Annotated in this window: 88 protein-coding genes, 3 tRNA genes, 1 other RNA gene and 1 pseudogene; 65 read left to right on the plus strand and 28 right to left on the minus strand. The window is 59.2% G+C overall.

What is annotated here, in order from left to right; genetic code table 11:
* Window positions 1-371: 371 nt before the first annotated feature.
* The 3 genes from ASC85_RS18980 (at window position 372) to ASC85_RS18985 (ending at window position 2,125) form a co-directional block, all read left to right on the plus strand.
* Window positions 372-674 (plus strand): DUF600 family protein, encoded by a 303-nt coding sequence (locus ASC85_RS18980; RefSeq protein WP_039010461.1) that lies wholly within the window; start codon window positions 372-374, stop codon window positions 672-674.
* Between the two features lie 474 nt (window positions 675-1,148).
* Entirely contained in the window at window positions 1,149-1,739 is a 591-nt protein-coding gene (locus ASC85_RS32175) for a CdiA family toxin C-terminal domain-containing protein (protein ID WP_162254880.1), read from the plus strand.
* On the plus strand, window positions 1,739-2,125 hold the full coding sequence (locus ASC85_RS18985; RefSeq protein WP_057450893.1) for a hypothetical protein: 387 nt from the start codon (window positions 1,739-1,741) through the stop codon (window positions 2,123-2,125). The genes ASC85_RS32175 and ASC85_RS18985 overlap by 1 nt, the downstream gene beginning before the upstream one ends.
* A gap of 721 nt (window positions 2,126-2,846) precedes the next feature.
* Here ASC85_RS18985 and ASC85_RS18990 read toward each other — a convergent pair.
* Window positions 2,847-3,119 (minus strand): hypothetical protein, encoded by a 273-nt coding sequence (locus ASC85_RS18990; protein WP_013692211.1) that lies wholly within the window; start codon window positions 3,117-3,119, stop codon window positions 2,847-2,849.
* A gap of 604 nt (window positions 3,120-3,723) precedes the next feature.
* Here ASC85_RS18990 and ASC85_RS18995 point away from each other — a divergent pair.
* From ASC85_RS18995 to ASC85_RS19055, 13 genes are all read left to right on the plus strand, one after another.
* Window positions 3,724-5,205 carry a hypothetical protein gene (locus ASC85_RS18995; RefSeq protein ID WP_057450894.1) on the plus strand — a complete coding sequence of 494 codons (1,482 nt, stop codon included), beginning with the start codon at window positions 3,724-3,726 and terminating at the stop codon, window positions 5,203-5,205.
* Window positions 5,206-5,304: 99 nt separating this feature from the next.
* Window positions 5,305-6,138, plus strand: a complete 834-nt coding sequence (locus ASC85_RS19000; protein ID WP_057450895.1) for an oxidoreductase — start codon at window positions 5,305-5,307, stop codon at window positions 6,136-6,138.
* 21 nt (window positions 6,139-6,159) lie between these two features.
* The gene (locus tag ASC85_RS19005; protein ID WP_057450896.1) at window positions 6,160-7,095 is read left to right on the plus strand and encodes an AraC family transcriptional regulator; all 936 of its coding nucleotides are present in this window, start codon (window positions 6,160-6,162) and stop codon (window positions 7,093-7,095) included.
* A gap of 293 nt (window positions 7,096-7,388) precedes the next feature.
* A complete protein-coding gene (gene leuA, locus ASC85_RS19010) occupies window positions 7,389-9,083 on the plus strand; it encodes a 2-isopropylmalate synthase (protein ID WP_057450897.1) in 1,695 nt (564 codons plus the stop codon).
* A 1-nt stretch (window position 9,084) separates the two neighbouring features.
* A complete protein-coding gene (locus tag ASC85_RS19015; protein WP_057450898.1) occupies window positions 9,085-9,825 on the plus strand; it encodes an AraC family transcriptional regulator in 741 nt (246 codons plus the stop codon).
* A gap of 209 nt (window positions 9,826-10,034) precedes the next feature.
* Window positions 10,035-11,537, plus strand: a complete 1,503-nt coding sequence (locus ASC85_RS19020; protein WP_057450899.1) for an efflux transporter outer membrane subunit — start codon at window positions 10,035-10,037, stop codon at window positions 11,535-11,537.
* Window positions 11,534-12,706 carry an HlyD family secretion protein gene (locus tag ASC85_RS19025; RefSeq protein WP_057450900.1) on the plus strand — a complete coding sequence of 391 codons (1,173 nt, stop codon included), beginning with the start codon at window positions 11,534-11,536 and terminating at the stop codon, window positions 12,704-12,706. The genes ASC85_RS19020 and ASC85_RS19025 overlap by 4 nt, the downstream gene beginning before the upstream one ends.
* Window positions 12,699-14,243, plus strand: coding sequence for an MDR family MFS transporter (locus tag ASC85_RS19030; protein WP_057450901.1), 1,545 nt, complete (start codon window positions 12,699-12,701; stop codon window positions 14,241-14,243). The genes ASC85_RS19025 and ASC85_RS19030 overlap by 8 nt, the downstream gene beginning before the upstream one ends.
* Window positions 14,244-14,704: 461 nt before the next feature.
* Window positions 14,705-15,481, plus strand: a complete 777-nt coding sequence (locus ASC85_RS19035; RefSeq protein WP_057450902.1) for a DUF3050 domain-containing protein — start codon at window positions 14,705-14,707, stop codon at window positions 15,479-15,481.
* On the plus strand, window positions 15,478-15,825 hold the full coding sequence (locus tag ASC85_RS19040; protein WP_057450903.1) for a DUF4437 domain-containing protein: 348 nt from the start codon (window positions 15,478-15,480) through the stop codon (window positions 15,823-15,825). The genes ASC85_RS19035 and ASC85_RS19040 overlap by 4 nt, the downstream gene beginning before the upstream one ends.
* A gap of 25 nt (window positions 15,826-15,850) precedes the next feature.
* Window positions 15,851-16,780: a diiron oxygenase gene (locus ASC85_RS19045; protein WP_057450904.1), complete on the plus strand. Its 930-nt coding sequence runs from the start codon at window positions 15,851-15,853 to the stop codon at window positions 16,778-16,780.
* A gap of 12 nt (window positions 16,781-16,792) precedes the next feature.
* The gene (locus ASC85_RS19050) at window positions 16,793-20,269 is read left to right on the plus strand and encodes an amino acid adenylation domain-containing protein (RefSeq protein ID WP_057450905.1); all 3,477 of its coding nucleotides are present in this window, start codon (window positions 16,793-16,795) and stop codon (window positions 20,267-20,269) included.
* Window positions 20,270-20,301: 32 nt separating this feature from the next.
* A complete protein-coding gene (locus ASC85_RS19055; RefSeq protein ID WP_057450906.1) occupies window positions 20,302-20,769 on the plus strand; it encodes an SRPBCC family protein in 468 nt (155 codons plus the stop codon).
* A gap of 151 nt (window positions 20,770-20,920) precedes the next feature.
* On the opposite strand, the gene ASC85_RS19060 is transcribed toward ASC85_RS19055, so the two are convergent.
* Window positions 20,921-22,009 carry a GlxA family transcriptional regulator gene (locus ASC85_RS19060; protein ID WP_057450907.1) on the minus strand — a complete coding sequence of 363 codons (1,089 nt, stop codon included), beginning with the start codon at window positions 22,007-22,009 and terminating at the stop codon, window positions 20,921-20,923.
* Between the two features lie 98 nt (window positions 22,010-22,107).
* On the opposite strand from ASC85_RS19060, the gene ASC85_RS19065 reads away from it, so the two are divergent.
* The 9 genes and pseudogenes from ASC85_RS19065 to ASC85_RS19105 all read left to right on the plus strand — a co-directional run bounded on the left by ASC85_RS19065 (window position 22,108) and on the right by ASC85_RS19105 (window position 28,767).
* Complete coding sequence (locus tag ASC85_RS19065) at window positions 22,108-22,977, plus strand: ABC transporter substrate-binding protein (protein ID WP_057450908.1); 870 nt, start codon at window positions 22,108-22,110, stop codon at window positions 22,975-22,977.
* A 78-nt stretch (window positions 22,978-23,055) separates the two neighbouring features.
* Complete coding sequence (locus ASC85_RS19070; protein ID WP_057450909.1) at window positions 23,056-23,844, plus strand: amino acid ABC transporter ATP-binding protein; 789 nt, start codon at window positions 23,056-23,058, stop codon at window positions 23,842-23,844.
* Window positions 23,844-24,500: an amino acid ABC transporter permease gene (locus tag ASC85_RS19075; protein ID WP_057450910.1), complete on the plus strand. Its 657-nt coding sequence runs from the start codon at window positions 23,844-23,846 to the stop codon at window positions 24,498-24,500. The genes ASC85_RS19070 and ASC85_RS19075 overlap by 1 nt, the downstream gene beginning before the upstream one ends.
* Window positions 24,497-25,180: an amino acid ABC transporter permease gene (locus tag ASC85_RS19080; RefSeq protein WP_057450911.1), complete on the plus strand. Its 684-nt coding sequence runs from the start codon at window positions 24,497-24,499 to the stop codon at window positions 25,178-25,180. The genes ASC85_RS19075 and ASC85_RS19080 overlap by 4 nt, the downstream gene beginning before the upstream one ends.
* Before the next feature lie 4 nt (window positions 25,181-25,184).
* A complete protein-coding gene (locus tag ASC85_RS19085) occupies window positions 25,185-26,612 on the plus strand; it encodes an amidase (protein ID WP_057450912.1) in 1,428 nt (475 codons plus the stop codon).
* A complete protein-coding gene (locus ASC85_RS19090) occupies window positions 26,612-27,844 on the plus strand; it encodes a D-amino acid dehydrogenase (protein WP_057450913.1) in 1,233 nt (410 codons plus the stop codon). Before ASC85_RS19085 ends, ASC85_RS19090 begins: the two co-directional genes overlap by 1 nt.
* A 26-nt stretch (window positions 27,845-27,870) precedes the next feature.
* A complete protein-coding gene (locus ASC85_RS19095; RefSeq protein ID WP_057450914.1) occupies window positions 27,871-28,239 on the plus strand; it encodes a RidA family protein in 369 nt (122 codons plus the stop codon).
* Window positions 28,223-28,493: pseudogene (locus tag ASC85_RS33555) on the plus strand (transcriptional regulator). Before ASC85_RS19095 ends, ASC85_RS33555 begins: the two are co-directional and overlap by 17 nt.
* Window positions 28,483-28,767: a helix-turn-helix domain-containing protein gene (locus ASC85_RS19105; RefSeq protein ID WP_053178128.1), complete on the plus strand. Its 285-nt coding sequence runs from the start codon at window positions 28,483-28,485 to the stop codon at window positions 28,765-28,767. Before ASC85_RS33555 ends, ASC85_RS19105 begins: the two are co-directional and overlap by 11 nt.
* Before the next feature lie 353 nt (window positions 28,768-29,120).
* Here the strand turns inward: ASC85_RS19105 and ASC85_RS19110 are convergent, their stop codons facing one another.
* Both ASC85_RS19110 and ASC85_RS19115 read right to left on the minus strand, forming a co-directional pair.
* The gene (locus ASC85_RS19110) at window positions 29,121-29,426 is read right to left on the minus strand and encodes a hypothetical protein (RefSeq protein ID WP_057450916.1); all 306 of its coding nucleotides are present in this window, start codon (window positions 29,424-29,426) and stop codon (window positions 29,121-29,123) included.
* Window positions 29,427-29,572: 146 nt separating this feature from the next.
* Window positions 29,573-30,430 (minus strand): hypothetical protein, encoded by an 858-nt coding sequence (locus ASC85_RS19115; protein ID WP_057450917.1) that lies wholly within the window; start codon window positions 30,428-30,430, stop codon window positions 29,573-29,575.
* Window positions 30,431-30,910: 480 nt separating this feature from the next.
* On the opposite strand from ASC85_RS19115, the gene ASC85_RS33210 reads away from it, so the two are divergent.
* Window positions 30,911-31,216 (plus strand): alpha/beta fold hydrolase, encoded by a 306-nt coding sequence (locus ASC85_RS33210; RefSeq protein WP_236712377.1) that lies wholly within the window; start codon window positions 30,911-30,913, stop codon window positions 31,214-31,216.
* Window positions 31,217-31,717: 501 nt separating this feature from the next.
* Here the strand turns inward: ASC85_RS33210 and ASC85_RS19125 are convergent.
* From ASC85_RS19125 to ASC85_RS19160, 10 genes are all read right to left on the minus strand, one after another.
* The gene (locus ASC85_RS19125; RefSeq protein ID WP_057450954.1) at window positions 31,718-33,982 is read right to left on the minus strand and encodes a hypothetical protein; all 2,265 of its coding nucleotides are present in this window, start codon (window positions 33,980-33,982) and stop codon (window positions 31,718-31,720) included.
* A gap of 335 nt (window positions 33,983-34,317) precedes the next feature.
* Entirely contained in the window at window positions 34,318-35,133 is an 816-nt protein-coding gene (locus ASC85_RS32180) for a hypothetical protein (protein ID WP_156395659.1), read from the minus strand.
* Between the two features lie 262 nt (window positions 35,134-35,395).
* Entirely contained in the window at window positions 35,396-36,754 is a 1,359-nt protein-coding gene (locus ASC85_RS19130; protein WP_057450918.1) for a DUF4041 domain-containing protein, read from the minus strand.
* 693 nt (window positions 36,755-37,447) lie between these two features.
* Window positions 37,448-37,844, minus strand: a transfer-messenger RNA (tmRNA) gene (gene ssrA / locus ASC85_RS31385).
* A gap of 95 nt (window positions 37,845-37,939) precedes the next feature.
* Complete coding sequence (locus ASC85_RS19135; protein WP_057450919.1) at window positions 37,940-38,218, minus strand: hypothetical protein; 279 nt, start codon at window positions 38,216-38,218, stop codon at window positions 37,940-37,942.
* Between the two features lie 96 nt (window positions 38,219-38,314).
* Window positions 38,315-41,182 carry an FAD-binding and (Fe-S)-binding domain-containing protein gene (locus ASC85_RS19140; RefSeq protein WP_057450920.1) on the minus strand — a complete coding sequence of 956 codons (2,868 nt, stop codon included), beginning with the start codon at window positions 41,180-41,182 and terminating at the stop codon, window positions 38,315-38,317.
* On the minus strand, window positions 41,179-41,850 hold the full coding sequence (locus tag ASC85_RS19145; RefSeq protein ID WP_057450921.1) for a LutC/YkgG family protein: 672 nt from the start codon (window positions 41,848-41,850) through the stop codon (window positions 41,179-41,181). The genes ASC85_RS19140 and ASC85_RS19145 overlap by 4 nt, the downstream gene beginning before the upstream one ends.
* Entirely contained in the window at window positions 41,847-43,304 is a 1,458-nt protein-coding gene (locus ASC85_RS19150) for a LutB/LldF family L-lactate oxidation iron-sulfur protein (protein ID WP_057450922.1), read from the minus strand. Before ASC85_RS19150 ends, ASC85_RS19145 begins: the two co-directional genes overlap by 4 nt.
* The gene (locus ASC85_RS19155) at window positions 43,301-44,125 is read right to left on the minus strand and encodes a (Fe-S)-binding protein (RefSeq protein ID WP_003197656.1); all 825 of its coding nucleotides are present in this window, start codon (window positions 44,123-44,125) and stop codon (window positions 43,301-43,303) included. The genes ASC85_RS19150 and ASC85_RS19155 overlap by 4 nt, the downstream gene beginning before the upstream one ends.
* Window positions 44,126-44,275: 150 nt before the next feature.
* Entirely contained in the window at window positions 44,276-45,970 is a 1,695-nt protein-coding gene (locus tag ASC85_RS19160; RefSeq protein WP_057450923.1) for a lactate permease LctP family transporter, read from the minus strand.
* Window positions 45,971-46,231: 261 nt separating this feature from the next.
* On the opposite strand from ASC85_RS19160, the gene ASC85_RS19165 reads away from it, so the two are divergent.
* Window positions 46,232-46,999, plus strand: coding sequence for an FCD domain-containing protein (locus ASC85_RS19165; RefSeq protein WP_057450924.1), 768 nt, complete (start codon window positions 46,232-46,234; stop codon window positions 46,997-46,999).
* A 784-nt stretch (window positions 47,000-47,783) separates the two neighbouring features.
* On the opposite strand, the gene smpB is transcribed toward ASC85_RS19165, so the two are convergent.
* Window positions 47,784-48,266: an SsrA-binding protein SmpB gene (smpB, locus tag ASC85_RS19170; protein ID WP_003197663.1), complete on the minus strand. Its 483-nt coding sequence runs from the start codon at window positions 48,264-48,266 to the stop codon at window positions 47,784-47,786.
* A 118-nt stretch (window positions 48,267-48,384) separates the two neighbouring features.
* Between smpB and ASC85_RS19175 the strand changes: the two genes are divergently transcribed.
* The 3 genes from ASC85_RS19175 to ASC85_RS19185 are packed head-to-tail and all read left to right on the plus strand — an operon-like array spanning window position 48,385 to window position 50,538.
* Entirely contained in the window at window positions 48,385-49,788 is a 1,404-nt protein-coding gene (locus tag ASC85_RS19175; protein ID WP_003197664.1) for a sodium-dependent transporter, read from the plus strand.
* A 7-nt stretch (window positions 49,789-49,795) separates the two neighbouring features.
* The gene (locus tag ASC85_RS19180; RefSeq protein ID WP_003197666.1) at window positions 49,796-50,239 is read left to right on the plus strand and encodes a type II toxin-antitoxin system RatA family toxin; all 444 of its coding nucleotides are present in this window, start codon (window positions 49,796-49,798) and stop codon (window positions 50,237-50,239) included.
* A complete protein-coding gene (locus ASC85_RS19185) occupies window positions 50,236-50,538 on the plus strand; it encodes an RnfH family protein (RefSeq protein WP_057450925.1) in 303 nt (100 codons plus the stop codon). Before ASC85_RS19180 ends, ASC85_RS19185 begins: the two co-directional genes overlap by 4 nt.
* Before the next feature lie 59 nt (window positions 50,539-50,597).
* Here ASC85_RS19185 and ASC85_RS19190 read toward each other — a convergent pair whose 3' ends face one another.
* Window positions 50,598-51,125, minus strand: coding sequence for an outer membrane protein assembly factor BamE (locus ASC85_RS19190; RefSeq protein ID WP_057450926.1), 528 nt, complete (start codon window positions 51,123-51,125; stop codon window positions 50,598-50,600).
* 97 nt (window positions 51,126-51,222) lie between these two features.
* Between ASC85_RS19190 and fur the strand changes: the two genes are divergently transcribed.
* Window positions 51,223-51,627 (plus strand): ferric iron uptake transcriptional regulator, encoded by a 405-nt coding sequence (gene fur / locus ASC85_RS19195; protein WP_003197684.1) that lies wholly within the window; start codon window positions 51,223-51,225, stop codon window positions 51,625-51,627.
* Between the two features lie 77 nt (window positions 51,628-51,704).
* Here fur and recN read toward each other — a convergent pair whose 3' ends face one another.
* Entirely contained in the window at window positions 51,705-53,378 is a 1,674-nt protein-coding gene (recN, locus tag ASC85_RS19200; protein WP_057450927.1) for a DNA repair protein RecN, read from the minus strand.
* A gap of 241 nt (window positions 53,379-53,619) precedes the next feature.
* Between recN and grpE the strand changes: the two genes are divergently transcribed.
* The 8 genes from grpE to ASC85_RS19240 all read left to right on the plus strand — a co-directional run bounded on the left by grpE (window position 53,620) and on the right by ASC85_RS19240 (window position 64,101).
* The gene (gene grpE / locus ASC85_RS19205) at window positions 53,620-54,186 is read left to right on the plus strand and encodes a nucleotide exchange factor GrpE (protein ID WP_013692249.1); all 567 of its coding nucleotides are present in this window, start codon (window positions 53,620-53,622) and stop codon (window positions 54,184-54,186) included.
* Between the two features lie 101 nt (window positions 54,187-54,287).
* Entirely contained in the window at window positions 54,288-56,204 is a 1,917-nt protein-coding gene (dnaK, locus tag ASC85_RS19210) for a molecular chaperone DnaK (RefSeq protein ID WP_003197691.1), read from the plus strand.
* A gap of 325 nt (window positions 56,205-56,529) precedes the next feature.
* Window positions 56,530-57,654 (plus strand): molecular chaperone DnaJ, encoded by a 1,125-nt coding sequence (gene dnaJ, locus ASC85_RS19215; RefSeq protein WP_003197693.1) that lies wholly within the window; start codon window positions 56,530-56,532, stop codon window positions 57,652-57,654.
* A 9-nt stretch (window positions 57,655-57,663) separates the two neighbouring features.
* The gene (dapB, locus tag ASC85_RS19220) at window positions 57,664-58,470 is read left to right on the plus strand and encodes a 4-hydroxy-tetrahydrodipicolinate reductase (RefSeq protein ID WP_003197696.1); all 807 of its coding nucleotides are present in this window, start codon (window positions 57,664-57,666) and stop codon (window positions 58,468-58,470) included.
* A 255-nt stretch (window positions 58,471-58,725) separates the two neighbouring features.
* Window positions 58,726-59,862 carry a glutamine-hydrolyzing carbamoyl-phosphate synthase small subunit gene (carA, locus tag ASC85_RS19225; RefSeq protein ID WP_057450928.1) on the plus strand — a complete coding sequence of 379 codons (1,137 nt, stop codon included), beginning with the start codon at window positions 58,726-58,728 and terminating at the stop codon, window positions 59,860-59,862.
* Between the two features lie 105 nt (window positions 59,863-59,967).
* A complete protein-coding gene (gene carB / locus ASC85_RS19230; RefSeq protein ID WP_003197699.1) occupies window positions 59,968-63,189 on the plus strand; it encodes a carbamoyl-phosphate synthase large subunit in 3,222 nt (1,073 codons plus the stop codon).
* 2 nt (window positions 63,190-63,191) lie between these two features.
* Window positions 63,192-63,668 (plus strand): transcription elongation factor GreA, encoded by a 477-nt coding sequence (gene greA, locus ASC85_RS19235; protein WP_027911987.1) that lies wholly within the window; start codon window positions 63,192-63,194, stop codon window positions 63,666-63,668.
* A gap of 28 nt (window positions 63,669-63,696) precedes the next feature.
* Window positions 63,697-64,101 (plus strand): hypothetical protein, encoded by a 405-nt coding sequence (locus ASC85_RS19240; protein ID WP_014336572.1) that lies wholly within the window; start codon window positions 63,697-63,699, stop codon window positions 64,099-64,101.
* A gap of 10 nt (window positions 64,102-64,111) precedes the next feature.
* On the opposite strand, the gene ASC85_RS19245 is transcribed toward ASC85_RS19240, so the two are convergent.
* Complete coding sequence (locus ASC85_RS19245) at window positions 64,112-64,420, minus strand: YhbY family RNA-binding protein (protein ID WP_003197704.1); 309 nt, start codon at window positions 64,418-64,420, stop codon at window positions 64,112-64,114.
* Window positions 64,421-64,525: 105 nt separating this feature from the next.
* Here ASC85_RS19245 and rlmE point away from each other — a divergent pair, with 105 nt between their 5' ends.
* The 16 genes from rlmE (at window position 64,526) to ASC85_RS19325 (ending at window position 80,057) form a co-directional block, all read left to right on the plus strand.
* Window positions 64,526-65,158: a 23S rRNA (uridine(2552)-2'-O)-methyltransferase RlmE gene (gene rlmE, locus ASC85_RS19250; RefSeq protein ID WP_003177853.1), complete on the plus strand. Its 633-nt coding sequence runs from the start codon at window positions 64,526-64,528 to the stop codon at window positions 65,156-65,158.
* 200 nt (window positions 65,159-65,358) lie between these two features.
* A complete protein-coding gene (gene ftsH, locus ASC85_RS19255; RefSeq protein WP_013692252.1) occupies window positions 65,359-67,269 on the plus strand; it encodes an ATP-dependent zinc metalloprotease FtsH in 1,911 nt (636 codons plus the stop codon).
* A gap of 8 nt (window positions 67,270-67,277) precedes the next feature.
* Window positions 67,278-68,129 carry a dihydropteroate synthase gene (gene folP, locus ASC85_RS19260; RefSeq protein WP_057450929.1) on the plus strand — a complete coding sequence of 284 codons (852 nt, stop codon included), beginning with the start codon at window positions 67,278-67,280 and terminating at the stop codon, window positions 68,127-68,129.
* 16 nt (window positions 68,130-68,145) lie between these two features.
* Window positions 68,146-69,483, plus strand: a complete 1,338-nt coding sequence (glmM, locus tag ASC85_RS19265) for a phosphoglucosamine mutase (RefSeq protein WP_003197710.1) — start codon at window positions 68,146-68,148, stop codon at window positions 69,481-69,483.
* A 66-nt stretch (window positions 69,484-69,549) separates the two neighbouring features.
* Window positions 69,550-70,305 carry a triose-phosphate isomerase gene (gene tpiA, locus ASC85_RS19270; RefSeq protein ID WP_057450930.1) on the plus strand — a complete coding sequence of 252 codons (756 nt, stop codon included), beginning with the start codon at window positions 69,550-69,552 and terminating at the stop codon, window positions 70,303-70,305.
* A 4-nt stretch (window positions 70,306-70,309) separates the two neighbouring features.
* A complete protein-coding gene (gene secG, locus ASC85_RS31390; protein ID WP_003197714.1) occupies window positions 70,310-70,693 on the plus strand; it encodes a preprotein translocase subunit SecG in 384 nt (127 codons plus the stop codon).
* A gap of 21 nt (window positions 70,694-70,714) precedes the next feature.
* Window positions 70,715-70,800: transfer RNA gene (locus tag ASC85_RS19280), tRNA-Leu, on the plus strand.
* Between the two features lie 97 nt (window positions 70,801-70,897).
* Window positions 70,898-70,974, plus strand: a tRNA-Met gene (locus ASC85_RS19285).
* Between the two features lie 140 nt (window positions 70,975-71,114).
* Window positions 71,115-71,573 carry a ribosome maturation factor RimP gene (gene rimP / locus ASC85_RS19290; protein WP_013692254.1) on the plus strand — a complete coding sequence of 153 codons (459 nt, stop codon included), beginning with the start codon at window positions 71,115-71,117 and terminating at the stop codon, window positions 71,571-71,573.
* 59 nt (window positions 71,574-71,632) lie between these two features.
* Window positions 71,633-73,114 (plus strand): transcription termination factor NusA, encoded by a 1,482-nt coding sequence (gene nusA, locus ASC85_RS19295; protein ID WP_003197716.1) that lies wholly within the window; start codon window positions 71,633-71,635, stop codon window positions 73,112-73,114.
* Between the two features lie 27 nt (window positions 73,115-73,141).
* Window positions 73,142-75,661, plus strand: coding sequence for a translation initiation factor IF-2 (infB, locus tag ASC85_RS19300; RefSeq protein WP_057450932.1), 2,520 nt, complete (start codon window positions 73,142-73,144; stop codon window positions 75,659-75,661).
* 159 nt (window positions 75,662-75,820) lie between these two features.
* Window positions 75,821-76,222, plus strand: a complete 402-nt coding sequence (rbfA, locus tag ASC85_RS19305; protein WP_003177871.1) for a 30S ribosome-binding factor RbfA — start codon at window positions 75,821-75,823, stop codon at window positions 76,220-76,222.
* Window positions 76,223-76,225: 3 nt separating this feature from the next.
* On the plus strand, window positions 76,226-77,143 hold the full coding sequence (gene truB / locus ASC85_RS19310) for a tRNA pseudouridine(55) synthase TruB (RefSeq protein ID WP_057450933.1): 918 nt from the start codon (window positions 76,226-76,228) through the stop codon (window positions 77,141-77,143).
* A gap of 143 nt (window positions 77,144-77,286) precedes the next feature.
* Window positions 77,287-77,556: a 30S ribosomal protein S15 gene (rpsO, locus tag ASC85_RS19315; protein WP_003197723.1), complete on the plus strand. Its 270-nt coding sequence runs from the start codon at window positions 77,287-77,289 to the stop codon at window positions 77,554-77,556.
* A 194-nt stretch (window positions 77,557-77,750) separates the two neighbouring features.
* Window positions 77,751-79,856: a polyribonucleotide nucleotidyltransferase gene (pnp, locus tag ASC85_RS19320; RefSeq protein WP_003197725.1), complete on the plus strand. Its 2,106-nt coding sequence runs from the start codon at window positions 77,751-77,753 to the stop codon at window positions 79,854-79,856.
* A gap of 125 nt (window positions 79,857-79,981) precedes the next feature.
* A tRNA-Thr gene (locus tag ASC85_RS19325) sits at window positions 79,982-80,057 on the plus strand.
* 9 nt (window positions 80,058-80,066) lie between these two features.
* Here ASC85_RS19325 and ASC85_RS19330 read toward each other — a convergent pair.
* Window positions 80,067-80,615: a hypothetical protein gene (locus ASC85_RS19330; RefSeq protein ID WP_057450934.1), complete on the minus strand. Its 549-nt coding sequence runs from the start codon at window positions 80,613-80,615 to the stop codon at window positions 80,067-80,069.
* A 306-nt stretch (window positions 80,616-80,921) separates the two neighbouring features.
* Here ASC85_RS19330 and ASC85_RS19335 point away from each other — a divergent pair, with 306 nt between their 5' ends.
* Window positions 80,922-81,227 carry a DUF6388 family protein gene (locus ASC85_RS19335; protein WP_053181942.1) on the plus strand — a complete coding sequence of 102 codons (306 nt, stop codon included), beginning with the start codon at window positions 80,922-80,924 and terminating at the stop codon, window positions 81,225-81,227.
* Window positions 81,228-81,308: 81 nt separating this feature from the next.
* Here ASC85_RS19335 and nadC read toward each other — a convergent pair whose 3' ends face one another.
* The gene (nadC, locus tag ASC85_RS19340) at window positions 81,309-82,157 is read right to left on the minus strand and encodes a carboxylating nicotinate-nucleotide diphosphorylase (protein ID WP_003197731.1); all 849 of its coding nucleotides are present in this window, start codon (window positions 82,155-82,157) and stop codon (window positions 81,309-81,311) included.
* A 226-nt stretch (window positions 82,158-82,383) separates the two neighbouring features.
* On the opposite strand from nadC, the gene ASC85_RS19345 reads away from it, so the two are divergent.
* From ASC85_RS19345 to ASC85_RS33915, 4 genes are all read left to right on the plus strand, one after another.
* Window positions 82,384-84,585 (plus strand): DUF1631 domain-containing protein, encoded by a 2,202-nt coding sequence (locus tag ASC85_RS19345; RefSeq protein ID WP_057450935.1) that lies wholly within the window; start codon window positions 82,384-82,386, stop codon window positions 84,583-84,585.
* Window positions 84,586-84,649: 64 nt separating this feature from the next.
* On the plus strand, window positions 84,650-85,210 hold the full coding sequence (gene ampD, locus ASC85_RS19350; protein WP_039010504.1) for a 1,6-anhydro-N-acetylmuramyl-L-alanine amidase AmpD: 561 nt from the start codon (window positions 84,650-84,652) through the stop codon (window positions 85,208-85,210).
* Window positions 85,207-86,043 (plus strand): regulatory signaling modulator protein AmpE, encoded by an 837-nt coding sequence (gene ampE / locus ASC85_RS19355; RefSeq protein WP_057450936.1) that lies wholly within the window; start codon window positions 85,207-85,209, stop codon window positions 86,041-86,043. The genes ampD and ampE overlap by 4 nt, the downstream gene beginning before the upstream one ends.
* 1,625 nt (window positions 86,044-87,668) lie before the next feature.
* Window positions 87,669-88,373: a methyl-accepting chemotaxis protein gene (locus tag ASC85_RS33915; RefSeq protein ID WP_430458897.1), complete on the plus strand. Its 705-nt coding sequence runs from the start codon at window positions 87,669-87,671 to the stop codon at window positions 88,371-88,373.
* Between the two features lie 150 nt (window positions 88,374-88,523).
* On the opposite strand, the gene ASC85_RS19365 is transcribed toward ASC85_RS33915, so the two are convergent.
* The gene (locus ASC85_RS19365) at window positions 88,524-89,300 is read right to left on the minus strand and encodes a TatD family hydrolase (RefSeq protein ID WP_057450938.1); all 777 of its coding nucleotides are present in this window, start codon (window positions 89,298-89,300) and stop codon (window positions 88,524-88,526) included.
* 20 nt (window positions 89,301-89,320) lie between these two features.
* Window positions 89,321-90,316 carry a catabolite repressor/activator gene (gene cra / locus ASC85_RS19370; protein ID WP_057450939.1) on the minus strand — a complete coding sequence of 332 codons (996 nt, stop codon included), beginning with the start codon at window positions 90,314-90,316 and terminating at the stop codon, window positions 89,321-89,323.
* A gap of 288 nt (window positions 90,317-90,604) precedes the next feature.
* Between cra and ptsP the strand changes: the two genes are divergently transcribed.
* The 4 genes from ptsP (at window position 90,605) to ASC85_RS19390 (ending at window position 97,898) form a co-directional block, all read left to right on the plus strand.
* Entirely contained in the window at window positions 90,605-93,469 is a 2,865-nt protein-coding gene (gene ptsP, locus ASC85_RS19375; RefSeq protein WP_057450940.1) for a phosphoenolpyruvate--protein phosphotransferase, read from the plus strand.
* Window positions 93,469-94,410, plus strand: a complete 942-nt coding sequence (gene pfkB / locus ASC85_RS19380; protein WP_057450941.1) for a 1-phosphofructokinase — start codon at window positions 93,469-93,471, stop codon at window positions 94,408-94,410. The genes ptsP and pfkB overlap by 1 nt, the downstream gene beginning before the upstream one ends.
* Before the next feature lie 14 nt (window positions 94,411-94,424).
* A complete protein-coding gene (locus ASC85_RS19385) occupies window positions 94,425-96,167 on the plus strand; it encodes a PTS fructose-like transporter subunit IIB (protein ID WP_057450942.1) in 1,743 nt (580 codons plus the stop codon).
* Window positions 96,168-96,356: 189 nt separating this feature from the next.
* Complete coding sequence (locus ASC85_RS19390) at window positions 96,357-97,898, plus strand: alkaline phosphatase D family protein (protein WP_057450943.1); 1,542 nt, start codon at window positions 96,357-96,359, stop codon at window positions 97,896-97,898.
* A 162-nt stretch (window positions 97,899-98,060) separates the two neighbouring features.
* Here ASC85_RS19390 and ASC85_RS19395 read toward each other — a convergent pair whose 3' ends face one another.
* The 6 genes from ASC85_RS19395 to ASC85_RS19420 all read right to left on the minus strand — a co-directional run bounded on the left by ASC85_RS19395 (window position 98,061) and on the right by ASC85_RS19420 (window position 106,294).
* A complete protein-coding gene (locus tag ASC85_RS19395) occupies window positions 98,061-100,586 on the minus strand; it encodes a sulfite reductase flavoprotein subunit alpha (protein ID WP_156395660.1) in 2,526 nt (841 codons plus the stop codon).
* 590 nt (window positions 100,587-101,176) lie between these two features.
* Complete coding sequence (locus ASC85_RS19400) at window positions 101,177-102,340, minus strand: type III PLP-dependent enzyme (protein WP_018611340.1); 1,164 nt, start codon at window positions 102,338-102,340, stop codon at window positions 101,177-101,179.
* Window positions 102,341-102,825: 485 nt separating this feature from the next.
* A complete protein-coding gene (locus ASC85_RS19405; protein ID WP_057450945.1) occupies window positions 102,826-103,983 on the minus strand; it encodes an osmoprotectant ABC transporter ATP-binding protein OsmV in 1,158 nt (385 codons plus the stop codon).
* Window positions 103,980-104,633, minus strand: coding sequence for an ABC transporter permease (locus ASC85_RS19410; RefSeq protein WP_003197757.1), 654 nt, complete (start codon window positions 104,631-104,633; stop codon window positions 103,980-103,982). The genes ASC85_RS19405 and ASC85_RS19410 overlap by 4 nt, the downstream gene beginning before the upstream one ends.
* A 15-nt stretch (window positions 104,634-104,648) precedes the next feature.
* Window positions 104,649-105,551: a glycine betaine ABC transporter substrate-binding protein gene (locus ASC85_RS19415; RefSeq protein ID WP_018611334.1), complete on the minus strand. Its 903-nt coding sequence runs from the start codon at window positions 105,549-105,551 to the stop codon at window positions 104,649-104,651.
* A 26-nt stretch (window positions 105,552-105,577) separates the two neighbouring features.
* Window positions 105,578-106,294 (minus strand): ABC transporter permease, encoded by a 717-nt coding sequence (locus ASC85_RS19420; protein ID WP_014336595.1) that lies wholly within the window; start codon window positions 106,292-106,294, stop codon window positions 105,578-105,580.
* Between the two features lie 331 nt (window positions 106,295-106,625).
* Here ASC85_RS19420 and ASC85_RS19425 point away from each other — a divergent pair, with 331 nt between their 5' ends.
* A complete protein-coding gene (locus ASC85_RS19425; RefSeq protein ID WP_057450946.1) occupies window positions 106,626-108,209 on the plus strand; it encodes a peptide chain release factor 3 in 1,584 nt (527 codons plus the stop codon).
* The last annotated feature ends 692 nt before the right edge of the window (window positions 108,210-108,901 follow it).

Here is a 108,901-nt window from a genome sequence, read left to right on the forward strand (position 1 = left end):
AATGGTGGTATTACGAAGTTCGTGATGTCGATACAGGGCGTTCCGCGAAAGTTATAGAGCCGGCGGTCACAACGACGCCTTCTGAATCAGCCGGGCAGGCGGTCCAATAATTTCATTGTGGCGAGTGGATTTATCCCCGCTCGGCTGCGCAGCAGCCCAAAATCAGGCAACTCAAGCAAAAAAGGAACAGATTTATTTTCTAAACGCAGAGAGAGCGGACTTGTTGGTTTTGCTCGGTTTATAAATAAATCTGTCCCCATTTTTTGCAGCTTCGCTAAGGCCGGATACTATGGAGTTGACCTATACTATTGGTGGTAAAAGTCGAACGGTATCCTTTGAAAATGAAGCTGGCAAAATTCCAGAGGTGAGTAATGGTTACTAAAGATTTAGAAATTGTGAAGGAGATATTTTCTTTGATTGAATCTGGAATAGTTTTTGGTTATGACTATTTCTGTTATGAGGTTGAGGTGGGTGAAGGGTATATGGAGTCGGTGCTGACTGTTGAGAAAGATGGTGTTGAAGTAACCGATGCTGATACCGATTTTAATAGTGCCAAACTATATAGGCTAATAAAGGAGTTGAGGGTAGAGGGCAAGGCGCGAGGTGAGGAATGGCTTTCTTTCGCAATATCCTATCGCCGTGAGGGTGAGGTGAAAACGAAATTTAATTACTGACGCTTAAATGCCCGATACCAGCAAAAAGGGGGCCGATTTGTTTTGTGAGGCGCAGAGGGTCAGGCTCATTGCTTTTCTTGGTTTATAAATAGATCTGTCCCCTTTTTTTTGCTTTTTTTTGCTTTTTTTGTTGATGGAACTATGTACTACCTTGATAACTCAACAAAGACAATTGTTATTAGAGGGCAGAGAGGCGAGGCGACTGCATTCAGACCTGACCAAGGTGGTGTTGGTTGGGATAATTACATAAAATCTCAGGTTCCAAAGAAATGAATGATCAGACTAAAAAAGACTTGATTAATTTGGAAGTTACTCCTCGGGAGTTAAGGTATTTTGTATCCTGTGGGTTGGCACTTGTTCAAAACGTTCCAGAGAGCTCGTTGGCGACGTATTGTGGCTTAAGCAAAGATGAGATAGTTGATATTTCTATGCGGTTGCGAGAGGTAGCAGATAAGTTGGGTTTGGATATGTAGCTTGAATTGCGAAGAGAGCAAAAAGGGGACGAGCAAAAAGGGGGCAGATTTATTTTGTGAAACGCAGAGGGGCAGATTTGTTGGTTTTGCTCGGGTTGTAAATAAATCTGTCCCCTTTTCACTTTTCATTGGTCCCCTTTTCATTGTGTCCCCTTTTCATTGTCATAACACCCAGATTGGAGTGCGAAATAGTAAGGCGGGGACGATTTCTGGCGCTCACAACAGCGATGCCTTCCTACAATCGGTTGAAATAACTGGCGCGAAAATATCCAACAAAATCACGGATGTCCGCTATTCTGGCCTTGTTGAGTATAGCTATCAGTTGCCTGGAACTAACACTAAGGGCGAATTGATAGGTGGGTATAAGCCTACATCCACAAAAACGACTTACGATCCAAAGGTTCTGCTGGATACTAAAGTGGCTGATATGTCTAGTCGAGCGGCAGTCCAAGCTGAGTCTTTGTTTAAAGCCAATCCAGCTTTGAGAGAAGCTAGTATTAAAGTTGATGGCTATCACTTCCAAGTGACACGTAATAGTAAGACTGGAGAAATAACAAACTCCTTAATCACTATGCCGCCGAGGACAAACTGATGGCTAGCTTGACATGGCTTGAGAGCCTCAAGGAATCATTTGCTTCAACTGGCTTGGATTATGAAGACCTTTACGAATTGATAGAGGCCTCTATAGTAAGAGGGAGGACTAATTTTCCAGCGTTTATCTATGACGCTTCGCGGGGAGTTGGTTTCTCTGTGAGTGAGGGATTTTTTTACTCACTTGATCAGGACTGGGACGATCCAGAAGATTTCAGTGAGGTGAGTTTCTTTTTGGGCGAAGTGGAAACTTCAAGTATCCCAGTGCCCGACTACGTTTCCCTGATGAAAATTGCAGCTGATGTTTACTCTGCTTTCTTTCCTGATGAGGGGGATGGTGTTCTAAGGTCTGCTGAAAGATTAGAAGATCGTTACTCAAAACGATGATGGAGCAAAAAGAGGACAGGTTTATTTTTTGAAACGGAGAGGACAGATTTGTTGGTTTTGCCCGGGTTGTAAATAAATCTGTCCCCTTTTCAATAAGCAGGGATGAATTTAATGCCTGGTGTGCTCAGGCTTCGTCGCTGAATGCTGCTCCAGCATTTTTATATGACTTGATGGGTTTTCATGATGAGATTTTCAAAGTCTATAGAGTTGTTGGCTATGTGCCCTGTTGGGAGCATGAGAAGAATGACGAATATGCGTTGTACGGTATCGCCGTTCGGCGAGGATTTGAGTCGTTTGATATGCCCGTAACCCCAAGTGAAGCACTTGATTCCCTTAAAGTGTCACCAAAGATTGAACTACTATTTGGTCAGGTTTTTGACTTTATAAAGCTATAGTTCTAGTGCGAAAAGAGTTAGTTGGATGCGTTTCTATAGCGGCTTTGCCCTGTGCTGCCTTACCTTGCTCGATGAGTTGTCGCGTGTCGAGCTGTGAGTAGGTGTTTCCTTCCAGAGGCTGCTTTCGATCAGGTTTGCAAGGATGCGCTGCGCCGTTCGCCGGGCGATTTCAGGATGCCAGGCCAAGAGCATTGAGAGGCTCACCCCGCTCCTGGATGTTTGGACATTGTTCAGTAGTCGGTGCTCGAAGACCAGGTTGTGTTGGCGCTGTTTGAGGATTTTTTGGCGCAGTTATGGCGCAGTTCTCAGAACTGCGCCATCTTCATTTATTCAACCGCCTGCGCCCGCAATCGTCGGCCAATCACATCCATCACATCACACCCATCGCGCAGCGCGATCGTCAGCATTTTGCAGAAGTCGGAAAGCACCAGCGTGTCGGAACTGATCTCCGAGCGGAACGCGATGTTTTCCAGCAGTTGGGTCACGGTTCGGATGCGGTAATCAGCGGTTTCGAAGAGGACATCAAGCGGGGCTTCGGTGTCGATCAGCAGGGTAGCGGGGGTGCAGTCGATGCCGGTGATGGGCATGTATCGATTCATGAGTTGTAACCTCGTTATTAAGTGAGAGCTACCAACTAATCGTCGCCAAACGAATGGTGGCAGCCGTACGCAGGTTGGCGAACCGGAACGAGGTACCGGCAGACCCGGAGATCTCCCGCGTACAACTGCCATTGTGGTGGCAGTATCACTGATGCGGGGGCGCCTGCAAACAAGCAGATCGCTCTCGCACCTCGTTGCCGGGTCGCCAAACCCGAGTCGCCATTGGGGCGACGAGGAACTATAGGCCGCTCCGCTCAAGCGCCACAAGACACCGCTTTCCGAGCTTCATGTAGGAGCTTTGGCCTTTCAGCGGCGGTATTTCCCTACATCGCTTTGGGGCTATCAACAGGGGCGAGCCAGTCGTCCATTCCGCGCATCGTCGTGGCTAGAGAGGGGACTGTGGCGAGGGAGCTTGCTCCCGCTCGGTTGCGCAGCGACCGCAAAATCGTGGGGCCGCTTCGCAGCCCAGCGGGAGCAAGCTCCCTCGCCACAGGGTGAAAGCATATGGCGCTACCCAGCCCTGACAGCCTCTTCAGCAAGACTCCTTTTTATGCTTCCCTAACGCTCATATTCCCCTTCAATCCCTTTCGCAGACTCCTAGATCGTGCCCACCTCCAACCGCAACGCTCTAATCGCCCAACTCGCCACCAACCCCGATGACACCACCACGCGCGCTTCGCTCTATCGCGATTTGCTCGATACCGGTGAGGCATCACTGGAAGGTTTGCGCATCGCGGCAGGCCTGTGCGATCCGGCTGCCAACGTGCTGATGGCTCAACTGAACACCACACCCCATACAAACCGCCCCGGCCCTTTGCTGCCGCAACTGCGCGGCCTACCGGTCGACCATCTGGAGTTGAACAACGCCGAGCCACAGTGGTGTGACGCCCTGGCCGGGCTGCCCTTGCGCACGTTGGTGCTCAACAGCCCGAGGTTTATCTGCGGGCCAGAGACGTGGCAGCGTTTGCCCGCCAATGCTCTCGAAACCTTGGAAGTCAGTAATTTTTCCCGCGACGATAACGCCAATTGCCTCCCGTCGCCCGCACGCTTGCGTCGGCTGAAGTTGCAAACCTACGGCGAGGACTTCGATGACAGTTTCCTCCGTCAACTGAGCGACAGCCCGTTGCAGGAATTGTCGTTGAACCGTTGCGATGAGATGACCGACGACGGCCTTCGTGCACTGTCACGCCTCAAGCTGCGCTCCCTGACCTTGCAACGCGTGGGCGAGCTGACGTCCCGTGGCATGGCGCACCTGGCAAGTCATCCCCTCGAACAGTTGTCCCTCAGTGGCAGCGGCGCGATCCTGGACGATCCGTCCTGGCTTCGCGACCTGACGGGATTACGCTCGTTGAGTCTGGATGACTGTTATGCAAGCGAGAGCGTGTTGCAGGCGATTCGGGGGCTGCCCCTGGAAAAGCTTTCGCTGCACTCTGCGTTCATCTGCGAAGACGATCTTGAAGTGCTGGAGGGAATGCCGCTCGCGGAGCTGGACCTCAAGTGCCTACGCCAAGTGATCGAGCGGCTCGATGTGCTGCACGAGTTTCCCCTGAAGCGATTGGGACTCTCCGATGTGCAAGGTGTCTGTGCCAGTACGTTGAGTGAGCTGCGCGGGTTGCAGTTGGAGTCCCTGGACCTGTCCTTGAACGACATCACTTGGAAGGAGCTGAAACAACTGGCCGGCCTGCCGCTGAAGCGGCTCAATCTGAGCTTTTGCCAGGGCGTCGACGGTAAGGTTTTGCGCAAGCTCACCGAGTTGGGGCTACCGTTGGAGCAACTTGAAATAAGCGGCCTGAACCTGCGCGATGCCGACCTGGCTTGTTTGCGGGACCTGCCGCTGCAGCGCCTGGGCTTGCTTGACAGCCCATGGCTGACTGACGCCGGGGTGGCTCATCTTGCGCGTATGCCGCTGCGGGACCTGACACTCGGGGCTGATCCAGGGGAATCGCGGATCACGTCGGCCGTGGTGCCTGTATTGGAGCAGCTTCCGCTGCAAACACTGTGGTTGCCCAACTGCGCCGGGATCGATGCAAACGGTTGGGACCGCTTGGCCAGGTTGCCAGCCCACGTGACAGGTCCGGGCATCTGACGCGCTGATAGGAATAGGCAATGCCCCAAGGCAAACCGGCATAGGTGGGGCATTTTTCGATCGTTACCATGGCCTCCTGTTTATCCATTGGAGTTCACCATGCACGACAGAAAAACCCTCTTCATCACCGGCGTGAGCAGTGGCCTGGGCAACGCCCTGGCGCAAGAAGCACTTGCAGCGGGCCACCGTGTCATCGGCACCGTGCGCAGTGAGGCGGCGTTGCAGGCCTTCGAGGCTCTCTCCACGGAGCGTGCCCATGGCGTGATTCTGGATGTCACCGAGTTCGACCGAATCGATAGCGCAGTAGCGGAGATCGAAGCCGCTCACGGCCCGGTCGATGTGCTGGTCAACAATGCCGGCTACGGCCATGAAGGCATCTTCGAAGAGTCGCCGCTGGAGGAGATGCGTCGCCAGTTCGACGTCAACGTGTTTGGTGCGGTGGCGGTGACCAAGGCCTTCGTGCCGTATTTTCGCCAGCGCCATGCCGGTCATATCCTCAACATCACCTCCATGGGCGGCACGATTACGATGCCGGGCATTTCCTATTACTGCGCGAGCAAGTTTGCCCTCGAAGGCCTCTCCGATACGCTGAGCAAGGAGCTGCTACCGTTCAACATCTTCGTGACCGCGGTCGCGCCTGGCTCGTTTCGCACCGACTGGGCGGGGCGTTCGATGCAGCGCACGGCGCGGAGCATTGCCGACTACGACGCCAGTTTCGATCCGATACGTAAAGCGCGCGTGGAGAAAAGCGGCAAGCAACTGGGCGACCCTCGGAAAGCGGCGCAAGCGATGCTGCAGATCATTGCCAGCCCGACGCCACCCGCGCACTTGCTGTTGGGCAGCGATGCACTGAGCCTGGTGCGCGACAAACTCAGTCGTGCGGCCAGTGAGATTGATCAATGGGAAGCGCTGACCCGTTCGACCGACGGTTGAGCGGCCAGCAAAGGGGCATCAATGACTCAGGCCTCAAACACCTCGCGCATGGTGCAGTTGATGGAACAGCTGGCGCCGGTCGAGGGCTACAACCTCAGCGCGCTGGAGGCCATCCGTTTTCTGCGTTCGAACCGGCCGCTGACGCGCACGCCGGTGTTGTATGAGCCCGGTATCGTGATCCTGTGCCAGGGGCGCAAGCGCGGTTATCTGGGGGAGGACGTCTACGTGTATGACGCCCAGCACTACCTGGTGGTGTCAGTCCCTGTTCCGTTCACCATGGAGACCGACGCCACCGAAGCTGAGCCCATGCTGGCGGTCTACATGCGCCTCGACTTACAGCTGGCCAGCGAGTTGATGCTGCAAGTCGACGAGACCCTCGGCCCCAGCGATGCCCAACCGAAAGGCATGTACGCCTCGCCCATGGACGATTTGCTGCGCAACTCGACGCTGCGTCTGCTGGAAACCATGAGTCGCCCGGGGGAAGCGCAAATACTCGGGCCGTCGCTGGTACGGGAAATCTACTACCGGATCCTGACCGGCGAGCAGGGCGGCTCGATGCGCGCCGCGCTCAGTCGCCAGGGGCACTTCGGCAAGATCACCCGGGCGATCCGCAAGATCCACAGCTGCTACCACGAGCATCTGGACGTCGAAGCGCTCGCCCATGAAGCCAACATGAGCATCCCCAACTTTCACCTGCACTTTCGCAGCGTGACGGACTCCACGCCCATGCAGTACTTGAAATCAACACGCCTGCACCAGGCGCGATTATTGATGCTGCGCAACACCATGAGTGCCTCGACGGCCGCGTTCAATGTGGGCTACGAAAGCGCCTCGCAATTCAGTCGCGAGTTCAAGCGGATGTTCGGGCGAACGCCTCAGGCGGAGATTGAATGGATGAAGGCGACTTATGCGTTGCCTGCGCCTGCTGCGTCGTCTGTTTATGTTTCGTCGCATTAGGGGGGCTGGATTGCTCCTACATCGTCGTTTCCTCTCCTGATACCGCTTCCGCAGCAGCCAGGGCAGTGTGATGACCCTAACCCGCAAGACGTAAAATTGTTGAAGCGTTTAGAGCTTGAGCATAAAAAACCAAAAAATTAAACATTATTAGTGTTTCTTGTGGATTTCACTTTGCTGTTGATGTGAAAACGCAATTTGTATCAAGTTATGTTCGTTTATTATTGGATCCAATGTTCGGTGGCGTCAGATGCCGAGCCTGCCCACCTACGGACGGTATAAAAAGGAGAACCGCCATGATGCTGAAGGATCCTTCCAGCAAATATCGACATTTCACCACAGTGGATCTGCCCGACCGCACATGGCCCGGTAAGGTCCAGTCCGTTGCGCCTAGCTGGTGCAGCGTCGATATGCGCGATGGCAATCAGGCCTTGATCGAGCCGATGAATGCCGAGCGCAAGCGTCGTTTCTTCGACCTGTTGGTCAAGGTCGGTTTCAAGGAAATCGAAGTAGGTTTTCCAGCCGCTTCGCAGACCGACTTTGATTACGTGCGCGAACTTATCGAAACGGGTGCGATTCCCGATGACGTGACGATTCAAGTCATGACGCAGGCTCGCAGCCATCTCATCGAGCGCACCTTCGAGGCGCTGAAGGGCGCTCCACGGGCGATTGTGCATGTGTACAACGCGACCGCCCCGGTGTTTCGAGACGTGGTATTCGGTGTTGATCGCGCCGGGTGCATCGAGATTGCCACCCAGGCCACTCGCGAAATCAAACAGCACATGGACAACAATCCCGAGACGCAGTGGACCTTCCAGTATTCCCCGGAAACCTTTTGCTTCACCGAGCTGGAGTTTGCGCTCGAGATCTGTGAGGCGGTGACGGATGCGTTCGGGCCGACCGCGTCCAACAAGATGATCCTGAACCTGCCGACAACGGTGGAAGTCTCCACCGCCAATGTGTTTGCCGATCAGATCGAATGGTTCTGCCGGCATTTCAGCCGTCGTGACAGCGTGATCATCAGCGTCCACCCCCATAACGACCGTGGCACCGGCGTTGCCACCGCGGAGCAGGCATGCCTGGCCGGCGCTGAGCGTGTCGAGGGCACGTTGTTCGGTAACGGTGAGCGAACCGGCAACGTGGATATCTTGACGCTGGCGATGAACCTCTACACCAGTGGCATCGATCCTCGTCTGGATTTTTCGGACATCATCCATGTCCAGCGTGAGGTGGAGTTCTGCAATCAATTGCCTACCCATCCTCGCCACCCTTACGCCGGTGAGTTGGTGTTCACCGCCTTCTCCGGTTCGCACCAGGACGCGATCAAGAAAGGCTTTGCGGCACGCCAGGCCAACCCAAACGGTATTTGGGAAGTGCCGTACCTGCCAATCGACCCCGCCGATATGGGCCGCAGCTATGAAGCGGTGATCCGCGTCAATAGCCAGTCGGGCAAAGGTGGCGTGGCTTATTTGCTGGAGCAGCATGGCATCGTAATGCCGCGTCGCTTGCAGATGGAATTCAGCGGCCTGGTCCAACAGGAAGCGGATGGCTCCGGCCAGGAAATCAGCGGCCAGATGATCCTTGCCTGCTTCACCCAGCATTACCTGGAACAGGGCAAGCCTTACGCGTTGCGGATGCCAAAACTGGTCAGCGAGGGTGATGTGACCTATCTGGAAGCCACCCTTGAACACGGTGCGCAGCGCATCGACTTGAGTGGCGAGGGCAACGGCCCACTGGCGGCGCTGGTCGATGCCTTTGCCCAGCGCGGCATCCACTTCGATATCGCTGATTACCACGAGCATGCCACCCGTGACGGGGCCCAAGCCGAAGCACTGGCTTATGTGGAAATCCGCGTGGGCAACCAGTTGCTGTTCGGTGCCGCCCGCGATGGCAGTAGCTTGTTGGCTTCCCTCAAGGCGGTGACCAGTGCCGTCAACCGCGCATCGCGCCTGGGCCTGCTCAGCGTGGTAAGCGTCGCGGTGCCTTCCTGAGATGAATGCGCATACCGCATTGGCGGCGCTCGCCGGTAACTATGGTCACGGCGACATAGTGGCTTCGCATCGGCATGAAGAGGGTCAACTGGTCTATGCCATTAACGGTGTGATGCTGGTGTCGGTCGTTGGGACCACTTGGGTGGTGCCTTCCGGGCATGCGCTCTGGGTCCCTTCGAGGGTGGAGCATCAGATCCGCATGACCGGCGAGGTGCGCATGCGCACCTTGTTGATCTCACCGGGTGCGCGCCGAACGTTGACGGAGGAATGCCATGTCCTCAAGGTTTCGCCGCTGTTGCGGGAGCTGATCATCGCAGCGGCCGATGAGCCTGATAGTGAGCCGGCCTTATTGCGTCATGTGCAGATTGTCGATCTGATTTTCTCGGAGCTCGGCAGGGCGCAAAGGGTTCTGGCGCATGTGCCGATTCCTGATGAGCCAAGGCTCAAGTCGCTGTGTGCCGACTTTATCGACAACCCTTCACAGGAGTCGAAACTGGAAAGTTGGGCGGTGCAACTCAATATGAGTTCGCGCACCCTGGCTCGGTTGTTCCAGAAAGAGTTGGGAATGAGTTACGGGGAGTGGCGCAAGCACACTCGACTGCTGCTCAGCATGCAACGGCTGGCCAGCGGCGTATCGATCCTGGAAGTCGCGTTGGAGCATGGCTACCAGAGTCCCAGTGCGTTTACCGCAATGTTCAAGCGCACAATGGGCTACACCCCGAGCAACTGCCGCCTGGTCTGATTCTCCCCCGGCGATAGCGCAAACCCATCGAACATGGCCCGCCTCCAGGCAGGCCATGTTTTTGCGCGCGCCCGGCGTGCTGGCGAGCGCAATGCTGCGGTCCGCAGGTACGTTGTCCCAATCGAAACGATGGTTGTCTGGAACTCAGGAGATGTGCAGCCCGTGGCTCTTTTATCCTGCGTCTCTACTTGGCATTCTGGATTTATTCGATGGGTTCGCCTTCTTTTTTCCCACGGCATGGACGTCTTTCGCTGCTTGGCGTGGCGGTGGTGCTGTTGGCGGGTTGTTCCTCTTGGGTCGCCCATTTACCGGCACAGCCACACCCGGAACGCATCAATGCCCTGAGTCGCCTGCCCCAGGGCGTTTCAGCCCAGGCACTGCCTGAACGTTGGTGGCAGTTGTACAACGACCCTAAACTCGATGCGTTGGTGCAGCAGGCATTGCTGCACAACCGCGATCTGGCGGCGGCCCAGGCCCATGTGCAATCGATGCTGGCCGGAATCATGCAGGCCGATGCCGAGCGCTGGCCGTCGACCCAGGCGTCGCTGGGCGCCGAGTACGGCAAGACAGCCGATGATCAGACCGAGGCCAAGGCGACCGATAGCCATGCGCCGTCACAGTGGGCGTTCAACCCAGGCTTTGAACTGGCTTATCAAGTGGACGTCTGGGGCCAGGTCCAGCGCAGCATCGAACGGGCCCAGGTTCAGGCGGCCGCGGCGCAGGACGCCGAAGACTTGTTGCGCATCACGGTGGTGGCGCAAACCACTCGCGCCTATGTCAATGCCTGCGCCCTGGGTGCTCGCGCCAAGGTCCAGCGCCATTCGCTGGAAGTCGTCGGGCAAAGCCTGGCGTTGACCGACCGGCAGCGTCAGGCCGGTGTGGTGACAGATCTCGAATACACCCGCTTGCAGGCGCTGCAGGGCGAAACCCTGGCGCTGCTGCCGATGCTGGAGGCACGCCGGCAAGCTGCCTTGTACGAACTGGCGATGCTGACCGGCGTGGCCGACCTGGAACAAGGCTCTGGCGCGGCGACCTGTGAGGTTGTGCCGCAACTCAATGCCGAGCTGCCGGTGGGCGACGGTTGGCAATTACTCGCGCGCCGTCCAGATATCCGTCAAGCCGAGCGAGCGCTGCAGGCGGCCACGCTGCAAGTGGATATCGTCCAGGCCGACCTGTACCCGAAGGTGACATTTGGCGCTTCAGTGTCCTCATCCGCCAACAAACCCCATGAGCTGGGAGACAGCAGCGCGGTGATGTTTGGCATCGGACCGCTGATTACCTGGCAGTTCCCCAACTGGCGTGCCAATCGCGCGCGGGTCAACCAGGCCCGGGCGTTGGAGCAGGTGGAAGTGGCGCAATTCGAGGCCAGTGTGCTCAAGGCCCTCAAGGATGTACGCCAGGCCCTCGCGTTGTATGACGGCGAGCGTCAGCGCCACGCCGCTTTGAGCCAGGCCCTGGACAGCAGCCGCCAAGCCTACAAATTGGCCAAGGTCAACTACAACGCCGGGTCTATCGACTTTCTCGACGTGCTGGACAGCGAGCGTGAGCTGATCCGCTTGCAGGCCACGCGTGCCGATGCCGATGGCCAGTTGTTGCAGCGCCAGATCAGCCTGTTTCGCGCGCTTGGCGGCGGTTGGCAGTCTTCCTCTTCCGCTACCCCGACCGCTGCGCTCAGTCGCGCTTCCGTCAATTTTTCCGGTACCCAGCCATGAATATCGCTGTCGATGAAAGAAACGCCGTCCAGGACGAGCAGGAGAATGTGGTCGAGCAACTCATGCATGCGCGCAAGCAACGGCGCAAACGCAACCTGATCCTTCTGGGCGGCGTTGCACTGTTGACCGCGGCGGTGGCGTTCGGGGTGTACTGGATGACAGTGGGGCGTTACCTGGAACAGACAGATGATGCCTATGTGCGTGCCGACTGGATTCCCATCAGCCCGAAGGTCTCCGGGTATGTGGCCCAGGTGCTGGTGGAGGATGATCAGCCCGTCAAGGCCGGGGATGTGCTAGTGCGCATCGAGGACCGCGATTACCAGGCCCGCTTGGCGCAGGCGCGTGCACAACTGACGGAAACCCAGGCCTCGGTCGCCGCCCAACAGGCCAACCTGCAAGTCACCGACAGTCTGATCGCCCAGCAAAAGGCCGGCGTGGTCGAGGCTGAGGCCCACACCCGAAGCGTGGCTGCCGAGCTGCGCCGCGCAAGCCTTGACCAGCGCCGCTACAAAGGCTTGGTGCGCGAACATGCCGCAAGTGCTCAGCGTCTGGAAACGGCGGCCGCCAGCTACACTCAGGCCAACGCCGCGGTGGAAATTGCCAAGGCCATGCAGCGTCAACAGGAAACCCGGTTGACCGTTGCCATCACTCGGCGCCAATTGGCCGAAGCCTCGCTCCAACAACAGATTGCCCGACGCAGCCAGGCCGAGGCGCAGTTGAACCTGGCGACTCATGCGTTGGAAGACACCTTGATCCGCTCGCCCATCGACGGGGTCGTGGGGCAGCGCAAAGTGCGCACTCGTCAATACGTCGCACCGGGTTTGCCGCTGCTGGCAGTGGTGCCCTTGCAGCAAGCCTATGTGGTGGCCAATTACAAGGAAACCCAGTTGCGCGACATGCGCGCCGGCCAAGCAGTGGATATCAGCGTCGACAGCTACTCGGGACGCAAGCTCAAGGGCCATGTGGTGAGTTTCTCACCAGGTTCCGGGGCCGTGTTCGCGCTGTTGCCGTCGGACAACGCCACTGGCAACTTCACCAAGATCGTGCAGCGCTTCCCGGTGAAAATCGTCATCGATGAGCATGACCAGGGCGGGCCTATCCTGCCGGGCATGTCGGTGATTACCACCGTTGACACCCGGTCAGCCAATCAGGGCGTGGCGCATGACTGAAGTCGCTGAAAAGACCGTTTCCTTTCGCGCCTGGGTGGCGGTGATTGGAGGGCTGTTCGGCTGTTTCATGGCCGGCATGAACGTGCATGTGACCAGCGCCGCGCTGCCGGAAATCGAAGGTTCCCTGGGGGCGACCTTCGAGGAGGGCTCGTGGATCTCCACCGCTTACCTGGTCGCGGAAATCGTGATGATTCCGCTGACCGCCTGGCTGGTCCAGGTGTTCTCCCTGCGCCGGGTGATGCTCGTGGGTTCGTTTGTGTTCCTGGTAGCGTCCATTGCCTGTTCCTGGGCTCCCAACCTGGAAGTGATGATCATCATTCGGGTGATCCAGGGTGCCGCTGGCGCGGTGCTGATCCCCTTGTCATTCCAACTGATCATCACCGAGCTACCGCCCAGCAAGATTGCGATGGGCATGGCCTTGTTCGCGCTGTCCAACAGCGTTGCCCAGGCCGCCGGGCCATCGATAGGCGGCTGGCTGACGGATGCCTATTCCTGGCGCTGGATTTTCTACCTGCAACTGGCCCCCGGCATTCTCTTGTTGATGGCGGTGGCGTGGTCCATCGATGCCAAGCCTATGCAATTGAGCCTGCTCAAGCGTGGCGACTGGGGGGGCATCCTGGCCATGATCGTCGGCCTGGGCGGCTTGCAGATTGTGTTGGAGGAAGGTGGACGCAAGGACTGGTTCGGCTCCGATTTCATTGGGTGGATGTCACTGATCGCCGGTATCGCCCTGGTGTACTTCGTGCTGTCGCAGCTGTATGGCAGCCGCTCCTTCATCAACCTGCGCCTGCTCAAGAGCTATAACTTCGGGGTGGCCAGCGCGGCAATGTTCATTTTCGGCGGGGCTACCTTCGGACTGGTATTCCTGGTACCCAATTACCTCTCCCAATTGCAGGGCTACAATGCCCGGGAAATCGGCATCAGCCTGATCGCCTACGGCATGGTGCAATTGGTGCTGGCGCCGTTCATGCCGCGCCTGATGAAGTGGCTCAACCCGAAACTGATGGTCGCCAGCGGCTTTTTCATCATGGCTCTGGGGTGCTACCTCGGCGCGCACCTGGATGTCGATAGCGCCGCCAACGTGATCATTCCTTCCACGGTGGTACGCGGCATCGGACAGCCGCTGATCATGGTTGCGCTTTCGGTGCTGGCGGTGTCCGGCCTGGCCAAAGATGAAGCCGGTTCCGCTTCCGCCTTGTTCTCCATGCTGCGCAACCTTGGCGGGGCCGTGGGCACCGCGGGGTTGACGCAGATCGTCGCCATGCGCGAGCGCTTTCACTCCGAGCGGGTGGGGGAGTCGATCACCCTGTTTTCCCCGTCCTTGCAGGAGCGCCTGCGCGCCAGCATGGCCGACAGCGAAAATTTCATCTTCAACCAACTATTACCTGCCCAACAGCAGGTCCTGGAGGGCCTGATCCACACCGTGCGTCGTGAGGCGTACTTGATGGCCTACAGCGATGCGTTCTATGTGTCCTGTATCGCACTGATCTTGTGTGGTGTGGCAGCTTTGGCATTACGTCAACACGTGAAGAGTTGAACAGATTATGCCCGCCAGCACTGAGCGGGTGTTTGTCAGCGGGCAAGAGGGAACTTGAGTGGGGAAATGGCGAACGGCCTGTTCATAGACTGATTGATTGCTAACTTAGCAACGACATATAGGTTGTTTGCACTCCGAATGGGGTGTCGGCCAACTATTGCCTGACGAAGTTGATGTTATTAACTTCGGTCGGGCTTCTTTTGTTTGCGTATTTATAGTTGTGAATTAAATTGTATTAATTTTCTAAAAAATGCTTGCTCGGTGTCGTGGAATTCCTCTAAGTTGCGTCTTGCTTCGGCGGCTGAAGTTTCGCGCTAATGAAGCATGAATCTATAACTAATTTGAATAAAGCTTTAGTTCTGGCCGGCTAGTGGCGAGACAGGACTACTTATGCCTGAAAAAAGCTAAACAGGTAAGTCTTGCGTGGCCAGACCTGACTGCAGCCTGATAAGGAGCGCAACATGGAAGATAAAAAGTCGCTGTTGAACGCGAAAAAGGTTGAGCTGGGCAATCATCGGATTTTTGCTGAAATCAATTCGTTGCCGGTGCTGCGCGCGTTTATGGAAACCCATGTGTTCGCGGTGTGGGATTTCATGTCCTTGGCCAAGCGCCTGCAACAGGACCTGACCTGTACTCGCCTGCCTTGGCTACCGCCGTTGGACCCGGCGGCCGCTCACCTGATCAATGAGATCATCCTCGGCGAGGAGTCTGACCAGAACCTGCAAGGCGGTCATTACAGCCACTTCGAACTCTACCTGCACGCTATGCGGGAAGTGGGCGCGAGCACCGACAAGATCGAACATTTTGTCAAACTGATGCGCGCCGGCGTCGACCTGCCATCGGCTCTCACGCGTTGTGGCGCCGGCCTGGCAGCCTCTGCCTTCGTCACCGACACCATCGAAACCGCTATCAACGCCTCCACCCACAGTGTTGCCGCCGCGTTCCTGCATGGCCGTGAAAGCGTCATTCCGGAGATGTTCCAGCGCATCCTCGATGATTGGGACATTACCGCAGATGATGCGCCCACCTTCCGCTACTACCTGCAGCGCCACATCGAAGTGGACTCGGAAGACCACGGCCCGGCGGCGGAAAGCCTGTTGGCGCGGCTGGTCAATGGCGATGCGCAGCGCCAGGAGGAAGTCTACGTATCGGCTATCGCGGCAGTGCAAAGCCGCTTGGCATTGTGGGACAACTTGCGCATGTCCATGCGCGAAACTGTCAGTGAGTGCGTAGCATGAACTTCGAAGTCATCGAGGCTGACCAGGCCCAATGGTTTGAGGTGAAGTCGGAGCGCGACATTACCCTGACGGTATTCAAGGATACGTTGGATCCTGTGACGAAAACGGGTGTTCGTACGCGGTTGGTACGTTTCCATCCCGGGGGTGGCACGCGTGAAATCTACACCCATGATTATCACGAAGAAGTGTATCTGATTGAAGGCGACCAGACTGAGCTGGCAAGTAAGGATCGCCCCGAGAAAACCTACCGCGACGGCAGTTACTTCTTCAGGGCTGCACACACCGAGCATGGACCGTTTAATTCAAAGGACGGATGCCTGTTGTTTGAAGTGCATTACTACTGATCATCATGAACAAAGGGAAAGATTCATGAGAGCTGAAGAGTATCAATCATTTTCCGAGTCTTGGGAGGAGCGGGCGACCATTCGTACGCGGCCAAGACGACGCCTGGAAGATGATGGAAAGTTGATATTTCCGATCAGTCGCCAACCCTTGGTTATGGGTGCGACATTTATACGGGAATGCGCTCACTTGCAGCACTTTGTGCTCGTTCAAAGCTTGTACAAGTTTATTAATGATGTGGTGATTTTTGAAACGGAAATTGTCGACAGGACCGCCAGGAGCATTGCGAAAGATAACTTCGCCATACGCTTCCCGTTTGCCTGCCGATATGACGCGATGACCGTGGTGGTCGATGAGGACTATCACGCCCTCGTGGCGATGGACTACATGCAACAGACCATCGAGCTGACCGGAATCGAACCCATTGCCCTGCCAGCGGAAATCGAACTCAGCCGTTCGATTCCCAAGGCGCTGGCCATGGCGCCCGAGCACCTCAAGGCGGCCGTCGAATTGATCTGTGTCGCCATTGCGGAAAACACCCTGACCAATGATGTAGCGGCCTTTGCCCGCGACGACTCGGTCAAGGCATCGGTCAAGGGACTGATGGCAGACCATCTGGCTGACGAGGGACGACATTCGGGTTTCTGGGCCAAATTGACCCGTATTTACTGGAGCACTGCGAGCGAGGAGGACAAGCGAGCGCTGGCCTCGATCATGCCGGTGTTCCTGGGTGAATACCTGACCAACGAGATCCAGCAGGGATTTGATTTCGCGCTGATCGAGCAACTGCCGGTAAGCCCCGGGGTCAAGGCGGCCCTGCGTAAGGAGGTCGAAGGCATGAGTTTTCCGATCACGCCGTCTCACCCGCTGGTAGGCAACATCGTCCGATTTTTCAAACACAGCGCTCTGCTCGACGCTCCCTGCATGCAGGAAGCACTCGCCGGTTATCTGCGCTAGAGGACAACTTCAATGAGACATCTTGATATCGTTCTGTGTGGGCGCAGCCATGTGCTCGCCTGCCTTACGCAAGAGCTGGAACAGATGGGCCATACGGTCCACTTGTTGACCAGTGATAACGCCATTGATCTTTGCCGGCTACAGGCGGCGGACTTATTGATAGATGACGCCAGCACGGCGCAATCCCCGCATTATCCGTCGTGTCATCGCCTGTCTTTGCGGGCGCACTCCGACGACCTCAGCGATGTCTTTGCGCCCGTGCGGGTGGACTGCCTATGGCGTCCTGGTGATGGCGACTGGATGTTGTTGGGGCGCCGCGAGGTCTGCGCCGATACCGCCGGCAACGGGGCCGACCTGGCATGTGAAGCGGTCGCGCAGGTGGTGGAGATGGCCAGTATGCACATTGGGCGTTTCTCACGCAGTGCCGACTATCTTGAGGTGCCCCGTGAGCCGGTGCAGGCGATCGACCGGCTTTCGAGCCTGACCCTGCTTGACAGCCTGGCCTGGCGCCATCGCCACAATGCAACGGTCAACGCCGGGATTCTGGAGGAGGCCAAGCGCCCCTTCGTACAACGCCTGGCCGATAGCCTGCTGGCCAATGCCGAACGCAACGCCTTGAAAGTGCAGGGGCGTGGCATGTCCTATGCGCAATTGCATGCGTATAGCGTGGCGATTCAGGAGCGCTTGCAGCCGCTGCTCGAGGTTTCCGCCGGTGGGTTGACGGTGGTCGCGATCTCGTTGCCCAAAGGGACGGCGCTGTACGCGGCCATCCTGGCGGTGATGGGGTGTGGCGCCGTGTACTTGCCGCTGGATCCGAGCCATCCTGCGGAGCGCCGTGCGGCGATCCTCAAGCATGCCGGCGCCAGCTTGCTGATTCAGGAGACGCAGGCAGACAACCCACTGCCGGGCCTGGCTACCCTGGACATTAGCCACCTGGATTTCTTCCATCACGGCGCACAGGGCTACAGCAGGGTAGCCCTGGCCCCGGATCAGAGTCTGCTGCGAGTACCGCTGGCCGGCTCGGCGCCCTGCGTGGCGATCTACACCTCGGGCACCACCGGGCAACCCAAGGGTGTGTTGCTGACGGTCGCTAACCTGAGCCACTTCTGCGCGTGGTATGCACGCTATGTAGAACTGAGTCATCACAGTCGCGCATTGCAGTTTTCCACCATAAATTTCGATGCTTCGTTGCTGGATATCTTCCCGACGCTTATCCAGGGTGGCGAGTTGATCGTGCCCACTGAAGACCAGCGCCGGGATCCGGTAGCGCTTGCCGAATTGATCCAGCAAGAGCAGGTCACCCATGCGTTTTTACCGCCGGCCTTGCTCAGCATCATTCAGCTTGAGTCGCTGTACGGTATGCAGCATTTGGTAACGGGCGGCGATGTGTGCGAGCCCCATGTGATCGAGCAACTGGTGGGCCACTGTGCGCTGCACAATATCTACGGTCCCACCGAGACCACGGTGCTCGCCACCTGCCGCACCTTCCTGCCGGGAGACAACAATCGCAACCTGGGCGTGCCGATTGCCAATACCTCGGTTTATCTGCTGGATGAACACGGCCAACCGGTAGGCGAAGCGGACAGTGGTGAGATTCACATAGCCGGGCCCGGTGTAGGTGCTGGCTACCTGGGCGCTCTGCAAATGACTGCCGAGCGTTACCGTCTGCATGAGTTGCCCGACGGTCAGCGGGTGCGCCTGTACCGAACCGGCGACCTGGCACGTTGGACCCAGGAAGGCATCCAGATCATCGGGCGCCTGGATAACCAGGTGAAGATCCGTGGGTTCAGGGTCGAACCGGAAGAAATCGAGCACCTGCTGCAATCGAGCCAATTGTTCCGTCAGCTGGCGGTGGTCATCGATAACCAGCGCCGCATCCTGGCGTTTTTCTCCCAGCCCCAAAGTGGTGAGGGCCAAGTGGCCAGCGAACAGTTGCAGGCTTACGCGCTCAAGCATTTGCCTGACTACATGCGCCCCAGCGCCTACTGCCTGCTGGAGCGCCTGCCGGCCACGGCCAATGGCAAGATCGACCGCAAAGCCTTAAGAGACTTGCCGGTCAACTACAAGACCCAAGGACCGCGCCTGGCCCCTCAGAACGCCACCCAGCAGCAGTTGCTGGAGCTGTGGTCCAGGCTGCTGGACCTGCCCGCGCCGGACATCTCTGTGGATGACAGTTTCTTCAACCTGGGCGGTCACTCGATCCTTTTGTCGCAGATGCTCATGGGCATTCGCGAGACGTTTGGCAAAGGGGTCTCGATCAACCGTTTTATCGAACAACCCACCCTGGTCAACCTTGCCAACCTGATCGATCAGGACATTGAGGCCAGTGCTACGGTCAGCCCCCAGGCGCTGCAAGACGCGATGATCCGGCCTGAGTTGGACGTGTTGCCGATCAGCCGGCTGGGTAACATAAACAAGGTTATCGTGACCGGCTCCAACGGTTTTCTCGGCGTGCATATTGTCGAGGCACTGCTGGAACTGGGCAGCACCGAAGTGGCTTGTCTGGTTCGTGAGTCGGCGGGGATGAGCGCCCAGCAACGCTTCGAACAGGCGCTGATCCAGAACCGTCTCGAACATCTGGACGTGAGCCGCGTGAAGGTACTGGCGGCGGATATCAGCAAGCCGCGCCTGGGGTTATCCGAGCACGACTATGAATGGCTGGACCGTGAATATGGCGTGTTGATCTATAACGCGGCCAACGTCAACCACGTGCTCGACTACGAGTCGTTGGTCAAGGACAACGTCACTCCCGTGCTCGAATGCCTGCAACTGTGTGAAGGGCGCAGCAAGAAAATTTTCAATTTCATCTCCACCCTGTCGGCCTCAAGCACAGTGGATGAACAGGGCCGGGTGTTGGAAGAACCGCCGGCATTCACACCACCGATCTACATTCGCAATGGCTACAACCTCTCCAAGTGGGTGGCTGAGCGCATCCTGTGGAACGCCAGTGAGTTGGGCGTCTGGGTCAACCTCTACCGCCCGGGAAACATTGCGTTCAATACGCGTACGGGGGTGTGCCAGCCGCATCAGAACCGCTTGATGTTGATGCTCAAAGGCTCTTTGCAGCTTAAGGAAGTGCCCGAACTGGCGCTCAATTTCGACCTGATGCCGGTGGATTTCCTCGCCCGTTTCATCGCCTTTCATGCCAGCCGCCATAACCGTTCCAAAGCGGTGTTCAACCTGCACAACCCGCAGCCCCTGTCATGGACCCACTATCTGGAGGCGTTTCGCGCCGCCGGTCACGACTTCCAGATGGTTCCAGTGACGCAATGGCAGCAGCGCCTGTCGGCTATCGACAGTGATAACGCGCTGTTCGGCGTGGTCGGCTTTTACCTCAATGGGTTTGAAGAAGACATTGGCGATATCTCGATGATCGAGTACCGCAATGCGCTCTCAGGCATCCAGAGCATGGGGGAAGACTACCCGGCCAAGAACAGTGCACTGCTGCAAAAAGGCTGTGACTACCTCAAGCAAATCGACTTTATCTGAACCAGCTTTATCTGACCTGGAAGGAGCTCCTCATGCAACACTTTGAACCCGATACCTTAGTCCGAAACCCAGTGGGTAACCCGATTGTCGCCAGCGTCACCGTCAACGCAGATGCACAGCGTGTGTGGAGTGTCGTCGGTGATTTCGCAGGTTTCGCGAAATTTATTCCAGCCTTGTCCCATATTGAAATGACCGGTACCGGTGTGCGCTCAGTGCGCAAGAAGTTCTTCCGGGATGGCAATGTGGTCATCGAGCAACTCAACACCCATGACGATGCACGCATGACCATGACGTGGTCGCTGATCTATACGTCGCTGAACATTGGCAACCTCTGGGCGGTCATGGAGGTAACCCCTCAGGGCACTGACCAGAGCCTTGCGACCTGGACCATCATTGGAGAGCCCTACATGGGGGGCAAGGAAGACGTACCGGAGTTCGAGGCTTTCCTGCAGGGCTTTGCCGATGATGCGATGAACAATGTAAAGGCGTTGTACGCTTGAACGGGCCGGTGAAAACAATACGAGTAGTTTCGGTGTAGCGGTGAGGCACCGCTACTGATAGCTGTTAAGTGGCAAAGAGACCACCTTTCATGGTGGCTCTTTGCTGTTAACTGAAGCTTTCGTACTGCAAATCCATACGATCCTTGCGCCGTTATTTCCCATCTTGTTGCATCAGGGCCTTGCGCAACTTCCCTGGCGACATGCCAAACATGCTCTGAAAGTGCCGAATAAAATGTGGTGCATCCGCGAAGCCACATTCAAAGGCGATCTCGCCGATCTGGCGATCGGAACTCACCAGCAGCCATCTGCCGAACCGGAGTCGGACCTGGCGGTAGAACTGGGCTGGGCTGTTGTTGGTTTCAGCGACAAACAGGCGTTCCAATTGCCGTTTACTGGTGCCGAGCAGATGCGCAATGGCCTCGATGTCCAGCGGCTGGGCCATGTGTTTTTCCATCAACATCACGGCTTCATGCAGCCTACGATTGGATGAACTGGCGTACCCGAGAGCCTTGCGTCGATCGACGAAACTGTTGGACGTGTTCTTCGCCACGGTCATCTGATGCACAACTTTGCCCGCACGATCCGGCCCGCAATGCATGCCGATCAGATGAAGGGCCAGTTCGATAACTGAAACACCGCCAGCGCAGGTGATCCGGTCCCGGTCGATCAGAAAGTCTCTGTTGATGACAAAGCGCAACGTGGGAAACCGGTGCTTCCAGTCATCGCCATGGTAGGCGTGGACACACGCCGTTCGCCCCTCCATCAGCCCATGTCGCGCGAGCACGAAGCTGCCGGTGCACAGGCCGATCAACGGCACCTGTGCGGCTGCGGCCTGGTGGAGGAACGCGGGATAGGTTTTCGGAACCGCCTCGATGGAGTCGAGCAATCCACCAATCACCACGATGTAGTCGAAACGCTCCGGGTCAGCGAGTTCACTGTCGATCGGTACGTCCAGCCCGCTACTGGAGATGACCCTTTGCCCGGGCGTGCCGAGTACTTTCCATTGGCAGCGGATGGGGCGGCTTTGATCACCCGTATCGGCGGCATGCCGCAACGCATCGGTCAGCCCTGACAGCGACAGCAAGGGGAAGCGTGGCCACAACATGATGCCAATGGACAGCTCGGCGGTGCCGCGGCGCATGGGTGGATGACGCGCCTGCCCATGATCGAGCCCGTCCACGAGGCTTTCCTGGGATGCCACAGGCTCGGTGCCGCCAGAATGTCGCAAATGTTCAATCATTTGTGCAAAGCATCCAACAAGTTATAGCGCCGGTCCCACTACGATGGGCCTATGCAAAACGTTCTGCTGCCACCATGAAAACTATCGAGGAGCATCCGATGACGACGTCCAAAGTTCAGCGTTTTTCCGCTATTTGTGCCGGTTTTCTGGTGTCCGTGCTGGCTGCGGCACCGGTGTTCGCATTGGAGACAGTAGAGCCGGGCAGCCTGACCATCGCCTTCAGTGGTGATATGCCAGGAACAGGGTATCAAGATAGTCGGATGGTCGGCTATGACGGTGAAATCCTTCAACAAATTTCCGAAAAACTGGGCCTTAAGGTCAAGCCGGCATTAATGGAGTGGTCAGGGACGATTGCCTCGGTGCAGTCCAAGCGCGTGGATGTCATGGCAGGCACCATGGGCTGGACCGAACAACGCTCGAAAATCATGGCCTTGAGCGACCCTATCCACTATTTCAAGAACGGTATCACCCAGACAGACAAGACCAACTGGGACAGCCTCAAGGATTTGCAAGGCAAGAAAGTCGGCACCATCACCGGTTTTTCGTTCATCCCTGAGATGCGCAAGATCGATGGCCTGCAAGTCGCCCTGTACGACACGTCTGATGCGGCCGTTCGCGATCTGCTCGCCGGACGCATCGATGCGGTGATCGGCGACCCACCGGTCATGCAATACGCCATTTCCCGCAATGAGCAATGGCACCTGCATTTCAACGCCTTCGTCGACAACGATCCGAATTTCCCACTGCTGACTGGCTTGGGTCAGGTGGTGTTCGGCTTCAACAAGGCCAGTCCGGAACTGGTGACGGCGGTCAACGCGCAGATTCAGACGCTCTGGAAAAACTGTGAGATGCGCAAGATCGGTGCTCGCTACGGTTTGACCCAGGATGTCTGGTTCATGCCTGAAGGCAAGGACCTGCGCCTGGGCGTCGATCGCCCCGCGGACTGGACGCTACCCGGCTGCAAATAAGTGTGTGCGGCGATGGGGCGGACTCATGCGGATGCTTCGACTCATCGCGATACCTATAACAAAAAGAGGTTAGCCAAGATGTCGAGCCCGTCTGACAACGCGTTGCTGCGTGTGCACGAATTACACAAGAACTATGGCGATCTGGAAGTGCTCAAGGGCATCAGCCTGGAGTTGAAACCCGGTGAGACCCTGTCGCTGATTGGCCCAAGCGGTTCTGGAAAGTCCACCTGCCTGCGTTGCATCAATTACCTGGAAAAACCGACTAGTGGCGAGATCTGGCTGGGGGACGAACTGATCGGGCAGGTCAAGGACGGTAAGCGTTTACGTCTGATGAGTGACCGGGAGATGGCTGTGCAGCGCCGCGAGATCGCCATGGTGTTCCAGTTGTTCTATCTCTGGCCGCACTTGAACGTGCGCGATAACGTCGCGCTCGGTCCCATCAAGGCCCAGGGCATGCCGCGCAAGCAGGCTTATGAGATGGCCGACGCGATGTTGGAAAAAGTCCATCTGCGACACAAGGCCGAGTCTTATCCCGAGCAATTGTCGGGTGGTCAGCAGCAGCGGGTCGCCATCGCCCGGGCTTTGGCCCAGCAACCGAAAGTGATTCTGTTCGACGAACCGACCTCGGCGTTGGATCCCGAGTTGGTCGGCGAAGTGTTGGCCGTGATTCGCGAGCTGGCGCAAGAGGGCCGCAGCATGATCATGGTCACCCATGAAGTGAGGTTTGCCCGCGATGTGGCGGATCGGGTGATCTTCATGGACGGCGGACGCATTGTCGAACAGGGGCCGTCGGCGCAAGTGATCGACAACCCTTGTCACGAACGTACCCGCAGTTTTCTTGGGCGCATGGCTGTGGAGAGCGCTTGATGGCGAATCTGGAAACTTTCCTCGGGCTGTTGCCCTTGCTGTTCAAAGGCGCAATGAACGCACTGGAAATCGCCCTCTGCACCTTGGTGCTGGCCAGCGCGGGTGGTCTGGTGCTGGCGGTTTTACTGACATTCAGCCGATCGCGACTGGTACACGGCGCCATCGCCTGTTTCATCGAATGGATGCGCAACGTGCCTGCGCTGGCGCACCTGTTTCTGATCTACTTCGGGCTGTCCTATCTGGGAATCAATCTGCCCGCGTGGCTGGCGGCCATCGTCGGTTTGAGCCTGGTAGGCAGCGCAGTGCTGGCCGATACTTTCCGAGCCGGCTTGCAATCGCTGCACGTCGGCCAGCATGAATCCGGGCAGGCCATCGGCCTGCACCGTCTGCAAATCCTGCGCTACATCCTCTTGCCCCAGGCCCTGCGCGTTGCGTTGCCGGCTTATGCCAACTATGTCACGCAATTGATCAAGGACACGTCCATCGCCTCGGCCATTGCCGTGCCGGAAATCATGTTCCTGGCACGCAATCTTGTGACATCCACGTTCCAGACCTCGCTGATTTATCTGGCGGTGATGTGCATTTATGCGGCGATGATCCTGCCCATTGGCGTGGGATTCATCCGACTTGAACGTCATCTGGGGGCGGCGCGATGATCAGTTTTTTCCAGCAATACCCGGAATACTGGAGCGACTGGATCGCGCGCCTGCTACTCGGCGCACGGGTCAGCGCCGAGCTGTCCCTGACAGGCTTCGCCCTGGCGGCGATGTTGGGTGCGTTACTGGCTTGGGCGATGAAGAGTCCCAACGTATTGCTCAAGCGTCTGGCGGTGTTCTTCATCCAGGGGATGCGTGCGGTGCCGCTCCTGGCGTTGCTGCTGGCGCTGTATTTCACCTTGCCCAGCCTCGGGCTGACGCTGTCGGGTTACTGGGCCGGAGCCATCGGTTTGGGCTTGCAGGGCTCGGCCTACGTCGCGGAGATCCTGCGCGGCGGACTGGACTCCTTGCATCGAGGCCAACGTGAGGCGGCCATCGCCACCGGCCTGACGCCAGTGCAAGCCTTCACCGCCGTGATCTTTCCGCAAGCCATTCGCGGCATGTTGCCGCCGTTGCTCAACGCCTACGTGTCGATTCTGAAGGACAGCTCCCTGTGCGCCTTGATCGCCACCGATGAGTTGATGCTGGCGGCTCGGGCCATCGCGTCCGAATCCTTTTTGCCGATGCATATTTTCCTGCTGGTGGGGTTGTTCTATTTCGTCATCGCTTTCCCTCTTTCTCTGTTATCGCGAGTACTGGAAGTACGATTTTCTCGCGGACGCAAAACCATTCGAGGTTGAACACATGAACATCAAGGATCGAACCGCTTCCCACAGCATTGGCCAGTTGCGGCAAGCGCTGGAGTCCGGAGCGCTCACGAGCGAGTCCCTGGTTTGCGCGCAACTGGAGCGGATCGAGCGCTTCAACGGTCAACTCAATGCTTATGTCGAGGCCTATCCCCAGCGCGCGCTCAGTGCCGCCATCGCGGCCGATCGGCAGCGGGCTGCCGGTGTCAACCTGGGGCCATTGCATGGCATTCCGGTTGCGATCAAGGATTTGTTCGAGATCGACGGCAAGGCCATCACCGGTGGTTCGCTGGCGCAGGAGCCGCGTATCTCGCGGCTCACCGCCACGGCAGTGCAGCGGCTGGAGCGCGCCGGGGCGATCATCATGGGCAAGACCCACACCGTTGAATTCGCTTTCGGGGGATGGGGCACGAATGCGGTGATGGGCACGCCGTGGAACCCATGGGACGCCGACGTGCATCGTGCTCCAGGGGGTTCCAGCAGTGGTTCAGCGGTGGCCGTGGCCGGCGGGTTGGCAAGCGCGGCATTGGGCACCGACACCGGCGGCTCGGTGCGGATTCCCGCGGGTATGTGTGGTCTGGTTGGCCTGAAAACCACGCGTGGGTTGATTAGCCGTCACGGTTTGATTGAATTGTGTCCATCGCTGGATTCGGTGGGGCCGATTACCCACACCGTCGAAGACGCCGCGTGGATGCTTGACGCGCTGCTGGGGCCGGACCCGCTGGATCCGGTCTCGGCCAAGTCGCCAGTGTTCAGCGCCGCGGCAGGCTTGAATCTTCCGGTGAGCGGTCTGCGCATCTGGGTGCTGCCACAGACCGAGCGCGTACACATCGCGCCTGGCGTATTGGCAGCCTATGACCAGGGGCTTGAGCAATTGGCCGCACTGGGCATGCATCTGGTCGAACAGCCGCTACCGACTTCGCTGGAGCAGTGCATGCGCGTTGCCGGTGGCCTCATGAGTGCCGAAGGCTACGCCAGCCTTGGTAGCCTGTTCGAACGCGATGATCTGCGCTTCGATCCTCATGTGCAGCGTCGGGTGCTGAGCGGACGCGCCATCGATGCGGCGGCTTATATCCATTTGCACCACCAGCGACGTGTTGCCCGTCAGGCCATGGACGAGGCCATGTCCAATGTCGATGCCTGTGCGTTTCCGACCAACGCCATTGGCAGTGTGCCGTTGAATCAGGTCGATGAGTACGGTACGCCCCTGGCCTTGCTCGGCCGTTTCGCCAACCTGCTCAATCTCTGTTCAGTGGCGCTGCCGGCGGGCTTCGACGAACAACGTATGCCGGTCTCGATGCAGATCGTCGGGCGTGCTTTCGCCGAACCCTTGGTCCTGCGGATCGCCCATGCCTACCAGCAAGTCAGTGATTGGCACCAACGGCGACCTGTGGGTTGGGACCTGTCGGACAGGGTGGTGGCGTAATGGAAATCTGTGTCGTCGGTGCCGGAATCGTTGGCTTGAGCAGTGCCTGGTTTCTACACAAGGCCGGTCATAACGTCACCGTTATCGATCGTGCGGGGGAGCCAGGCATGGGAGCCAGTGCTGCCAATGGAGCGCAATTGAGTTACAGCTATGTGCAACCGTTGGCTGATCCCTCCCTGTTGCCGGGCATTCCGAAGATGCTGTTGGCGCGCAACGGACCGCTGAAATTTTCGCCGCAATGGAGCGTGGAACAATGGCGCTGGTGTGTGGAGTTTCTCGCGGCCTGCCGTACGTCCATTTCGCGTCAGACCACTGTCGAGCTGCTGGAACTGGCACATGAAAGTCGGCTGGCGCTGGACGCCTTCATCAGTCAGGAAAAGGTGCAGTGCGATTTCGCCCGTACCGGAAAACTGGTTCTCTACCCCGATGCTGAAAGCCTGCGCAAGGCCGGCGATCAGGTGAAGTTCCAGGCCGCCCAAGGCGCCAGGCAACAAAAAATCGTCAGCCCCGCCGAAGCCTTGTCGATCGAGCCTGCACTTGAGGGCTATAAGAAGGCGTTCCACGGCGCGATCCATACCGACAGCGAATGCGCGGTCGATGGTCGCAAGCTTTGTCAGGAGCTTGCGAGATTATTGAGCAAGCAGGGTGTGCGTTTTCTGTTCGACAGTGAGGTTGCCGCTTTCCGACGTGAACGCGGGCGCATCACCGCGTTGGAGATTCACCACGCCATCGAAGGCCCAGGTCTTTTAGGGACGCAGGCGGTCGTGCTGGCGGCTGGTGCTTACAGTGCGGAGTTGTTATCAGCGTTCGGTGTGCGCATGCCCGTCTACCCGCTCAAGGGATACAGCATTACGTTGCCAATCACTGATTCGATGAATGCACCGACGGTCAGCGTGACTGACATGCGGCGTAAAACAGTGTTCGCCCGGATCGGTGATCGCTTACGCGTCGCGGGGATGGTCGAGTTGTGTGGGCTGGACGCATCGATTCCCGTTAAGCGTATCGAACAACTGAAAGCCTCGACGCAGGCATTGTTCGGTCCGGGATGGAACGCCGATGATTGTCAGCCCTGGACCGGTTGGCGTCCGGCGACCCCCACCGGGCGGCCGATTCTGGCCGTCAGTGGTTGTGAGAACCTGTACGTCAATTGCGGCCAGGGTGCGCTGGGCATGACCTTGGCATTCGGTAGTGCCCAGCGTCTGGTCCGGTTGATCGACGGCACGGCGCCTTAACGTTCTCAATTCATGGAGTAAACCCGATGGCAACGATTCAACGTTTTCAGAGCAGCGTGCGGATGTCCGGTGTGGTCAGCCATGGCGATCTGCTTTACCTCTCCGGCCAGGTGCCCACTGATCTACAGGTTGGCATCGAAGAGCAGACGCAGCAGGTGCTGGCCAAGATAGAAGCCTTGTTGTCGCTGGCGGGCAGCGACAAGGGCCAGCTTTTGAGCGCACAGATCTGGCTCAAGGATATTGATCGTGATTTCGCTCTGATGAATTCGGTGTGGGACGCCTGGCTGCCAGCGGATAGTGCTCCGGCACGGGCCACTGTTCAGGCACGTTTGGCGCGGCCTGAGGTTTTGGTGGAGATCATGGTTGTAGCAGTGAGATCTGTTTCTGGTGTTTGAGAAGGTTCAGGCGTTCATCACCTGGTTGGCTGCAAACCCGTTGGCTGGTGATGTGACTCCCGGCTGCGGTGGGTTGCGCAAGGTACGCTGGTCTCGGGGGGGGGGGTAAGCGTGGTGGTACGCGGGTTATCTACTACAACGCGCTTCCTGAAGGCCACATCTGGTTGCTGATTGCCTACGCCAAGGCGAAGTTCGACAACCTGCCGACCGCCTTCCTGAATCAATTGAAAGAGGAGATCAGCAATGGATCATGAAATGGAGAACTTTCAGAAAGACTTGTTGGCTTCGGTACGCCAAATGAAAGCTGGCAAGGCGGCACGCACAACCGAGGTGACGCTTTCGGCTGCGGCTGAGGCCAGGGCTAAAGTCGGTGTATCTCAAAGTGCATTTGCTGAGCTTCTGGGTGTCAGCCTGCGTACCTTGCAGGATTGGGAGCAAGGGCGCCGGCGACCTGCCGGTGCGGCACAAACCCTATTAAGGGTTGCAAGCCAGCACCCAGAAGCACTGCGAGACCTTCAAGCCATCTGACGCTGGATTGCTTCGCCAATAGCGACCGTTACCGATCAACGTCTCGGAACGATTTTCCCGCTTCTCTCTCCATGGAGCGCCGGGGTAATCTGAACTGATCGTGTATCTATCTGATTTTGATTAATAAACTGGGTAAGATTTTTTTTATGGAATACGTTATGGGGTACCGCTGAGCGCGCTGTGGTTGTGTAACCAATAATGACTAGGATGGCATGCTCGCAAGAGGGCACCATTATCTCCCAAGGTACGTCGCCCAGAAGGACCCGTTGTCGGCAGCAACCGATCCGTATCTGACGTTTGCCAAAGGTAGAAAACGGCCAAGAGGAGCCATTCGTGAGAATCCGCTCCCGACCCTAAGCGGATAAATCGCTAGAACGGATGTTCGAATCGATTCGCTGAATTTCCGCCTCGCTCATCACTCGCCAATCATTTGGCAAAATACCGTACTCGAACTCAGCGCTTTCCAGTGCCTCATCCAATCCAAGTATCAAGTGGTCGCCTTCAATCTGGAGTTTTCCGTAGTCCTCAAAACGTATTAGCAGATACACCGGGTCATCGTCTTTTACCTCCAGGCCGAAAAGCACGATAGCGGTAACGTCAGGCCGGAAATCACTGACTGTCCTTACATAAGCAAACAGATGGCTTGTGGGCTGGGGCATTGCGTCGGCTGCATTTAATTGGTGATGGGTTACGGCATTCTATATGACCGCTTCTCGTCGGAAGCGGACGCACCCGACCGGTTGATCCACAACCCATTGCAGCCGTTCGAGGCGTCTACGAAACCAGGGGTGATTTAGGCTTCACTTTAGAACTTGGGATAGGAGCTCCGAGATTTGGGTCGATCATCGTCATCAGGATCTGGGTCTTCATTAGGAGCAATCGAATCACCAGAACCAGGTAGCATCGGGCCCGTCTGTCGAGCATTAGGGCCCACAGGTCGAAACCAGCTGCTGAAGGCTAACGCTTCCTCTTGAAGAAAATGCTCAATCCGCCTTTGCTGACCAGGGTTCAAGAACTTCCCGGCAACGCCTCGTCCCAGGGATTGGATTAGTAATTCGAGCTTTCTGGGATCCGGCTCGTCGAAAATTTTCACTCCTTTGGTGCCGTAAATCAGCATCATCAATCCATTGCTCAGCATTGCCTCGGCACGAATCGCAGCGAAAATGCGCGCGAACCGTGTGGTGTGATCGCCACCAGTTGGGATGCTCTTCAACCAGTCCAAAAGTGTCGTATGCTTTGGATAATCTGGATACCTATCAGGAAGCAAAGACGGCACGGAGCGGTTTACCGACCCAAGCGTAAGCGTAGGGAAGTTAGCCGGCTGTGGTTTTCGGTAGTAGGCCAAGGTATCTTCGGTGTTATAAACATAGGCAATTGGAAACCCAGCACTTTCAAATTCCAGATACTCGATCAGTTGTTCGTCGTCGAATGCGATTAGCTCACCGCTAGCGTGCACTTTCGTCTCGGCGAGCAACAGCGTCGAATCATCCAAGGTGGCTAAAAAATCTGCGCAGACCTTCCGCAGGGAGTCACCTTGCTGATTTGCGTAATACTCCAACGCTGAGCAACGGATACTATTGTCTCGGCAGTAGGCTTGGAGAGATGCCACTATAGCCGTCTGGACCTCGTTTTCTCTGGGCGTACGGCCCCTGTTTTTCTTCATTGACCCCTCGGTTTTTTATCCTCATAACCATGAATAGTGAGATAGTGGCCCTGTGCCGTCAACCTGGCGACAACAGGCGTGCGACCAATTCGCGCTCCTGACTCCAGCGCGAGGGACGATTGTGTCCGCAACTCTATGGACAGGTGAACAGGCACGCTTTCACGATAATACGAATACATCAGGAAGCGCTTACCGGACGGGGGAACTTATCCTCCATCAAATCACCGTGCTGACCGATTTCTGGTCACTGTGAGGGTCAGCTTTGGGTCAGCGAGTTGCCCTTCACTACCGGTGGCTCTCCTTTCGAAGTGGTTATCGAACCTCGTCGCATCCCCCGCCAAACTCCTCTTCCTGCCCGGAGCCTCAGGTAACATCCGGTTTTGGCATCCGGTTGCTAAGCGCTTGACCCATCCGGCGCAGTAGGTCCATATCGGCTGGCCCGGCTTTGGAGACACGCCGCCCTTGCCTGGCGTGACTGGCATGGATGATTTGGTAGCTCGCGTGCTGGCCGAGATCGACCGGCCCACAGGGCTGGTGGCACAGTCCATGGGCGGCATAGTCGCTGTGCTTGCAGCGCTTGAACGACCTGAGCTGATCACGCACCTGACGCTGACCGTCGCCTCTGGCGGGGTAGATATGTCTGCTCTGGGCGCGCATGACTGGCGCCCGGATTTTGCTGCCGCCAACCCGACACTGCCGAGTTGGTTTCTCGACGACCGCACGGACCTCACGCTCCGGTTGATTGAGTTGCGCATGCCAGTTCTGCTCCTCTTGGGGAGATTCTGATCCGATCAGCCCCGTTCGCGTCGGCCAGCGCCTTGCTCAACTGTTACCCCGTGCTGAACTACACGTTTTCCCAGGCGCCGATCACAATCTGGGCTTTACTCACGCAGCCGAAGTGGCGAGGTTGATCGAGAGACATCTGGCCTGCTTGTGAGCGGAGCAATTGTTGCCACCGCGTCGGACTGATTGTGCGGCCCCGTGCGTTTCAAGACCTAGCGGACAGACAACCGGAGGCATATCGCTCTAACCTCGCCGGATACTCTGCGCAAACCGCGTAGAGATGAAAAAAATCAAAGCATAGTTAAAACTGCACGAACCAAAATTGAATCTATGACATGTGATTTCGCACCTCGTTGACCACCTGCTATGGGTCGTTTTCTCCCGACTGTGACAGGCAGAATACGGCCAGCAAAAAACACTGGCTACAGGCAGCTATCAGGGGTAGATCCAACCGCTTGATGCGACTGCTTGGTTGAATTATTCGGAATTAATTTAGGGTTGGGATCACTCGTCTACATCATCAAAAATACTACGGCCGATATAAAAGTTTGCACTTTGTTCATCAATCACAATATTTCGCGAAGTAGAGCTATCCACCTCTGTTGGATTTTCTTCAATCCACTCTTGAACCTGCAGGCGCTCTCTTTTGACGACCTTTCTAATACGCCAGCTTTGTGGATATTCTTTCTCTATCGAGGAAAGCAACTGCGTGAAGCGTCTCATGTGCCATTCAGGGTCGTCTTCTGGGTCGCGATTTGCTTGATGTTCAAGACGAACCTCCTCTATGCGCGGCAGCACTTTAATACGGACGCCTTCTCGCAATCTGCTCCGCTCCTTGTCATTTAGCAGTAAACGCAGCTCCGGATCGCTTAGTGCACGAGCATCGTCGCCATTGAGAGCGTATTGGCTAACAGTTTCGATAAAGGACTTACGTGTGTTTTCAGGCAGGAGGCCAAGTTTGAACAGACGAATAGCGAGATCGACCTCGACGGAAAACTCTAAGTATAATGTAGGCTTCGCGATGGACTCCATCAATGCCAGATCCACCGAGAGATACGCTTCCAAAAATTGCTTGCTACACCGTCCGGCCAAGAACCCTAGTAAATGCCTTCGGGCCCCCCAAGTTGACATCCAGTCGGTCTTGTAAGCAGGAGTGGTTTTATGCGCCACAAGGCGTCCAATGAGTAGATCAAATAAGGAGCTTGGAGCTACTACGGCCCCCTCAATCCCCGTGTCTCCACAAGTTATCTGCCGCATCAGCTTTTCAGTGTCACTGCCACGCACATAGATACCTAATAGCTCTGGACTTGCTCGAAGCATCGCAGAGTAAGCATCCCCGATGGTGGGGTGTTTGAAGGTCCAGTAAGACTCTCCGTCTGAGATGACATGCACTGCTAGACTACCGCGCAGGGCTTCGAGTGCTGCTGTGCACGCGCCCAGATCGCTGTTCAATCGCTTCAGGGCCTCCTCCTCAGCAGCTGTCAGTGAAATCGGACTCGACAAGCGCCCATTGGACATATAAATCAAGGCCAATGCCGCTTTACTACCTGTGTCTAGCTCCTTACAGATGTCTATGAGCAATTGCTCGCGCTTGTCGACAAACGTCGCCAAGCTCCACTCGGACAAGTAAAGATTCTTAGTAAAGAAAGGATCTGCCAGCCTCCTGGCAATTTCCGGAATGAACCTGTCGTGTTGCGCAACTGATTCCAGATGTGGCTTCACAGCAGAACGAAACTCTCGAGGTTGCCCTCCTAGCTTCATGTGGTTGTAGAGAATCTGTCGCCGTTCATCTCCCGTTAGATCATGGACATCAATTACAACCTGGCTTTCTTGAAATAAGGGAAAGGCACCTTCCTTCAAATCCTGCCGCGCTCGGTTATAGATGTAGTCGCGTGACGTCATGACCACGCGATTTCCCTGGCGGAGTATCGTCTTCACCTCGTTCAGGATGTGGTTCCAATCGGAGACAAGGTTTCGTTCGTATTGAGTCACTCCGAAGGCGTCGTCGATCCAGAAAAGCTGGGACTTTTCATGTGGATTCCAATGGTCCACGACGGACCTTGGAGTCGCCAGCTTAACCACAGACGCGCCCCACTGGTCAGCTGATGACATAGCAAGTAATGAGGCTATAGTTGTCTTCCCTGATGCTGGCTCGCCGATGAGAAGTACGAAACCGTGTATATCGAGTGCTCTAGCTGCCTTCCGATAGGACTCGGTCAGAACAATTTTGGCTAACTCTTCGCGCATGGATTCGAGAACAGCTGTGGCTTGAGCATATGCCCGCTCATCTAAAATTTGGCTTAAGTCTCCGAGCCCGTAAACCCGTGGGACCATCATTCTTAGATGCTTGCTTTCGCGAATTTGATCCTCAAGCCAAGTCACACCACATATCAGAATGTCCTTGACACCAATCTCTTTAAATCTCTCCTTGAGTTTTAATTCAGTCTCCCCGGAAATGCCTGCATTTGTCATCAATACATAGACGTCGCACTCACCCCTTTCGACTAATCGTTTGACCTTACTGATTTCTTCTTCGATATCTGATGGCGTAAAAGTGTGTCCGACGCGGCTAGTGAACTTACATTGAATGACAAATTGACCCGATAATAACTCATTATTCTTGGGGTTCCAGGCTCCTGAAAATGCGCCATCTCGTCCGCCGTCATTCGTATCTAGAAATGATACGACAGTTTGGCCGAGAACTTCCCGTGACACGGACAAGCATAATTGCTGAAAGCTGTGCCAGCCCAACGTGTGGAGATTGAACATGAGAACCTCAGACTTTAAGTCGTAAACCCAATTAATTATAGCGCTGTCTGTATCGGGCGCAGGGGCTGAGTATTGGAGGCTAAGATATATTCGCATGCTCCGCCGGAAATTTAGCAGCTTGGAGCCAAAAAATTTCAAAGCGATACTTGAGCAACGGCCTATCTCAATGGCCCTTTTGGCCGATTGCTGTCCTTCGAGAGAGGCCGCTATCGACCCAAAGCAACCTGTGCCACTTAAGCTAGAAAGGCCGCACCAAACAAAAAATTAAATCAGACATAGCGACGGTCAAAACCAAGCCGTCACTATGCGGCCGTTTGCGAATGATCCGCGATCAATTATGCAGTGGCCGTCCTAGCTGAACCTAGTGCAGGTGCTGTGCCGTTACCCCAGCTTATTGGAATCATAATTACTATATTTGACGCCATAAGTTTATCGTTTAGCGCTTCCAAACAAGATAAGTAGTCGTGGAAAGCCGAGGGCGTATTTTCATTTGGAGCACTGAATGCAATCGTCATCATTGCTGCACCAGGGTCACCTGGGATCGGGAAAGACCTGCGCGCTTGACTGCATAAGCCGATAAAATTATGAGTGCTCATTTTATCGCAAAGCTCAATTGCATCCTGATCAATAAACATAATGTATTTTTCGGAAAATTTATTGATGCTTGCAGTTAGCTGGATAAAAGCATCAGTCACATAGTTAAGCCAGTCAATACTAGGAAAAACAGGAGCCTCATGGCGAGAGTTGATAAATCGAGTTTCAGCTGCCCGCGCCATCTCGGTAATTCTTGAGAAAGGCATCTCGCCATCTTCCTGTGGATGTTTCGCCGTTGCCTTAACAATATTGAACAATACGCTTCCAATTTGGTGAAGAGCTGGGCGCAAGGAGTACAAGCTTGTAGTTGAAAGTTTAAGTCTTGCTTGTTCGTTATTCGCCGAAAGACTTATGTCGACAGCAACAATTACAACTAGTGCAGACAAAAAGCAGGTGCCCAGGCTAAGCGCAAAGTTTCTAGTGTCTCCACTGGAGAATGCATAGAGGACTGCACAAAGGATTGTAGCAATCAATATTGCAGTTAACGGCTTCCAAGTTCTAGCAATCTGTCTCAGTAGCATTTGTTTTTCTCGTATGATTCCGTCGCTGATATGCATTCTATTTTGCCAAAATAGAGGTTTGTTCTACAAAAGAAAGTGCATTAAAAGAACTTCCGGCGGGCGCATGGGCTTCCCTTCGCGCGATGGCACGCAGGGCAGGACATGAAGCCGGTACGTCTGCACTCGCAAGTGAAGAAGATGGATAAATCCCCTTGCCTGAATACCTGCTTATGGCCGAAAGGGGACGATTCCGTCTTTGTGCTTGTTGGATGGGCCCGTCGCAACCCGAGCCCAACAAACGTGCTTCCAACCGGTAATTTCAGCTTTGTGCCGCAAGTCGTTCCGATTGCTGGATTGCGGGTTTTGGTAATGCCATGCGCAGGCTTTCGCGATACTGTTCCGCCGGTGCTTCGTGGGTAACCTCGACAACAGAATCGTAATTTTCTCGAATGACCGACTCAATCTCAGCAATGTCCGCGCGGAAGAACTCCTTGCGCCCGTTAACCTTGTTGAGACGACCTACGGCAAAGCGTTCGTGCAGTTTTGCTTCCAATGCGGGAGCGTTATTCGAGAAGACCATCGCATGCACGTCAAACCAAAACGGTACCGACGCATCACCCAGCTCATCAACTCGATCCATGGGCTCCAAGCGGCGTGTCATACCGATCTTGTAAATCCCTTCTCCGAATGCCCCTAGGTTGGAGATCACGTACACATAGCCGGCCTTGGCATTCTGTTCGCGATAGTCAATGAGCTTTTCTTCGCTCTCTAGCTCGGCTCGGCCCGCTTCGACCTCGGCTAGCTTCGCCAGTAAGGCGGCACGCTCTTCTTCAGATCCTACTTTGTCCAGGCGAGCCTGGAGGTCGCGCATGGCGGTCGTAAAGTGTTTGCGCTCCTTGGCTATCTTCTCCCGGGCTGCGCGAATCTCCTGCTCCAGCTTCTGTTGTTCTCGCAACTCTTCTCGGGCGCGCTTCGCTTCTTCCTTTTCCTCTTGCTTCTTGATCTGAAACTCTTGGGCAAGGTGCAGTTCATCGAGCTTGAGGCTCAAATAAGCGCGCGATATCTCTACGCTCATAATCTTGCCAAGGCGGTTGCAGGTTTCGAACGATTTGAGAATTCGTTTCTCGCCCAGTTCGACGTTGTCAAATTTAACGTTGTCCACACAGACATCGGCTTCGTTGTTGAACGAGCGAATCACCAGCTTGATCATGTCGTTAACGAGCTTCCGACCTTGAGCCTTGCTGTCGTTGACCGTCCAGTCCATGTTCCCGGTCGCTGCCTCCCCGCCCTTAATCATCGCTTTCTGACGCTCGCGGACACTTTCCAGTCGGGACTTGTATTCTTGGCTGGTGGTTAGCTTGAACTTGGGTTCATAGAGCGCAAAGCTTTCCAGCAGTAACGTCTCCTCCCATACGAGTATCTGCCCCTGCAAATCAGAGGAGCGTTGCGCTAGCGCAGCCACCTCCTGCTCAGCGCTCAGAGCTTCTTGGCGGACGGCAGTAAGCCTCTCTTTCTCTTGCTCGATTAGCTTCTGAACCTCCAAGACGTCCATGGCGCCGATCTTCGTAGTGAGCGCTTGGAGCTGCGCATATTGCGTTTGGAGATCCGCAAGCTGGGCTTCCAAATCATCCGCGCGTTGCCGGTGGGCGGGGCCTTTCCAATAGTCGCTAAGGGACACGGGTTCCTTCCTCGTTTTTGAATCAAATGGTCGTTCAGTTCCAAACCAACGCAGCCGCCTTTACAGCGCAAAGCGTGAAGGCCGGCTGCGCAGTGATTCAATCGCTTTCAGCGTTGATATGCATCAGGTCGGGGTGGGGCTCGTCAGGAAGGAAGGCGAAAATGCAGAGACTTCTTTCCTTGTGTGGTGAGCCATTATTAGGCCATCCATGGCTAGAATGAGCTGAAACAGCCATTCGTGCAAATCGTTGATGTGCTTGGGGTTGACAACCTTCCATGATGGAATGCGCGACGCAGCAAGCAAGTTTTCAGGTTGACTCCCGGCCGGGAACGTTTGCTAAGCCAAAATTACTCAACGACAGGAGAAGCTCTTAAAGAGTTGGTAGATAACGTATGGGGTGCGGATGCAGAAGAGATGGTACGTGCATTAAAAAAGGCAGTGTCCACTCAAAGGCTTAGACTTGGCGGCTCTGATTTTCAGGTCTGAAAGGCGTGTGGTTCGGGCTCCCATGGGTACTCCAACGCTGTTTGTGTATTCCAAAATTTACCAGTCACGGGCTTGGAATACGCCTTGGAATACATTTCAAAATGGATCTGCCTGAAGCGCTGTGGAGCTCAATGGCCCTGAAACCCCCGTATTTACTGGATTCCAGGCACAAAAAAAGACGTCCATGGACGTCTTTAGATGATGAAGTGGTGGAGCCGGGGGGATTTGAACCCCCGTCCGCCAGTACTCCGCTGTCGGTACTACATGCGTAGCCGTGTCTATTAAGTTAACCCTCAGCGACCCGACGGGCAGGGTGCTTTGGGCGAGTTGTGTAAGTTTTAGCCGCTTCGTCCACAACGTACTGCACGGCGATTCTGTTCTATATGACAATCACTTTGGGTTTACAGACATCCCCTAATGATTGCTGGACCCGAAGGTACCAGAAGCTCAGGATCTAAGGCTGCTTACGCAGCGATAGCGAATTCCTGGCCGTAGTTTTCGTCATTGGCAACTATAGAAGTTGCAACAGTGGATTTACGAGTTCTGTTACCAACTCGGCATGCACCTAAAGTTTCGCAACCGGCGTCGAATCCTAAACGGCCCCGAACCTGTCACTCCGTGGAGCTGGAGGAGTGGCAGGCATTTGCAGTGTACGCCAATCCGCGTCTGAGGCCAACCCGAAGGTTGGCCTGGTCTTGATTACTGCGCTGGCTCGTTACTCAGTTTGTCCACGCGGGCGAGTGCTTGGGTGGCTGCAGCGATGCATTTTTTCTCATCACCGGCAGCATTGGCGGCTTCGGCGTCGCCCTGCAGGCGCTTGATCTCCATGGTGGTGTTTTCGGAGGTCGCAGGCAGCGTAGTTACTTTATCCTTCAATTCCTGGAGCTTGACTGTGCAGAGGTTGTTGTCCGCGGCAAACACCGGAGAGGCCAACATCGCAGCGGAAATGAACAAGCCAGCAAGTGCGGTGCGCTTCATGTGTATCTCCTTGAACGTTTGGTCTCGGTGCCGCTGGACAGTCGCGGCCGGGCCGAGTCGGTGGATGGCCCAGCGCAGCCGGGCCTATTCAAGTGACTACAGCGACGCGCAGGAATTCGATTTTTCTTCGAGTCCCATCGCAAGGCCCTCACCGTTGGCGGGTTTGGGGCGGGTGACACGGTCTACCAGATACACCAGCCCGTGGTAGTCAATTGCGCCGTGTTGGGTAAGACCGATCTCACAGGTGCGGCTGGTGGAAACCCCTTCGCTGCAATGCTGTACCGCGTCCTTGAGTGAGCGCAGCGAGTGGGCGTTCAGCTCTGGCGTGGAGAAGCCCTTGTCGCCGGCGAAACCGCAACAATGGATGCCTTCCGGGATGACCACGTTTTTACTGCACTTGTGCGCCAGGTCGATCAGCGCCTGGCTTTCGCCGAGGTGCTGCGTGCTGCACGTGACGTGTACCGCGATGGGCGCCTCTTGGGGGGTGAAGTCGAGACGATCCATCAGATGGGTGCGGATGAAGCGCACTGGGTCATACAGGTCCAGGCGCACGTCGCCAAGGTCCTGGACCAGCCGCAATGTGCAGGGGCTGGTGTCACAGTAGATAGGGTCGAGCCCGCCGCGACTGGCGTGCAGCAAGGCGCCGATCAGTTCCTGGCGCTTGTGTTCGGCCTGTTCGGTGTAGCCTTTGGACGCAAAGGGTTGGCCGCAGCAGAGGCTGTCCACGTTGTCTGGAAAGACTACCTGATAACCGGCCTTTTCCAGGAGACCGCGGGTCTTGTCGTACAGCGACATTTGCTCCTTGTCCGCTGCCGCCGGGCCCATGACCCGCGACACGCACGCCGCCAGGTACACGACTCTCGGCCGTTCGTCCGACACGGCGGGGCTGAAACGGATGGCCTTTTCCGGCTGGGGCATGGCGTTGGTCCACTGTGGCACCTGGCCTTTGGATAGCCGCGTCAACGAGGCCGACAGTTTCGCCAGGCGGGGGGCGCCCAGCAGCATGCGCGCACCGTTGGCGACGTGGAGGGCGAAGCGTGCGCCTTGCAATGTGGTGGCGAAATTTCCTTCAATCCAGTTGGCGGTTTTCGTCTTCGTCGCGTCACGGCTGCGCAGTTTTTTCACCAGCTCGCCGGTATTGATGCCTACCGGGCAACGTTGTGCACACAGCCCCGTGGCGGCGCAGGTATCGATGCCCTGGTATTGGTAGGCACGTTCCAGTTCGGTGGTGTCCGTGCCGGCGCGTTTCTTGGCTTGGATATCCCGCCAGATCACGATGCGCTGGCGCGGGCTCAAGGTCAGGTCCTTGGACGGGCACACCGGCTCGCAAAAACCGCACTCGATGCACTTATCCACAATCTCATCGGCGGCCGGCAGCGGTTTGAGGTGCTTGAGGTGGATCTGCGGGTCTTCGCTGAGCACCACGTCCGGGTTGAGGATGCCGTTGGGGTCGAGCAGGCGTTTGAGCTGCCACATCAACTGATAGGCGTCACTGCCCCATTCCAGCTCGACGAACGGCGCCATGTTTCGTCCGGTGCCATGTTCGGCTTTCAGCGAACCGCCGAATTCCACCGCCACCAACTGCGCCACGTCGTCCATGAACGCCTGGTAGCGTGCGACTTCTTCAGGGTTGTTGAAGCCTTGGGTGAAGACGAAGTGCAGATTGCCTTCCAGCGCGTGTCCGAAAAGGATCGCTTCGTCGTAGTGATGTTTGTCGAACAGTTCGATCAGACGGTTGACGCCAATGGCCAGTTGCTCCACCGGAAAGGTCACGTCTTCGATGATCACCGTGGTTCCGGTTTTGCGTACCGCACCCACGGCTGGAAAGGTGTCTTTGCGGATCGCCCAGAGCCGGGCATTTTCCCGTGGGTCCTCGGTAAAGTCGACCTGTTTTTCCACCGGGAAGCCGGCCAGGGAGGCCATGATCCGGGCCAGTTGCTCTTGCAGTAAAGATGAAGAGGCGGCGCGGGATTCGATCAGCAAGGCGCAGGCATTGGTCGACAGATGTTGTACGAAATCCGGCATGCCCGGTTTGTCCTGCACCGAGCGCAGGCTGCGGCGGTCCAGCAGCTCCACGGCCGAGACTGGCTGGCTTTTCAGCACGGTGACGGCGTTGCAGCAGGTTTCCACATCGGGGAAGACGATCAGGGCCGAGGCTTTGTTCGGATGATCGATGACGGTGTTGTAGGTCACCGCACTGATGAAGCCGAGAGTGCCTTCGGAGCCGACCAGCAGGTGGCTCAAGATATCCACAGGCTCGTCGAAGTCCACCAGGGCATTGAGTGACAGGCCGGTGGTATTTTTCAGACGGTATTTATGCCGGATTCGCGCAGCCAATTCAGTGTTGGCGCGGGTCTCACGGCCCAGAGTCGCCAGGCGTTCCAGCAGTTCGCCATGGCTCGTACGAAAAGCCGCCACGCTGCTGTCGTCTTCGGTATCCAGGCGCGTGCCATCGGCCAGTACCAGGCGAATGCCGGCCAGGGTGTGATAGGTGTTCTGCGCCGTGCCGCAGCACATGCCGCTGGCGTTGTTGGCGACGATGCCGCCGATTTTGCAGGCGTTGATCGACGCCGGATCTGGGCCGATCTTGCGCCCGAACGGCGCCAGCCAGGCGTTGGCCTGGGCGCCGATCACGCCGGGCTGCAAACGGATCTGCGTGCCCTGTTCACGAATCTCGCGCCCGTTCCAGTTATCCCCCAGCACAATCAGCACCGAGTCGCTGATGGCTTGCCCGGACAGGCTGGTGCCGGCGGCGCGGAAAGTGACGGGCACCTGGTCGCGCTGGGCCAGTTTCAGCAGGGCGATCACTTCATCTTCGGATTCGACGCGCACCACCAGTTTTGGAATCAGCCGATAGAAACTGGCGTCGGTGCCGAAGGCCAAAGTCGACAGCGGATCGTCGAAACGGCGTTTCTGCGGGATCAGTTGTTGGACGTCGTGTAGGAAAGAGGCTGGAAGGGTCATTGGTCCTCCAGAATCAAGACCACCAGATCCTTCGGACCATGGGCGCCGTAGGCCAGGACTTGTTCGATGTCGGCGGTTTTCGACGGGCCCGATACCAGCAGGGCGTTGGTGGGCATGCCTTGGGCCCACTCGAATTCCTGCTGCACTTCATAGAAGTTGTCACGGATCTCGCTGGCCTTGAGCAGGGCGAAATGCACCGGAGGGACCAGGCTCATCAGTCGCGGCTCTTCCCGGGTTGGCCAGAGAATCAGGCTGCCGGTGGCGGCGATGGCGCCAAGGGTCCCGGTCAGGCTGGCGGGGGTGTCGTTGAACAATTCGGCCTTCCACTCTTCTACCGGACGGTCGTAGGCCTTGAGGGTTGGCAGGTCCGGATTGTTCGCCCAGAACTGTGTGATTTTTTCCCCGTGCGCGGTGGTCGGGGCGATGAGCAGGCTCGGCAATTGGCGGTCGCGCAGCAATTGCGCGAGTAGGGTCGGCCAGCCTTCGTCGGACGTCAGGTGGATTTCGGTGTGCACCGCCTCCATCAATTTGCGCAATTGCGGGATACGTTCTTCGGGCGCATAGCGGTAGGTCTGCGTCACCAGCTCGACGTCGAAGTTGTCGGCAACGGGCGTGGCGCCGGTCAGGCTTTTACGCAGCTTGGCGAGGATATTGTCCTTGGCGCTCATCGGCGGTCTCCCTGCTGGTTCAGGTGTTCGCGGGCCAGGTCATGCAATGAGCGGGCGGCGGGTTTGGGGGCGCTGTGGTTCTGGGTCCAGGGGCCGACGTTGTTGGGCGTCAGGGCGCGCAGGCGCGTGGCGAGGAACCCGAACAGCCGATACAACCGTGGCGAACTATTGAGTCGAGCCCAGGCATTCCAGATGAAGCGTTCCTTGGGCGAGTATTTGCTGCCCTGGCCGCGCATCACTTGATGGGGGCTGTCCGGCGCCTTGACGTTTTCTTCCCGCAGCCGTCGAAGCAAAGCCGGGATCGGAATTTTCACCGGACACACTTCACCGCAGGCACCGCACAGCGAAGATGCGCTCGGGTGGTCCGGCACCTTGGCCAGGCCGACCATGTGCGGCGTGATGATTTTTCCGATAGGTCCCGGGTAAACCTCGCCGTAGGCATGACCGCCGATTCGGGTATAGACCGGGCAATGATTCATACAGGCGCCGCAGCGGATGCAGTTCAGCGTCTGGCGCAATTCGCTGTCGGCAAACGCCTGGCTGCGACCGTTGTCGAGCAGGACCAGGTGGACTTCCTGGGGGCCGTCCAGTTCCTCAGGCTTGCGCGGGCCGGAGATCATGTTGACGTAGGTGGTGATCGGCTGGCCGAGGGCCGAGCGGGTCAGCAGCGACAGCAGCGGCACGACGTCGCGCAGGTTCTCGACGACTTTTTCGATGCCGGTCACGGCAATGTGCACCGGCGGCACGGTGGTGGACATCCGCCCGTTGCCTTCGTTTTCCACCAGCAGCAGCGTGCCGGTTTCAGCGACGGCGAAGTTGACGCCGGAGACGCCGATGTCGGCCTCGAAGAATTTCTGCCGCAATACCTTGCGACCGATCTGAATGAGTTGGTCAACGTCCTTGGTGTACTCCACGCCGAGTTTGTCGTGGAACAAGGACGCGACCTGACCGGCATTCTTGTGGATCGCCGGCATAATGATGTGTGAAGGCTTCTCGTGGTCGAGCTGGACGATGTATTCCCCCATGTCGGACTCAAGACATTCAATGTCCCGAGCCTCGAGGAAATGGTTCATCTCCATCTCTTCGCTGACCATCGATTTGCCCTTGATCACTTGCCGCGCCTCGTGAGCGCGGATGATCGAGAGGACGATGCCATTGGCTTCGTCCACCGTTTCCGCCCAGTGCACATTCACACCGTTGCGGGTCAGGTTGCTTTCAAGTTGCTCGAGCAAGTCGGGCAGCTTCGATAACGCACGGGCGCGGACGGCATTGCCCAGCACGCGCAGGTGTTCTCTTTCGTGGGCATCGCTGAAGGACGTTGCCCGCTTGGTCATCAGTGAATCCATCGCGCTGCGAAAGTTGTTTCGCAGTTGCGTGTCGGCCAGGGCCTTGTGGGCTCGGGCGCGAAAATCTTCCTGCACCTCAACGGTCGGAATCAGCGTCGGCGTGCTCATGCGACACCTCCGCTACGCTGCCAGAGGAAGCTCGCCAGGTGCTGGCCGCGTAACGCCTCCTGCTGCTTTTCCAGTGCGCCGTTGATGTTCATCAGGCAGCCACAATCGGCACTGATGACCTTGTGCGCGCCGGATTCCTTCAGCGCTCGGGTCTTGTCGGCCACCATCGCGCCGGAAATATCCGGCATGCGAACGCTGAACGTCCCACCAAAACCACAGCATTCACTTTCGTGGCTGTGGTCGACTCGCTCCACATTGCGCAGCTGCGCCAACAACGCGCGGCCGTGCAGGTGGGTGTTCATTTCACGCCGTGCCGAGCAGGACGTGTGCAGCGCAACCTTCACCGGTTCACCGCTGTCGTTCAGCTGCACCTTGCAGACAAACAGCAGGAATTCAGCCAGTTCATAGGTCCGGGCCGCCAGGGCCTGGACCTGTTTGAGCGTGTCGGGCTCGTCCTTGAACAGGTCGGCATAATGCTCGCGCAGCATGCCGGCGCAGGAGCCTGAGGGCACCACCACCGGATAGTCTTCGGCAAACAAGGCCAACTGCGCCCGTGCCACTGTCCGCGCTTGCTCGGTGTAGCCCGAGGTGTAAGCCGGTTGGCCGCAGCAACTTTGCCCTTGCGGGTAGTCCACCCGGATTCCTTCGCGCTCCAGCAGATGAATCGCATCCATCCCGGCTTCGGGATAGAACAGGTCCACCACGCAAGTGCCGAACAGGTAGACCCGTTGCGGTTTTTCGCTGGGGTACTGCCGAGGCTCGGGCAATGGCGGGGCGACACGGGTCGCGTTCGGCACGGCGTTGTAAAAAAGCTCGCTCATCAGGCGTGTCTCCGGGTGGTCCCGGTTATCCGTCCGCTGAGGCTGCTGAATATAGCCAGGAAATCTTTCAGCAGCCTTGCAGACCCGGTGGTGAATAGCAGACGCCGAATCACGGTTCGGCGTCGGTTTTTTCAGTATTGCGTGTAGGACTTAATGAACCAGCATGCCGGTAAACCAGTAGGCCTGGGCCAACGTGATCAGGCCGACAATCGTTGCAAAGAATAGGCTGTGTTTGAGGGTGAAACGGAACAGATCCGATTCCTTGCCCACCAGCCCGGTCGCGGCGCAGGCCACCGCGATCGATTGTGGCGAAATCATCTTGCCGGTCACGCCGCCGCTGGTGTTGGCCGCGACGAGCAAGGTGTCGTTGACGCCGATCTGGTGCGCGGTGGTGGCTTGCAGCGAGCTGAACAGGGCGTTGGATGACGTATCGGAACCGGTCAGGAACACACCCAGCCAACCCAGGAACGGCGAGAAGAACGGGAACGCCGCGCCCGTGCCGGCCAGCACCAGGGCCATGGTCGACGACATGCCCGAGTAGTTGGTGACGAAGGCGAATGCCAGCACCATGCCGATGGACAGGATCGGCCAGCGCAGCTCGAAAAGTGTCTCTTTAAAAGTGGTAAGACCAGTTTTGATATTGATCTTCAGCACCAGCATCGAGATCAATGCGGAGAAGAAAATCGCCGTGCCGGTGGCGGAAATCGGATCAAGCTTGAACACGGCCGGAATGGCAGTGGGGTTGATCACGATGGGCGCGACCTTGATCACCATCTGGTCCAGGTGCGGGATGGCGAAGTTGAACACCCAGCCGTACATCGAACCGCCAGCGGCGAACATCGCCTTGAACGGCTTGAGGGTCCAGATCGTCACCAATACGGTCAGGATCAGGAACGGCGACCAGGCCTTGATGATTTCCCCCAGGCTGTAGGGCGAAGCCACGGTGCTGCGCGGTTGACCGAAACCGCCGACGTTGGCGGTGACCGTTGCGCTGGAGGTGGCGCCGGCAATCTGGGCGCCAGCGGTGCGCTTGGGCTGCCAGACTTTCAGGAACAGCGTCAGGGAAATCAGGCTGGCCAGGGCGGAGGTGATGTCCGGCAGTTCCGGGCCAATGAAGTTGGAGGTGAAGTACTGGGTGATGGCAAAGCTCAAGCCAGCCACCAGTGCCGCTGGCCAGGTCTCCCGCACGCCGCGCAGGCCGTCCATCATGAACACCAGCCAGAACGGCACGAACAACGACAGCAAGGGCAGTTGGCGACCGGTCATGGCGCCGATCTTGAAGGCGTCGATCCCGGTGACCTGACCGGCCACGATGATCGGAATGCCCAACGCACCGAACGCGACCGGGGCGGTGTTGGCGATCAGGCACAGGCCGGCGGCGTACAGGGGGTTGAAGCCCAGGCCGACCAGCAGGGCGGCAGTGATCGCCACCGGAGCACCGAAACCGGCGGCACCTTCCAGGAATGCGCCGAAGCAAAAGCCGATCAACAGCACTTGCAGGCGCTGGTCATCGGTAATCGACAGCACCGAGCTGCGAATCACCTCGAACTGGCCGCTCTTGACCGTCAGTTTGTAGAGGAATACGGCGGCGACGATGATCCAGGCGATGGGCCACAGACCGTAGGCAAAGCCATAGCCGGCGGCTGCGAAGGCCATGTCGGCGGGCATATTGAACGCGAAAATCGCCACGCCAATCGCCAGCGCCAGGGTGATGCTGCCGGCCACATGCCCCTTGAGGCGAAACACCGCCAAGGCCAGGAAGAAAAATACGATGGGAATGACGGCCGCGAGTGCGGACAAGCCGAAGCTGCCGAGCGGGCTGTAGAGCTGTTGCCAGGTTTGCATAATGGGTGGGCCCCTAATTGTTGTTGGTCAGGCACTGCCAGCGGTTTGGTTAATTGGTAATACCAATTTACAATCGCTGTTGGCTAGGGTAAAAGCCTTGGTTGTCGTGTGTCAATTTGCCGCCCTGAAAATTTCGTCGAATAAGCGGTGCAGAGCGCATCTGATCCGGTGGTGAAAAACGGCGTTGATGGGTGTGGACACGGCCCGGATGGGCCAGAATAGAGAGCCCGGCGAGCCGTCGGGATCGTGGAGAATTGAGTTATGGGGTTTGATCAGATTCGTCAGCGCCGTTTGTCTGACGATATTGTCGAGCGGCTTGAAGGCATGATCCTTGAGGGCACGCTCAAGTCCGGTGAGCGGCTGCCGGCCGAACGGACCCTGGCTGAGCAGTTCGGTGTGTCACGCCCTTCGTTGCGCGAGGCGATCCAGAAGCTGGCGGCCAAAGGCTTGTTGGTCAGTCGCCAGGGCGGCGGCAACTATGTGGTGGAGTCGCTGGGCTCGACGTTCAGTGATCCGCTGCTGCAGCTTTTGGAAAGCAATCCCGAAGCGCAGCGCGACTTGCTGGAATTCCGTCACACCCTGGAAGCGTCCTGTGCTTATTACGCGGCGCAGCGGGCCACGGATGTAGACCGCGAGCGGCTGACGGCGGCATTCGACGAGCTGCAGGATTGTTACTCGCGTCACGAGGAGGTGAGCCGGGCGGAGGAGGGCGCGGCGGATGCCCGGTTTCACCTGGCGATTGCCGAGGCCAGTCATAACGCGGTGTTGCTGCACACCATCCGCGGCTTGTTCGACCTGCTCAAGCGCAACGTCGTCACCAATATCGGTGGCATGTACAAGCAGCGCAGTGAAACTCGCGACATGCTGATCAGCCAGCACCGAGAGCTGTACCAAGCCATCATGGACGGGCACGCCGAACAGGCGCGGGAAGTGTCCAGCCGGCATATCTTGTATGTGCAGGAGGTTTTGGAAGAGGTGCGTCAGGAAGTGCAGCGCGTGGCGCGGGCAGAGCGGCGTAAAGGGATGTAATTGCGCCGGTGGACCCCTGTGGGAGCGAGCCTRCTCGCGAAAGCGGTCTGTCTGGCACATCATTGCCGGATGTGTCGACGCCATCGCGAGCAAGCTCGGCTCCCACAGTGGATCTTCAGTGAGCACAGATTCTGTGTATTGCCGGAATTTAGTGTGGGAGCGAGCCTGCTCGCGANCGCCATCGCGAGCAAGCTCGGCTCCCACAGTGGATCTTCAGTGAGCACAGATTCTGTGTATTGCCGGAATTTAGTGTGGGAGCGAGCCTGCTCGCGAAAGCGGTCYGTCTGRCACRTCAYTGCCGGATGTGTCGACGCCATCGCGAGCAAGCTCGGCTCCCACAGTGGATCTTCAGTGAGCACAGATTCTGTGTATTGCCGGAATTTAGTGTGGGAGCGCGCCATCGCGAGCAAGCTCGGCTCCCACAGTGGATCTTCAGTGAGCACAGATTCTGTGTATTGCCGGAATTTAGTGTGGGAGCGAGCCTGCTCGCGAAGGCGGCCTGTCTGGCACATCAATGTCGCATGTGCCACCGTCATCGCGAGCAAGCTCGGCTCCCACAGTGGATCTTCTGTGAACACAGGATCTGTGTATTGCCGGGATCTGGTGTGGGAGCGAGCCTGCTCGCGAAAGCGGTCTGTCTGACCCATCACTGCCGGATGTGTCGACGCCATCGCGAGCAGGCTCGCTTCCACAGTGGATCTTCAGTGAACACAGGGTCTGTGTGTTGCCGGGATCTGGTGTGGGAGCGAGCTTGCTCGCGAAAGCGGTCTCAAGGACGAAAGAATCAGTCTTCCTTGCCCTTGTTGCGTACCGCGCGCTGCAGCTCGCGGCCGGCATCGCGTTCACGCTCGGTATCGCGCTTGTCGTATTCCTTCTTGCCCTTGCCCAGGGCAATTTCGCACTTGATCAAGTGCTTGCTCCAGTACAACGACGTGCAGACGCAGGTGTAACCCTTCTGCTGCACGGAGGCGAAGAGTTTTTCCAGCTCGCGCTTGTTGAGCAGCAGCTTGCGCGAGCGCGTCGGGTCGGCGATCACGTGGGTGCTGGCGGTGGTCAGCGGCGTGAAATGGCTGCCCAGCAGCCAGGCCTCGCCATCCTTGAGCAGCACGTAGCTGTCGACCAGTTGCGCCTTGCCGGCACGCAGGCTCTTTACTTCCCAGCCGGCCAGGACCATGCCAGCCTCGAAACGTTGTTCGATGAAGTAATCGTGTCGCGCCTTTTTATTTTGCGCGATGGTCCCTGTGGGGTGTTTCTTCTGTTTAGCCATAGGGGCGGCATTATAGGCAGTTGCGTGCGTGTCGGCTACGGTGAAGCTGCGTGCTTGAGCACGTTGAGTGAATCCCGGACAATGCGGCCTCTTTTTTGAATGCTTGGGCGTGATCACGATGTCGACAGACAAGGTTTCTGTCCACGGCAGTTGGGCTAGCCGCTGGGTTTTTATATTCGCTGCAACCGGTTCTGCGGTGGGGTTGGGCAGTATCTGGAAATTCCCCTACATGGTCGGCGTCTACGGTGGTGGTGCCTTCGTACTGATGTTCCTGGCGTGCATTGCGCTGATCGGCGCGCCGGTAATGCTGGCCGAAACCCTGATCGGTCGTCGGGCCCGGCAAAGCCCGGCCAATGCCTTGAAGGTGCTGGCGGTGGCGGCGGGGCACTCGCCCAAGTGGTCGTGGGGCGCCTTCGCCGGGATGATCACGGCGCTGTTGATCCTGTCTTTCTATAGCGTGGTTGGCGGTTGGTCGCTGGACTACATCATCGATATGGGGCGTGGGGATTTTCAGGGGGTGACGCCTGATCAGGTGGGCGCCTACTTCGGCAATGTGATTGCCGATCCCTGGAGGCTGACCCTCTGGCACACGATTTTCATGGTGCTCTCGGCGGTGGTGATTGCCCGGGGCGTGGTTGCCGGGCTTGAGCGCAGCCTGCGGATCATGATGCCGTTGCTGTTCGTGATGATCCTGGTGCTGCTGGGCTACAGCATGACCACCGGGCATTTCATGGAAGGCGTGCATTTCATGTTCGACTTCCAGCCGGAGAAAGTCCTGGACGGCCTGCTGCCGGCCATGGGGCATGCGTTTTTCTCCCTGAGCGTCGGGGTCGGTTCGATCATGATCTATGGCGCCTACATGCCCAAGAATGCATCCCTGACCCGGACCGTTGTCGGTGTCGCGCTGTTGGATACCTTCGTGTCGCTGTTGGCGGGGGTGGCATTGTTTCCGATTGTGTTCGCTGCCGGCCTGAATCCGAGCGAGGGGCCAGGGTTGATGTTCGTCAGCCTGCCTTTTGCCTTTGGCAGCATGGCGTTCGGCCAAGTGATGGGCGTGGTGTTTTTCCTCCTGGTGGCCATCGCCGCCTGGAGTTCGGCCATCTCCCTGTTGGAGCCCATGGTGGCTTACCTGGTTGAACGGACCCGGCTCAGCCGCGCTTGGGTAACCTTCTGGTTGGCCTTCACCTGCTGGTTTGTCGGCCTGGGCACGGTGTTTTCCTTCAATATATGGAAGCAAGCGAAGTTTTTCGTGAACGAAGACGGGCTGTTCCATCTCTACCAGTGGGGCGCAACCGGAGGGCTGGATTTCTTCGGCGTGATTGATTTCTTCACCTCACGGATCATGCTGCCATTGGGTGGTTTGTGTTTCGTAGTGTTTGCAGGATGGATCATGGGGCGTGAAGCGGTACGTGATGAATTGTCGCTGCGCAGCCCGGTATTGTTTGGTTTGAGCCTGTTCTTGATGCGCTACGTGGCGCCCATCGGCATTCTCGTAGTGTTTGCCGCCCAGCTGTGGAAGTGACGCTTACATGACGACACATATTCAACGCTCGGCCTTGCTGCCCTATCCGGCGCAGGCGCTGTATGACCTGGTCAACGATGTGGCGAGTTACCCGCAGTTCTTGCCGTGGTGCTCGTCGGCCGAGGTGCTGGAGAGCTCTGAAACCCATATGCGCGCCAGCCTCAACATTGCCAAGAGCGGCTTGAGCCAGCGCTTCGTCACGCGCAATACGCTGGTGCCGGGGCAGTCCATCGAGATGAATCTGGAAGAAGGGCCTTTCAACCAGCTCCACGGTGTCTGGGTGTTCAAGCCGCTGGGTGAAAAGGCCTGCAAGATCAGCCTGGACCTGTCGTTCGACTACGCCGGCCCTTTGGTGCGGGCAACGTTGGGGCCGCTGTTCAATCAGGCTGCCAATACCCTGGTCGATGCGTTCTGCCAGCGGGCCAAGCAGAATGCAGAGCTCAAGCGTTGATTGAGATAGAAGTGGTGTATGCCTCGGCGGAGCGTCAGGTCTTGCGCACTTGCGTGGTGCAGGAGGGCGCGAGTATTCGCGCAGCACTGGCGGCATCGGGTATTGCCGATGTGTTTCCGGAGCTGGATCTGGCGACTTGCCCGGTGGGGATTTTTGGCAAGCTGGTTGCCGATCCAGAGCATCAGGTGGTGCAGGCGGCCGATCGACTGGAGGTTTATCGCCCGTTGTTGGCCGATCCGAAGGAAATTCGGCGCCTGCGCGCGGCCAAGGCTGCCCAGACACGCCAATCGGAGCAATAACCTGGCTTGAATGGCAGGCAATAAAAAACCCGGCATGCCGGGTTTTTTTATGCAGCAATTTATTGCGGCGAGGTGTCCAGAGGCTCTGGCGTCGGGACGGGTACGGTCTCGGCTTTGTCCACGTCCTTCTGGATCTGGTCCAGCAACGAACCTGGCTTGGCCGGCTTTTCCGGTTTCGGCTGTTCGGCCTTCTGGGTCGGGTCAGTAACGGTGTTGTCGCTGTCCTTGCCCAAGATGGCCTCGTCACGGCTCACGCCAGGCATGAAATCGCCCGACAGGCTGACGAGTTGGTCGTTGGGGCTAAAGATAACGCTTATGCGTTCCTGCTGGCGCTCACCGCCGCCTGGCTGCAAGCTGTACAGGTAATCCCAGCGATCGGCATGGAACGTGTCGGTCAGCAGGGGGTTACCCATGATAAACCGTACTTGCCGGCGGGTCATTCCCGGGCGCAACTGGTCTATCATGTCCTGCGTGACGACATTGCCCTGCTGGATGTCGATTTTGTAAACCCCGGGGAATGAACAACCGGCGAGTGCGAGCAGTCCCACAAAGGTGAAACTGGTTAGCAAGAGCTTGGTGTTTTGCATCGGTGGGCGACTTCCACTATCTTGGCTGGGACAACGTAAACGCCGATCATACCCGCATTAAGAGAAGCTGCGAAGCAGCATCGCGAGAAAGCTGACCATGGTTGAAAATAGCGAACTACGCAAAGCCGGCCTCAAAGTGACCCTGCCACGGGTCAAGATTCTACAAATGCTCGATTCCGCCGAGCAACGCCACATGAGTGCTGAAGATGTCTATAAGGCACTTATGGAGGCTGGTGAGGACGTCGGTCTGGCCACGGTTTACCGTGTTCTGACCCAGTTCGAGGCAGCTGGCTTGGTGGTGCGGCACAACTTCGACGGAGGCCATGCGGTCTTCGAACTGGACGACGGCAAGCATCACGACCATATGGTCAACGTTGAGACGAGCGAAGTGATCGAATTCTTCGACGAAGAAATCGAGCGGCTGCAGAAAGCAATCGTCGACAAGTATGGCTTCGAGATGGTTGATCACAATCTTGTGCTGTACGTACGCAAGAAAAAGTAAGCATGTCGCGCGGACTATTACGGTTCGCGAAACGAACGAAGGCGACCCCAGGGTCGCCTTCGTGCTTTCTGCCGTTCTCAGATTTTCGCGGTAACGACCATTTTTTTCGCGTGGGCCAGGGATTCCTTGGTGAGGTCGATGCCCCCGAGCATTCGCGCCACTTCTTCCACGCGCTCGTTTTTGTTGAGTTTGGAGACGGCGGTGCGAGTGGCATCCTCGCCGCGCACCTTGTGCACAAATAGATGCTGGTGTCCCTGGGCGGCGACCTGGGGCAGGTGAGTCACCGTCAGCACTTGGCCGCGTTCCCCTAGCCGGCGCAGCAACTGGCCGACAATTTCCGCGGTTGGGCCACCGATGCCCACGTCCACTTCGTCGAATACCAGCGTCGGCACGCGAGAGGTCTGTGCGGTGATGACCTGGATGGCCAGGCTGATTCGTGACAGCTCGCCGCCAGACGCGACTTTGGCCAGGGCCTTGAGCGGTTGCCCGGGGTTGGCGCTGACCAGCAGTTCCACCTGTTCCAGCCCATTGGGTTGGAGCTCGTCGCCAGCGTTGGGGCGCAACTCGATGGTGAAGCGCCCGCCCGGCATGCCCAGGCGCTGGATTTCCTGTTCCACGGCGCTGGCCAGCCCTGTTGCGGCGTGCTGCCGCAGTCCACTGAGCTCCTTGGCCTTTTCCTGGTAATGACGGGCAAAAGAAGCCAGTTCGTCCCCTAGGCGCTCGATGGATTCATCGTTGGCGTTCAGGGTTTCCAGTTCTTCCAGCAGGCGCTGCTGGAGTTCGGCAACATCGGTCGGTTGGATGCGGTGCTTGCGCGCCAGTGTATAGATGGTGTCCAGGCGCTCTTCCAGGTACTGCAGGCGGGCCGGGTCGGCATCGAAATGATCGAGGAACCGATTCAGTTCCCCGACGGCTTCTTCGACCTGGATCTGCGCACTCGTCAGCAGGTTGGTCGCTTCGTTCAGGGCACCCACCGAATTGTTCACGCTGGAGAGTCGGTTCAAGCTCGCTGTCAGTGCATTGAGTACATTGCCTGAATCGCTCTCGCTGCATTGTTCGACCACTTGCCGGCAAATGCCCAGCAGGGTTTCGGCGTTGGTCAGGTTCTTGTGTTCCTGCTCCAGCTCTTCCAGTTCATTTTCACCCAAGGCCAGGTTCTCCAGCTCTTCGAGCTGGTAGCTCAACAACTGGTGACGGGCACGCTGTTCGTCGCCGGAATTGGAGAGTCGATCCAGTTCCTGGCGGGTCTGGCGCCAGCGTTGGGCCGCCAGTTGGACCTGTCTGGCCAGGTCGGTGGCGCCGGCGTATTCATCCAGCAAGCGGCGATGGGTGTCGGTCTTGAGCAGGGATTGGTGTTCATGCTGGCTGTGAATGTCGATCAGCAGCTCGCCGAGGGCCTTGAGGTCGCCCAAGGGGCATGGCGTGCCGTTGATGTAGCCTCGGGAGCGGCCTTCAGCGGTGATGACCCGGCGCAGGATGCACAAACCATCGGTGTCCAGGTCGCGTTCGGCCAGCCAGGCGCTGGCCTCGGGGATGTCGACCAGGTCGAACGTCGCCAGGATGTCGGCCTTGTCCGCTCCGGGGCGCACCACGCCACTGTCGGCGCGGTCGCCCAGCGTCAGGCCCAGGGCATCGAGCATGATCGACTTGCCTGCGCCGGTTTCACCGGTGATCACGCTCATGCCTCGATCAAGTTCGAGGTCGAGGTGTTCGACGATGGCGTAGTTGTGTACGGACAGGTGCACCAGCATAAGGCCGCTCCCAGGCTTTAGGTCTGGTTATTTATACAGTGTTTTGTTTTGGCCTGACAATGCCCACGCTTAGCTCGATTTGCTTGGACAAATGATTTTCTTAGCGCTGCGGGGAATGGTTATGCAGCTGCTTTTTGTAAGGTTAATTCGTCAGATGGCCCTTGAAGCTGCAAAACCCGACCCCATATACCGGGGCAGAAGCGCGAGTTGAGCTCGCGGACGAAGTTGAGAGGAGAAATCTATGGCTGACGAACAGACGCAGGACACGCAAAATCTAGACGCCAATCAGGCTTCCCAGGATTCCGGTGAAGACCTGGCGGCACGTGTACAAGTGCTCGAGGAGCAACTGGCCGGTGCGCAGGATCAGGCGTTGCGTGTAGCAGCCGACCTGCAGAATGTCCGCCGTCGCGCCGAGCAAGATGTAGAGAAGGCTCATAAATTCGCCCTGGAGCGTTTCGCTGGCGACCTGCTGCCGATCATTGACAGCCTGGAGCGTGGCCTGGAGCTGTCCAACCCGGATGACGAAAACATCCGTCCGATGCGTGAAGGCATCGAGCTGACCCTGAAAATGTTCCAGGACACTCTCAAGCGTTATCAGCTCGAAACCCTCGATCCCCATGGCGAACCCTTCAACGCCGAGCACCACCAGGCCATGGCGATGCAGGAAAGTGCCGACGTCGAGCCAAACAGTGTGCTGAAGGTTTTCCAGAAGGGCTATCTGCTCAACGGTCGCCTGCTGCGCCCGGCCATGGTCGTGGTCAGCAAGACGCCAGCGCCGGTTTCGCCTTCTATCGATGAGCAGGCTTGAAATCGGTCGTAGCGGCCCCATCTATATGTCAAGCGTTTAAGTGCTACCGCAGTTAGCCACCACTGCTGCGGCAACAAAATCCAAGTTCCGGGAGAGTTAACATGGGCAAGATTATCGGTATCGACCTGGGGACCACCAACTCGTGCGTCTCCGTGCTGGAAAACGGCAAGGCCAAAGTCATCGAAAACGCTGAAGGCGCGCGTACCACGCCGTCGATCATCGCTTACGCCAATGATGGCGAGATTCTGGTTGGCCAGTCGGCCAAGCGTCAGGCAGTGACCAATCCGCATAACACCCTGTACGCGGTGAAGCGTCTGATCGGTCGCAAGTTCGACGAAGAAGTCGTCCAGAAAGACATCAAGATGGTGCCTTACAAAATCGCCAAGGCTGACAACGGCGACGCCTGGGTTGAAGTGAACGGCCAGAAAATGGCACCGCCACAGATCTCGGCTGAAATCCTCAAGAAAATGAAGAAAACCGCCGAAGATTACCTCGGCGAAGCGGTGACTGAGGCGGTCATTACTGTTCCTGCCTATTTCAACGACAGCCAGCGCCAGGCGACCAAAGACGCCGGCCGCATCGCGGGCCTGGACGTAAAACGTATCATCAACGAACCGACCGCGGCCGCTCTGGCCTACGGTATGGACAAGGCCAAGGGCGATCACACCGTGATCGTTTACGACCTGGGTGGCGGTACCTTCGACGTCTCCGTGATCGAGATCGCTGAAGTCGATGGCGAGCACCAGTTCGAAGTGCTGGCAACCAACGGTGACACGTTCCTCGGTGGTGAAGACTTCGACATCCGCCTGATCGACTACCTCGTCGACGAGTTCAAGAAAGAAAGCGGCATGAACCTCAAGGGTGACCCGCTTGCCATGCAGCGCCTGAAAGAAGCCGCTGAAAAAGCCAAGATCGAACTGTCCTCGAGCCAGTCGACCGACGTGAACCTGCCGTACATCACCGCAGATGCCACCGGTCCTAAGCACCTGAACGTAAAAATCTCCCGCGCCAAGCTCGAAGCGCTGGTGGAAGACCTGGTTCAGCGCACCATCGAACCTTGCCGCATCGCCATGAAAGACGCCGGTATCGACGTTGGTTCGATCAACGACGTGATCCTGGTTGGCGGTCAGACCCGTATGCCGCTGGTTCAGAAGCTGGTCACCGATTTCTTCGGTAAAGAAGCACGTAAAGACGTCAACCCTGACGAAGCTGTTGCCATGGGTGCTGCTATCCAGGGCGCGGTATTGGCTGGTGACGTGAAAGACGTTCTGCTGCTCGACGTCAGCCCGCTGACCTTGGGTATCGAAACCATGGGCGGCGTAATGACCGCGCTGATCGAGAAAAACACCACGATTCCTACCAAGAAATCGCAAGTGTTCTCGACTGCCGATGACAACCAGGGCGCAGTGACCATTCACGTGCTGCAAGGTGAGCGTAAGCAAGCCGCACAGAACAAGTCCCTGGGCAAGTTCGACCTGGCCGAGATTCCACCAGCACCACGTGGCGTGCCACAAATCGAAGTGACCTTCGACATCGACGCCAACGGCATCCTGCACGTCGGCGCGAAAGACAAGGCTACTGGCAAGACCCAGTCGATCGTGATCAAGGCCAACTCCGGTCTGTCCGAGGAAGAAATTCAGCAGATGGTTCGCGATGCTGAAGTCAACGCCGAGGAAGACCGCAAGTTCGAAGAGCTGGCCAGCGCTCGCAACCAGGGCGATGCCTTGGTGCACTCGACTCGCAAAATGATCGCTGATGCTGGCGAAAAAGTGACCGCGGAAGAGAAAGCCGCCATCGAAGCGGCCGTGGTTGCCCTGGAAGCTGCCGTCAAAGGCGACGACAAGGCCGCCATCGAAGCGAAGATCGAAGAGCTGTCCAAGGTCTCCGCGCCAGTGGCTCAGAAGATGTACGCCGAACAGGCTCAGCCTGCAGAAGGCGCGGCTGCGCAGGGCGAATCGGCCGAGAAAGCCGACGACGTCGTTGACGCCGAGTTCGAAGAAGTGAAAGACCACAAGTAATCGCTTGTTGGTCGGCCGGTTGACTGCATTTGTGCGGTGGCTGGTAGGATGTCGCCGCGCGGGAGCTTGCTCCCGCGTTGGCGTGTCTGGAGCCAATGAATTTTTACAGCATGCGACAACGCTCGGATGCTGGCGGTGCGTTCGGGAATGCTCCTGCTTTCCGGCGATGGGCACTGCGTTTTGGCCGGGGCCCTGGCTGAAATATTTAAAGACCAGGATCGTTGATGAATTGACGTGAGTTGGGTCCGGGCCTGTATTGGGGCTCAACGAGTTTGGCAAGGTTCAGGAGAGGTTTGCCGGACGTCCTATAAGAGTGCAAAGACTAATGGCAAAGCGTGACTTTTACGAAGTATTGGGTGTCGAGCGGGGGGCCAGCGAGGCGGACCTGAAAAAGGCCTATCGTCGCCTGGCGATGAAGCACCACCCGGACCGTAATCCCGGCGACAAAGCGTCGGAAGAGATGTTCAAGGAGGCCAACGAGGCCTACGAAGTACTGTCCGATTCGAGCAAGCGCGCGGCTTACGACCAGTACGGTCATGCCGGCGTCGACCCAAGCATGGGTGGCGGCGGTGCCGGTTTCGGCGGTCAGAACTTCTCCGATATTTTCGGTGATGTGTTCAGCGATTTCTTCGGTGGCGGTCGCGGTGGTGCCCGTGGTGGTGCTCAGCGTGGCAGCGATTTGCGCTACACGCTGGAGTTGAACCTGGAAGAAGCGGTGCGCGGTACTACCGTCAATATCCGCGTTCCAACACTGGTCAATTGCAAGCCGTGCGATGGCTCGGGTGCCAAGAAGGGCTCCTCGCCCGTTACGTGTCCAACCTGCGGCGGCATCGGCCAGGTCCGCATGCAGCAGGGCTTCTTCTCGGTGCAGCAGACCTGCCCGCGTTGCCATGGTCAGGGCAAGATCATTTCCGATCCGTGCGACTCCTGCCACGGCGAAGGGCGTGTCGAAGAGTACAAGACGCTGTCGGTCAAAGTGCCGGCCGGTGTCGATACCGGTGACCGCATTCGCCTGTCCGGCGAAGGCGAGGCGGGTGCCCAGGGCGGTCCGACGGGCGACCTGTATGTGGTCATCAATGTGCGCGAGCATGCGATTTTCCAGCGCGACGGCAAGCATCTGTTCTGCGAAGTGCCGATCAGCTTCGTCGATGCGGCCTTGGGTGGTGAACTTGAGATTCCGACCCTCGACGGTCGCGTCAAGCTGAAAATCCCCGAGGGCACGCAGACCGGCAAGCAGTTCCGGATTCGTGGCAAAGGCGTCGCGCCAGTGCGTGGCGGTGGCGCAGGCGATCTGATGTGCCGCGTGGCGGTGGAGACTCCGGTCAACCTGGGTCGGCGTCAGCGTGAACTGTTGGAAGAGTTCCGCAACTCGTTGGCGGATGACAACAGCCACTCCCCGAAAACCACTGGTTGGTTCGAAGGCGTGAAGCGCTTCTTCGGCGACCTGTAAGGAGTTCGCATGCGACGTATAGCTGTGATGGGCGCTGCGGGGCGCATGGGCAAGGCGCTGGTCGAGGCGGTGCAGCAGCGCTCGCCGCTCTCCGGCCTGACGGCGGCCATCGTTCGGCCCGACAGTACGCTGGTAGGCGCCGATGCGGGCGAGTTGGCCTCGCTGGGGCGTATCGGCGTACCGATGTCCGGCGGCCTGGAGAAAGTGCTCGACGAGTTCGATGTGCTGATCGATTTCACCTTGCCGGAAGTGATGTTGAAAAACCTCGCGATCTGCCGCAAGCACGGCAAGGCCATGGTGATCGGCACGACGGGGCTGGACGCTGCGCAAAAGCAATTGCTGGCCGATGCGGGCAAGGACATTCCGATCGTGTTCGCCGCGAACTTCAGCGTGGGCGTGAACCTGTCGCTGAAGCTGCTGGACATGGCGGCCCGGGTCTTGGGTGACGATGCGGATATCGAAATCATCGAGGCGCATCACCGGCACAAGATCGACGCGCCTTCGGGTACGGCCTTGCGCATGGGTGAAGTGATTGCCGATGCGCTGGGTCGCGACCTGCAGGAAGTGGCCGTGTATGGGCGCCAGGGGCACACCGGTGCGCGTGAGCGCAGCACCATCGGTTTCGCCACTGTGCGCGGTGGTGATGTGGTGGGCGACCACACCGTGTTGTTCGCCACTGAAGGCGAGCGCCTGGAGATCACCCACAAGGCGTCGAGCCGGATGACTTTCGCCAAGGGTGCTGTACGTGCCGCGCTGTGGCTGGATGGCCGCGAGCCTGGTTTGTACGACATGCAGGACGTTCTCGACCTGCGTTGATCCCCTCAAGCGCGGGGTTCAGGTTATACTGAGCCCCGTTTTACACCGCTTCGCGACGACCTGTCGCATTCCCCTGCCTTTAAGGCTCATTAGCGGTGGACCAAAAAAGCCTTTTTCTGTAAGCTACAGCTTTAGTGTGTCCACTAAAAGCGCGCAGAATAATTCAGTGAACAAGCGGGGTGACGTGTCCATACGTCACTCCGCTTTTTTACAACCTGCGATCGCCCTTTCAGGCTTTATTTACGGGAGGTCTTCTTGACTAAGCCAGCCATACTCGCCCTTGCTGATGGCAGCATTTTTCGCGGCGAAGCCATTGGAGCCGACGGTCAGACCGTTGGTGAGGTGGTGTTTAACACCGCAATGACCGGCTATCAGGAAATTCTTACCGATCCTTCCTACGCCCAACAAATCGTTACCCTGACTTACCCGCACATCGGCAACACCGGCACCACGCCGCAAGACGCCGAGTCTGATCGTGTCTGGTCCGCCGGCCTGGTCATCCGTGACTTGCCGCTGGTAGCGAGCAACTGGCGTAACACGATGTCCCTGTCCGATTACCTGAAAGCCAACAACGTCGTGGCGATCGCCGGTATCGACACCCGTCGCCTGACCCGCATCCTTCGGGAAAAAGGCGCGCAAAACGGCTGCATCATGGCCGGCGACAACATTTCCGAAGAAGCCGCCATCGCCGCTGCCCAGGGCTTCCCTGGCCTCAAGGGCATGGACCTGGCGAAAGTCGTCAGCACCAAGAAGCAGTACGAATGGCGCTCCACGGTCTGGGACCTGAAGACCGACAGTCACGCGACGATCGAGGCTTCCGAGCTGCCTTACCACGTGGTGGCCTACGACTACGGCGTCAAGCTGAACATCCTGCGCATGCTGGTCGAGCGTGGTTGCCGCGTCACTGTGGTGCCGGCCCAAACCCCGGCCGCCGACGTCCTGGCCCTCAAGCCCGATGGCGTGTTCCTGTCCAACGGCCCGGGTGACCCGGAGCCCTGCGACTACGCGATCCAGGCAATCAAGGACGTGCTGGAAACCGAGATCCCGGTATTCGGTATCTGCCTCGGTCACCAGCTGCTGGCTCTGGCTTCGGGCGCCAAGACCTTGAAAATGGGCCATGGCCACCACGGTGCCAACCACCCCGTGCAGGACCTGGACACCGGCGTGGTGATGATCACCAGCCAGAACCACGGTTTCGCGGTGGACGAAGCCACCCTGCCGGCCAACGTGCGCGCGATTCACAAGTCGCTGTTCGACGGCACGCTGCAAGGTATCGAGCGTACCGACAAGAGCGCGTTCAGCTTCCAGGGCCACCCTGAAGCCAGCCCGGGCCCGAACGATGTGGCTCCGCTGTTCGATCGCTTCATCAACGAGATGGCCAAGCGACGCTGACCGCGAGAAGCCCGAGGGCGGCCCCGAGCGCGGCGGCCCCTTCGGGCGCTTCAAAGATTGTTCGACGGCCTAGCCGACTGACCTGCGGATTTGAGTGACAAACCCATGCCAAAACGTACAGACATAAAAAGCATCCTGATTCTCGGCGCTGGCCCGATCGTGATCGGCCAGGCCTGCGAATTCGACTACTCCGGCGCCCAGGCCTGTAAAGCCCTGCGCGAAGAGGGCTACCGCGTCATCCTGGTGAACTCCAACCCGGCCACCATCATGACCGACCCGGCCATGGCTGACGCCACCTACATCGAGCCGATCAAGTGGCAGACCGTTGCCAAGATCATCGAGAAGGAACGCCCGGACGCGCTGCTGCCGACCATGGGCGGCCAGACCGCGCTGAACTGCGCCCTGGACCTGGAACGCGAAGGCGTCCTGGAGAAGTTCGGTGTGGAAATGATCGGCGCCAACGCCGACACCATCGACAAGGCCGAAGACCGTTCGCGCTTCGACAAGGCGATGAAATCCATCGGCCTGGACTGCCCACGCTCGGGCATCGCCCACAGCATGGAGGAGGCCAACGCCGTCCTGGAACGCCTGGGCTTCCCGTGCATCATCCGTCCGTCCTTCACCATGGGCGGCACCGGTGGCGGCATCGCCTACAACCGTGAAGAATTCGAAGAAATCTGCGCCCGTGGTCTCGACTTGTCGCCGACCAAGGAACTGCTGATCGACGAATCCCTGATCGGCTGGAAAGAATATGAAATGGAAGTTGTCCGCGACAAAAAGGACAACTGCATCATCGTCTGCTCCATCGAGAACTTCGACCCGATGGGCGTGCACACCGGTGACTCGATCACCGTCGCACCAGCCCAGACCCTGACCGACAAGGAATACCAGATCCTGCGTAACGCCTCCCTGGCGGTGCTGCGCGAGATCGGCGTGGAAACCGGCGGCTCCAACGTCCAGTTCGGCATCTGCCCGAACACCGGTCGCATGGTGGTCATCGAGATGAACCCGCGGGTATCCCGTTCGTCGGCCCTGGCTTCCAAGGCCACCGGTTTCCCGATCGCCAAGGTCGCTGCCAAGCTGGCCGTGGGCTACACCCTGGACGAGCTGTCGAACGATATCACCGGCGGCAAGACCCCGGCGTCCTTCGAACCGTCCATCGACTACGTCGTCACCAAACTGCCACGCTTCGCCTTCGAGAAGTTCGCCAAGGCCGATGCCCGCCTGACCACCCAAATGAAGTCGGTCGGTGAAGTCATGGCCATCGGCCGGACCTTCCAGGAATCCTTGCAGAAAGCCCTTCGCGGCCTGGAAGTGGGCGTCTGCGGTCTCGATCCGAAGCTGGACCTGGCCGACCCGGAAAGCATGAGCGTGCTCAAGCGCGAGCTGACCGTGCCGGGCGCCGAGCGTATCTGGTACGTGGCCGATGCCTTCCGTGCCGGCATGACCGTCGAGCAGATCTTCGGCATGAACATGATCGACCCTTGGTTCCTGGTGCAGATCGAAGATCTGATCAAGGAAGAAGAGAAGGTCAAGACCCTGGGCATGTCCAGCATCGACCGCGACATGATGTTCCGCCTCAAGCGCAAAGGCTTCTCCGATATGCGCCTGGCCAAGTTGCTGGGTGTGACCGAGAAGAGCCTGCGCGCGCATCGCCACAAGCTGGAAGTGTTCCCGGTCTACAAGCGCGTCGACACCTGCGCGGCCGAGTTCGCCACCGACACCGCCTACCTGTACTCCACGTACGAAGAAGAGTGCGAAGCCGCGCCATCGACGCGCGACAAGATCATGATCCTGGGTGGCGGCCCTAACCGGATCGGCCAAGGCATCGAGTTCGACTACTGCTGCGTACACGCGGCACTGGCCCTGCGCGACGACGGTTACGAGACCATCATGGTCAACTGCAACCCGGAAACCGTGTCCACCGACTACGACACCTCTGATCGCCTGTACTTCGAGCCAGTGACCCTGGAAGACGTGCTGGAAATCGTCCGCGTCGAGAAGCCCAAAGGCGTGATCGTCCAGTACGGCGGCCAGACTCCGCTGAAACTGGCGCGCGCCCTTGAAGCCGCTGGCGTGCCGATCATCGGCACCAGCCCGGATGCGATCGACCGCGCCGAAGACCGTGAGCGCTTCCAGCAGATGGTCGAGCGCCTGAACCTGCGCCAGCCGCCAAACGCCACCGTGCGCAGCGAGGACGAAGCGATTCGTGCCGCCGCCAAGATCGGTTACCCGCTGGTGGTGCGTCCGTCCTATGTACTGGGCGGCCGTGCGATGGAAATCGTCTATCAAGAAGACGAACTCAAGCGCTACCTGCGTGAAGCGGTCCAGGTCTCCAACGACAGCCCGGTGCTGCTGGATCACTTCCTCAACTGCGCCATCGAAATGGACGTGGATGCGGTCAGCGACGGCAAGGATGTGGTGATTGGCGCGATCATGCAGCACATCGAACAAGCGGGCGTTCACTCCGGTGACTCCGCTTGCTCGCTGCCGCCTTACTCGCTGCCGGCACACATCCAGGACGAGATGCGCGAGCAGGTCAAGAAAATGGCCCTGGAACTGGGCGTTATCGGCCTGATGAACGTGCAACTGGCCCTGCAGGGCGAAGACATCTACGTCATCGAAGTCAACCCGCGCGCTTCCCGGACCGTGCCGTTCGTCTCCAAGTGCATCGGTGTTTCCCTGGCGATGATCGCTGCCCGGGTCATGGCTGGCAAAACCCTGAAGGAACTGAATTTCACCAAGGAAATCATTCCGAACTTCTACAGCGTGAAAGAGGCGGTGTTCCCGTTCGCCAAGTTCCCTGGCGTCGACCCGATCCTCGGCCCTGAGATGAAGTCCACCGGTGAAGTGATGGGGGTGGGCGATACCTTCGGTGAAGCTTTCGCCAAGGCCCAGATGGGCGCCAGCGAAGTGTTGCCGACTGGCGGCACGGCGTTCATCAGCGTGCGTGATGACGACAAGCCACTGGTTGCAGGCGTAGCCCGTGATCTGATCAACTTGGGCTTCGAAGTGGTCGCCACTGCCGGTACTGCCAGGCTGATCGAAGCGGCAGGCCTGAAAGTGCGCCGCGTGAACAAGGTGACCGAGGGCCGTCCGCACGTGGTCGACATGATCAAGAATGACGAAGTCACGCTGATCATCAACACCACCGAAGGTCGTCAGTCGATCGCCGATTCCTACTCCATTCGTCGCAATGCGCTGCAGCACAAGATCTACTGCACCACGACCATTGCTGCGGGCGAAGCGATCTGCGAAGCGCTCAAGTTCGGTCCCGAGAAGACCGTGCGTCGCTTGCAGGATCTACATGCAGGATTGAAGGCATGAGCATAACCAAGTACCCGATGACAGTTCAGGGCGCGAAGGCCCTGGAAGAAGAACACGCTTTCCTGACCAAGGTCGAGCGCCCGCGCTTGAGCCAGGCTATCGGTGAAGCGCGTGAGCTGGGCGATCTCAAGGAAAACGCCGAATACCACGCTGCCCGAGAGGAGCAGGGGATGGTCGAGGCGCGTGTCCGTGATATCGAAGGTCGCATGCAGAATGCGGTGATCATCGATGTCACGACGATCCCGCACACCGGCAAGGTGATCTTTGGTACTACCGTGGAAATCGCCAACGTCGAGACCGATGAAAGCGTCACTTACCAGATCGTTGGTGAGGACGAGGCAGACATCAAGCTCGGCAAGATCTCCGTTGGTTCGCCCATCGCTCGCGCCTTGATTGCCAAGGAAGAGGGCGATGTGGTGGTGGTGAAGACGCCAGGTGGTGTCATCGAGTATGAGATTGTCGAAGTCCGTCACATCTGAACGAAGGCGCCCGCTGCGAGCGGGCGCCATGATCTGGCAGCTCACCCAGATGTTGTGGGTGGGCGGCGTCTGGTTGTTGCACGTCGGTTTGCTGCCGGTGCTGGGTCGAGTCGGCCTGGCACCGCTGCTCATCGATGAAATCGCAGGCATGCTGACGGCGCTGCTGGTGGGTTTCTCCGCGGCGTGCGTAATGTTTCAGGCTTTGGTGCTGGTTCAGGCCGAGGGCCTTGCCAGTCTATGGCGCGACATTCGTGGGCAATTGTTGCTCATGTCGTTGTACGCGTGCGGGATGTTCTTTGCGGTGCATCTCGGCTGGCCGGATGCGAGCCAGTGGCAGGTATTCAGTTACCTGGTGCTGGGTTTTTCCGGATTGGTGCTGGTGTTGCAACCGGTTCCCGGGTGGAGTGGCAGGGTGTGCGAGGCACACCCTTGACCCTTTGGCATCACTTGAAGCGGTGAACGTTCGACAGTTGCTTGTTGACGCTGAAATTCTTGCGATAAATCAGCGCCATCTTGCCGATGACCTGTACCAGGTCTGCCTTGCCGGTCTTGCACAGTTCGGCAACGGCAGCCAGGCGGGCTTCACGGTCGAGGATGTTGAGCTTGATCTTGATCAGCTCGTGATCGCTCAAGGCGCGTTCCAGTTCGGCGAGTACACCTTCAGTCAAACCGTTGTCAGCCACAGTCAAAACCGGTTTCAGATGGTGGCCAATGGATTTGTATTGTTTCTTCTGCTCTTGAGTGAGCGGCATAATCTGACCCCTGCGTCTGATCTTGTAAAAAGCGGCGGCCAGTTTACCCGAGCAAGTCCGGGACCGCCCACTTAATCACGACCCGTTTTATTTTTGAGGTGGCCCGTGGCCCGTTCCAAGACAAGTCTTAAATGGCTGCAAGAGCATTTCAACGACCCATTCGTGAAAATGGCGCAAAAAGACGGGTATCGTTCCCGTGCCAGCTACAAGCTGCTGGAGATTCAGGAGAGAGACCGTTTGATCCGTCCAGGCATGAGCGTGATCGACTTGGGCGCCGCCCCGGGTGGCTGGTCCCAAGTGACCAGTCGTCTGATTGGTGGGCAAGGCACACTGATCGCTTCCGATATCCTGGAAATGGACAGCATCCCGGATGTGACCTTTATTCAGGGCGACTTTACCGAGGACGCCGTACTGGCGCAGATCCTTGAAGCGGTTGGAAAAAACGAGGTGGACCTTGTGATTTCCGATATGGCCCCCAATATGAGTGGATTGGCATCTGTTGATATGCCGCGATCGATGTTCCTGTGCGAGTTGGCACTGGATCTTGCGACTCGGGTGTTGAAGCCAGGTGGTGATTTTTTGATCAAGGTCTTCCAGGGTGAAGGCTTCGACGAATACCACAAGAGCGTGCGCAAGCAGTTCGAGAAGGTCACGACGCGCAAGCCGAAATCGTCGCGTGATCGCTCTCGTGAGCAGTACCTGCTGGGCCGTGGTTTCCGTGGTCGCAGTGAGGAATAAGAGGTTTTTCGACCGGGGCGATAGGTTTTTCGTATTTCGTCCCGTGAGCATTAGCGAATATTGTGTAGAAAGTGTTTCACAAAGGGTTACAGACGGCGCCTGCCAGAGTCGTAGGTAATGTAGTAAGTTAGGCCGGTGAATATCATGCGAAGCGCGCGCCAGTAGCGGAGCTTGCTTCAGAGGGTAGTTAATTGAACGATATGGCAAAGAATCTGATCCTGTGGTTGATCATCGCCGCTGTCCTTGTGACCGTGATGAACAACTTCTCCAGCCCTAACGAGCCGCAGACCCTCAACTATTCCGACTTCATCCAGCAGGTCAAGGATGGCAAGGTCGAGCGCGTAGCCGTTGATGGCTATGTGATTACCGGTAAGCGCACCGATGGCGACAGCTTCAAGACCATTCGTCCGGCAATCCAGGACAATGGTCTGATCGGCGACCTGGTGGACAACCATGTCGTGGTCGAAGGCAAGCAGCCTGAGCAGCAAAGCATCTGGACCCAGCTCCTGGTCGCCAGCTTCCCGATCCTGGTGATCATCGCCGTGTTCATGTTCTTCATGCGCCAGATGCAGGGCGGCGGTGGAGGCAAGGGCGGGCCGATGAGCTTTGGCAAGAGCAAGGCCCGGCTGCTTTCCGAAGACCAGGTGAAAACCACCCTGGCCGACGTCGCGGGTTGCGACGAAGCCAAGGAAGAAGTCGGCGAGCTGGTTGAGTTCCTGCGTGATCCGGGCAAGTTCCAACGCCTGGGCGGCCGTATCCCGCGCGGCGTACTGATGGTGGGCCCGCCAGGTACTGGTAAAACCTTGCTGGCCAAGGCGATTGCCGGTGAAGCCAAGGTGCCGTTCTTCACGATTTCCGGTTCCGACTTCGTCGAGATGTTCGTCGGCGTGGGCGCCAGTCGTGTTCGCGACATGTTCGAGCAGGCCAAGAAACACGCGCCATGCATCATCTTCATCGACGAAATCGACGCCGTCGGTCGCCATCGTGGTGCCGGCATGGGTGGCGGTCACGATGAGCGTGAACAGACCCTCAACCAGTTGCTGGTCGAGATGGACGGTTTCGAAATGAACGACGGCATCATCGTGATTGCCGCCACCAACCGTCCTGACGTGCTCGACCCCGCGCTGTTGCGTCCAGGTCGTTTCGACCGCCAGGTCGTGGTGGGGCTGCCGGATATTCGTGGCCGCGAGCAGATCCTCAAGGTTCATATGCGCAAGGTGCCAATGGGTGACGACGTCGCCCCGGCGGTCATCGCGCGTGGTACGCCGGGCTTTTCCGGTGCCGACCTTGCGAACCTGGTCAACGAAGCGTCGCTGTTCGCTGCTCGTACCGGCAAGCGCGTCGTGGAAATGAAGGAGTTCGAGCTGGCCAAGGACAAGATCATGATGGGCGCAGAGCGCAAATCCATGGTCATGTCGGAGAAAGAAAAGCAGAACACTGCATATCACGAGGCGGGTCACGCGATCGTCGGTCGTGTCGTACCTGAGCATGATCCGGTCTACAAGGTCTCGATCATCCCGCGTGGTCGTGCCCTGGGCGTGACCATGTTCCTGCCGGAAGAGGATCGCTACAGCCTGTCCAAGCGTGCATTGATCAGCCAGATCTGTTCGTTGTACGGCGGTCGTATCGCTGAAGAGATGACGCTGGGCTTCGACGGTGTGACCACTGGCGCGTCCAACGACATCATGCGCGCCAGTCAGATCGCCCGGAATATGGTCACCAAGTGGGGCCTGTCCGAGAAGCTGGGGCCGCTGATGTATGCCGAAGAAGAGGGGGAAGTATTCCTCGGTCGTGGTGGCGGTGGCCAGCATGCAAGCTTCTCGGGCGAAACGGCCAAGCTGATCGATTCCGAAGTGCGCAGCATCATCGATCAGTGCTACGGCACAGCCCGGCAGATTCTCACGGACAACCGTGACAAGCTCGATGCCATGGCCGATGCCCTGATGAAGTATGAAACCATCGATGCCGAGCAGATCGACGACATCATGGCTGGTCGTGTACCTCGCGAGCCTCGTGACTGGTCGGGTGGTACTGGCACCTCCGGTACGCCTCCGGCAGTACAGGGTGAGCGTCCGGAAACACCGATTGGCGGTCCGGCCGCTGATGTCTAAGGCTTGAAATGACTTCTGTTCAGTCCTCGACTCGGTTGCCTTGCGGCAACCGGGTTCTTGATTTGGCCCATGCGCATGTCATGGGCATTCTCAATGTCACGCCTGATTCCTTTTCCGATGGTGGTCGATTCAGCCAGCTCGATGCTGCGCTGCGGCATGCCGAGGCCATGGTGGCCGCGGGCGCAACGCTGATCGATGTGGGTGGTGAATCGACCCGGCCGGGCGCACGTGCGGTCTCGCCGACCGAAGAGCTGGAGCGAGTGGCGCCGATTGTCGAGCGTATCCATCGCGAACTTGATGTCATTATCTCCGTCGATACGTCCACGCCTGCGGTCATGCGTGAGACTGCGCGACTGGGGGCGGGCTTGATCAATGATGTTCGATCCCTGCGGCGCGATGGTGCCCTGGACGCTGCGGCGGCCACCGGGTTGCCGGTGTGCCTGATGCATATGCTCGGCGAGCCGGGGACCATGCAGAATGACCCGCACTATGATGATGTGACCAGGGAGGTGGGTGAATTCCTGGTGGAGCGTCTGGACCAGTGTGTCGCCGTGGGCATTCCCGCCGAGAGGATCATTCTTGACCCCGGGTTCGGCTTTGCCAAGACCCTGGCTCACAACCTGAGCCTGTTCAAACATATGGAAGCCTTGCATGCCTTGGGGCGGCCCCTGTTGGTTGGGGTCTCGCGAAAGAGCATGATAGGCAATGCCTTGGGCCGCCCGGTGGGCGAACGCCTGTATGGCGGTCTCGCGCTGGCTGCCTTGGCCCTCGCCAAGGGTGCGCGTATATTGCGCGTGCACGATGTAGCCGAAACGATGGATGTCGTGCGGATGATCGCAGCTGTGGATTCAGCCGAATAAGAATGACGGAGCACTTATGAGCAAGAAATACTTTGGCACCGACGGGATTCGTGGTCGGGTCGGCGAATACCCTATTACCCCTGATTTCATGCTCAAGCTCGGCTGGGCGGCCGGCATGGCGTTCCGCAAAATGGGCGCTTGCAAGGTGCTGGTCGGCAAGGACACGCGAATTTCCGGCTACATGTTCGAATCGGCACTCGAGGCCGGCCTGACGTCGGCGGGTGCCGATGTGATGCTGCTGGGCCCGATGCCGACGCCAGCCATTGCCTACCTGACGCGTACGTTCCAGGCCCAGGCAGGCATCGTGATCAGTGCCTCGCACAACCCTCATGATGACAACGGCATCAAGTTCTTCTCCGGCCAGGGTACCAAGCTGCCGGATGATATCGAGCTGATGATCGAAGAGCTGCTGGACACGCCGATGACTGTGGTTGAGTCGAGCAAGATCGGCAAAGTGTCGCGGATCAACGATGCTTCGGGTCGCTACATCGAATTCTGCAAAGGCAGTGTGCCGACCGGTACCAGCTTTTCCGGCCTGAAAGTCGTCGTCGATTGTGCCCACGGGGCAACCTATAAAGTTGCGCCGAGCGTCTTTCGCGAGCTGGGCGCCGAGGTGGTGGTGCTTTCCGCCCAGCCTAATGGCCTGAACATCAACCATAACTGTGGCTCCACCCATACAGAGGCGTTGCAGGCCGCGGTGCTGGCTGAGCAGGCCGATCTCGGGATCGCCTTCGATGGCGATGGTGATCGGGTCTTGATGGTCGATCACACCGGCACGGTCGTCGATGGTGACGAGTTGCTGTTCATCATTGCCCGTGACCTGCATGGGCGCGGCAAGCTGCAGGGCGGCGTGGTCGGCACGTTGATGAGCAACCTTGGGCTTGAACTGGCCCTGGCGGACCTGGATATCCCGTTCGTGCGGGCTAACGTGGGTGACCGCTATGTGATCTCGGAGTTGCTGGAGCGCAACTGGGTGATCGGGGGCGAGAACTCCGGCCACATCGTGTGCTTCGACCATACCACCACAGGTGATGCGATCATTGCAGCCCTGCAAGTGCTGATGGCGCTCAAGGCGCGTAACGAAGGCCTCGCGCAGTCGCGCCAGGCATTGCGCAAATGCCCGCAAGTGTTGATCAACGTGCGTTTCGGTGGTGGTGTGAATCCTCTCGAGCATGCGAAGGTCAAGCAGGCCAGTGAGCATGTGACACAGGCGATGGCGGGGCGTGGGCGCGTGTTGTTGCGCAAGTCCGGCACAGAGCCTTTGGTGCGCGTCATGGTCGAAGGAGAGGATGAAGCGCAAGTTCGCGGTTATGCCGAAGAGCTGGCAAAACTGGTTACTGAAGTTTCTGCCTGAATTCGGCTTGCCAGTCATGAATCGGTTGGGTAACATCTGCGCCCACTTTGACCGACGAGGTACAGCATGCGTCGCCCTATGGTAGCTGGTAACTGGAAGATGCACGGTACCCGCGCCAGCGTCGCTGAGCTGATCAATGGCCTTCGTCATCTGGCCTTGCCTAGCGGTGTTGATGTCGCGGTATTCCCGCCTTGCCTGTATATCAACCAAGTGGTTGATGGCTTGAAAGGTAAATCGATTTCGGTCGGTGCGCAGAATTCTGCGGTGGAATCCATGCAAGGTGCGCTGACCGGCGAGATTGCGCCGAGTCAGTTGCTGGATGCAGGTTGCTCCCTGGTCTTGGTCGGGCATTCCGAGCGTCGCCAGATCATGGGCGAGCAGGACAAGACCTTGATCCGCAAGTTTGCTGCGGCCCAGGGCAGTGGTCTGATTCCGGTGTTGTGCGTAGGGGAGACCCTCGAGCAGCGTGAAGCCGGCAAGACCCTTGAAGTTGTCGGGCGTCAGCTGGGCAGCATCATCGAAGACCTGGGTGTCGGTGCTTTTGCAAAGGCGGTCATTGCTTACGAGCCGGTCTGGGCCATTGGCACCGGGCTGACTGCTTCGCCGCAACAGGCGCAGGATGTGCACGCAGCCATCCGCGCACAGTTGGCGGCAGAGAATTCTGAAGTGGCACGAGGTGTGCGGCTTCTATACGGCGGCAGCGTGAAGGCGGCCAATGCGGTCGAACTGTTCGGCATGCCGGATATCGATGGGGGGCTCATTGGTGGAGCGTCCCTGAATGCAGATGAGTTCGGTGCGATTTGTCGCGCCGCGGGAAACTGAAAAAATGCTGGAAACAGTCGTAGTCGTTTTTCATCTGCTGGGTGCACTGGGCGTAGTTGCTCTCGTATTGCTGCAGCAGGGTAAAGGTGCGGATGCTGGTGCGTCTTTCGGTGCAGGTGCTTCAAATACTGTGTTCGGAAGCCAAGGTTCCTCTACCTTTCTTAGTAAGTTTACTGCTATACTTGCCGCCGGTTTCTTCATGACCAGCTTAGGGTTAGGTTACTTTGCTAAAGAGAAAGCTCATGAGCTGACTCAAGTAGGTTTGCCAAACCCAGCGGTACTGGAAGCGCCAAAGCAACAACCGGCTTCTGATGATGTCCCGGTGCTTCAAGAGCAAAAGTCGGCCAATCCGGCGACTGACGTGCCTCCAGCTCAAGAGCAGAAGTAAGAAGGTTTCAAACGCTGTATTGCCGAGGTGGTGGAATTGGTAGACACGCAACCTTGAGGTGGTTGTGCCCATAGGGTGTAGGGGTTCGAGTCCCCTTCTCGGTACCAATTATCAGGAGAGCCCGCGATTGCGGGCTTTCTTGTAGGTGGAAGGGTTACATTGACCCTGTAAGGGATCGGTCGTATACTTCCGCCCCAGCTTTGTCGCGGGATGGAGCAGTCTGGTAGCTCGTCGGGCTCATAACCCGAAGGTCGTCGGTTCAAATCCGGCTCCCGCAACCAGTTTCAGGGGCCCCTTCCAAGGGGCTTTTTGTTAGCTGGACACTTTATAACGCCGCTGTTCGACGGCGTTTCAGGGATGGGCGATTCGCCCATTTTTTTTTATTTGCACAGCATGCACAAACATGCACGAGGGGGTTCAGGTGTCGAGCAAGCTAGAACAGTTGCAGGCCTTGTTGGCCCCGGTGGTCGTGGCCCTTGGCTATGAATGCTGGGGTATTGAGTTCTCGGCTCAAGGTCGCCACTCACTGTTGCGCGTTTATATCGATAAGGAAGGCGGCGTGTTGGTGGATGATTGCGCCATCGTCAGCCGTCAAATCAGCGGTGTACTGGATGTTGAAGATCCAATCACCTCCGAATACACCCTTGAAGTTTCCTCGCCTGGCATGGAGCGCCCCCTGTTCACACTTGAACAGTTCGCTTCGTTTGCCGGTGAACAAGTGAAGATCAAGCTGCGCTCGCCTTTCGAAGGTCGACGCAACTTCCAAGGCCTTCTGCGCGGTGTAGAAGAGCAGGACGTCGTGGTGCAGGTAGATGACCATGAGTTCCTGTTGCCGATCGATATGATCGACAAGGCCAACATTATTCCCAGTTTTGACTGATACGTGCCAGATACTGCGGATCCCGCGGATCCAATGGCTTGCGAAAGGCGAGGCGTACGATGAGCAAAGAAGTACTGCTGGTTGTTGAGTCGGTATCCAATGAAAAGGGCGTACCGGCTAACGTTATTTTTGAAGCGCTGGAGCTGGCTCTGGCCACTGCTACCAAGAAGCGGTTTGAAGACGAAGTTGATTTGCGTGTGGAAATCAATCGCCACACCGGTGCCTACGAGACTTTCCGTCGCTGGACGGTGGTCGAGGAAGCCGACCTGGATGATCCGGCTATCGAAACCTGGCCGAGCAAGGTTGCAGAAACGCACCCGGGCGCCAAGGTTGGTGATGTAGTAGAAGAAAAAATCGAGTCCATCGAGTTCGGTCGCATCGCTGCACAGACTGCCAAGCAGGTTATTGTGCAGAAGGTTCGCGAAGCCGAGCGCGCGCAAGTCGTCGACGCTTATCGCGAGCGCCTGGGGGAAATCATCTCCGGCACCGTGAAAAAAGTGACCCGCGACAACGTGATCGTCGACCTGGGCAACAACGCCGAAGCGTTGCTGGCTCGCGAAGACATCATCTCTCGCGAAACTTTCCGGGTCGGCGTGCGCTTGCGTGCGCTGCTCAAGGAAATCCGCACCGAGAACCGCGGCCCGCAGCTGATCCTGTCGCGTACCGCGCCGGAAATGCTGATCGAGTTGTTCCGCATCGAAGTGCCGGAAATTGCTGAAGGCCTGATCGAAGTAATGGCCGCCTCCCGTGATCCGGGTTCGCGTGCCAAGATCGCGGTCCGCTCCAAGGACAAGCGCATCGACCCGCAAGGTGCCTGCATCGGCATGCGTGGTTCGCGTGTCCAGGCCGTATCCGGCGAGTTGGGCGGCGAGCGTGTGGACATCGTCCTGTGGGACGACAACCCGGCTCAGTTCGTGATCAATGCCATGTCGCCTGCTGAAGTGGCGGCAATTATCGTCGACGAAGATGCCCACGCCATGGACATCGCCGTTGGCGCAGACAATCTGGCTCAGGCCATCGGTCGCGGTGGTCAGAACGTGCGTCTGGCCAGCCAGTTGACTGGCTGGACCCTGAACGTGATGACCGAATCGGACATCCAGGCTAAACAGCAAGCTGAAACCGGCGACATCCTGCGCAACTTCATCGACGAGCTTGAAGTCGATGAAGAGCTGGCGCAGGTGCTGGTGGATGAAGGCTTTACCAGCCTGGAAGAGATTGCCTACGTACCGGTGGAGGAAATGCTCAACATCGACGGCTTTGACGAGGAGATCGTCAACGAGCTTCGCGCTCGGGCCAAGGATCGTTTGTTGACCAAAGCCATCGCTACTGAGGAAAAGCTGGCAGACGCCCATCCGGCCGAAGACCTGCTCTCGCTTGAGGGCATGGACAAGGATTTGGCGATGGAACTGGCGGTGCGCGGCGTAATTACCCGCGAAGACCTGGCCGAGCAGTCTATTGACGATCTGCTCGACATCGACGGCATTGACGATGATCGTGCCGGCAAGTTGATCATGGCCGCCCGAGCCCACTGGTTCGAGTAATTAGGCGCGGCCTGAGGAGAGAAGTGCATGACGCAAGTCACGGTGAAACAACTGGCCGATGAGGTCAAAACACCGGTAGAGCGCCTGTTGCAGCAGATGCGTGAGGCAGGTCTGCCGCACACCGCCGCCGAGGAACATGTGACCGACAGTGAGAAGCAGTCCCTGCTGACTCACCTGAAGAGCAGTCACAAGGCGAAAGTGGAAGAACCGCGCAAGATCACTCTGCAGCGTAAAACCACCAGCACCCTGCGTGTTGCCGGTAGCAAAAGCATCAGCGTTGAAGTACGCAAGAAGAAAGTCTTCGTACAGCGCAGCCCGGAAGAAATCGAAGCCGAGCGCAAACGCGAACAGGAAGAACGTCGCGCAGTAGAAAATGCTGCTCGTCAGAAGGCTGAAGAAGAAGCCAAGCGTCGCGCCGAAGAAGAAGCGCGTCGCCAGCCTGCTGCTGCGCAAGCTGCTCCGGTAGAAGCCGTCGAGGCTGTCGCCCCGGTAGCCGAACCTGTGCGCGAAGCCGCTCCAGTCGTGGCTGCGGCTCCGGCTCCGGCCGATACTCGCAAGCGCGACGAACAGCGTCGTCCGGACAAACCACGTGCAGACGACAACCGTCGTGGCAGTGGTGATGGCGAGCGCAAGAACGCGCCTCATCGTGCTTCGGTCAAGGAAAAGGCGCCAGCGCCACGCGTTGCGCCACGTACCACCGACGAGGAAAGCGATGGCTTCCGTCGTGGCGGTCGCGGCAAGGCCAAGCTGAAGAAGCGCAACGCCCACGGTTTCCAGAGCCCTACCGGCCCTGTCGTGCGTGAAGTGAAGATCGGCGAGACCATCACTGTGGGCGATCTGGCCCAGCAGATGTCGGTCAAGGCTGCTGAAATCATCAAGTTCATGTTCAAGCTGGGTACGCCAGCCACTATCAACCAGGTACTGGACCAGGAAACTGCCCAACTGGTTGCTGAAGAGCTGGGCCACAAAGTGACCCTGGTCAGCGACACCGCCCTGGAAGATTCCCTGGCCGAGTCCCTGAAGTTTGAAGGTGAGGCGGTTTCCCGTGCTCCGGTCGTGACCGTCATGGGTCACGTTGACCACGGTAAAACGTCCCTGCTCGACTATATTCGTCGTGCGAAGGTTGCGGCAGGTGAGGCTGGCGGCATTACCCAGCACATCGGCGCCTACCACGTTGAAACCGACCGCGGCATGGTGACGTTCCTCGACACCCCGGGTCACGCCGCGTTTACCGCGATGCGTGCCCGTGGTGCCAAGGCGACCGACATCGTGATCCTGGTGGTTGCAGCGGACGACGGCGTGATGCCGCAAACCATCGAAGCCGTTCAGCATGCCAAGGCAGCTGGCGTGCCGCTGGTGGTTGCGGTGAACAAGATCGACAAGCCGGGCGCCGATCTCGATCGCATCCGCAGCGAACTGTCGGTCCACGGCGTGACCTCCGAAGAGTGGGGTGGCGACACTCCATTCGTTCCGGTCTCGGCGAAGATGGGTACCGGCGTTGACGAACTGCTCGAAGCCGTTCTGTTGCAAGCCGAGGTTCTGGAATTGACCGCTACACCTTCGGCTCCTGGCCGTGGTGTGGTTGTAGAATCGCGCCTCGACAAGGGCCGTGGCCCGGTTGCGACCGTCCTGGTTCAAGACGGTACCCTGCGCCAAGGCGACATGGTGCTGGTCGGTTCGAACTACGGCCGTGTACGTGCCATGCTCGACGAGAACGGCAAGTCCATCAAGGAAGCAGGTCCCGCTATCCCGGTCGAGATCCTCGGCCTGGACGGTACTCCGGATGCTGGCGACGAGATGAGCGTTGTGGCTGACGAGAAGAAAGCCCGTGAAGTGGCTCTGTTCCGTCAAGGCAAGTTCCGCGAAGTCAAACTGGCTCGTGCTCACGCTGGCAAGCTGGAAAACATCTTCGAGAACATGGGTCAGGAAGAGAAGAAGACGCTCAACATCGTCCTCAAATCCGACGTCCGTGGTTCGCTCGAAGCGTTGAACGGTGCCTTGAATGGCCTGGGTAACGACGAAGTGCAAGTGCGTGTGGTCGGTGGCGGTGTTGGTGGTATCACCGAATCCGACGCCAACCTGGCACTGGCCTCCAACGCTGTATTGTTCGGCTTCAACGTGCGTGCCGATGCCGGCGCTCGCAAGATCGTCGAGCAGGAAGGCCTGGATATGCGTTACTACAACGTGATCTACGACATCATCGAAGACGTCAAGAAAGCGTTGACCGGTATGCTGGGCAGCGACGTCCGGGAGAACATCCTGGGTGTGGCCGAAGTTCGCGACGTATTCCGTTCGCCGAAGTTTGGTGCCATCGCCGGTTGCATGGTGATCGAAGGTGTTGTTCACCGTAACCGTCCGATCCGTGTACTGCGTGAAGACATCGTGATCTTCGAAGGCGAGCTGGAATCCCTGCGCCGCTTCAAGGATGACGCTTCCGAAGTACGTGCCGGCATGGAATGCGGTATTGGCGTCAAGAGCTACAACGACGTCAAGGTCGGCGACAAGATCGAAGTCTTCGAGAAGGTCCAGGTTGCTCGCAGCCTCTGACTCGCGCACTTCAAGAGCCGCGCCGGGTAGCCGCATGAACATGCGCTGCCTTGCTGGCGGACTCTAAACGCAACGCCCGGTCTGGCTTTTGCCAGGCCGGGCGTTTGCCGCTTTCAGACCTCGCGGGTTTCACCGTGGGGCAGTAACAGGTAACAAGACATGGCAAAAGAATACAGCCGTACCCAACGAATCGGCGATCAGATGCAGCGTGAGCTGGCCCAACTGATCCGTCGCGAAGTCAAAGACCCGCGCGTCGGCCTGGTCACCATTACCGCAGTGGAAGTCAGTCGTGACGTCGGTCATGCCAAGATTTTCATCACCGTGATGGGCCAGGACAGCGCCGAAGAAATCGCCCAGAGCATCAAGGTGCTCAACTCGGCCGCCGGCTTCCTGCGTATGCAGCTGGCCCGGGAGATGAAGCTGCGCAGCGTCCCACAGCTGCACTTCCACTACGACGAAAGCGTCGTGCGTGGTGCGCATCTGTCGGCCCTGATCGAACGCGCCGTGGCTGAAGACAGCCAGCACCCGGTTGCGGCTGAACCCGAAGACACCAAGGAGTAGTCGGTGGCTCAGGTCAAACGTATCCGTCGTAATGTCAGCGGTATCATCCTGCTCGACAAGCCGCTGGGGTTCACGTCCAACGCGGCGTTGCAGAAGGTTCGCTGGCTGCTCAATGCCGAAAAGGCCGGGCATACCGGTAGCCTCGATCCGCTGGCCACCGGCGTGCTGCCGCTGTGCTTTGGCGAGGCGACCAAGTTTTCTCAGTACCTGCTCGATTCCGACAAGGGCTATGAAACCCTGGCGCAACTGGGCAAGACCACCACCACGGCGGATGCCGAAGGTGAGGTTTTGCTCGAGCGCCCGGTGACCGTTGGTCAGGCTGATATCGAAGCGGTGTTGCCGAGATTTCGTGGGCAAATCAGTCAGATACCGCCGATGTACTCGGCGCTGAAGCGTGATGGCCAGCCCTTGTATAAACTGGCCCGAGCAGGCGAAGTAGTGGAGCGCGAGCCGCGTTCTGTTACTATTGCGCGCTTGGAATTGCTGGCCTTTGACGGTAATACTGCGCGGCTGGCCGTGGATTGCAGCAAGGGCACCTATATCCGGACCCTGGTGGAGGATATTGGTGAACAGCTCGGCTGTGGCGCGTACGTGGCAGAATTGCGACGGACCCAGGCCGGGCCTTTCACGTTGGCCCAGACGGTCACGCTGGAAGAGCTTGAAGCGGTACATGCCGAAGGCGGCAACGAAGCGGTCGACCGTTTCCTGATGCCATCGGACAGCGGGTTGCTGGATTGGCCACTGTTGCAGTTCTCGGAACACAGTGCGTTCTACTGGCTCAACGGCCAGCCGGTACGTGCCCCGGATGCGCCGAAGTTCGGCATGGTCCGGGTGCAGGATCATAACGGTCGCTTCATCGGTATCGGTGAAGTGAGCGAAGACGGGCGCATTGCGCCGCGTCGACTGATTCGGTCGGAATGACCGGAACCAGCCTGCGTAACAGCAGGTTGGCGAGTGTGGCTGTTAACAGGCACGGTCACTACTCATTTATAGATACAGGGATTTGTCCCTGGCCTGTTGAAGCTGTTTCCCTGAAACAGTTTCCTGACTAAAAGGATTGCCTCATGGCTCTCGACGTTCAAGAAAAAGCTCAAATCGTAGCTGACTACCAGCAAGCTGTTGGTGACACTGGTTCGCCAGAAGTGCAAGTTGCACTGCTGACCCACAACATCAACAAACTGCAAGGTCACTTCAAGGCCAACGGTAAAGATCACCACTCCCGTCGTGGTCTGATCCGCATGGTAAACCAGCGTCGTAAGCTGCTGGACTACCTGAAAGGCAAGGACGTGAGCCGTTACAGCGCTCTGATCGCTCGCCTGGGTCTGCGTCGCTAATCAGCGATTGCGCTAGAGGTTGGTGGTCTGTCGTACGTCAGTGGGTTTCCCGCTGGCGCATGGCAGGCTCCCAGCCTCAAGTTTTATCTGGATACACGTTTTACCCTGGACAGACGTCGGGCCGATTCCCGCCATTGCCCAAGAATTTCGCAAGAAGACAAGTTCCCCAAGAGCCACAAAGAAGGTAGGACACCGTGAACCCGGTAATCAAAAAATTCCAGTTCGGTCAGTCGACCGTTACCCTCGAGACTGGCCGTATCGCCCGTCAGGCCTCCGGCGCAGTGCTGGTCACCGTTGACGACGACGTCAGCGTATTGGTGACCGTTGTCGGTGCCAAGCAAGCCGATCCAGGCAAGGGCTTCTTCCCTCTGTCTGTTCACTACCAGGAAAAGACTTACGCTGCCGGTAAGATCCCTGGCGGTTTCTTCAAACGCGAAGGCCGTCCTTCCGAGAAAGAAACCCTGACTTCCCGACTGATCGACCGTCCGATCCGTCCGCTGTTCCCAGAAGGCTTCATGAACGAAGTGCAGGTTGTCTGCACCGTCGTGTCCACCAGCAAGAAAACCGATCCGGACATCGCTGCGATGATCGGTACCTCGGCTGCCCTGGCGATCTCCGGCATTCCTTTCGATGGCCCGATCGGCGCTGCCCGCGTTGCGTTCCACGAAAGCACCGGCTACCTGCTGAACCCGACCTACGAGCAACTGAAAGCCTCGAGCCTGGACATGGTCGTGGCCGGTACTTCCGAAGCCGTGCTGATGGTTGAATCCGAAGCCAAAGAGCTGACCGAAGACCAGATGCTGGGCGCCGTATTGTTCGCCCACGACGAGTTCCAGGTGGTGATCAACGCCGTCAAGGAACTGGCCGCCGAAGCCGCCAAGCCAACCTGGACCTGGGCTCCGCAAGCCGAAGCCACCGAACTGCTGGGCGCGATCCGTGCCGAGTTCGGCGAAGCGATCTCCCAGGCCTACACCATCACCGTCAAGGCCGACCGTTATGCACGCCTGGGCGAGCTGAAAGACCAGGTCGTTGCCAAGCTGTCCGGCGAAGAAGGCCAGCCATCGGCCAGCGACGTCAAAGCCGCTTTCGGTGAAATCGAATACCGCACCGTTCGCGAAAACATCGTCAACGGCAAGCCACGTATCGACGGTCGCGACACCCGCACCGTACGTCCGCTGAACATCGAAGTCGGCGTCCTGCCAAAGACCCACGGTTCGGCACTGTTCACCCGTGGCGAAACCCAGGCGCTGGTCGTTGCAACACTGGGCACCGCCCGTGACGCGCAACTGCTGGACACCCTGGAAGGCGAAAAGAAAGACCCGTTCATGCTGCACTACAACTTCCCTCCGTTCTCGGTGGGCGAGTGTGGTCGCATGGGTGGCGCCGGTCGCCGCGAAATCGGTCACGGCCGTCTGGCCCGTCGTTCGGTCCAGGCCATGCTGCCAGCCGCTGACGTGTTCCCGTACACCATCCGCGTGGTATCGGAAATCACCGAGTCCAACGGTTCGAGCTCGATGGCTTCGGTCTGCGGCGCTTCCCTGGCCCTGATGGACGCCGGTGTGCCGATGAAGGCGCCGGTTGCCGGTATCGCCATGGGTCTGGTTAAAGAGGGCGAGAAATTCGCCGTCCTGACCGACATCCTGGGTGACGAAGACCACCTGGGCGACATGGACTTCAAAGTGGCCGGTACCGCCAAAGGCGTCACCGCACTGCAGATGGACATCAAGATCAAGGGCATCACCGAAGAGATCATGGAAATCGCCCTGGGCCAGGCCCTGGAAGCGCGCCTGAACATCCTCGGTCAGATGAACCAGATCATCGGTCAGTCCCGTACCGAACTGTCGGAAAATGCTCCGACCATGATCGCGATGAAAATCGACACCGACAAAATCCGTGATGTCATCGGTAAAGGCGGCGCGACCATCCGTGCGATCTGTGAAGAAACCAAGGCTTCGATCGACATCGAAGACGACGGCTCGATCAAGATCTTCGGCGAAACCAAGGAAGCGGCAGAGGCAGCACGCCAGCGCGTCCTGGGTATCACCGCAGAAGCCGAGATCGGCAAGATCTACGTCGGCAAGGTTGAGCGCATCGTCGACTTCGGCGCGTTCGTCAACATCCTGCCGGGCAAGGACGGTCTGGTTCACATCTCCATGCTGAGCGATGCTCGCGTCGAGAAAGTGACCGACATCCTCAAAGAAGGCCAGGAAGTGGAAGTGCTGGTACTGGACGTGGACAACCGCGGCCGTATCAAGCTGTCCATCAAGGACGTCGCAGCAGCCAAGGCATCGGGCGTTTAATCACCCCTTCGCCTGACTGCTGAACAAGCAAACGCCCCGACTGGTTCGGGGCGTTTTGCTGTGTGGTGAAAATCCCTGTGTCGCGGGTTGCCTGGCCACAGGGGACGATGCTAGGTTTAGCCACCGCCCGTGTAGCTCAGTCGGTAGAGCAGCGCACTCGTAACGCGAAGGTCGCAGGTTCGATTCCTGTCTCGGGCACCATCCCCCTCGTTATTTCACTTTCCTGCTCAGTTCCTCGACCGTGCGTTTGAGCTGATCCATCTCGCGATCCTGATCGCTGAGCTCCCGTTTCAGGGACGAAATCTCGCTGTTGCTCGAACTCGAACTGGAGCCGCTATTGCGCTTGAGTTCTTCCACTTGCTTGCCCAGATCGTTCAGGTCGCGTTCCTGTTCCTTAATGGTGCGCTTGAGCTCGTCGATCTCCTTGCTGCTGGAGGTGGAGCTGGAGCCACTGTTGCGCTTGAGTTCTTCGATCTGACGGGCCTGCTCGCTGAGGACGCGTTTCTGGCTTTCCAGTTCCTCGGCGTTGTTCTTCACGGTTTTTGGCAGGTTTTCCAAGGCGCTGACGCTGACATCGGTCTTGACGAGTACGTACTTATCAAATCGGTCATAACGAAGGGCAGGAATGGCGTCGTCGGAAGACGGCCTATCGGAGGAGACTTCAACAGCCGCTTGGGCAACGCCGGTCAAGGTCAGGCTGCCGAGCAGCAGGGTCGCGGTTGCAAGCCGGGTCGACGAACGTTTCGAAAAGCTGCGCATCACTGGGGTTCCTTGTGAGGTGCCGACATGGCACATGGCTATGACTGGTTATTTTGACAGATGTTCCCAAGCTCTCCTGGTTTCTCATGCGCATGGTTTTTTTGTGGGATAGATGTAAAGAACCATGTAAATCGTCGGCAAAACGTCCTATATTCATTGCCTGCATGTGCATCGCCCAGCAGTTTTCAGATGATCCCCGAATGGTTCTGAAGGCCAGATAAACCGGGCTTCACACGGTTTTTTTGCGTCAGAGAGATCCTTGATGATCCAGATCCATCTTCCATTCCCCAGATCAACGAGAACGCCATGACTGTTAAAGAATTGACCCAGGAAGCCAGGCACGAAGAAGCGCTGAAGAAGTACGTGTTGGATGCGCCCCAGTTGCTGGAAGAGATCAAGGACTTGTCTGCCGATGATCAAAAAGACCAGATCCAATGGGCGTTCGAGGACGAGGCCGAAGCCCAGGGGCTGCAGCCTTGGGAGTTGACGCTCAAGTACACCAGCACACCTGAAGAATTCGAGGCGCAGCGCCTTGCGTTGCACAAGGAAGCGGCCGAGGTGCTGGGTGTGGAATGGGATGAGTACTGCGAGATGAACAATCTTGTAGTTTAAAAGCAGCTACAAGCTACAAGCTACAAGCTGCAAGACAAGCACGGAGCGGCTTGAAGCTTGCAGCTTGGGGCTTGAAGCTGCTCAGAGACTGAGTCGCATCGACAGATCCACTGCCTTCACATCCTTGGTCATCGCGCCGATCGAGATGTAGTCCACCCCAGTCTCGGCAATCGGGCGCAACGTACTTTCGTTGATCCCGCCGCTGGCTTCCAGTTTCGCCTTGCCGCCATTGAGGCGCACGGCTTCACGCATGTCGTCCAGGCTCAGTTCGTCGAGCATGATGATGTCGGCGTTGGCTGCCAGCGCTTCCTTCAATTCCGCCAGGCTTTCCACTTCGACTTCCACCGGTTTGCCCGGTGCGATCTTGTGGGCGGCAGCGATGGCCTGGGCGATCCCGCCGCAGGCGGCGATGTGGTTTTCCTTGATCAGGAAGGCATCGTACAGGCCGATGCGGTGGTTGTGGCAGCCACCGCAGGTGACCGCGTACTTCTGGGCCAGGCGCAGCCCCGGCAGGGTCTTGCGGGTGTCCAGCAGCTTGACCTGGGTACCGGCGACAAAGTCGGCCAGGTAACGGGCCCGCGTGGCAACGCCGGAAAGCATTTGCAGGAAGTTCAGCGCGCTGCGTTCGCCGGTCAGCAGCGAGCGGGCCGGGCCTTCCAGGTGGAACAGCGCTTGATCGGGGTTGACCCGGTCGCCGTCGCGCACTTGCCAATGCACCGCGACACGTGGGTCCAGTTGCCGGAACACGGCATCGACCCAGGCCGTGCCACTGATGATCGCCGCGTCGCGGGTAATGATGGTGGCCTTGGCCAGGCGTTCGGCGGGGATCAGTTGCGCGGTGATGTCGCCGCTGCCGATGTCTTCAAGCAACGCACGGCGCACGTTGGCTTCGATTTCGGCGGTCAGATCGGCGAGACGTAGATTCGGCATAACGGGCTCCACAAACAAAGTGGCTTGATTATAGGGTGTCGAAACCTGCATTTGGTCGCGTCCTCGCAACATTTCCTCATTTCCCAGGTCACTTATTGCGCCGTATTTCGAGATGGATCACAGAGTGTGCTGGTGCGACAGGGTTGTTTTACCCGATAATCCGCCTTTCAATTGACGTCATAGCTTTGACGTTGCGAGCCGCAGAAAGCCGTTTCAGGAGGCCAGGATGCACAACGACGGGAATGTAGTGCCTTTGCACAAGGTCGCTACCGATCAGGCGAATCCTTCGCCGCTCGCCCGCCTGCCTGTGATTCTGCTTCAGGTTCGCGACAAGGCCGCCCAGCAGTTGCGCCTGGGCTTGCAGGGGCTGTTCGATAACGCCGACGACACCTTGTTTGAAATGGCCGACCGGGCGCGCGACGACGTCGAGCAGAACCTGTACTTCGAGGCCATGCGTGACCTGCGCCTGAAGCGTAAAAGCATCGAACGTGAATTTATCGAGCAGTTTTTCGAGACTTTCGTCAGTCTCGCCCAATACGACCTGACCCACACCAGCTTGGCGCCAGACAGCCCGATCCAGCGCTCCCAGGACGACCTGGAGCGGCAACTGGCGGTCGAGGCGATGGTCACTCGGGTGCTCAGGCGCGATGGCGTGTCGCTGGAACAACTGACGGCCCGGCTCAGTGTGCTGCTGGCCCGACCGCTGGCCAATCAGCACAATCCCCTGAGCCCGGCATTGCTGTGCGAGAAGTTCCTGCAGGCCGGGCGCAACCTGGGCGTGGGAATCAAGGTCAAGCTGATCCTGCTCAAGCTGTTCGAGCGTTATGTGCTCAGCGATTGCGACCAACTCTATACCGAGGCCAACCAGTTGCTGGCCGCCACGGGCATCCTGCCAGAACTCAAGGTTACGCTGGCGCGCCGGGCGTCGGATCGCGCCGAGGACAATCCCAGGCCCGACGCCGAGACGGCTGCCAAGCCCAGCGATGCCGAGGTCGATGACAGCGTGCAGGAAGTGTTCGCCGCCCTGCAGAAGCTGTTGATGCAGGTGCGTGGCACCGTGGCGCCGACCCTGGAGCCCAGCGTGCCGCCCCAGCCGATTTCTACCCGTGACCTGTTGCGGTTGCTCTCTCATTTGCAGCAATACGTGCCGGCGCCTACCGTTCACGACGAATTCGATTTGCGTAGCCAGCTCGAACAGCTGTTGACCCGGGTCAGCGTCAGGAGTGGCAAGTCTCGCGTGGTCGAAGGCGCCGATGAAGACGTGATCAACCTGATCTCGATGATGTTCGAATTCATCCTCGACGATCACAACCTGCCAGACTCCTTCAAGGCCCTGATCGGCCGCCTGCAAATTCCGATGCTCAAGGTCGCGGTGCAGGACAAGAGTTTCTTCAGCCGTGGCAATCATCCGGCCCGGCGGCTGCTTAACGAAATCGCGGCCGCGGCCATGGGCTGGGGTGATTGCGACGATCATCAGCGCGACAGCCTCTACCAGCGCATCGAGCAGGTGGTGCAGCGCTTATTGAATGATTTTGTCGATGACCCGGCAATTTTCTCTGAACTGCTGGCCGACTTCCTGGCCTTCACCAGTGACGAGCGGCGCCGCAGTGAGCTGCTCGAACAGCGCATCCGCGATGCCGAAGAGGGCCGGGCCAAGGCCGAACTGGCGCGCCAGCGCGTCGAAGGGGCGCTGAACCAGGTGATGTTGGGCAAAGTCCTGCCGCAAGCCGTGGTGGAGTTCGTGCAACACGCCTGGAGCCAAGTGTTGCTGCTGACCTGCTTCAAGCATGGCAAGTATTCCGCCGAGTGGCAGGCCGACGTCTTGACCCTGGAGCAATTGATCTGGAGCGTCCAGCCTCACGACGAACCCGATGCTGGCCTGCGTTTGCTGGCGATAGTGCCCGAATTGCTCAAGGCCCTGCGTGAAGGCTTGAGTCGCTCGGCGTTCGACCCGTTCGCCACCAGCGAGTTTTTCAGTGAGCTGGAAGCCCTGCATGTGCAGGCGCTCGAGCGCACGGGCCAAGCGACGGAACAGGCCCAGTCGTTCACTTCACCGGTCATGGTCCAGGTGCTGGAAAAAATCGTCTTGCGCCCCCCTCAAAAGTCGGCGGGGGAGAGCGTGGCGGTGCATTTGCCCGCCGATGACGTGGGCCTGCTGCAGGTCGACCAGTTGCACCTGGGAAGCTGGGTCGAGTTCCAAGAGGACGATGACAACACCTTGCGTTGCAAGCTGGCGGCGATCATCGAGGCCACCGGCAAATACGTCTTCGTCAATCGCACCGGCCTCAAGGTACTGGAGCATAGCCGCACCAGCCTGGCCCTGGAGTTTCGCCGGGGCGCGGCGCGGCTGCTGGACGACACCCTGTTGTTCGACCGCGCGCTGGAGTCGGTGCTGGGCAATCTGCGTCAGCTCAATCGCGGCAAGTGATCGCGCAGCCCGGTCCGATCACGGCATACTGGCGACATTCACCGTCGTCATCGAAGGAACCTGTATGCAGTTGGACTCCGCGAGCGGTTGGTGCGACGGGATACGTCATTGCCCATCGCCCAACTTCAATGCGCGCCCCGAAGGCGAAATCTCCCTGCTGGTGATCCACAACATCAGCCTGCCACCGGCACAATTCGCCACGGGCAAGGTGCAGGAATTCTTCCAGAATCGTCTGGATGTCACGGAACATCCCTACTTTGTCGGTATCGCCGACCTGCGCGTCTCTGCGCATTTCCTGATCGAGCGTGACGGCGCCGTGACCCAGTTTGTCTCTTGTCTGGATCGTGCGTGGCATGCGGGTGTCTCGTGCTTCGAGGGGCGTGAGACCTGTAACGATTTTTCCCTGGGCATCGAGCTTGAGGGCACGGATGATCTGCCGTTCACCGACGCGCAATATGCCGCGTTGGTGGATCTGACCCGGCAGTTGCAAGCGGCGTTCAGGGCGATCACTGTGCAGCGTATCTGTGGGCACAGTGACATCGCACCGGGGCGCAAGACCGATCCGGGACCGGCATTTGACTGGGTGCGCTATCGTGCGGCCCTGACAGAAGGGGAAGGACAATGAGTTTTCTGGTGTTGCTGCTGGCCGTCTGGATCGAGAAGTTCTCGGCCTTGCGCCAGCGGGTCCAGCGTGACGGCGGTTGGCTGCACGAGCTGAACAAGCTCGAGGCGAGCCCACGTTGGGTCAACCGACCCTGGCTGGTGCTGACGGTGATGGTTTTGCTGCCCGTGGCGCTGCTGGCGTTGCTGTTGTGGGTGCTGGAGCCGGTCGCCTACGGTCTGTTGGCGCTGCCGGTGCATTTACTGGTGGTGATTTACAGCCTGGGGCGCGGTGATCTGCTGGCCGGCCTCGGGCCGTTTCGCGACGCGTGGCGTCGGGAAGACCTGCAAGCGGCGGCCCATGTCGCCAAGCGCGACCTGGACATTGAAGCCGATGACGGTGAGCAGTTGCTGGGGTGGGTCCAGGGGCATTTGTTGTGGCAGGCCTACCAGAGCTTCTTCGCGGTGATTTTCTGGTACTTCGTGTTGGGCCCGGTCGCCGCCCTGAGTTATCGACTGCTGGCGCTGGCCGCCGAGCACAGCCAGAACCCCGGCGTGGCCGAGCGGGCCGCGCAAATGCGCCATGCCTTCGATTGGGTGCCGGTGCGGTTGCTGGCGGCGAGCTTCGCCCTGGTGGGGAATTTCGTCGCGGTCAGCCGGGTCATGCTGCATGAGCTGCTGAACTGGAACATCAGCGCCGCTGCCCTCATCGACAAAGTCGGCCTGGTGGCCGGCGAGATCCCCCGGCCCGTCGCCGGACCGGACGGCATCAACAGCCTGGATCGCCTCTGGGAACTGCTGCTGCGTGCAGCGGTGCTCTGGTATGCCGGGTTTGCGTTGTGGACGGTGTTGGCCTGATCAACCTAAGCAAGGTTGTGGCCAGGCGCTTTTGTGGCGAGGGAGCTTGCTCCCGCTCGGCTCTGTAGGAGCTGGCGAAGCCTGCGATCTTTTGATCTTTCGCTTGGGACTCAAGTGCTTGGGGAAAGATCGCAGCCTCGTTGCACTCGACAGCTCCTACACAGCTCCTACACCGTTAACCTTAAGTTACAAATCTCCCCGCCGATTTAGGCTATACAGGGACAGCGCCCGAATAGTGGCTTTCTGCTGTCTCCGTGCGCGAGCTCATAACAATAAGAACACTACCGGGAGACTTCCTTGTGAAGAGTTTGCTCTGGCCCGCCGTCGCGCTGATGAACCGCCTGAGCTTCGGCATGAAGTTCAGCCTGATCAGCGTGCTGTTCCTGTTGCCAATGCTGGTGACCAACTTCTTTCTGGTGCGCGATTCCTATCGGGAATTCCAGGGCACGCAAGTGGAACTGCAAAGCCTCGACCTGCTGGGCAGCAGCCTGACCCTGCGCCGGGACCTGGAAACCCTCAATAACCTGGTGCAGATCAACGCCAGCCTGGGCCAGTCCGGCAAGGCCGGTGATGTCGAAGCGAAGATCGGCAGCCTGGAACAACAGGTCCTCGCGCGGCTGCAAGGCATGACCCCCGTGGCCACCGAGCCAGAGCAGGTCAGTGCCTTCGAGGCCAAGCGCGACGAAATGATCGGAGCTTTCAAGGCCCAGCAGGCCGAAAGCTCCTTGCAGAGCAAAAGTGCGCTGATCGGCAAGTTGCTCAACAGCGCCCAGATGTTCGGCCAGATCATCGCCAGCCAGGCGGGGCTGAGCCGCGACAACCAGAGCGACATCCGCCAGCTCAGCGAGTTGATCATCGGCACGACCCCCAAGGTTACCCAGATTCTCGGCGAAGGCCGGGCATTGGGCGCGTCCTCGTTGGGGCTGGGGTTTCTCAATTCGGCGTCGAGCACCCGCTTCGACGAGTTGCTGGCGCAGATCGAAAAGCTCCAGGGCGAGTACGACTTGAAACTGCAGGACGCCCTCGGCTCCAGCCAGGCGGCTGGACAAACCCTGGCAGCCCAGGCCGATGGCAGCAAGAGCGCCCTCAAGAAAGCCTCGGAACTGATCGAGGAGCAGGTGGTGATGGCCGACACCCTCGATGCGCCCTGGCCGGCATTCTTTGAGCAGGTCAGCGGCCTGATGGAGCAGACTTATCGGCTGAACGAAGCGACCCAGGGCTTTCTCGGCGTGCAGTTGCAGCAGCGCCTGGAGCAGAACCGCAGCCACATGGTGCTGCAAGCCGTGGCGCTGGTGCTGGTGTTCCTGTTGATTTTTTACCTGTACGCCGGTTTCTACGCCTCGACCCGCACCACGCTCCAGCATCTGGGGCGGATGATGGACAAGGTGGCGGCGGGGGACATGACGGTCAATTTTGTCGCCCGCAGCAAGGATGAGCTGGGCGAATTGGGTGAAGTGTTCAACGGTACGGTGGCGAAGATCCATGACCTGATCGAACAGGTCGGCCGCACCGTCGCCGAAGTCGAACGCCAGGCCGGGCAGGTGGAAACGGTTTCGGCCCAGAGCAACCAGGCCGTCGCCGGCCAGCGCAGCCAGATCGAATTGGTGGCTACGGCGATGAACCAGATGTCGGCCACGGCCCAGGAGGTTGCCCGCAGTGCCGCCGCCGCCGTGAGCAGTGCCCACAGCGTGAACGACGAAACCCTCAGTGGGCGCGGGTTGGTGGAGTCCCAGCAGGGCAGCATCGCCCGCTTGGCCAGCGAGATCGATCAGTCCGTGCAGGTGATCAATCAACTGGCGACCGACAGCCAGGCCATCAGTCGCGTGCTGGATGTGATCAAGAGCATCGCCGAGCAGACCAACCTGCTGGCCCTCAATGCCGCCATTGAAGCGGCCCGGGCCGGTGAGCAAGGGCGCGGCTTTGCGGTGGTGGCCGATGAGGTGCGGACCCTGGCCAAGCGAACCCAGCAATCGACCGAAGAAATCGAAGCGATGATCACCCGCCTGCATGGTGGTGTCGGTGCTGCGGTCAAGGCGATGGGCACCAGCCATGAGATGGCCAACGGTACGGTCGGCCAATCGGAAAAGGTCCAGCAGGCTTTGGAAAATATCCTCGGTGCCGTCGGCATGATCGTCGACCAGAACCAGCAGATCGCCGCCGCAGTAGAGCAGCAGACGGCGGTGGCCCATGACATCGACCAGAACATCGTCGAGATCAACCGCGCCGGCGAACGCACCGCCGAAGGTGCTCATCAGACCGAAAACGCCAGCCGCGAACTGTCCGCCCAAGTGGTGCAGCTCAAGCAATTGATCAATGCGTTTCGGGTGTGATTGCCGCTGATTCACCGCAGGTCCAATGTGGGAGCGAGCTTGGTGGGAGCAAGGCTTGCCCGCGATGAAAACACCGCGGTCTCTTGAGTACTGCGGTGCCTGGATCGCGAGCAAGCTTTGCTCCCACCAAGCTCGCTCCCACAGGTTTTTTTACCAGTTGAACAGTTGGCGGGCATTGGCCGTACTGGCCTCGGCCAAGCGTTCTGGGCTGATACCCATGATCCCGGCCAACGCCTCACAAATCGCCGGCAAATGCGCCGGGCTGTTCCGTTGGCCGGGGAACATCGCCGGGGCCATGTCCGGGGAATCGGTTTCCAGCACCACCGCGTCCAGCGGCAATTTTGCCAGCACCCGGTGCATGCGCAAGGCCTGGGGCCAGGTCGCGGCGCCGCCCAGGCCGAGCTTGAAGCCGAGCTTGATGTACTCGCGGGCCTCTTCAAAACTGCCGGCGAAGGCGTGGATGATCCCGGTGCGTTTGGGCCCCATGCGCTTGAGGGTCGCGATCACGGTGGCATGGCTGCGGCGCACATGGATCAGAGCCGGCAGCTCGAACTCCACCGCCAGTTGCAGTTGTGCTTCAAACAGCGCCTGCTGGTGTTCGCGGTCCAGGGTCGGGATGTAGTAATCCAGGCCGATTTCCCCCACCGCACACAATTGCCGGTGTCCGGCCAGGCGGCTCAGCCACTCGCGTAGCAGCGCCACGTCGTCGGGTCGGTGCTGATCGAGGTACACCGGGTGCAGGCCCAATGCGGCATGCAGGTCCGGGTCGCTTTGCACCAGGTCCCAGACCCGCTGCCAGTTGTCCCGGTACACGCCCAGTACCACCATTTGCCGCACGCCCAAGGCGCGGCTTTCGGCCAGCAGTGCCGGACGGTCCGCGTCAAAATCTGGAAAATCCAGGTGGGTGTGGGTGTCGATCAACTCCATGCATCAATCCTGAAGAAGCGTCAGCCCTGGTGAATACGCTGCTTGAACGTCCGCGCGATGGCCTGCACGCCTGGCTGATAGTCATTGTTTTCGATGGCCGCCAGGGCCAGTTCCAAGGCTTTTTCGGCGATCAGTTGGTGCTGCTGGGACATGGCATTGACCGGCAGCGGCAGGAAATCCAGCAACTGCGTGTCACCAAACGTGCCCAGGCGCAGCGGCCGCGACTTGAGCGGGAAATCGTGGAGGGCGTCGAACACCCCTTGCAGCAGCACGTAGGACGTGGTGATCAGCGCGTCGGGCAGATGCCCCAGGCGTGCGAGCATTTCATCCATCAACTGGCGACCGCATTCACGGCTGAACGACTCGCCATGCTCGATCAATACCTGGCCCTCGAACCCGGCCAAGGCTTCGCGAAAACCGGCGGTCCGTTCCTGGCTGATGCTCAACTCGGGACGAGCGCTGATCAGCGCGATTTGCCGAGGGTGGGTCTGCAGCAGGCTGCGCGTCAGTTGCAGGCTGGCCTGGCGGTCGTCGCTGATCACCGAGCAGAACCGCGCAGGGTCCATGACCCGGTCGATGGCGATGATCGGAATGCCCTTGGCCTGCAACTGCAGGTAGCTGTCGTCGCCGGCCGGCAGGCAACTGGCGACGATCAGCGCATCGCAGCGGCGGGCGCGGAACAACTGCAACAGTTGCCGTTCACTGTCGGGTGCGTCGTCGGAACTGGCGATCAGCAACTGGTAGCCCCGCGCCCGTGCCCCTTGTTCCAGCAGCTTGGCGATGCGTGCGTAACTGGGGTTTTCCAGGTCTGGCAGGATAAAACCCAGGGTGCGAGTGTGGCGACTGCGCAGCCCGGCGGCCTGGGGATTGGGCGTGAAGCCGTGCTCCAGGACCACCGCCCGCACCCGTTCGACGGTGGCGCTGCTGATGCGTTGTTGTTCGGCCTTGCCGTTGATGACATAGCTGGCGGTGGTCACGGACACACCGGCCAGTTGGGCAATATCACTGAGTTTCAACCCGGTTTTCCTTGTTTTTTCGAGTTAGCCCCGACAATAAGGGCCATCCTACCCGATTCAAGCCGACGGTCACCGTCCAAGCGCTTACGACAAGTTGCACTTCAAGGATGAGAGATTATCGAGTAACGTGCCAATCTTTCTAGATTAAACGTTTCAGCAAGCGTATTTTCAAGGCTAGCAGGATTTTTGGCCCTTCTGCCGTGATCACGCCAAAAGTCATCCTGCAACGCTAAGCTGATTCATTCAAAACAATACCTGGCGCCAACCGGACGCCAAAAAGGAGAAAGCATGCTCGAGCTCACTCTAGAGCAGATATCCATGGCTCAGACGGCTGTGGATAAAGACGCTGCACTGCAACTGCTCGCCGACAAACTGGTGGCCGATGGCTTGGTGGCTGAGGGTTACCTCGCTGGCTTGCAGGCTCGCGAAGCCCAGGGCTCGACCTTTCTTGGCCAAGGTATTGCCATCCCCCACGGCACTCCGCAGACCCGCGACCTGGTTCATTCGACCGGTGTGCGCCTGCTGCAATTCCCCGAGGGTGTGGATTGGGGCGACGGCCATATCGTCTACCTGGCGATCGGTATCGCGGCCAAGTCCGACGAACACCTGCGCCTGCTGCAACTGCTGACCCGCGCCCTCGGCGAGACGGACCTGGGCCAGGCCCTGCGCCGTGCCGGTTCCGCCGAAGCGTTGCTGAAGCTGCTGCAAGGCGCGCCGCAGGAACTGGCCCTGGATGCCCAGATGATCGGTCTTGGTGTGTCGGCTGACGATTTTGAAGAACTGGTATGGCGCGGCGCTCGCCTGCTGCGCCAGGCCGATTGCGTGAGCAACGGCTTTGCCGGGGTGTTGCAGCAAGTCGATGCGCTGCCCCTGGGTGACGGCTTGTGGTGGCTGCACAGCGAACAGACCGTCAAGCGTCCGGGTCTGGCATTCGTCACGCCGGACAAACCCATCCGCTACCTGGGTCAACCGTTGAGCGGGCTGTTCTGCCTCGCCAGCCTCGGCGAGGCCCACCAGGCCCTGCTGGAAAGACTCTGCGCCTTGCTGATCGAAGGTCGCGGCCACGAACTGGGTCGCGCCACCAGCAGCCGCAAGGTGCTGGAAGTGCTCGGCGGCGAATTGCCCGCCGACTGGCCCAGCGCGCGCATCGGCCTGGCCAATGCCCATGGCCTGCATGCACGCCCGGCGAAGATCCTCGCCCAGTTGGCGAAAAGCTTCGAAGGCGAGATCCGCGTGCGCATCGTCGACGGCCAGGACAGCGCCGTATCGGCCAAGAGCCTGAGCAAGCTGTTGAGCCTGGGCGCCCGTCGCGGTCAGGTCCTGGAATTCATCGCCGAGCCGAGCATTGCTGCCGATGCGTTGCCGGCGCTGCTGGCGGCCATCGAAGAAGGCCTTGGCGAAGAGGTTGAACCGCTGCCGCCGCCGAGTGCGCCGCGGGAAACCGTGATAGCCGAAGTGGCGACTGTCGTGTTGGCGCCCGAATCAGGCAGCCAGATCCAGGCCGTCGCCGCCGCCCCGGGCATCGCCATCGGCCCGGCCCACATCCAGGTATTGCAGGCCATCGACTACCCGTTGCGCGGTGAGTCGGCGGCCATCGAGCGCGAGCGCCTGCAAAACGCCTTGAGCCAGGTGCGCCGCGATATCCAAGGCCTGATCGAACGCGCCAAGGCCAAGGCCATCCGCGAGATCTTCATCACCCACCAGGAAATGCTCGACGACCCGGAGCTGAGCGACGAAGTCGACACTCGCTTGAAGCTGGGCGAGAGTGCGCAGGCGGCGTGGATGGGGGTGGTTGAAGCCGCCGCGAAAGAACAGGAAGCCTTGCAGGACGCCTTGCTGGCCGAACGTGCCGCCGATCTGCGCGACGTCGGCCGTCGTGTGCTGGCGCAACTGTGCGGTGTCGAAACCCCGAACGAACCCGATCAACCCTACATCCTGGTGATGGACGAAGTCGGCCCGTCCGACGTAGCCCGCCTGGACCCGACGCGGGTGGCGGGGATCCTCACCGCCCGTGGCGGCGCCACCGCCCACAGCGCCATTGTTGCCCGGGCCCTGGGCATTCCGGCGCTGGTGGGCGCCGGTGCGGCGGTGTTGCTGCTGGCGCCGGGTACGTCCTTGCTGCTGGATGGCCAGCGCGGTCGCCTGCACGTGGACCCTGACGCTGCCACCTTGCAACGGGCTGCGGAAGAACGCGACACCCGCGAGCAGCGCCTCAAGGTTGCCGCCGAGCAGCGTCATGAACCGGCGGTGACCCGTGACGGTCATGCCGTGGAAGTGTTCGCCAACATTGGCGAAAGCGCCGGCGTCGCCAGCGCGGTGGAGCAGGGGGCCGAAGGCATTGGCCTGTTGCGCACCGAGCTGATTTTCATGGCCCACAACGAGGCCCCGGACGAAGCGACCCAGGAAGCCGAATACCGCAAGGTGCTCGACGGCCTGGCCGGTCGACCGCTGGTGGTGCGTACACTGGATGTTGGCGGTGACAAGCCGCTGCCGTACTGGCCGATCGCGAAAGAAGAAAACCCGTTCCTCGGTGTGCGTGGCATCCGCCTGACCTTGCAGCGTCCGCAGGTCATGGAAGCGCAACTGCGGGCCTTGTTGCGTTCGGCGGACAGCCGTCCGCTGCGAATCATGTTCCCAATGGTGGGCAGCGTCGATGAGTGGCGCCAGGCCCGGGACATGACCGAGCGCCTGCGCCGGGAAATTCCCGTGGCAGACCTGCAACTGGGGATCATGATCGAAGTGCCGTCCGCCGCATTGCTGGCGCCGGTGCTCGCCAAGGAAGTCGATTTTTTCAGCGTCGGCACCAACGACCTGACGCAATACACCCTGGCGATCGACCGTGGTCATCCGACCCTTTCGGCCCAGGCCGATGGCTTGCACCCGGCCGTGCTGCAACTGATCGACATCACCGTGCGCGCCGCCCATGCCCATGGCAAATGGGTCGGTGTGTGTGGCGAACTGGCGGCCGACCCACTGGCGGTGCCGGTGCTGGTGGGCCTGGGTGTGGACGAACTGAGTGTCTCGGCCCGCAGCATTGCCGAGGTCAAGGCGCGGGTCCGCGAATTGAGCCTGACGCAAGTACAAACCTTGGCCCAAGAGGCCTTGGCCGTGGGCAGCGCCGATGACGTGCGCGCATTAGTGGAGGCGCTGTAATGGCGAAGATTCTTACCCTGACCCTCAACCCGGCGCTCGACCTCACGGTGGAGTTGGCGCGCCTGGAACCGGGCCAGGTCAACCGCAGCGACGCCATGCACGCCCACGCCGCCGGCAAGGGTGTGAACGTGGCCCAGGTGTTGGCCGATCTCGGCCATACGCTGACGGTCAGTGGTTTTCTGGGCGAAGACAATGCCCAGGTGTTCGAGACGCTGTTTGCCCAGCGTGGGTTTGTCGATGCTTTTATCCGTGTTCCCGGCGAAACTCGCAGCAATATCAAACTGGCCGAGCAGGACGGCCGCATCACTGACCTCAACGGCCCGGGCCCGGTGGTTGATGAAGCCGCACAGCACGCCTTGCTGGCGCGCCTTGAGCAAATCGCCCCCGGCCACGACGTGGTTGTGGTGGCGGGCAGCTTGCCCCGGGGTGTCAGCCCGCAGTGGTTGCAGGCCTTGATCACGCGTTTGAAAACACTCGGCCTGAACGTGGCCCTCGACACCAGTGGCGAAGCCTTGCGTGTCGCCCTGGCGGCGGGGCCGTGGCTGATCAAGCCGAACACCGAAGAACTGGCCGATGCGCTGGGTTGCGAGGTGGTGAGCGAATTGGCCCAGGCGCAAGCGGCGCAGCGCCTGCACGCCCAGGGCGTCGAGCATGTGGTGATTTCCCACGGTGCCGATGGCGTGAATTGGTTCAGTGTCGGTACGGCGCTGCATGCCTCGCCACCCAAGGTCAGCGTCGCCAGCACCGTGGGTGCCGGGGATTCGCTGCTGGCGGGCATGCTGCACGGCCTGCTCAGCGCCGACACCCCGGAACAGACGCTGCGCACCGCCACGGCCATCGCTGCCATGGCGGTCACGCAGATCGGTTTTGGCATCCACGACACCGCGTTGCTGGCGTCGCTTGAACAGGGCGTGCGCGTGCGCCCCCTGACAGAACAATAAGAGGGTTAGCAAGAATGAAACTAGCCATTGTGACGGCCTGCCCCAACGGCATGGTCACCAGTGTGTTGTGCGCCCGCCTGCTGGACGCCGCGGCGCAGCGCCAGGGGTGGAGCACCAGTGTCGAAGTCCACGACGCGGCCCATCCGGAACGCCAGTTGTCGGCGGCGACCCTCGAAGCGGCCGAGTGGGTCTTGCTGGTTGCCAGCGGCCCGGTGGACATGTCGCGGTTTGTCGGCAAACGCCTGTTCCGCAGCACCCCGGCCCTGGCCCTGCAAGACGTCGATTCGGTGCTGCGCCGCGGCGCCGAAGAGGCCGAGGTTTTTCTCGCCTCGGATGTCGTGGAGGAGGCACCCGCGGTGTCGACCGAGCGTGCTCCGCGCCTGGTCGCCATCACCGCATGCCCAACGGGCGTTGCCCATACCTTCATGGCCGCCGAAGCATTGCAGCAGGCGGCGAAGAAGCTCGGCTACGACCTGCAAGTGGAAACCCAGGGTTCGGTCGGTGCACGCAATCCGTTGAGCGCCGAGGCCATCGCCGAGGCGGACGTGGTGCTGCTGGCGACTGACATCGAAGTCGCCACCGAGCGTTTTGCCGGCAAGAAGATCTACCGCTGCAGCACGGGCATCGCCTTGAAACAGGCCGAAGCGACGCTGAACAAAGCGCTGGTCGAAGGTCGCCAGGAAAGCGCGTCGAGCGGTGCCAGCGCCCCGGCCAAGTCGGAGAAGACCGGCGTCTACAAGCATCTGCTGACGGGCGTGTCGTTCATGTTGCCGATGGTGGTGGCCGGCGGTCTGTTGATCGCCTTGTCGTTTGTATTCGGCATCACCGCCTTCAAGGAACCCGGTACGTTGGCGGCTGCGCTGATGCAGATCGGCGGCGACACCGCGTTCAAATTGATGGTGCCGCTGCTGGCCGGCTACATCGCCTATTCCATCGCCGACCGTCCAGGCCTGGCGCCGGGGATGATCGGCGGGATGCTGGCGAGCACCCTGGGCGCCGGCTTCATTGGCGGGATCATCGCCGGTTTCCTGGCCGGTTACGTGGCCAAGGCGATCAACCGCTACGCGCGCCTGCCCCAGAGCCTGGAAGCGCTCAAGCCGATCCTGATCATCCCGCTGCTGGCGAGCCTGATCACCGGCCTGGTGATGATCTACATCGTCGGCAAACCAGTGGCGGGCATGCTTGAAGGCCTGACCCATTTCCTCGACAGCATGGGTACCACCAACGCGATCCTGCTGGGCGTGCTGCTGGGGGCGATGATGTGCGTCGACCTCGGTGGGCCGATCAACAAGGCCGCCTACGCGTTTTCGGTGGGGCTGCTGGCTTCCCAGAGTTATGCACCGATGGCCGCGACCATGGCCGCCGGCATGGTGCCGCCGATTGGCCTGGGCATCGCCACCTTCATCGCCCGGCGCAAATTCGCCCAGACCGAGCGCGAGGCCGGTAAAGCCGCGCTGGTGCTGGGGCTGTGCTTCATTTCCGAAGGGGCGATTCCGTTCGCCGCCAAGGACCCGCTGCGGGTGATCCCGGCCAGCATCGCCGGCGGCGCGCTGACCGGTGCGCTGTCGATGTACTTCGGCTGCAAGCTCATGGCCCCCCACGGCGGCCTGTTCGTGATGCTGATCCCCAACGCCATCAATCATGCATTGTTGTACCTGCTGGCGATCGTGGCGGGGAGCCTGCTGACGGGGGTGGCGTATGCGCTGCTCAAGCGGCCTGAGGTGGTGGAGATGGCGTTGGAGCCGGCCAAGGCCTGATCACTGCTGTGCCTACTGTGGGAGCGAGCCTGCTCGCGATAACGGAGTGTCAGACAGCCTGTTTGTCGACTGACACACCGTTTTCGCGATCAGGCTCGCTCCCACATTTCGTTCTGCTGAGTTCATGAGGTCCTGTCACACCCACTTCACAGAGCCATGCTTAAGTTTTCCCATTTAAGGGAGAACACCATGAGCGAATTCGACCTGGGCCGCCGTCGTGTGATGCAAGCCGTGGGGGCGGGGTTGTTGTTGCCGGGGCTGGCGCCGGCGGTGATGGCGTCGGTCAAGGATCGGCCGGTGCTCACCGACGGTGTGCAATCGGGCGACTTGCAGGGCGACCGGGCGATGATCTGGAGCCGCAGCGACCGTCCGGCGCGGATGGTGGTGGAGTGGGACACCCGTAGCACGTTCAGCAATCCGCGCCGCCTCGTCTCGCCCATGGCCGACGCCCGCAGCGATTTCACTGCCCGGGTCGAACTCACCGGGCTGCCCCGCGACCAGGCGATTTTCTACCGGGTGCATTTCGAAGACGCCCAGAGCGGTGTCGCCAGCGAACCCTGGCTGGGCCATCTGCGCAGTGTGCCGCAGTTCAAGCGCAACATCCGTTTTGTCTGGAGCGGCGACACCGTCGGCCAGGGCTTCGGGATCAACCCGGACATCGGCGGCATGCGCATCTACGAAGCCATGCGCCTGCGCCTGCCGGATTTCTTTATCCACAGCGGCGACACCATCTACGCCGACGGCCCGGTGCCGGCGCAAATCACCGCCGAGGGTGGACGCGTCTGGCGCAACCTCACCACCGAAGCCAAGAGCAAGGTTGCCGAGACCCTGGATGAGTATCGTGGCAACTATCGCTATAACCTGATGGACGAAAACGTACGCCGCTTCAACGCTGAAGTGCCGCAGATCTGGCAGTGGGACGACCATGAGGTGGTCAACAACTGGTCGCCGGGCAAGCAACTGGACGAGCGCTACCAGACCAAGGATATCCACAGCCTGGTGGGGCGTGCGCGACAGGCCTGGCTGGAATACGCGCCGATGCGCCGGCAGAAGGCCGACGGCGGCGGGCGGATCTACCGCAAGCTCGGTTACGGGCCGCTGCTGGATGTGTTCGTGCTGGACATGCGCAGCTACCGCGAAGCCAACGACGCCAACCTCGGCGCGGCCAAGCCGTTCCTGGGGCGCGAGCAGTTGAATTGGCTCAAGCGCGAATTGAAGCAGTCCCGTGCCCAGTGGAAAGTCATCGCCGCCGACATGCCCATTGGCCTCGGTGTGCCGGATGGCGAAGTCAGCCCCGGCGTGCCGCGCTGGGAAGCGGTTGCCAACGGTGACCCGGGCGCGGCCCAGGGGCGTGAACTGGAGGTCGCCGAACTGCTCGGCTACCTGCGCAAGCATCAGGTGCGCAACTACGTCTGGCTCACCGCCGACGTCCACTATTGCGCCGCCCATCACTACCACCCCGAACACGCCGCGTTCCAGGATTTCGAACCATTCTGGGAGTTTGTCGCCGGGCCATTGAACGCCGGCAGCTTCGGGCCCAATGCCCTGGACAAGACCTTCGGCCCGGAAGTGGTGTTCCAGAAAGCGCCCCCGGCCCAGAACACCTCGCCGTTTGCCGGGTATCAGTTCTTTGGCGAGGTGAACATTGATGGGCCGAGCGGGGAGATGAGCGTGGTGTTGCGGGATCTGGAAGGCGTGGCGGTGTTCGAGAAGAAGTTGCAGCCGGTTTGACTGCCTGTCGCGCCAGGAACCTCTGTGGGAAAAGCCACTGTGGGAGCAAAGCTTGCTCGCGATAACGGTATATCTGTCTAGAAGTGGCTGACTGACAGTTCGCCATCGCGAGCAAGCTTTGCTCCCACAAGGGGGCGGTGGGTTACTTAAGATTGGAGACCGTCAGTAGACATCCCGCCGATACCGCCCCTGCTCGATCAGCCGCTCCACTTCCTCACGCCCCAGCACGTTGTTGAGCACGTGATCCACCCCGGATGCCATGCCCTGCAAGCTGCCGCAGACATAGATCACCGCGCCGTCGGCCAGCCATTGCTTGAGCAGCGCGGCCGACTCCAGCAGGCGGTCCTGGACGTAGACTTTCTGCTTCTGATCCCGGGAGAAGGCCAGGTCCAGGCGTTCCAGGTCGCCCGAGGTCACCCATTCCTGCAGCTCATCGCGGCAGTGGAAATCGTGTTCGCGGTTGCGCTCGCCAAACAGCAGCCAGTTGCGCTGCATGCCCTCGGTGACGCGCGCCTTGAGCAGGCTGCGCAGGCCGGCCAGGCCAGTGCCGTTGCCCAGCAGGATCATCGGCACACCCTGGGCCGGCAGATGGAAGCTGCTGTTGCGGCGCAGCCGCAGGCTGACGGCGCTGCCCAGCGGTGCGTGTTCGGTCAGCCAGCCGGAACCGACGCCCAGGCTGCCGTCGGCGTGACGTTCCTGGCGCACGATCAGCTCCAGCATGCCGTCGGCCGGGATCGAGGCGATGGAGTACTCGCGTATCGCCAGCGGTGCCAGGGCATCCACCAGTGCCTGGGCATGCAGGCCGACCAGATGGGCGCGGTTTTCCGGGAGTTGGCGGGTCGCCAGGGCCTGGTCGAGGCTCTGGGACAGGCCATCGACTTGCACGCGCGCGTGGCCGGAGAGGCCGAGCCCGTCGAGGAAATGCTCGATCGCCAGCAGGTCATTGCGCGGCAGGATTTCCACCAGGTCACCGGCCAGCCAACTGCTCGGGCCGGGGGCGGTGAGGCCCAGCAGGTACACGCCCGCGCCGCTGCTGTCGGGATTGAGCAGGGTGCGCTGGCTGAGGGTCCAGTTTTCGAAGCTTGGCGCCTGCCAAGTGTCCAGCGGGGCTTGGCCGGTCAGCTCCGCCAATTGTTGTTGCCAGTGACGCAGGGCATAAGGGTCGCCGCTGTCCACTTCCACCGGCGCGAACAGGGTCTTGCCGCCGTGTTCCGCCAGCCAGGCGTGCAGGCGCCGGGCGAAGCCGCAGAAGTGTTCATATTGCCGGTCGCCCAGGCCCAGCACCGAATACTGCAGACGCTCCAGGCTCAAGGCCTGGCCCAGCACCTTGCGTTCGAAACCACGGGCACTGTCCGGCCCTTCGCCGTCGCCAAAGGTGCTGACGACAAACAGCGCATGGGTGGCGTCGTTCAGGTCCTGCTCACGCACACCGGCCAGTGGCTGGACCTTTACGGGCAAGCCGGCGGCCTGGAGTTGGCCGGCGGTCTGCCAGGCCAGTCGCTCGGCGAAACCGCTTTGGCTGGCGAAGCCGATCAGCCAGGCCGGCGCATTGCCCGGGTTGGCGATGAGGGCCTGACGGGCGTTTCTGACGTGGCGCTTCTTGCTGCGGCGGTCCAGGTACAGCAACCAGCCGGTGATGAAGAACAGCGGCATGGTCAGCGCGGCGACGGTCACCAGAATCCGTCCGACCAGGCCGAAGTAACTGCCGACATGCAGGGCATAGACACTGGTCAGCAACTGCGCCTTGAAGCTCTTGTCGCTGTAGCGACTGTGCCGGCTGATGACGCCAGTGGCCGGGTCGAGGGTGAGCTGGTTCAGCGCCCGGTCGTGGGGCGAGTTTTTCAGCAGGTAGAACACGGTCGCCGGTTGCCCGGCCACGGGTGGCATGCGCACGTTATAGGCCGAAAGCCCCGGGCCGGCGGCGCTGTAGATACTGCTCCACATGGCCCGGTAATCGGCCACGGGCAGTGGACCGCTCGGCGCCGGGCCGCGATTGCGCACCCGTTCCTCTTTCGGTGAATCGGAGAGCAGGCGGGTCACGCCTTTGTTGTACCACTCGTAGGACCAGGTCAGCCCGGTCAGCGCCGCCAGCAGATAGAACACCAGGCACCAGGTGCCCGCCACGGAGTGCAGGTCCCAATTGAAGCTCCGGCCTTTTTTCCCCCAGTCGAGGGTCAGCCAGGCGCGCCAGCTTTTCCATTGACGCGGCCAACGCAGGTACAGCCCGGACAGGCAGAAAAACACCAGGATCAGCGTACAGGCACCGGTGATTTGCCGACCGACATCATCCAGGGTCAGGACGCGGTGCAACCTGAGCATAAAGCCGAAGAAGTCCTGGCCCGTCACATCGCCCATGAACTGTGCGTTGTAAGGGTTGAAATAGCGCATGGCGCCCCGTTTTTCCCCAGGAGGCGCCGCAAAGATCACCCGCGCGGCGTTGCCGCTGTCGGTCTCGACCCAGAGCATGGCGACGGTCTTGCCGGAGACGGCCTCGATCTGTTCCACCAGTTCGGCGGGCGGCAGCACGCCGGCCGGTTGCTTCTCGACCATCAGCACCTGTGGATTCAAGGTCCGCAGGATTTCATCCTGGAACGACACCACCGCCCCGGTAACGCCCATCAACGCCAGGACCAGCCCGGCACTGATGCCGAAAAACCAGTGCAACTGGAACAGGGTTTTCTTCAACACGTCGCTCGCCTTGTTCATTTACTGTTCATCACGGCGTGCATTATGCCGTGTGTTATCGAGAAGCATTCATAAACACACCCAAAAGCCTCGATCTTTTGCATGAGCGGGCCAGTGATGGCGTGAGCGACGAAAATCCTGCGGGAGCGAGCCTGCTCGCGAAGAGGCCAGCACATCCAACATCTTCATTGACTGGAACACCGCATTCGCGAGCAAGCTTTGCTCCCACAGATCTGATGGGTGTACGACCGGGAGAGCCAGGTCGGCTGTTAGGCCGCCTCGCGGTGGACGTTGATCTCGGCGCCCCGTTAACCACGCTGGCTGAACGGAGCAATGCCTTCGTTCAGGCACACCGAGCCTAGGCGAGGTGCCAAGTGGTGGGGCAGGAGCGTTTTGCTAACTTTTGACTGGGCCGGCTCCCGGGCTCTTCAAAAGTGAGCGGCCGTAAGGGCGGAACCATAAGTAGCCGTTACCTAAATAACGGATCTGCACACCAAACCATCAATAAAAAACGGCGCTTTCCATTTCTGGAAAATGCGCCGTTTTTTATTACGCAACAGGGCAAGAACTACGAGCTCAAGCGCCCAAACACATCACACGTAAAACGATTTCAGCGGCGGAAAGCCATTGAACTCCACCGCGCTATAGCTAGTGGTATAGGCCCCGGTCGACAGCCAATACAGACGATCCCCAATAGCCAGGTTCAACGGCAACCCGTACTTGTAGTTCTCATACATGATGTCGGCGCTGTCACAGGTAGGCCCGGCAATGACCACTTCTTCCATCTCGCCTTTCTTCTCGGTCCAGATCGGAAACTTGATGGCTTCGTCCATGGTTTCGATCAGGCCGGAGAACTTGCCCACATCCGTGTACACCCAACGCTCGACGGCGGTACGGGACTTGCGCGCCACCAGCACCACTTCGCTGACCAGGATACCGGCGTTGGCGATCAACGAACGGCCCGGCTCCAGGATGATTTCCGGCAGGTCGTCGCCGAAGTCTTCCTTGAGGAAGCGGATGATTTCCTCGGCGTAGGTTTCCAGGCTGTTGGTGCGGGTGATGTAGTTGGCCGGGAAGCCGCCACCCATGTTGATCAGCTTCAGGACGATGCCGTCTTCTTCCTTCAGGCGTTCGAAGATCACCTTGACCTTGGCGATCGCCGCGTCCCAGACGCTGATGTCGCGCTGTTGCGAGCCGACGTGGAACGAAATGCCGTACGGCACCAGACCCAGGTCGCGGGCCAGGATCAGCAGGTCCATGGCCATGTCGGTCTGGCAGCCGAACTTGCGCGACAACGGCCAGTCAGCGGTGGTCGAGCCTTCGGTGAGGATCCGTACATAGACTTTCGAGCCCGGCGCGGCCTTGGCGATGTTGCGCAGGTCTGCTTCGGAGTCGGTGGCATACAGGCGCACGCCCTTCTCGTAGAAGTAGCGAATGTCGCGGGATTTCTTGATGGTGTTGCCGTAGCTGATCTGATCCGGGCCGACGCCACGGCTCATGACCTTGTCCAGCTCATAGATCGAGGCGATGTCGAAGTTCGAGCCTTTATCCTTGAGCAGGTCGATGATTTCCACCGCCGGGTTGGCCTTGACGGCGTAGTAGACCTTGGCGAACTCGAAACCGGCGCGCAGGTCGTCATAGGCCTTGGAGATCATCGCGGTGTCGATCACCACGAACGGGGTTTCCTGCTTGTCGGCGAACGCTTTCATTTTCTGGAAGGTTTCGCGCGCGAAATAATCTTCGACCTGGATCGACATACTTGGGACTCCTACTGGCAAACATCAGGATCAATGGGTGTGAGGGCAAGCAGCCCTCGTGAACGTCCTCCGTATCCCCACTTTGGTTCGCCTACTTCCCAAGGCATGTCGCCGAAAGCAAAAAGGCCACGGGATGCGTGATGCCCTTGGCCTTGCTGTCTCGTCGTCAGTACTTGAGCCGGATGGATCGTTTCCAGCATGGACGTTCGGCGCGAACTTTAGGGCGTGAGGGGCCTGAGATCAACTAAAAATGTCGCGTTTTTGCACACATCCGTCGTGCGGCCCGCGACAGCTCATGATGTAACCGACCTGCGTGACAGATTGATGTTCCCTTGGATTGGTTTTTCAAGGCGGCTGATGATCGTTCCCACGCTCTGCGTGGGCATGCAGCCCGGGACGCTCCGCGTCCCCAGAGCCGAACGCGGAGCGTCCGTGGAGGCGTTCCCACGCAGAGCGTGGGAACGATCAAAGGCTGCTGTGCTTGGTCAGACTGAGGCAGTCTCGGCCGGCGAGACAATGCTGGTCTTGCCCCCGCGCGAGCGCCCCGAGCTCAGGTACTCGGCAATCGATTCCTGGGTCACTTCGCCGAGGAACACCCGCTCGGCATCCATCACCGGCAGCCACGAGCGGTTGAACTCGTACATGCGCGACAGCAGGATCCGCAGGTGTTCGTCATAGGCGGCGGTGGCGTTGAATTCGCGCAGGTATTGTCCGCAGGTGCCGGTCTGGCGGTACAGGTCGCGACGGCGCACATACCCCAGGGCCTTGTTCTCGGCGCAGGTGACCACCACGTAGCGACGGTCATGTTCGTCCATCAACTCCAGTGCCTCACCCACTGGCGTCTCGGGGCTGACCGACGGGGCGTTGTCCGCCGCGTCTTCGGCCTTGACCAGCAACAGGCGCTTGAGCGTGCTGTCCTGGCCGACGAAGCTGCTGACGAACTCGTCGGCCGGATGCGCCAGCAGCGTGTCCGGGTGATCGAACTGGACCAGCTTGCCGGCGCGGAAGATCGCGATCTTGTCCCCCAGCTTGATGGCTTCGTCGATGTCGTGGCTGACCATGATCACGGTCTTGTTCAGCGCCCGCTGCATCTCGAAGAACTCGTTCTGGATCATCTCGCGGTTGATCGGGTCCACCGCGCCGAAGGGTTCGTCCATCAGCAACAGCGGCGCATCGGCCGCCAGGGCCCGGATCACGCCGATCCGTTGCTGCTGGCCACCGGACAGTTCACGGGGGTAGCGATGCAGGTACTGCTTGGGTTCGAGCTTGATCATGCTCATCAGCTCGCGGGCGCGGTCGTGGCATTTCTGCTTGTCCCAGCCGAGCAGGCGCGGGACCACGGTGATGTTTTCCTCTATGGTCATGTTCGGGAACAGGCCGATCTGCTGGATCACATAGCCGATGTTGCGGCGCAGGGTCACTTCGTCCAGGCCGGTGGTGTCTTCACCGTTGATCAACACCTTGCCGGAGGTGGGCGGGATCAGGCGATTGATCATCTTCAGCGTGGTGCTTTTGCCACAGCCCGACGGCCCGAGGAACACGCAGATCTCGCCTTCGTTGACGGTCAGGTTCACCGAGTCCACGGCCTTGACGTCTTTGCCGTTGCTCTTGAAGGTTTTGCTGAGGTTTTGAAGTTCGATCATTTCAATAGTCCTTTTGGTGTCAGCGAGCGTTGCAGCCATTGCAGAAGCAGGTCGGCGAAGATGGCCAGGAGACTGACCAGCACGGCGCCGACGATCAGCATCGACATGTCGCTGCGGCTGATGGAAGCGAGGATGAGCACGCCCAGGCCACCGGCACCGATGGTGGCGGCGATGGTCATGACGCCGATGTTCATGACCACGGCGGTGCGTACGCCGGCCAGGATCACCGGCACGGCGATGGGCAGTTCGACCATGCGCAGGCGCTGGCCGAAGGTCATGCCGATGCCGCGAGCGGCCTCACGGATGCCCGGTTCGACGCCGGTCAGGGCCAGGTAGGTGTTGCGCATGATCGGCAACAGCGAATAGAGAAACACCGCGGTGATCGCCGGCATCGGGCCCAGGCCTTGGCCGAACTTGGAATAGAACGGCAACAGCAGGCCGAACAGCGCAATCGACGGAATCGTCAGCAGCACCGTGGCGCTGGCCTGCAATGGGCCGGCGAGCGCCGGGAAGCGGGTCATGAAGATGCCCAGCGGCACACCGACAACAATGGCCAGGGTCACGGCGATGCCCACCAGGGTGATGTGCTGCCAGGTCAGGTGCAGTACCAGCGGCCAGTCCAGATGGGAAAAGGCGTCAAGAAAATCCATGGCTTTTCCTCCAGGTCATTGGGTTGAGAGCAGCGAATGCTGGCGCAGGAAATCGGCGGCAACGGTGGAAGGGCTTTCGTGGTTGACGTCCACGCGGGCGTTGAGCTGGCGCATGGTTGCGTCGTCGAACAGCTCGGCCAGGGGCTTGAGCTGTGCGGCCAGTTGCGGATGCGCGTCGAGGTACGCCTGGCGCACCACTGGCGCGGCGGTGTAGTCGGGGAAGTAATGCTTGTCGTCTTCCAGCAACTTCAGCTTGAACGCGTTCAACCGGCCGTCGGTGGTGTACACCAGGCCGGCGAAGACCTGGCCGTTGCGCAGGGCGGTGTAGACCAGGCCCGCGTCCATCTGCCGGATGTTCTTGCGGGTCAGGTTCATGCCGTACTGCTCGACCATGCCAGCCAGGCCGTCGGAGCGGTTGGCGAACTCGGTGTCCAAGGCCACCAGATGATTGTCATCGGCTTCGGCCTGCAGCACCGTGTTCAACTGGCTGATGCTGTTGATCTGCGGGTATTGGCGGGCGATTTTTTCCGGCAGGGCCAGGGCGTAGGTGTTGCTGAATTTCGACGGTGTCAGCCAGACCAGGCCTTTTTTCGCGTCGAGTTCTTTCACCCGGGCGTAGGACTGGGCGCTGTCGAGTTTCTCCGTGACATGGTTGTAGGCCACCAGTGACACACCGGTGTATTCCCAAAGCATGTCCAGTTGCCCGGTTTCATGGGCGCTGCGGGCCAGGTTGCTGCCCAGGCCGCCGGTGATCTGTGCGTCGTAGCCCTTGCTGCGCAGGTATTGCGCGGTGATCTCCGCCAGCAGCGTCTGTTCGGTGAACACCCGGGCGCCAAGGCGGATCAGCGGTTTTTCAGCGGCTTGGGCGAATCCTGCGAACAGCAGGACGCAGCCCAGTATCAAGCTCAACTTCTTCATAAACGATTTCCTTTATCCAGCCGGGCTTATGACGGTCGCAGACCGCGTTCCAGCCAGAGGCGGCTGGCCAGTGTCACCAGGCCGTCGAGCAGCAGCGCCAGCAGGGCGGTGCAGGCCGCGCCGAGCAACAGCTGCGGCTGGTTGTTCAAGGCGATGCCGGGGAAGATCAGGCTGCCGAGGCTGTTGGCGCCGATCAGGAACGCCAGCGGCGCGGTGCCGACGTTGATCGCCAGGGCCACGCGCACGCCACCGACGATGATCGGCACGGCGTTGGGCAACTCGACTTTCCACAGCACCTGGCGCGGGGTCATGCCGATGCCGACGGCGGCTTCCTTGAGGGAGCCCTGGACGTTTTTCAGGCCTTCATAAGTGTTGCGCACGATGGGCAACAGCGAGGCGAGGAACAGAGCGAAGATGGCAGGACCGCTGCCGATGCCCAGGATGCCCAGGGCGATGGCCAGCACGGCCAAGGGCGGCACAGTGTTACCGATGTTGAACACTTGCATGAAGCGTTCGGCGCGCCCGACCATGCCGGGGCGGCTGAGGGCGATGCCGGCGGGAATGCCCACGAGCAGGGCCGCCAGCATGGAGGCCAGGACAAGCAGCAGGTGCGCTTGCAGGTAGAACAGCAGATCGTCGTGGTAGCGTTGGATCGTATCGATGCCGATCCAGTGGACCAACAGGGCCAGGAGCGCGACGACGACCGCACCCCCGATAAGCCCTTTGCCATAGCGGATAGCCACAGGCGGACTCCTTTGTCTTTCAGTCGGCGCACGCTTTCCCGGGCGGCAAACCATCACTGGTTGCCGGGAAAACGTTCGCGAGAAGCAGCTCTTTTTCATGCCGGTAAACGGCAGGTAAATCGAGCCATGAGCGCAGCCTCGTCAGGCTAACTTGCTGATTTTTCAGACCCTGACGAATAGCCGTAACAGGGTGGTGGACGCCTCCACGCTGCTAAAGGTTCCCATGCCGGGGAAGATCTGGCCACCCTGGATGCGCTCAACGGTTCGGTTCCTGGCACAAGTTGAGCTATAATCGCCGCCCTTTTTTGAATCACCTGCCAGGCGATTTCCCATGACCAACCAGGCCGCCGAAGTCGCGAAACGCCGCACTTTCGCCATTATTTCCCACCCCGATGCCGGTAAGACCACCATCACCGAGAAGCTCTTGCTGATGGGCAAGGCGATTGCGGTCGCCGGCACGGTGAAATCTCGAAAATCCGACCGCCATGCCACCTCCGACTGGATGGAAATGGAAAAGCAACGGGGTATTTCCATTACCACGTCGGTCATGCAGTTCCCGTATCGCGATCACATGATCAACCTGCTCGACACCCCGGGCCACGAAGACTTCTCTGAAGACACCTACCGCACCCTGACGGCAGTGGACTCGGCGCTGATGGTCCTCGACGGCGGTAAAGGCGTCGAGCCACGGACCATCGCGCTGATGGACGTCTGCCGCCTGCGGGACACGCCGATTGTCAGCTTCATCAACAAACTCGACCGTGACATCCGCGACCCGATCGAACTGCTCGACGAAATCGAAGCGGTCCTGAAGATCAAGGCGGCGCCGATCACCTGGCCGATCGGCTGCTACCGCGACTTCAAGGGCGTGTACCACCTGGCCGACGACTACATCATCGTCTACACCGCCGGTCACGGGCACGAGCGCACCGACGTCAAGATCATCGAGAAGCTCGACTCCGACGAGGCGCGCGCGCACCTGGGCGACGAGTACGATCGTTTTGTCGAGCAACTGGAACTGGTGCAGGGCGCCTGCCATGAGTTCAACCAGCAGGAATTCCTCGACGGCCAACTGACCCCGGTGTTCTTCGGTACCGCCCTGGGCAACTTCGGCGTGGACCATGTGCTCGACGCCGTGGTCGATTGGGCCCCGCGCCCGCTGGCCCGTGTCGCCAACGAGCGCACCGTGGAGCCGGTGGAAGAGAAGTTCTCGGGCTTCGTGTTCAAGATCCAGGCGAACATGGACCCCAAGCACCGCGACCGCATCGCGTTCATGCGCATCTGCTCCGGCAAATACGAAAAAGGCATGAAGATGCGCCACGTGCGCACCGGCAAGGACGTGCGCATCGGCGACGCCTTGACGTTCTTCTCCTCGGAACGCGAGCAACTGGAAGAGGCCTTCGCCGGTGACATCATCGGCCTGCACAACCACGGCACCATCCAGATTGGCGACACCTTCACCGAAGGCGAAACCCTGGGCTTCACCGGCATCCCGCACTTCGCCCCGGAACTGTTCCGCCGCGTACGCCTGAAGGATCCGCTCAAGTCCAAGCAACTGCGCCAGGGTCTCCAGCAACTGGCCGAAGAGGGCGCCACCCAGGTGTTCTTCCCGACTCGCAGCAACGACATCATCCTCGGTGCTGTCGGTGTGCTGCAGTTCGACGTCGTCGCCAGCCGCTTGAAAGAGGAATACAAGGTCGAGTGCTCCTACGAGCCGATCACCGTGTACTCCGCCCGTTGGGTCGAATGTGGCGACAAGAAGAAACTCGAGGAATTCTCCAACAAGGCCGTGGAAAACCTCGCGCTGGACGGCGGCGGTCACCTGACCTACCTGGCCCCGACCCGGGTCAACCTGGCGCTGATGGAAGAGCGCTGGCCGGACGTGAAATTCCGCGCGACCCGTGAGCATCACTAAGCGCTGAGCTGAAAAATCAAAACCCCGTTGCGAAAGCTGCGGGGTTTTTTTGGCTTGTCCCGTGTCCTGAACATGAATAATTCACTGTGGGAGCGAGCTTGCTCGCGATAGCGGTGGGTCAGCTTGCCTGGATGTTGGATGTGCCGACCTCTTCGCGGGCAAGCCCGCTCCCACACTGGATCTTCAGTGGGCAAGATATTTATGTTCGGCACAGTTTCTTCTGTGGGCCTCTTCGCGGGCAAGCCTTGCTCCCACACTGGATCTTCAGTGGGCAAGAWATTTATGTTCGGCACAGTTYCYTCTGTGGGAGCGAGCTTGCTCGCGATAGCGGTGGGTCAGCTTGCCWGGATGTTGGRTATGCCGRCCTCTTCGCGGGCAAGCCCGCTCCCACACTGGATCTTCAGTGGGCAAGAAACTTGTGTTCGGCACAGCTTCCTCTGTGGGAGCAAAGCTTGCTCGCGATAGCGGTGGGTCAGNCGCGGGCAAGCCCGCTCCCACACTGGATCTTCAGTGGGCAAGAWAYTTRTGTTCGGCACAGYTTCYTCTGTGGGAGCAAAGCTTGCTCGCGATAGCGGTGGGTCAGCTTGCCWGGATGTTGGATGTGCCGACCTCTTCGCGGGCAAGCCCGCTCCCACACTGGATCTTCAGTGGGCAAGATATTTATGTTCGGCACAGTTTCTTCTGTGGGAGCA

It is taken from the genome of Pseudomonas sp. Root401 (genome assembly GCF_001425105.1).
Taxonomy (GTDB): domain Bacteria; phylum Pseudomonadota; class Gammaproteobacteria; order Pseudomonadales; family Pseudomonadaceae; genus Aquipseudomonas; species Aquipseudomonas brassicacearum.

Bases quoted from the DNA above. Each gene is read 5' to 3' on its own strand.
- ASC85_RS19390 (WP_057450943.1), top strand. From the start codon at position 96,357: ATGAGCGAATTCGACCTGGGCCGCCGTCGTGTGATGCAAGCCGTGGGG.
- dnaK (WP_003197691.1), top strand. From the start codon at position 54,288: ATGGGCAAGATTATCGGTATCGACCTGGGGACCACCAACTCGTGCGTC.
- ASC85_RS18985 (WP_057450893.1), top strand. From the start codon at position 1,739: ATGGCTAGCTTGACATGGCTTGAGAGCCTCAAGGAATCATTTGCTTCA.
- ASC85_RS19065 (WP_057450908.1), top strand. From the start codon at position 22,108: ATGACGACGTCCAAAGTTCAGCGTTTTTCCGCTATTTGTGCCGGTTTT.
- ASC85_RS19025 (WP_057450900.1), top strand. From the start codon at position 11,534: ATGAATATCGCTGTCGATGAAAGAAACGCCGTCCAGGACGAGCAGGAG.
- ASC85_RS33210 (WP_236712377.1), top strand. From the start codon at position 30,911: ATGGATGATTTGGTAGCTCGCGTGCTGGCCGAGATCGACCGGCCCACA.
- leuA (WP_057450897.1), top strand. From the start codon at position 7,389: ATGATGCTGAAGGATCCTTCCAGCAAATATCGACATTTCACCACAGTG.
- ASC85_RS19020 (WP_057450899.1), top strand. From the start codon at position 10,035: ATGGGTTCGCCTTCTTTTTTCCCACGGCATGGACGTCTTTCGCTGCTT.
- ASC85_RS19345 (WP_057450935.1), top strand. From the start codon at position 82,384: ATGCACAACGACGGGAATGTAGTGCCTTTGCACAAGGTCGCTACCGAT.
- ASC85_RS33915 (WP_430458897.1), top strand. From the start codon at position 87,669: ATGTCGGCCACGGCCCAGGAGGTTGCCCGCAGTGCCGCCGCCGCCGTG.
- ASC85_RS19405 (WP_057450945.1), bottom strand. From the start codon at position 103,983: ATGATCGAACTTCAAAACCTCAGCAAAACCTTCAAGAGCAACGGCAAA.
- ASC85_RS19400 (WP_018611340.1), bottom strand. From the start codon at position 102,340: ATGTCGATCCAGGTCGAAGATTATTTCGCGCGCGAAACCTTCCAGAAA.
- ftsH (WP_013692252.1), top strand. From the start codon at position 65,359: ATGGCAAAGAATCTGATCCTGTGGTTGATCATCGCCGCTGTCCTTGTG.
- nusA (WP_003197716.1), top strand. From the start codon at position 71,633: ATGAGCAAAGAAGTACTGCTGGTTGTTGAGTCGGTATCCAATGAAAAG.
- ASC85_RS19105 (WP_053178128.1), top strand. From the start codon at position 28,483: ATGGATCATGAAATGGAGAACTTTCAGAAAGACTTGTTGGCTTCGGTA.
- smpB (WP_003197663.1), bottom strand. From the start codon at position 48,266: ATGGCTAAACAGAAGAAACACCCCACAGGGACCATCGCGCAAAATAAA.
- ASC85_RS19080 (WP_057450911.1), top strand. From the start codon at position 24,497: ATGATCAGTTTTTTCCAGCAATACCCGGAATACTGGAGCGACTGGATC.
- ASC85_RS19335 (WP_053181942.1), top strand. From the start codon at position 80,922: ATGACTGTTAAAGAATTGACCCAGGAAGCCAGGCACGAAGAAGCGCTG.
- ASC85_RS19140 (WP_057450920.1), bottom strand. From the start codon at position 41,182: ATGACCCTTCCAGCCTCTTTCCTACACGACGTCCAACAACTGATCCCG.
- ptsP (WP_057450940.1), top strand. From the start codon at position 90,605: ATGCTCGAGCTCACTCTAGAGCAGATATCCATGGCTCAGACGGCTGTG.
- ASC85_RS19385 (WP_057450942.1), top strand. From the start codon at position 94,425: ATGAAACTAGCCATTGTGACGGCCTGCCCCAACGGCATGGTCACCAGT.
- ASC85_RS19090 (WP_057450913.1), top strand. From the start codon at position 26,612: ATGGAAATCTGTGTCGTCGGTGCCGGAATCGTTGGCTTGAGCAGTGCC.
- ASC85_RS19095 (WP_057450914.1), top strand. From the start codon at position 27,871: ATGGCAACGATTCAACGTTTTCAGAGCAGCGTGCGGATGTCCGGTGTG.
- ASC85_RS19330 (WP_057450934.1), bottom strand. From the start codon at position 80,615: ATGCGCAGCTTTTCGAAACGTTCGTCGACCCGGCTTGCAACCGCGACC.
- ASC85_RS19075 (WP_057450910.1), top strand. From the start codon at position 23,844: ATGGCGAATCTGGAAACTTTCCTCGGGCTGTTGCCCTTGCTGTTCAAA.
- carB (WP_003197699.1), top strand. From the start codon at position 59,968: ATGCCAAAACGTACAGACATAAAAAGCATCCTGATTCTCGGCGCTGGC.
- glmM (WP_003197710.1), top strand. From the start codon at position 68,146: ATGAGCAAGAAATACTTTGGCACCGACGGGATTCGTGGTCGGGTCGGC.
- tpiA (WP_057450930.1), top strand. From the start codon at position 69,550: ATGCGTCGCCCTATGGTAGCTGGTAACTGGAAGATGCACGGTACCCGC.
- ASC85_RS19175 (WP_003197664.1), top strand. From the start codon at position 48,385: ATGTCGACAGACAAGGTTTCTGTCCACGGCAGTTGGGCTAGCCGCTGG.
- ASC85_RS19035 (WP_057450902.1), top strand. From the start codon at position 14,705: ATGGAAGATAAAAAGTCGCTGTTGAACGCGAAAAAGGTTGAGCTGGGC.
- ASC85_RS19245 (WP_003197704.1), bottom strand. From the start codon at position 64,420: ATGCCGCTCACTCAAGAGCAGAAGAAACAATACAAATCCATTGGCCAC.
- rpsO (WP_003197723.1), top strand. From the start codon at position 77,287: ATGGCTCTCGACGTTCAAGAAAAAGCTCAAATCGTAGCTGACTACCAG.
- secG (WP_003197714.1), top strand. From the start codon at position 70,310: ATGCTGGAAACAGTCGTAGTCGTTTTTCATCTGCTGGGTGCACTGGGC.
- ASC85_RS18990 (WP_013692211.1), bottom strand. From the start codon at position 3,119: ATGAATCGATACATGCCCATCACCGGCATCGACTGCACCCCCGCTACC.
- dapB (WP_003197696.1), top strand. From the start codon at position 57,664: ATGCGACGTATAGCTGTGATGGGCGCTGCGGGGCGCATGGGCAAGGCG.
- ASC85_RS19045 (WP_057450904.1), top strand. From the start codon at position 15,851: ATGAGAGCTGAAGAGTATCAATCATTTTCCGAGTCTTGGGAGGAGCGG.
- ASC85_RS18980 (WP_039010461.1), top strand. From the start codon at position 372: ATGGTTACTAAAGATTTAGAAATTGTGAAGGAGATATTTTCTTTGATT.
- grpE (WP_013692249.1), top strand. From the start codon at position 53,620: ATGGCTGACGAACAGACGCAGGACACGCAAAATCTAGACGCCAATCAG.
- folP (WP_057450929.1), top strand. From the start codon at position 67,278: ATGACTTCTGTTCAGTCCTCGACTCGGTTGCCTTGCGGCAACCGGGTT.
- ASC85_RS19000 (WP_057450895.1), top strand. From the start codon at position 5,305: ATGCACGACAGAAAAACCCTCTTCATCACCGGCGTGAGCAGTGGCCTG.
- fur (WP_003197684.1), top strand. From the start codon at position 51,223: ATGGTTGAAAATAGCGAACTACGCAAAGCCGGCCTCAAAGTGACCCTG.
- ASC85_RS19070 (WP_057450909.1), top strand. From the start codon at position 23,056: ATGTCGAGCCCGTCTGACAACGCGTTGCTGCGTGTGCACGAATTACAC.
- ASC85_RS19055 (WP_057450906.1), top strand. From the start codon at position 20,302: ATGCAACACTTTGAACCCGATACCTTAGTCCGAAACCCAGTGGGTAAC.
- ASC85_RS19050 (WP_057450905.1), top strand. From the start codon at position 16,793: ATGAGACATCTTGATATCGTTCTGTGTGGGCGCAGCCATGTGCTCGCC.
- ASC85_RS19240 (WP_014336572.1), top strand. From the start codon at position 63,697: ATGATCTGGCAGCTCACCCAGATGTTGTGGGTGGGCGGCGTCTGGTTG.
- ASC85_RS19060 (WP_057450907.1), bottom strand. From the start codon at position 22,009: ATGATTGAACATTTGCGACATTCTGGCGGCACCGAGCCTGTGGCATCC.
- nadC (WP_003197731.1), bottom strand. From the start codon at position 82,157: ATGCCGAATCTACGTCTCGCCGATCTGACCGCCGAAATCGAAGCCAAC.
- ASC85_RS19030 (WP_057450901.1), top strand. From the start codon at position 12,699: ATGACTGAAGTCGCTGAAAAGACCGTTTCCTTTCGCGCCTGGGTGGCG.
- ASC85_RS19410 (WP_003197757.1), bottom strand. From the start codon at position 104,633: ATGGATTTTCTTGACGCCTTTTCCCATCTGGACTGGCCGCTGGTACTG.
- ASC85_RS19425 (WP_057450946.1), top strand. From the start codon at position 106,626: ATGACCAACCAGGCCGCCGAAGTCGCGAAACGCCGCACTTTCGCCATT.
- ASC85_RS19085 (WP_057450912.1), top strand. From the start codon at position 25,185: ATGAACATCAAGGATCGAACCGCTTCCCACAGCATTGGCCAGTTGCGG.
- pfkB (WP_057450941.1), top strand. From the start codon at position 93,469: ATGGCGAAGATTCTTACCCTGACCCTCAACCCGGCGCTCGACCTCACG.
- ASC85_RS19015 (WP_057450898.1), top strand. From the start codon at position 9,085: ATGAATGCGCATACCGCATTGGCGGCGCTCGCCGGTAACTATGGTCAC.
- ampD (WP_039010504.1), top strand. From the start codon at position 84,650: ATGCAGTTGGACTCCGCGAGCGGTTGGTGCGACGGGATACGTCATTGC.
- ASC85_RS19155 (WP_003197656.1), bottom strand. From the start codon at position 44,125: ATGAGCGAGCTTTTTTACAACGCCGTGCCGAACGCGACCCGTGTCGCC.
- dnaJ (WP_003197693.1), top strand. From the start codon at position 56,530: ATGGCAAAGCGTGACTTTTACGAAGTATTGGGTGTCGAGCGGGGGGCC.
- recN (WP_057450927.1), bottom strand. From the start codon at position 53,378: ATGCTGGTGCACCTGTCCGTACACAACTACGCCATCGTCGAACACCTC.
- ASC85_RS19365 (WP_057450938.1), bottom strand. From the start codon at position 89,300: ATGGAGTTGATCGACACCCACACCCACCTGGATTTTCCAGATTTTGAC.
- ASC85_RS19110 (WP_057450916.1), bottom strand. From the start codon at position 29,426: ATGCCCCAGCCCACAAGCCATCTGTTTGCTTATGTAAGGACAGTCAGT.
- infB (WP_057450932.1), top strand. From the start codon at position 73,142: ATGACGCAAGTCACGGTGAAACAACTGGCCGATGAGGTCAAAACACCG.
- ASC85_RS19150 (WP_057450922.1), bottom strand. From the start codon at position 43,304: ATGAGCACGCCGACGCTGATTCCGACCGTTGAGGTGCAGGAAGATTTT.
- ASC85_RS19040 (WP_057450903.1), top strand. From the start codon at position 15,478: ATGAACTTCGAAGTCATCGAGGCTGACCAGGCCCAATGGTTTGAGGTG.
- ASC85_RS19415 (WP_018611334.1), bottom strand. From the start codon at position 105,551: ATGAAGAAGTTGAGCTTGATACTGGGCTGCGTCCTGCTGTTCGCAGGA.
- ASC85_RS19125 (WP_057450954.1), bottom strand. From the start codon at position 33,982: ATGTTCAATCTCCACACGTTGGGCTGGCACAGCTTTCAGCAATTATGC.
- rbfA (WP_003177871.1), top strand. From the start codon at position 75,821: ATGGCAAAAGAATACAGCCGTACCCAACGAATCGGCGATCAGATGCAG.
- ASC85_RS19005 (WP_057450896.1), top strand. From the start codon at position 6,160: ATGACTCAGGCCTCAAACACCTCGCGCATGGTGCAGTTGATGGAACAG.
- ASC85_RS19160 (WP_057450923.1), bottom strand. From the start codon at position 45,970: ATGCAAACCTGGCAACAGCTCTACAGCCCGCTCGGCAGCTTCGGCTTG.
- ASC85_RS32180 (WP_156395659.1), bottom strand. From the start codon at position 35,133: ATGCATATCAGCGACGGAATCATACGAGAAAAACAAATGCTACTGAGA.
- ASC85_RS19115 (WP_057450917.1), bottom strand. From the start codon at position 30,430: ATGAAGAAAAACAGGGGCCGTACGCCCAGAGAAAACGAGGTCCAGACG.
- ASC85_RS19135 (WP_057450919.1), bottom strand. From the start codon at position 38,218: ATGAAGCGCACCGCACTTGCTGGCTTGTTCATTTCCGCTGCGATGTTG.
- ASC85_RS19165 (WP_057450924.1), top strand. From the start codon at position 46,232: ATGGGGTTTGATCAGATTCGTCAGCGCCGTTTGTCTGACGATATTGTC.
- ASC85_RS19145 (WP_057450921.1), bottom strand. From the start codon at position 41,850: ATGAGCGCCAAGGACAATATCCTCGCCAAGCTGCGTAAAAGCCTGACC.
- ASC85_RS19180 (WP_003197666.1), top strand. From the start codon at position 49,796: ATGACGACACATATTCAACGCTCGGCCTTGCTGCCCTATCCGGCGCAG.
- ASC85_RS19190 (WP_057450926.1), bottom strand. From the start codon at position 51,125: ATGCAAAACACCAAGCTCTTGCTAACCAGTTTCACCTTTGTGGGACTG.
- ampE (WP_057450936.1), top strand. From the start codon at position 85,207: ATGAGTTTTCTGGTGTTGCTGCTGGCCGTCTGGATCGAGAAGTTCTCG.